This window comes from Arthrobacter sp. TJ-217 (assembly GCF_058269255.1).
This window is the reverse complement of the sequence record NZ_JBZCNJ010000001.1, coordinates 1-111,670: the sequence shown is the minus strand read 5'-3', so window position 1 is coordinate 111,670 and position 111,670 is coordinate 1. Positions and strand designations below refer to the sequence as shown.

112 protein-coding genes and 1 pseudogene (1 of these 113 cut by a window edge) are annotated in these 111,670 nt (G+C 68.2%); 54 read left to right on the top strand and 59 right to left on the bottom strand.

Features of this window, described 5'->3' with window-relative positions:
* A protein-coding gene (locus AC4D2R_RS00565) for a family 4 glycosyl hydrolase (RefSeq protein ID WP_490936523.1) crosses the window boundary here: on the bottom strand, positions 1-1,059 show its 5' portion. It extends 303 nt beyond the left edge of the window; the window shows 1,059 of its 1,362 coding nt (coding positions 1-1,059); the start codon lies at positions 1,057-1,059; its stop codon lies beyond the left edge, outside the window.
* A gap of 164 nt (positions 1,060-1,223) precedes the next feature.
* Between AC4D2R_RS00565 and AC4D2R_RS00560 the strand changes: the two genes are divergently transcribed.
* From AC4D2R_RS00560 to tsaD, 7 genes are all read left to right on the top strand, one after another.
* Entirely contained in the window at positions 1,224-1,667 is a 444-nt protein-coding gene (locus AC4D2R_RS00560) for an ester cyclase (protein WP_490936520.1), read from the top strand.
* Positions 1,668-1,859: 192 nt separating this feature from the next.
* Complete coding sequence (locus AC4D2R_RS00555; RefSeq protein ID WP_490936518.1) at positions 1,860-2,978, top strand: carbohydrate kinase family protein; 1,119 nt, start codon at positions 1,860-1,862, stop codon at positions 2,976-2,978.
* Positions 2,975-4,138: an alanine racemase gene (alr, locus tag AC4D2R_RS00550; protein ID WP_490936516.1), complete on the top strand. Its 1,164-nt coding sequence runs from the start codon at positions 2,975-2,977 to the stop codon at positions 4,136-4,138. Before AC4D2R_RS00555 ends, alr begins: the two co-directional genes overlap by 4 nt.
* Complete coding sequence (tsaE, locus tag AC4D2R_RS00545; RefSeq protein ID WP_490936514.1) at positions 4,131-4,742, top strand: tRNA (adenosine(37)-N6)-threonylcarbamoyltransferase complex ATPase subunit type 1 TsaE; 612 nt, start codon at positions 4,131-4,133, stop codon at positions 4,740-4,742. The genes alr and tsaE overlap by 8 nt, the downstream gene beginning before the upstream one ends.
* A 9-nt stretch (positions 4,743-4,751) precedes the next feature.
* The gene (gene tsaB / locus AC4D2R_RS00540; protein WP_490936512.1) at positions 4,752-5,441 is read left to right on the top strand and encodes a tRNA (adenosine(37)-N6)-threonylcarbamoyltransferase complex dimerization subunit type 1 TsaB; all 690 of its coding nucleotides are present in this window, start codon (positions 4,752-4,754) and stop codon (positions 5,439-5,441) included.
* Positions 5,438-5,911, top strand: coding sequence for a ribosomal protein S18-alanine N-acetyltransferase (gene rimI / locus AC4D2R_RS00535; protein WP_490936510.1), 474 nt, complete (start codon positions 5,438-5,440; stop codon positions 5,909-5,911). The genes tsaB and rimI overlap by 4 nt, the downstream gene beginning before the upstream one ends.
* A complete protein-coding gene (tsaD, locus tag AC4D2R_RS00530) occupies positions 5,908-6,984 on the top strand; it encodes a tRNA (adenosine(37)-N6)-threonylcarbamoyltransferase complex transferase subunit TsaD (protein ID WP_490936508.1) in 1,077 nt (358 codons plus the stop codon). The genes rimI and tsaD overlap by 4 nt, the downstream gene beginning before the upstream one ends.
* Before the next feature lie 100 nt (positions 6,985-7,084).
* On the opposite strand, the gene ptsP is transcribed toward tsaD, so the two are convergent.
* Complete coding sequence (gene ptsP, locus AC4D2R_RS00525) at positions 7,085-8,770, bottom strand: phosphoenolpyruvate--protein phosphotransferase (RefSeq protein WP_490936506.1); 1,686 nt, start codon at positions 8,768-8,770, stop codon at positions 7,085-7,087.
* Between the two features lie 118 nt (positions 8,771-8,888).
* On the opposite strand from ptsP, the gene AC4D2R_RS00520 reads away from it, so the two are divergent.
* From AC4D2R_RS00520 to AC4D2R_RS00510, 3 genes are all read left to right on the top strand, one after another.
* Positions 8,889-9,614 carry a TetR/AcrR family transcriptional regulator gene (locus AC4D2R_RS00520; protein ID WP_490936504.1) on the top strand — a complete coding sequence of 242 codons (726 nt, stop codon included), beginning with the start codon at positions 8,889-8,891 and terminating at the stop codon, positions 9,612-9,614.
* A gap of 61 nt (positions 9,615-9,675) precedes the next feature.
* A complete protein-coding gene (locus AC4D2R_RS00515) occupies positions 9,676-11,613 on the top strand; it encodes a PTS mannitol transporter subunit IICBA (RefSeq protein WP_490936502.1) in 1,938 nt (645 codons plus the stop codon).
* Positions 11,613-12,758, top strand: a complete 1,146-nt coding sequence (locus tag AC4D2R_RS00510) for a mannitol-1-phosphate 5-dehydrogenase (RefSeq protein WP_490936500.1) — start codon at positions 11,613-11,615, stop codon at positions 12,756-12,758. Before AC4D2R_RS00515 ends, AC4D2R_RS00510 begins: the two co-directional genes overlap by 1 nt.
* Positions 12,759-12,891: 133 nt before the next feature.
* Here AC4D2R_RS00510 and AC4D2R_RS00505 read toward each other — a convergent pair whose 3' ends face one another.
* From AC4D2R_RS00505 to AC4D2R_RS00495, 3 genes are all read right to left on the bottom strand, one after another.
* Positions 12,892-13,341 carry a hypothetical protein gene (locus AC4D2R_RS00505; protein WP_490936498.1) on the bottom strand — a complete coding sequence of 150 codons (450 nt, stop codon included), beginning with the start codon at positions 13,339-13,341 and terminating at the stop codon, positions 12,892-12,894.
* Between the two features lie 155 nt (positions 13,342-13,496).
* Positions 13,497-15,761, bottom strand: coding sequence for an ATP-binding protein (locus AC4D2R_RS00500; RefSeq protein ID WP_490936496.1), 2,265 nt, complete (start codon positions 15,759-15,761; stop codon positions 13,497-13,499).
* Between the two features lie 211 nt (positions 15,762-15,972).
* The gene (locus AC4D2R_RS00495) at positions 15,973-16,653 is read right to left on the bottom strand and encodes a TetR/AcrR family transcriptional regulator (protein WP_490936494.1); all 681 of its coding nucleotides are present in this window, start codon (positions 16,651-16,653) and stop codon (positions 15,973-15,975) included.
* A 159-nt stretch (positions 16,654-16,812) separates the two neighbouring features.
* Between AC4D2R_RS00495 and AC4D2R_RS00490 the strand changes: the two genes are divergently transcribed.
* Both AC4D2R_RS00490 and AC4D2R_RS00485 read left to right on the top strand, forming a co-directional pair.
* Entirely contained in the window at positions 16,813-17,517 is a 705-nt protein-coding gene (locus AC4D2R_RS00490; RefSeq protein ID WP_490936492.1) for a DUF4386 domain-containing protein, read from the top strand.
* A gap of 203 nt (positions 17,518-17,720) precedes the next feature.
* Positions 17,721-17,882, top strand: a complete 162-nt coding sequence (locus tag AC4D2R_RS00485) for a hypothetical protein (RefSeq protein WP_490901336.1) — start codon at positions 17,721-17,723, stop codon at positions 17,880-17,882.
* 52 nt (positions 17,883-17,934) lie between these two features.
* Here the strand turns inward: AC4D2R_RS00485 and AC4D2R_RS00480 are convergent, their stop codons facing one another.
* Both AC4D2R_RS00480 and AC4D2R_RS00475 read right to left on the bottom strand, forming a co-directional pair.
* The gene (locus tag AC4D2R_RS00480; RefSeq protein WP_490936490.1) at positions 17,935-18,714 is read right to left on the bottom strand and encodes an alpha/beta fold hydrolase; all 780 of its coding nucleotides are present in this window, start codon (positions 18,712-18,714) and stop codon (positions 17,935-17,937) included.
* A gap of 20 nt (positions 18,715-18,734) precedes the next feature.
* Positions 18,735-19,874 (bottom strand): glutamate--cysteine ligase, encoded by a 1,140-nt coding sequence (locus AC4D2R_RS00475; protein WP_490936488.1) that lies wholly within the window; start codon positions 19,872-19,874, stop codon positions 18,735-18,737.
* Between the two features lie 138 nt (positions 19,875-20,012).
* Between AC4D2R_RS00475 and AC4D2R_RS00470 the strand changes: the two genes are divergently transcribed.
* Positions 20,013-20,828, top strand: coding sequence for a shikimate 5-dehydrogenase (locus tag AC4D2R_RS00470; protein ID WP_490936486.1), 816 nt, complete (start codon positions 20,013-20,015; stop codon positions 20,826-20,828).
* Positions 20,829-20,887: 59 nt separating this feature from the next.
* Here AC4D2R_RS00470 and AC4D2R_RS00465 read toward each other — a convergent pair whose 3' ends face one another.
* The gene (locus tag AC4D2R_RS00465) at positions 20,888-21,586 is read right to left on the bottom strand and encodes an HAD family hydrolase (protein WP_490901344.1); all 699 of its coding nucleotides are present in this window, start codon (positions 21,584-21,586) and stop codon (positions 20,888-20,890) included.
* A gap of 155 nt (positions 21,587-21,741) precedes the next feature.
* Positions 21,742-22,332 (bottom strand): TetR/AcrR family transcriptional regulator, encoded by a 591-nt coding sequence (locus AC4D2R_RS00460; protein WP_490936484.1) that lies wholly within the window; start codon positions 22,330-22,332, stop codon positions 21,742-21,744.
* 100 nt (positions 22,333-22,432) lie between these two features.
* On the opposite strand from AC4D2R_RS00460, the gene AC4D2R_RS00455 reads away from it, so the two are divergent.
* A complete protein-coding gene (locus AC4D2R_RS00455; RefSeq protein ID WP_490936482.1) occupies positions 22,433-23,641 on the top strand; it encodes an MFS transporter in 1,209 nt (402 codons plus the stop codon).
* Here AC4D2R_RS00455 and AC4D2R_RS00450 read toward each other — a convergent pair.
* The gene (locus AC4D2R_RS00450; RefSeq protein WP_490936480.1) at positions 23,638-24,870 is read right to left on the bottom strand and encodes a THUMP-like domain-containing protein; all 1,233 of its coding nucleotides are present in this window, start codon (positions 24,868-24,870) and stop codon (positions 23,638-23,640) included. The two genes, AC4D2R_RS00455 and AC4D2R_RS00450, sit on opposite strands and share 4 nt — an antisense overlap.
* Positions 24,871-25,106: 236 nt before the next feature.
* On the opposite strand from AC4D2R_RS00450, the gene groES reads away from it, so the two are divergent.
* From groES to guaB, 3 genes are all read left to right on the top strand, one after another.
* Complete coding sequence (groES, locus tag AC4D2R_RS00445; RefSeq protein WP_459278926.1) at positions 25,107-25,403, top strand: co-chaperone GroES; 297 nt, start codon at positions 25,107-25,109, stop codon at positions 25,401-25,403.
* 72 nt (positions 25,404-25,475) lie between these two features.
* Entirely contained in the window at positions 25,476-27,089 is a 1,614-nt protein-coding gene (gene groL, locus AC4D2R_RS00440; protein ID WP_490901352.1) for a chaperonin GroEL, read from the top strand.
* Between the two features lie 196 nt (positions 27,090-27,285).
* On the top strand, positions 27,286-28,812 hold the full coding sequence (gene guaB / locus AC4D2R_RS00435) for an IMP dehydrogenase (protein ID WP_490936477.1): 1,527 nt from the start codon (positions 27,286-27,288) through the stop codon (positions 28,810-28,812).
* Between the two features lie 774 nt (positions 28,813-29,586).
* Here the strand turns inward: guaB and AC4D2R_RS00430 are convergent.
* The 3 genes from AC4D2R_RS00430 to AC4D2R_RS00420 form a co-directional block, all read right to left on the bottom strand.
* Positions 29,587-30,432, bottom strand: coding sequence for a phosphatidylinositol-specific phospholipase C/glycerophosphodiester phosphodiesterase family protein (locus tag AC4D2R_RS00430; protein ID WP_490936475.1), 846 nt, complete (start codon positions 30,430-30,432; stop codon positions 29,587-29,589).
* Between the two features lie 171 nt (positions 30,433-30,603).
* Positions 30,604-31,404 carry a cytochrome c oxidase assembly protein gene (locus tag AC4D2R_RS00425; RefSeq protein WP_490936473.1) on the bottom strand — a complete coding sequence of 267 codons (801 nt, stop codon included), beginning with the start codon at positions 31,402-31,404 and terminating at the stop codon, positions 30,604-30,606.
* Positions 31,405-31,412: 8 nt separating this feature from the next.
* Positions 31,413-31,892 carry a DUF2243 domain-containing protein gene (locus tag AC4D2R_RS00420; RefSeq protein ID WP_490936471.1) on the bottom strand — a complete coding sequence of 160 codons (480 nt, stop codon included), beginning with the start codon at positions 31,890-31,892 and terminating at the stop codon, positions 31,413-31,415.
* 479 nt (positions 31,893-32,371) lie between these two features.
* On the opposite strand from AC4D2R_RS00420, the gene AC4D2R_RS00415 reads away from it, so the two are divergent.
* Entirely contained in the window at positions 32,372-33,151 is a 780-nt protein-coding gene (locus AC4D2R_RS00415; protein WP_490936469.1) for an SDR family oxidoreductase, read from the top strand.
* 40 nt (positions 33,152-33,191) lie between these two features.
* Here the strand turns inward: AC4D2R_RS00415 and AC4D2R_RS00410 are convergent, their stop codons facing one another.
* Both AC4D2R_RS00410 and AC4D2R_RS00405 read right to left on the bottom strand, forming a co-directional pair.
* Positions 33,192-34,034 (bottom strand): PhzF family phenazine biosynthesis isomerase, encoded by an 843-nt coding sequence (locus tag AC4D2R_RS00410; RefSeq protein WP_490936467.1) that lies wholly within the window; start codon positions 34,032-34,034, stop codon positions 33,192-33,194.
* Positions 34,035-34,153: 119 nt separating this feature from the next.
* Positions 34,154-35,797, bottom strand: a complete 1,644-nt coding sequence (locus tag AC4D2R_RS00405; protein ID WP_490901528.1) for a ribonuclease J — start codon at positions 35,795-35,797, stop codon at positions 34,154-34,156.
* 394 nt (positions 35,798-36,191) lie between these two features.
* Here AC4D2R_RS00405 and AC4D2R_RS00400 point away from each other — a divergent pair, with 394 nt between their 5' ends.
* The 3 genes from AC4D2R_RS00400 to AC4D2R_RS00390 all read left to right on the top strand — a co-directional run bounded on the left by AC4D2R_RS00400 (position 36,192) and on the right by AC4D2R_RS00390 (position 39,667).
* A complete protein-coding gene (locus AC4D2R_RS00400) occupies positions 36,192-37,331 on the top strand; it encodes a GuaB3 family IMP dehydrogenase-related protein (RefSeq protein ID WP_490936465.1) in 1,140 nt (379 codons plus the stop codon).
* Between the two features lie 50 nt (positions 37,332-37,381).
* Positions 37,382-39,106 (top strand): glycerol-3-phosphate dehydrogenase/oxidase, encoded by a 1,725-nt coding sequence (locus tag AC4D2R_RS00395; protein ID WP_490936463.1) that lies wholly within the window; start codon positions 37,382-37,384, stop codon positions 39,104-39,106.
* Between the two features lie 69 nt (positions 39,107-39,175).
* Positions 39,176-39,667, top strand: a complete 492-nt coding sequence (locus tag AC4D2R_RS00390; protein ID WP_490901366.1) for a PTS sugar transporter subunit IIA — start codon at positions 39,176-39,178, stop codon at positions 39,665-39,667.
* A gap of 18 nt (positions 39,668-39,685) precedes the next feature.
* Here the strand turns inward: AC4D2R_RS00390 and AC4D2R_RS00385 are convergent, their stop codons facing one another.
* The gene (locus AC4D2R_RS00385; RefSeq protein WP_490937342.1) at positions 39,686-41,449 is read right to left on the bottom strand and encodes an ABC transporter ATP-binding protein; all 1,764 of its coding nucleotides are present in this window, start codon (positions 41,447-41,449) and stop codon (positions 39,686-39,688) included.
* A 34-nt stretch (positions 41,450-41,483) separates the two neighbouring features.
* Positions 41,484-43,235 carry an ABC transporter transmembrane domain-containing protein gene (locus tag AC4D2R_RS00380; protein ID WP_490936461.1) on the bottom strand — a complete coding sequence of 584 codons (1,752 nt, stop codon included), beginning with the start codon at positions 43,233-43,235 and terminating at the stop codon, positions 41,484-41,486.
* 460 nt (positions 43,236-43,695) lie between these two features.
* On the opposite strand from AC4D2R_RS00380, the gene AC4D2R_RS00375 reads away from it, so the two are divergent.
* Positions 43,696-44,175 carry a hypothetical protein gene (locus tag AC4D2R_RS00375; protein WP_490936459.1) on the top strand — a complete coding sequence of 160 codons (480 nt, stop codon included), beginning with the start codon at positions 43,696-43,698 and terminating at the stop codon, positions 44,173-44,175.
* A gap of 247 nt (positions 44,176-44,422) precedes the next feature.
* On the top strand, positions 44,423-45,238 hold the full coding sequence (locus AC4D2R_RS00370) for a sigma-70 family RNA polymerase sigma factor (RefSeq protein WP_490936457.1): 816 nt from the start codon (positions 44,423-44,425) through the stop codon (positions 45,236-45,238).
* A gap of 265 nt (positions 45,239-45,503) precedes the next feature.
* Here AC4D2R_RS00370 and csrA read toward each other — a convergent pair whose 3' ends face one another.
* The 25 genes from csrA to AC4D2R_RS00245 all read right to left on the bottom strand — a co-directional run bounded on the left by csrA (position 45,504) and on the right by AC4D2R_RS00245 (position 65,862).
* Positions 45,504-45,758 carry a carbon storage regulator CsrA gene (gene csrA / locus AC4D2R_RS00365; RefSeq protein ID WP_490901372.1) on the bottom strand — a complete coding sequence of 85 codons (255 nt, stop codon included), beginning with the start codon at positions 45,756-45,758 and terminating at the stop codon, positions 45,504-45,506.
* A 19-nt stretch (positions 45,759-45,777) separates the two neighbouring features.
* Positions 45,778-46,680 (bottom strand): hypothetical protein, encoded by a 903-nt coding sequence (locus tag AC4D2R_RS00360; RefSeq protein WP_490936455.1) that lies wholly within the window; start codon positions 46,678-46,680, stop codon positions 45,778-45,780.
* Positions 46,655-48,649 (bottom strand): flagellar biosynthesis protein FlhA, encoded by a 1,995-nt coding sequence (locus AC4D2R_RS00355; protein WP_490901532.1) that lies wholly within the window; start codon positions 48,647-48,649, stop codon positions 46,655-46,657. Before AC4D2R_RS00355 ends, AC4D2R_RS00360 begins: the two co-directional genes overlap by 26 nt.
* Before the next feature lie 150 nt (positions 48,650-48,799).
* Positions 48,800-49,900, bottom strand: coding sequence for an EscU/YscU/HrcU family type III secretion system export apparatus switch protein (locus AC4D2R_RS00350; protein ID WP_490936452.1), 1,101 nt, complete (start codon positions 49,898-49,900; stop codon positions 48,800-48,802).
* Positions 49,900-50,658, bottom strand: coding sequence for a flagellar biosynthetic protein FliR (locus tag AC4D2R_RS00345; RefSeq protein ID WP_490936450.1), 759 nt, complete (start codon positions 50,656-50,658; stop codon positions 49,900-49,902). Before AC4D2R_RS00345 ends, AC4D2R_RS00350 begins: the two co-directional genes overlap by 1 nt.
* Positions 50,658-50,933 carry a flagellar biosynthesis protein FliQ gene (gene fliQ, locus AC4D2R_RS00340; protein WP_490936448.1) on the bottom strand — a complete coding sequence of 92 codons (276 nt, stop codon included), beginning with the start codon at positions 50,931-50,933 and terminating at the stop codon, positions 50,658-50,660. Before fliQ ends, AC4D2R_RS00345 begins: the two co-directional genes overlap by 1 nt.
* A 3-nt stretch (positions 50,934-50,936) precedes the next feature.
* Positions 50,937-51,674, bottom strand: coding sequence for a flagellar type III secretion system pore protein FliP (gene fliP, locus AC4D2R_RS00335; protein ID WP_490937338.1), 738 nt, complete (start codon positions 51,672-51,674; stop codon positions 50,937-50,939).
* A 218-nt stretch (positions 51,675-51,892) separates the two neighbouring features.
* The gene (gene fliO / locus AC4D2R_RS00330) at positions 51,893-52,297 is read right to left on the bottom strand and encodes a flagellar biosynthetic protein FliO (protein ID WP_490936446.1); all 405 of its coding nucleotides are present in this window, start codon (positions 52,295-52,297) and stop codon (positions 51,893-51,895) included.
* Positions 52,298-52,299: 2 nt separating this feature from the next.
* Entirely contained in the window at positions 52,300-53,007 is a 708-nt protein-coding gene (fliN, locus tag AC4D2R_RS00325; RefSeq protein WP_490936444.1) for a flagellar motor switch protein FliN, read from the bottom strand.
* Positions 53,004-53,909, bottom strand: coding sequence for a flagellar motor switch protein FliM (locus AC4D2R_RS00320; RefSeq protein WP_490936442.1), 906 nt, complete (start codon positions 53,907-53,909; stop codon positions 53,004-53,006). Before AC4D2R_RS00320 ends, fliN begins: the two co-directional genes overlap by 4 nt.
* Before the next feature lie 85 nt (positions 53,910-53,994).
* On the bottom strand, positions 53,995-54,801 hold the full coding sequence (locus AC4D2R_RS00315) for an OmpA/MotB family protein (protein WP_490901389.1): 807 nt from the start codon (positions 54,799-54,801) through the stop codon (positions 53,995-53,997).
* Positions 54,798-55,598 (bottom strand): motility protein A, encoded by an 801-nt coding sequence (locus tag AC4D2R_RS00310; RefSeq protein WP_490901391.1) that lies wholly within the window; start codon positions 55,596-55,598, stop codon positions 54,798-54,800. Before AC4D2R_RS00310 ends, AC4D2R_RS00315 begins: the two co-directional genes overlap by 4 nt.
* 4 nt (positions 55,599-55,602) lie before the next feature.
* Positions 55,603-55,896: a flagellar FlbD family protein gene (locus AC4D2R_RS00305; protein ID WP_490901393.1), complete on the bottom strand. Its 294-nt coding sequence runs from the start codon at positions 55,894-55,896 to the stop codon at positions 55,603-55,605.
* Positions 55,897-56,000: 104 nt separating this feature from the next.
* A complete protein-coding gene (locus tag AC4D2R_RS00300) occupies positions 56,001-57,173 on the bottom strand; it encodes a flagellar hook protein FlgE (RefSeq protein WP_490936440.1) in 1,173 nt (390 codons plus the stop codon).
* A 42-nt stretch (positions 57,174-57,215) separates the two neighbouring features.
* Positions 57,216-57,632, bottom strand: coding sequence for a flagellar hook assembly protein FlgD (locus tag AC4D2R_RS00295; protein ID WP_490901396.1), 417 nt, complete (start codon positions 57,630-57,632; stop codon positions 57,216-57,218).
* 14 nt (positions 57,633-57,646) lie between these two features.
* On the bottom strand, positions 57,647-59,140 hold the full coding sequence (locus AC4D2R_RS00290; protein ID WP_490936438.1) for a flagellar hook-length control protein FliK: 1,494 nt from the start codon (positions 59,138-59,140) through the stop codon (positions 57,647-57,649).
* The gene (locus AC4D2R_RS00285; protein WP_490936435.1) at positions 59,137-59,823 is read right to left on the bottom strand and encodes a C40 family peptidase; all 687 of its coding nucleotides are present in this window, start codon (positions 59,821-59,823) and stop codon (positions 59,137-59,139) included. The genes AC4D2R_RS00290 and AC4D2R_RS00285 overlap by 4 nt, the downstream gene beginning before the upstream one ends.
* A 2-nt stretch (positions 59,824-59,825) precedes the next feature.
* Complete coding sequence (locus tag AC4D2R_RS00280) at positions 59,826-60,260, bottom strand: flagellar FliJ family protein (protein WP_490936433.1); 435 nt, start codon at positions 60,258-60,260, stop codon at positions 59,826-59,828.
* Positions 60,257-61,588 (bottom strand): FliI/YscN family ATPase, encoded by a 1,332-nt coding sequence (locus AC4D2R_RS00275; RefSeq protein WP_490936431.1) that lies wholly within the window; start codon positions 61,586-61,588, stop codon positions 60,257-60,259. Before AC4D2R_RS00275 ends, AC4D2R_RS00280 begins: the two co-directional genes overlap by 4 nt.
* Complete coding sequence (locus AC4D2R_RS00270) at positions 61,585-62,211, bottom strand: FliH/SctL family protein (protein ID WP_490936429.1); 627 nt, start codon at positions 62,209-62,211, stop codon at positions 61,585-61,587. The genes AC4D2R_RS00275 and AC4D2R_RS00270 overlap by 4 nt, the downstream gene beginning before the upstream one ends.
* The gene (gene fliG / locus AC4D2R_RS00265) at positions 62,201-63,220 is read right to left on the bottom strand and encodes a flagellar motor switch protein FliG (RefSeq protein ID WP_490901407.1); all 1,020 of its coding nucleotides are present in this window, start codon (positions 63,218-63,220) and stop codon (positions 62,201-62,203) included. Before fliG ends, AC4D2R_RS00270 begins: the two co-directional genes overlap by 11 nt.
* Entirely contained in the window at positions 63,217-64,824 is a 1,608-nt protein-coding gene (gene fliF / locus AC4D2R_RS00260) for a flagellar basal-body MS-ring/collar protein FliF (protein ID WP_490936426.1), read from the bottom strand. Before fliF ends, fliG begins: the two co-directional genes overlap by 4 nt.
* Positions 64,824-65,129, bottom strand: coding sequence for a flagellar hook-basal body complex protein FliE (fliE, locus tag AC4D2R_RS00255; RefSeq protein WP_490901410.1), 306 nt, complete (start codon positions 65,127-65,129; stop codon positions 64,824-64,826). The genes fliF and fliE overlap by 1 nt, the downstream gene beginning before the upstream one ends.
* Positions 65,129-65,521, bottom strand: coding sequence for a flagellar basal body rod protein FlgC (locus AC4D2R_RS00250; RefSeq protein WP_490936424.1), 393 nt, complete (start codon positions 65,519-65,521; stop codon positions 65,129-65,131). The genes fliE and AC4D2R_RS00250 overlap by 1 nt, the downstream gene beginning before the upstream one ends.
* Positions 65,521-65,862, bottom strand: a complete 342-nt coding sequence (locus AC4D2R_RS00245; protein ID WP_490936422.1) for a flagellar basal body rod protein FlgB — start codon at positions 65,860-65,862, stop codon at positions 65,521-65,523. Before AC4D2R_RS00245 ends, AC4D2R_RS00250 begins: the two co-directional genes overlap by 1 nt.
* 204 nt (positions 65,863-66,066) lie before the next feature.
* On the opposite strand from AC4D2R_RS00245, the gene AC4D2R_RS00240 reads away from it, so the two are divergent.
* A complete protein-coding gene (locus AC4D2R_RS00240; protein ID WP_490936420.1) occupies positions 66,067-66,375 on the top strand; it encodes an MmcQ/YjbR family DNA-binding protein in 309 nt (102 codons plus the stop codon).
* Positions 66,376-66,466: 91 nt separating this feature from the next.
* On the opposite strand, the gene AC4D2R_RS00235 is transcribed toward AC4D2R_RS00240, so the two are convergent.
* The 4 genes from AC4D2R_RS00235 to AC4D2R_RS00220 all read right to left on the bottom strand — a co-directional run bounded on the left by AC4D2R_RS00235 (position 66,467) and on the right by AC4D2R_RS00220 (position 69,518).
* Positions 66,467-66,787, bottom strand: coding sequence for a hypothetical protein (locus AC4D2R_RS00235; RefSeq protein ID WP_490936418.1), 321 nt, complete (start codon positions 66,785-66,787; stop codon positions 66,467-66,469).
* Complete coding sequence (gene fliS, locus AC4D2R_RS00230) at positions 66,777-67,199, bottom strand: flagellar export chaperone FliS (protein ID WP_490936416.1); 423 nt, start codon at positions 67,197-67,199, stop codon at positions 66,777-66,779. The genes AC4D2R_RS00235 and fliS overlap by 11 nt, the downstream gene beginning before the upstream one ends.
* A gap of 2 nt (positions 67,200-67,201) precedes the next feature.
* Entirely contained in the window at positions 67,202-68,530 is a 1,329-nt protein-coding gene (fliD, locus tag AC4D2R_RS00225; protein ID WP_490936414.1) for a flagellar filament capping protein FliD, read from the bottom strand.
* 124 nt (positions 68,531-68,654) lie between these two features.
* On the bottom strand, positions 68,655-69,518 hold the full coding sequence (locus AC4D2R_RS00220; RefSeq protein WP_201291322.1) for a flagellin N-terminal helical domain-containing protein: 864 nt from the start codon (positions 69,516-69,518) through the stop codon (positions 68,655-68,657).
* A gap of 240 nt (positions 69,519-69,758) precedes the next feature.
* On the opposite strand from AC4D2R_RS00220, the gene AC4D2R_RS00215 reads away from it, so the two are divergent.
* Genes AC4D2R_RS00215 through AC4D2R_RS00200 form a run of 4 tightly spaced genes read left to right on the top strand, consistent with a single transcriptional unit; the run spans position 69,759 to position 72,950 of the window.
* Positions 69,759-70,241 (top strand): flagellar protein FlgN, encoded by a 483-nt coding sequence (locus AC4D2R_RS00215; protein WP_490901421.1) that lies wholly within the window; start codon positions 69,759-69,761, stop codon positions 70,239-70,241.
* Positions 70,242-70,251: 10 nt separating this feature from the next.
* A complete protein-coding gene (gene flgK / locus AC4D2R_RS00210) occupies positions 70,252-71,673 on the top strand; it encodes a flagellar hook-associated protein FlgK (protein WP_490936412.1) in 1,422 nt (473 codons plus the stop codon).
* 6 nt (positions 71,674-71,679) lie between these two features.
* Entirely contained in the window at positions 71,680-72,564 is an 885-nt protein-coding gene (gene flgL / locus AC4D2R_RS00205) for a flagellar hook-associated protein FlgL (RefSeq protein WP_490936410.1), read from the top strand.
* The gene (locus AC4D2R_RS00200; RefSeq protein WP_490901424.1) at positions 72,561-72,950 is read left to right on the top strand and encodes a flagellar assembly protein FliW; all 390 of its coding nucleotides are present in this window, start codon (positions 72,561-72,563) and stop codon (positions 72,948-72,950) included. Before flgL ends, AC4D2R_RS00200 begins: the two co-directional genes overlap by 4 nt.
* A gap of 52 nt (positions 72,951-73,002) precedes the next feature.
* Here AC4D2R_RS00200 and AC4D2R_RS00195 read toward each other — a convergent pair whose 3' ends face one another.
* Entirely contained in the window at positions 73,003-73,500 is a 498-nt protein-coding gene (locus AC4D2R_RS00195) for a hypothetical protein (RefSeq protein WP_490936408.1), read from the bottom strand.
* A gap of 168 nt (positions 73,501-73,668) precedes the next feature.
* Here AC4D2R_RS00195 and AC4D2R_RS00190 point away from each other — a divergent pair, with 168 nt between their 5' ends.
* Together AC4D2R_RS00190 and crcB are read left to right on the top strand one after the other, a co-directional pair.
* On the top strand, positions 73,669-74,157 hold the full coding sequence (locus tag AC4D2R_RS00190) for a fluoride efflux transporter FluC (RefSeq protein ID WP_490936406.1): 489 nt from the start codon (positions 73,669-73,671) through the stop codon (positions 74,155-74,157).
* Complete coding sequence (gene crcB / locus AC4D2R_RS00185; protein WP_490936404.1) at positions 74,154-74,528, top strand: fluoride efflux transporter CrcB; 375 nt, start codon at positions 74,154-74,156, stop codon at positions 74,526-74,528. Before AC4D2R_RS00190 ends, crcB begins: the two co-directional genes overlap by 4 nt.
* A gap of 11 nt (positions 74,529-74,539) precedes the next feature.
* Here the strand turns inward: crcB and AC4D2R_RS00180 are convergent, their stop codons facing one another.
* Complete coding sequence (locus AC4D2R_RS00180) at positions 74,540-74,779, bottom strand: hypothetical protein (protein WP_490936402.1); 240 nt, start codon at positions 74,777-74,779, stop codon at positions 74,540-74,542.
* Between the two features lie 308 nt (positions 74,780-75,087).
* On the opposite strand from AC4D2R_RS00180, the gene AC4D2R_RS00175 reads away from it, so the two are divergent.
* The 4 genes from AC4D2R_RS00175 (at position 75,088) to AC4D2R_RS00160 (ending at position 82,139) form a co-directional block, all read left to right on the top strand.
* On the top strand, positions 75,088-75,996 hold the full coding sequence (locus AC4D2R_RS00175; RefSeq protein ID WP_490936400.1) for an SURF1 family protein: 909 nt from the start codon (positions 75,088-75,090) through the stop codon (positions 75,994-75,996).
* Complete coding sequence (locus AC4D2R_RS00170; RefSeq protein WP_490936398.1) at positions 75,989-76,450, top strand: DUF3817 domain-containing protein; 462 nt, start codon at positions 75,989-75,991, stop codon at positions 76,448-76,450. Before AC4D2R_RS00175 ends, AC4D2R_RS00170 begins: the two co-directional genes overlap by 8 nt.
* A gap of 64 nt (positions 76,451-76,514) precedes the next feature.
* Positions 76,515-78,101: a glutamine-hydrolyzing GMP synthase gene (gene guaA, locus AC4D2R_RS00165; RefSeq protein WP_490936396.1), complete on the top strand. Its 1,587-nt coding sequence runs from the start codon at positions 76,515-76,517 to the stop codon at positions 78,099-78,101.
* Positions 78,102-78,194: 93 nt separating this feature from the next.
* The gene (locus AC4D2R_RS00160) at positions 78,195-82,139 is read left to right on the top strand and encodes a DUF4011 domain-containing protein (protein WP_490936394.1); all 3,945 of its coding nucleotides are present in this window, start codon (positions 78,195-78,197) and stop codon (positions 82,137-82,139) included.
* A gap of 19 nt (positions 82,140-82,158) precedes the next feature.
* Here the strand turns inward: AC4D2R_RS00160 and cpaB are convergent, their stop codons facing one another.
* From cpaB to AC4D2R_RS00145, 3 genes are all read right to left on the bottom strand, one after another.
* Entirely contained in the window at positions 82,159-82,827 is a 669-nt protein-coding gene (gene cpaB, locus AC4D2R_RS00155) for a Flp pilus assembly protein CpaB (RefSeq protein WP_490936392.1), read from the bottom strand.
* Positions 82,828-83,017: 190 nt separating this feature from the next.
* Positions 83,018-83,404 carry an FmdB family zinc ribbon protein gene (locus AC4D2R_RS00150; RefSeq protein ID WP_490936390.1) on the bottom strand — a complete coding sequence of 129 codons (387 nt, stop codon included), beginning with the start codon at positions 83,402-83,404 and terminating at the stop codon, positions 83,018-83,020.
* Positions 83,405-83,487: 83 nt separating this feature from the next.
* Positions 83,488-84,156, bottom strand: a complete 669-nt coding sequence (locus AC4D2R_RS00145; protein ID WP_490936388.1) for a 5-formyltetrahydrofolate cyclo-ligase — start codon at positions 84,154-84,156, stop codon at positions 83,488-83,490.
* A gap of 56 nt (positions 84,157-84,212) precedes the next feature.
* On the opposite strand from AC4D2R_RS00145, the gene galU reads away from it, so the two are divergent.
* From galU to AC4D2R_RS00125, 4 genes are all read left to right on the top strand, one after another.
* A complete protein-coding gene (galU, locus tag AC4D2R_RS00140; RefSeq protein ID WP_490936386.1) occupies positions 84,213-85,115 on the top strand; it encodes a UTP--glucose-1-phosphate uridylyltransferase GalU in 903 nt (300 codons plus the stop codon).
* Between the two features lie 10 nt (positions 85,116-85,125).
* On the top strand, positions 85,126-85,749 hold the full coding sequence (locus AC4D2R_RS00135) for a GNAT family N-acetyltransferase (RefSeq protein ID WP_490936384.1): 624 nt from the start codon (positions 85,126-85,128) through the stop codon (positions 85,747-85,749).
* Between the two features lie 82 nt (positions 85,750-85,831).
* Positions 85,832-86,800 (top strand): hypothetical protein, encoded by a 969-nt coding sequence (locus AC4D2R_RS00130; RefSeq protein ID WP_490936382.1) that lies wholly within the window; start codon positions 85,832-85,834, stop codon positions 86,798-86,800.
* Positions 86,801-86,859: 59 nt separating this feature from the next.
* Positions 86,860-88,140 (top strand): phosphotransferase, encoded by a 1,281-nt coding sequence (locus AC4D2R_RS00125; protein ID WP_490936380.1) that lies wholly within the window; start codon positions 86,860-86,862, stop codon positions 88,138-88,140.
* A gap of 57 nt (positions 88,141-88,197) precedes the next feature.
* Here AC4D2R_RS00125 and AC4D2R_RS00120 read toward each other — a convergent pair whose 3' ends face one another.
* Both AC4D2R_RS00120 and AC4D2R_RS00115 read right to left on the bottom strand, forming a co-directional pair.
* A complete protein-coding gene (locus AC4D2R_RS00120; protein ID WP_490936378.1) occupies positions 88,198-89,070 on the bottom strand; it encodes an alanyl-tRNA editing protein in 873 nt (290 codons plus the stop codon).
* 68 nt (positions 89,071-89,138) lie between these two features.
* Positions 89,139-89,621, bottom strand: a complete 483-nt coding sequence (locus AC4D2R_RS00115; RefSeq protein WP_490901456.1) for an Lrp/AsnC family transcriptional regulator — start codon at positions 89,619-89,621, stop codon at positions 89,139-89,141.
* A gap of 187 nt (positions 89,622-89,808) precedes the next feature.
* Here AC4D2R_RS00115 and AC4D2R_RS00110 point away from each other — a divergent pair, with 187 nt between their 5' ends.
* The 11 genes from AC4D2R_RS00110 (at position 89,809) to AC4D2R_RS00060 (ending at position 100,740) form a co-directional block, all read left to right on the top strand.
* Positions 89,809-91,047: an MFS transporter gene (locus AC4D2R_RS00110; protein ID WP_490936376.1), complete on the top strand. Its 1,239-nt coding sequence runs from the start codon at positions 89,809-89,811 to the stop codon at positions 91,045-91,047.
* A 118-nt stretch (positions 91,048-91,165) separates the two neighbouring features.
* Positions 91,166-92,110: an N-acetylglucosamine kinase gene (locus AC4D2R_RS00105; RefSeq protein WP_490936374.1), complete on the top strand. Its 945-nt coding sequence runs from the start codon at positions 91,166-91,168 to the stop codon at positions 92,108-92,110.
* A 9-nt stretch (positions 92,111-92,119) separates the two neighbouring features.
* Positions 92,120-92,587: an NUDIX hydrolase gene (locus AC4D2R_RS00100; RefSeq protein WP_490936372.1), complete on the top strand. Its 468-nt coding sequence runs from the start codon at positions 92,120-92,122 to the stop codon at positions 92,585-92,587.
* 64 nt (positions 92,588-92,651) lie between these two features.
* Positions 92,652-93,791, top strand: a complete 1,140-nt coding sequence (gene rsgA, locus AC4D2R_RS00095; RefSeq protein ID WP_490936370.1) for a ribosome small subunit-dependent GTPase A — start codon at positions 92,652-92,654, stop codon at positions 93,789-93,791.
* A gap of 246 nt (positions 93,792-94,037) precedes the next feature.
* Positions 94,038-95,156, top strand: a complete 1,119-nt coding sequence (locus tag AC4D2R_RS00090) for an ABC transporter ATP-binding protein (protein WP_490937336.1) — start codon at positions 94,038-94,040, stop codon at positions 95,154-95,156.
* A gap of 2 nt (positions 95,157-95,158) precedes the next feature.
* Positions 95,159-95,851, top strand: a complete 693-nt coding sequence (locus tag AC4D2R_RS00085; RefSeq protein WP_490937333.1) for an ABC transporter permease — start codon at positions 95,159-95,161, stop codon at positions 95,849-95,851.
* Complete coding sequence (locus AC4D2R_RS00080; protein WP_490936368.1) at positions 95,851-96,600, top strand: ABC transporter permease; 750 nt, start codon at positions 95,851-95,853, stop codon at positions 96,598-96,600. Before AC4D2R_RS00085 ends, AC4D2R_RS00080 begins: the two co-directional genes overlap by 1 nt.
* Positions 96,597-97,562: an ABC transporter substrate-binding protein gene (locus tag AC4D2R_RS00075; protein ID WP_490901466.1), complete on the top strand. Its 966-nt coding sequence runs from the start codon at positions 96,597-96,599 to the stop codon at positions 97,560-97,562. The genes AC4D2R_RS00080 and AC4D2R_RS00075 overlap by 4 nt, the downstream gene beginning before the upstream one ends.
* A 36-nt stretch (positions 97,563-97,598) precedes the next feature.
* Positions 97,599-98,564, top strand: a complete 966-nt coding sequence (locus tag AC4D2R_RS00070; protein ID WP_490936366.1) for an ABC transporter substrate-binding protein — start codon at positions 97,599-97,601, stop codon at positions 98,562-98,564.
* A 71-nt stretch (positions 98,565-98,635) separates the two neighbouring features.
* Positions 98,636-99,853, top strand: coding sequence for a pyridoxal phosphate-dependent aminotransferase (locus AC4D2R_RS00065; RefSeq protein ID WP_490936364.1), 1,218 nt, complete (start codon positions 98,636-98,638; stop codon positions 99,851-99,853).
* Positions 99,854-99,885: 32 nt separating this feature from the next.
* A complete protein-coding gene (locus tag AC4D2R_RS00060; RefSeq protein WP_490936362.1) occupies positions 99,886-100,740 on the top strand; it encodes a PPK2 family polyphosphate kinase in 855 nt (284 codons plus the stop codon).
* Here the strand turns inward: AC4D2R_RS00060 and AC4D2R_RS00055 are convergent.
* Complete coding sequence (locus tag AC4D2R_RS00055; protein WP_490901474.1) at positions 100,737-100,988, bottom strand: exodeoxyribonuclease VII small subunit; 252 nt, start codon at positions 100,986-100,988, stop codon at positions 100,737-100,739. The genes AC4D2R_RS00060 and AC4D2R_RS00055 overlap by 4 nt on opposite strands.
* Positions 100,985-102,400 (bottom strand): exodeoxyribonuclease VII large subunit, encoded by a 1,416-nt coding sequence (gene xseA / locus AC4D2R_RS00050; RefSeq protein ID WP_490937331.1) that lies wholly within the window; start codon positions 102,398-102,400, stop codon positions 100,985-100,987. Before xseA ends, AC4D2R_RS00055 begins: the two co-directional genes overlap by 4 nt.
* A gap of 177 nt (positions 102,401-102,577) precedes the next feature.
* Between xseA and AC4D2R_RS00045 the strand changes: the two genes are divergently transcribed.
* Together AC4D2R_RS00045 and AC4D2R_RS00040 are read left to right on the top strand one after the other, a co-directional pair.
* Complete coding sequence (locus AC4D2R_RS00045; RefSeq protein WP_490936360.1) at positions 102,578-103,420, top strand: hypothetical protein; 843 nt, start codon at positions 102,578-102,580, stop codon at positions 103,418-103,420.
* A 62-nt stretch (positions 103,421-103,482) separates the two neighbouring features.
* Positions 103,483-104,580 carry a 4-hydroxy-3-methylbut-2-enyl diphosphate reductase gene (locus tag AC4D2R_RS00040; protein ID WP_490901478.1) on the top strand — a complete coding sequence of 366 codons (1,098 nt, stop codon included), beginning with the start codon at positions 103,483-103,485 and terminating at the stop codon, positions 104,578-104,580.
* A gap of 60 nt (positions 104,581-104,640) precedes the next feature.
* Here the strand turns inward: AC4D2R_RS00040 and AC4D2R_RS00035 are convergent, their stop codons facing one another.
* Together AC4D2R_RS00035 and AC4D2R_RS00030 are read right to left on the bottom strand one after the other, a co-directional pair.
* The gene (locus tag AC4D2R_RS00035; RefSeq protein WP_490936358.1) at positions 104,641-104,853 is read right to left on the bottom strand and encodes an MYXO-CTERM sorting domain-containing protein; all 213 of its coding nucleotides are present in this window, start codon (positions 104,851-104,853) and stop codon (positions 104,641-104,643) included.
* A 115-nt stretch (positions 104,854-104,968) separates the two neighbouring features.
* Positions 104,969-106,402, bottom strand: a complete 1,434-nt coding sequence (locus AC4D2R_RS00030) for a DNA recombination protein RmuC (RefSeq protein ID WP_490936356.1) — start codon at positions 106,400-106,402, stop codon at positions 104,969-104,971.
* Between the two features lie 84 nt (positions 106,403-106,486).
* On the opposite strand from AC4D2R_RS00030, the gene ychF reads away from it, so the two are divergent.
* Positions 106,487-107,572, top strand: coding sequence for a redox-regulated ATPase YchF (gene ychF, locus AC4D2R_RS00025; protein ID WP_490936354.1), 1,086 nt, complete (start codon positions 106,487-106,489; stop codon positions 107,570-107,572).
* A gap of 220 nt (positions 107,573-107,792) precedes the next feature.
* Here ychF and AC4D2R_RS00020 read toward each other — a convergent pair.
* A pseudogene (locus AC4D2R_RS00020) lies at positions 107,793-107,915 on the bottom strand (transposase); the annotation flags it as partial.
* Positions 107,916-108,252: 337 nt separating this feature from the next.
* On the opposite strand from AC4D2R_RS00020, the gene AC4D2R_RS00015 reads away from it, so the two are divergent.
* Positions 108,253-108,834 carry a TetR/AcrR family transcriptional regulator gene (locus tag AC4D2R_RS00015; protein ID WP_490936352.1) on the top strand — a complete coding sequence of 194 codons (582 nt, stop codon included), beginning with the start codon at positions 108,253-108,255 and terminating at the stop codon, positions 108,832-108,834.
* Positions 108,831-109,988: an SGNH/GDSL hydrolase family protein gene (locus tag AC4D2R_RS00010; RefSeq protein ID WP_490936350.1), complete on the top strand. Its 1,158-nt coding sequence runs from the start codon at positions 108,831-108,833 to the stop codon at positions 109,986-109,988. The genes AC4D2R_RS00015 and AC4D2R_RS00010 overlap by 4 nt, the downstream gene beginning before the upstream one ends.
* Positions 109,989-110,840: 852 nt before the next feature.
* On the opposite strand, the gene AC4D2R_RS00005 is transcribed toward AC4D2R_RS00010, so the two are convergent.
* The coding region (locus tag AC4D2R_RS00005; RefSeq protein WP_490936348.1) for a serine hydrolase domain-containing protein at positions 110,841-111,670 on the bottom strand (830 nt) is incomplete at its 5' end.

The following is a 111,670-nucleotide window of genomic DNA, read 5'->3' as shown; positions in this document are numbered from 1 at the left end:
GGTTCCGTTGCGGACATTGAGGATCAGCTCCGCCGGGGCGCCGGTGAGCAGGGCGTGCATGAGGTTCAGGGCGATGCGTTCGTAGCCGCCGCCGGCGAGGTCCGCCTCGTCCCGTTCGTCCCCGGATCTTCGGGCTTCGGCGAGGTACCCGGCCTCCCGCTCCCGCCGTGCCGCTTCCCACACCGCGTACGGCTCGTCGGTTCCGGCAAGCTCGGCATACAGTCCGGTCTGCTGGGCGGCGAGGATCTCGCCCCGGGTTGCGCCGGCGGAGGCAACCGACCGCAGCGCCTCACGGTGGAAGTAGTGATAGAAAAGGTATTCGTTGGGCAGGGCCCCGAGCAGCCGGGGGAGCTCCGGCCCGAAGATGCGCCCCTCCTCGAACAGCGCGAGGCGCGCCGGGTCGGCCAGCAGGCCCGGCAGGCGGTCGGCGCCGTCGACAGTGAGCCCACGCAGCCACCCGAGGTGGTTCAGCCCCACATAGTCAACCCCGCGCAGCGAGCCGGGCCCAAGGGCCACACCGGCCGCCGCTGCGGCCCGGGCCACGAGGCCGGAGGCGGAGTCGCAGATGCCGATCACGCGGCGCCCGAGCACGGGCGCCAGGGCCTCGGTCACCATTCCCGCCGGATTGGTGAAGTTCACCAGCCAGGCTCCGGGGGCATGGTCGAGGATGGCGCGGGCGATGCCCAGCATGTCCGGGATGGAGCGTAGGGCATAGGAGATGCCCCCGGCCCCCACCGTCTCCTGGCCCAGCAGACCGCAGGCGAGGGCGACTCGTTCATCGAGCACCCGTCCGGCCGGGCCGCCGCTGCGGATCGCGGCAAACACAATGTCCGCCCCCGGCAGCGCCTTCTCAAGTCCCTGCCCGACCACGACGGAGGGAGGCCGGGAGCCGTCCGGGAGCGGCATTGACGAGAGCACCCGGGCCATTGCCCGGGCGCGGGCCGGATCGGCGTCGACGAGGAAAAGGGAGTCGATGAGCCCGGCGAATCGTCCGGCGGCGAGCGCGCGGTAGACAAGGGGTACGCGGAAGCCGCCGCCTCCAACGATGACAAGCTTCATGCGCCTCCCGTCCAGGCCAGCCCCGGCATACCGAGTATTGTGCCCCATACGCGCTCCCGCCCCAGGAGCGCGGCTTGTCACTTATCCGTCACCTTGCCGTTTCTGCCGGTTGAGCGTCCCCCAGGGCGTACGCTCCTTCCATCGCCGTGACGAAGGGAGCACTGATGGAGGACGACAGCACATCGACGGCGCGCGAGGTCGTGCGGGACTGGATCGATGCCTGGAACTCCCACGACGGGCCGCGGCTCGGAGCGCTCTACGCCGAGGGAGCCACCTACGAGGATGTCCCGACGGGCCTGACAGCCCAAGGGCCCGAAGGGATCGCCGGCTTCGCCCAGGTCTTTTTCACCCGGCTTGTGGGCGGCCTTGTCTGGGAGCTCAGGGGCGCCACGTACAGCGGCGACCGGGCCTCGGCGGAGTGGTCCTTCTCCGGGACAAACGAGGGCCTGGTTCCCGGTGAGGCAACGGCGGGGAAGGCCTTCGCCGTCCGGGGGTCCACAGTCTTCGAACTCGAGGGCGGGACGATCCGGCGCTCCTCGGACTACTACGACCACGCCACGATCCTGCGCCAGGTCGGTGCCCTGCCCGAGGGCGGGCCCCCTTCCTAGGCGGCGACAGGGATCGCGGGTTCCGACGCCGGGGTGCGTGCGCTGATACACCGGCCGCCGATATACGGTGCGCCACCCCGGGCGGGTTCAGCACGCCCGACGGACCGAGGCGGGGACACGGGTGCCGGGATGGCCCAGACCGGGTAGCGTGGTTTCGCCTCCGCGCCCGGCACACCGAGTAAGGTGCGGTACATGGCGAACCAGCACCGCTTCGATCCCTTGGCGGGCCGGCGCTCGGAAGCCGATCCCCAGTTCGACATCCTCCTGGCCGGCCAGGTGTTTTTCGACATCACCTTCACCGGGCTGGATCAGATGCCGAGCCCGGGCACCGAGGTCTGGACCGACGGCATGGGGTCGAGCCCGGGCGGGATCGCCAACCAGGCAATCGCCGCGAGCCGGCTGGGGCTGAACACAGCCCTCGCCGCGGCGTTCTCCGACGACGGGTACGGCCAGTTCAGCTGGGACATCCTCACCGGCCAGGAGCACGTCGACCTTTCCCGTTCGCAGGTTTTCCCGAACTGGCATTCGCCGGTCACCGTCTCGCTCTCCGTCAAGCGCGACCGCTCCCTGGTCACCCACGGACACCCGCCGCCGCTCACCGCCTCGGAGCTCATCGGTGTGCCGCCCACCTGCAGGGCGGCTGTCGCCGGTGTCGAGGAGCGCCTCGAGCCCTGGGTGCTCGCCGCACACGGAAAGGGCACAAAACTGTACGGCGACGTCGGCTGGGACCCGGCCCGCACCTGGTCGCCGCTGGTGCTCCATTCCCTCGAACATTTCCATGCCTTCCTGCCCAACGACGTCGAAGCGATGGCCTACACGCGCACCGACGACCCCTGGGCGGCGCTCTACGCCCTCGCCGACCTGGTGCCCGTTGCGGTGGTGACCGTCGGCCAACAGGGGGCGATGGCCGTTGACGCACTCACGGGGGAGGAGGAATGGGTGCCGGCGCTGCCTGTCACGGCCCACGATCCGACGGGCGCCGGCGACTGCTTCAGCGCAGCGTTCGTCATGGGCGACCTCGCCGGCTTCTCCCTGGCCGACCGCCTGAGCTTCGCGAACCTCTGCGCCTCCCTATCGGTGCAGCAGGTTGGCGGCTCGCTGGCCGCCCCGGGCTGGGGAGACATCGCCGACTGGTGGCACCGGGTGAGTTCAGCCAACGACGGCGTGCGCCGGCAGTGGCTGCGCCGGTACGCGTTCCTCGAGGACCTCGTCTCCGACGTCCCCCTCGAAGCGGTGCGCAGGGCCTCCGCCACCATCGCCCGGCACTCCGATGCGGGAGCCGCGGGTGCCGGTGGCAGAATGGGTCAGTGAGTTTTTCTGCCCCGCAAGCCGCCGAGCGATCGGTGGAGATCGACCTGGCCGCCGTGCGCCACAACGTCCGGCACCTGATCAACGTCGCCAGCCCTGCGCGTGTCATGGCCGTCGTCAAGGCCGACGGGTACGGCCACGGGGCCGTCCCGGTGGCCCGCGCCGCCCTGCAGGCCGGCGCCACCTGGCTGGGCACGGCGCATATCGCCGAAGCCCTCCAGTTGCGCGCCGCCGGGATCGAGGCGCCCCTGCTGGCCTGGCTGCACACAGCGGACAGCGACTTCGCCGGCGCCGTCGAGCACGGCGTCGACCTGGGGATCTCCGGCTGGGAACTCGACCGGGTTGTCGCCGCCGCCCGCCTGCTGGAGCGGCCGGCCCGCGTGCACCTGAAAATCGACACCGGGCTGGGCCGCAACGGGTGCCCTCCCGAGCTGTGGGAGGAACTCCTTGGACGCGCGCTCGCCCACCAGGAGGCGGGGCTGCTGCGCGTGGTCGGCGTCTTTTCGCACCTCGCGGTCGCGGATGAACCGGACCGCCTCGAGACCGACGAGCAGCTGTGCCGGTTCCGGGAGGCCGTCGCCGTCGCCGAAGACGCGGGGGCGGACCTCGAAGTGCGCCACCTCGCCAACACCCCCGGCACCCTCTCCCGCCCTGACTGCCACTTCGACCTCGTCCGGGTTGGCCTCGGCGTGTATGGGCTTTCCCCGTTCGCAGGGCAGAAACCGGCCGAACTCGGCCTGCGCCCGGCGATGACCTTCGCCACGACGGTCGCCAACTGCAAGGAGGTGCCCGCCGGCCAGGGGGTCTCCTACGGGCTGGTCTACCGCACCGACCACCCCACCACGCTCGGGCTGATCCCGGCCGGCTACGGCGACGGAGTGCCCCGCATCGCCACCGGCGGCCCCGTCCTGGTTGACGGTCGCATCTACCGGGCCGTCGGCCGGATCGCCATGGACCAGTTCGTCGTCGACTTCGGCGCCACCGGGCTTGCCGATTCAGCGACAAGCCCCCTCGGGCACCGGGCCATCCTCTTCGGCGGGGACGGAGCGCCCGGCGCGGAGGAGTGGGCCGCGGCGTCGGGATCGATCAACTACGAGATCGTCACAAGGATCAGCAGCCGGGTCCCGCGCATCTACCTGAACGAGGAGCCCGACGGTGAGTGAATCCGAACCGCTTGACCGGCCCGCCGCTGAAGACCGCGCCCCCGACGGCTCCGGCCCGGCTCCGGCGCCGTTGTGGGTCCGGGACGTGCGGGTCGGCTCCGCGCAGGAACTCCAGGACGTCGCCGGTGCGCTCGCGGGCGCCCTGGGCGCCGGTGATCTCCTGATCCTCACCGGCGACCTCGGGGCCGGCAAGACGACCTTCACCCAGGGCCTGGGTGCGGCGCTCGGGGTCCGGCATCCGATCATCTCCCCAACCTTCGTCCTTGTGCGCAACCACCCCCCGGTCGCTGAGGGCCCCGGCCTGGTCCACGTCGACGCCTACAGGCTCGGTACGGCCGAGGACATCGACGACCTCGATCTCGAATCGACCTTCGATGCGAACGTGACCGTCGTCGAGTGGGGGGCGGGCCGGGCCGAGCACCTGGCCGCGAGCAGGCTCGAGATCACCATCCTTCGGCCCACCGGGGCAGACGCCGCGGAGGGCGCGGGCGCAGGGGACATCGTCACGGATTTCTCCGACGACGTCGACGAGCCGCGGCTGGTCCGCGTGGCCGGGCACGGTCCGCGCTGGGCCGGGGGACCGCCGGCGCAGCTGCTCGACTAGGCTGTTACGGTGCTGATTCTTGCCCTTGACACCTCCGCCGCGGCGTCCGCCGCCCTCCTGCGCGGCACCGCCGTCATCGGCGAATTCACCAGCGTCGACACCCGTTCCCACGCCGAAGTCCTCGCCCCTGCGGTGCAGGACCTGCTGCGCGGGGCCCAGGTTGAGGGCCCTGAGCTCGGGGCCATCGCCGTCGGTGTGGGGCCCGGGCCGTTCACCGGGCTCCGGGCGGGCCTGGCCACCGCCCGCACGCTGGCCTTCGTGTGGGGGCTGCCGCTGCACGGGGTCATGAGCCTTGACGCCATTGCGCTTTCCGCCGCTGCGGCCGGAGAGCCCGGGAGCGAGTTCCTCGTCGCGACCGACGCGCGTCGGCGCGAGGTGTACTGGGCGCGGTACCGGCGCGGGCCCGGAAGCGGAGCCGGATCCGCCGGCGACGGACTGCCCGTGCTCGTCGACGGACCCCATGTGGGTGCCGCCGGCACCCTGCCGCGGCTTCCGGTGTTCGGCGCCGGCGCCGGCCTCTACCGGGATGAACTCGACGCGGCGCCGGAGTTCACGCAGATGAATCCGGAAGCGGCGGCGCTCGGGCGCGTTGCCGAAGCGCGGCTGCGCGGGGGGATTCCGCTGCTTGATACGACTCCCTTGTACCTGCGCGAATCCGACGCGAAGGTGCCCGGTCCGCGGAAACGGGTAGGGCCGTGAGCTTCTCCATCCGCCCGCTCGAGTTCGAGGACATCGAGGCGGTGGGCCGGCTGGAGCACGAACTGTTCCCCATCGACGCCTGGCCCCTGCAGCTGTTCTACGACGAGTACTTCCAGCCGGACACGCGCCGGTACATCGTTGCCGAAGCGGACGATGCGCTGGTGGGCTACGCCGGCGTCATGGTCATCGATGTCACGGCCGACATCCAGACCATCGGGGTCCTCCCCGACTACGAGGGGCAGGGAATCGGTACCGCCCTGCTCACCGAACTCCTGGCGGAGGCGGAACGCCGCGGTGCGCGGAACGTGCTGCTCGAAGTGCGGGCCGACAATCCCCGTGCACAACAGCTTTACACCCGGTTCGGGTTCGAAAAGATCTCCACACGGCGCAGGTACTACCGCGACGGCGTCGATGCATTGGTGATGCGCCTGGCCCTGAAGCCCGGCGAAGCAGAAGGGAAGACCTCATGAAGTCCAGCGCGCCGCTGGTGCTCGGCATCGAATCATCCTGTGACGAGACCGGAGTGGGAGTGGTCTCAGGCACACGCCTGTTGGCCAACACGGTCTCGTCCTCGATGGATGAGCACGTCCGCTTCGGCGGTGTGATCCCCGAAATCGCCTCCCGGGCGCACCTCGACGCGTTCCTTCCAACCCTCCAGCAGGCCCTGGCCGAGGCGGGCGTCACCCTCGACGAGATCGACGCCATTGCTGTGACCACCGGGCCGGGTCTTTCCGGGGCGCTCATGGTCGGGGTTTCCGCGGCCAAGGCGCTCGCCGTCGCCACGGGCAAGCCCCTCTACGCCGTTAACCACCTCGTTGCCCACGTGGGCGTGGGGATGCTGGGTGGCACGTTCGCCCAGGGGATGCCCGGGAACCTTGGAGCCCTGCTCGTTTCCGGCGGCCACACCGAGATCCTGAAGGTCGGAGGCATTGCCTCGGAGGTGGAGCTGCTCGGCTCGACAATCGACGACGCCGCGGGGGAAGCCTACGACAAGACGGCGCGCATCCTCGGCCTGGGCTACCCGGGGGGCCCGGCCATCGACAAGCTCGCTGCCCAGGGAAACCCGCAGGCCATCCGCTACCCGCGGGGGCTCACCCAGCCCAAATACATGGGCACGGCCGAGAACCCGGGGCCCCACCGGTACGACTGGTCCTTCAGCGGACTGAAAACGGCCGTGGCACGCAGCGTTGAACAGTTCGAAGCGGCGGGCCGGCCCGTACCCGTCGCCGACATCGCTGCCTCCTTCCAGGAAGCCGTCGTCGACGTCATCACCTCGAAAGCCGTCTTGGCCTGCCGCGAACACGGCATGACGAGCCTGCTGCTGGGCGGGGGAGTGGCCGCGAACTCGCGGCTGCGCGAGCTGACCGCCCAACGCTGCGCCGCCGCCGGCATTGAGCTGACGGTCCCGTCGCCGGCCCTGTGCACCGACAACGGAGCCATGGTCGCCGCCCTGGGGGCGCAGATCGTTCTGGCCGGCGGGGCGCCCAGCGGCATCGGCTTCGCCACCGACTCGTCGATGCCGGTGACGAGCATCGTGCTCTGAGGGGCTTCAGTCCTCCGACCGGTACGGCACCGTCGGAGCAGCAGGTTCCGCGGAAGGCCGGAGCGGCGGGAGGGCGCCTACCCGCCTGCCGCTTCCGGGCCTAGAGGCCGAGCTTCTCGAGGGCGGGCAGCTCCGCACGGACCCTGGCACGGGCCTCGGCGGCACTCGGGGCGCGCACCGCGGTCTCGGCCAGTTTGCGGGCGTCATCGAGGCTGACGCTGGCCAGCACCGCTCCGACTCCGGCGAGCGCCCGCGGCGTCATCGACAGGGTTGAAACCCCGAGCCCCACGAGCACGACGGCGAGCGCGGGATCGGCCGCGGCCTCACCGCAGACGCCCACGGGCTTCGCATGCCCCTCTGCGTTCGAGCCTTCGACGGTCAGGCCGATCAGGCGGAGCACCGCCGGCTGCCAGGCATTGTTCAGCGCGGCGAGCGAACCAAGCTGGCGGTCGGCGGCCATGGCGTACTGGGTGAGGTCGTTGGTGCCGATGCTCGCGAATCCGACCTCGGCCAGGATGGATTCGGACATGAGCGCGGCCGAGGGAACCTCGACCATCACCCCCGGGGTCTTCAGCCCCGCCTCGGTCGCCATTGCCGCGAACTGGGCGGCCTCCTCGGCCGTGGCGATCATTGGGGCCATGACCCAGACTTCCGCCGAGGACTGCGCTTCGGCGTCGGCGATGGCCTTGAGCTGACGTTTGAGGACGCCGGGGCTGGTGATGTCGGTGCGGTAGCCGCGCACGCCGAGGGCGGGGTTCGGCTCGGTGGTGTCGGTCAGGAACGGCAGGGGCTTGTCCGCGCCGGCGTCAAGGGTGCGCACCACCACCTTTTTGCCCGGGAACGCATCAAAGACGCCCTTGTAGGCCTCGACCTGGTCCTCGGAGGAGGGTTCGGTGTCGCGGCCCAGGAAGCAGAACTCCGTGCGGAGCAGCCCGACGCCCTGGGCTCCGGCCTCCGCTGCGGCCCTTGCGTCCTTGGCGCCGCCCACGTTGGCGAGCAGCGGCACTTCGTGGCCGTCGGAGGTGACGCCCCTGCCGTTGAAGACCGCAAGGGCGGCCGCCGCCGCGGCGTAGGCCTCGGCCGCTGCGGCTTCTTCGGCGCCGGGATTGAGGCTGATGGTTCCGGCGGCGCCGTCGACGAAGACCTGCGTTCCGTCCTCAAGCGAGTCGACCCCTTCGGCGGCGACCACGGCCGGCAGCCCGAGGGAGCGGGCAATGATGGCCGTGTGCGACTGCGGACCTCCACCCGATGTGACGAGGGCCTTCACCACGGTGGGATCGAGCGTGGCGGTGTCCGCGGGGGCGAGGTCCTCGGCAATGAGGATGAAGGGTGTGTCGGAGACGGGAATCCCGGGAGCGGGAAGCCCACGCAGCTGGGCGACGATACGGGAGCGGACGTCGAGCACGTCGGCGGTGCGTTCGGCCATGTATCCGCCGAGGTTCAGGAGCATGTCCGCGACAGCCCCGCCGGCCTCCCAGGCGGCGCGTGCGGGCGAGGTTCCCCGGTTGATGAGCTTGACCGCGTTCTTGATCAGCATTGGGTCGGCGGCCATCATTGCCGTTGCTTCAAGGACGGCTTTGGCATCTCCGCTGGCAAGCGTCGAGCGGCCCTTCAGGTCCTCCTGCACCGCTTTCGAGGCACTGCGCAGCGCTTCCACGGCCTCCTCGGGCGTCGTTCCCTCCGGCAGGCCTTCACCGGCAGGGGGTTCGCCGACGGGCTTGGGCATGTTCCGGATCTCGCCGATTACCCGCCCCGGGCTGACACCTACTCCTGAGAAATTCTTCATTGAACGTCCTCGTTTCCTTGCCGTCGTCGTCGGCGCATCGACTCCCACCGTACCGCCCGAGGGGCGATTGGTGTGACCAACTTCATATATCGCTGCTATAGGTGTTACCGTAGCAGGCATGGATACCGCTGGCGAGCCTGCGCCGAAAATCAGGCTGCTCCGGGCAGCCGCTTCGCTGCTGGCCGAATCCAACGGCTCTCCGGTCTCGACACGCCAGGTCACGAAGTTGGCGCGGGTCACCGCGCCAACGCTGTACCACCACTTTGGAGACAAGGAGGGCCTGTTTGATGCCGTCGTGGCGGAGGGGTTCACCGAGTACCTCGAAGGTGAGCGCAACCTGCCCACCTCGGGTCAGCCGATCGAAGACCTGCGCCGCCACTGGGACAACCATGTGCAGTTCGGCCTTGACCATCCCCACCTCTATCTGGTCATGTTCGGCAATATCCGTCCCGAGCGCCGGCCGTCGATGGTCGCTGAGGCCGAGGCCTTCCTCGAGGAGGTTCTGGAGCGGGCCGCTGCGGCGGCCCGTCTCGTTGTGCCGCCGGGCGAAGCGGCCCGGAGCCTGCTCGCCGCGAACATCGGCGTCACGCTCATGCTGATCGCAGACCCGGCGCCGGAGCGCAACCTCGAACTTTCAGTGATGACCCGTGAGGCCGTCATCTCCGCGATAGCCATAGACTCCGAGGCGGACCCGGTCATCGACACCGAGGGCACACCCTCGGTGGTGGTGGCCGCCATCGCGCTTAATGCGGCACTGCAGGCCTCACACCCCGAACAACTGTCGAATTCCGAGCTGAAGCTGTTCCTTGAGTGGCTTCACCGGATCTCCGTCCGAACAGGCTGAAGCTCCACCCATTTATCCATCACTCCCCGCAGCGACGCAGGGACAACGGTTAGGAATGCACGTGGCAACACAAACAGAAGTGGCGCCCCGCCCCAGTGCGCGGGTACGCGTCCAGAAATTCGGGACCTTCCTGTCCGGGATGATCATGCCGAACATCGGGGCGTTCATTGCCTGGGGCCTCATCACGGCGCTGTTCATTCCGAAGGGTTTCTTCCCCAACCCGGCCCTCGAAGCGCTGGTGGGCCCCATGATCACCTTCCTGCTGCCACTGCTCATCGGCTACACCGGCGGGCGCATGGTCCACGGAGTCCGCGGCGGCGTGGTCGGAGCAGCGGCCACGATGGGCGTGATCGTTGGAACCGACATCCCGATGTTCATCGGCGCGATGATCATGGGCCCCCTGACCGCGTTGATCATGAAGAAGTTCGACGGGCTGTGGGCCACGAAGATCCGGCCCGGATTCGAGATGCTCGTCGACAACTTCTCGGCCGGCATCGTCGCTGCGGCGATGGCGGTCTTCGGTCTGTTCGCCGTCGGACCCTTGGTGACGGCCTTCAGCAACGCCGCCGGCGCCGTCGTCGACTTCCTCGTCACCAACGGCCTGCTGCCCTTCACGAGCATTCTGATCGAACCGGCCAAGGTCCTGTTCCTCAACAACGCCATCAACCACGGCATCCTCACCCCGCTTGCCACCCAGCAGGCCCTTGAGAACGGCAAGTCGGTCCTGTTCCTGCTCGAGGCCAACCCGGGGCCCGGCTTCGGCGTCCTGCTTGCCTACATGATCTTCGGACGCGGCATCGCCAAGGCTTCCGCTCCCGGCGCAGCGCTCATCCACTTCGTGGGCGGCATCCACGAGATCTACTTCCCCTACGTGCTGATGAAGCCCATCATGATCCTCGCCGCGATCGGCGGCGGCATGGTTGGCATCCTCACCCTCGTCATCACCGGTGCGGGCCTGCGCTCGCCGGCGGCCCCGGGCAGCATCATCGCCGTTTACGCGGCGACTGCCTCGGACAGCTATGTGGGTGTGACCCTCTCGGTCCTGCTCGCCACGGCGGTGTCGTTCCTGATCGGTTCGGTCATCCTCAAGACGACAAAGAACCCGGCCGACGACGACGACAGCCTGAGCAATGCCACAACCAGGATGGAAGGCCTGAAGGGCCGCAAGAGCTCGGTTTCGGGCCTTCTCGGCGCCAAGGGTGATGCATCCGCCGGCCCGATCAAGAACGTCGTCTTCGCCTGTGACGCGGGCATGGGCTCGAGCGCGATGGGCGCCTCGGTGCTCCGCAACAAGTTCAAGGCGGCCGGGCTGACCGATGTGAAGGTCACCAACTCGTCGATCGCGAACCTCACCGACTCCTACGACCTCGTCGTCACCCACCAGGACCTGACCGACCGGGCCCGGCCCCTGACCGCCGGGGCCACGCACGTCTCCGTGGACAACTTCATGAACAGTCCGCGGTACGACGAAATTGTCGATCTGGCCCGGAACCAGCGCGAGGGCAACGCCACATCGGCTCCCGACAGCGGCGCGCCCGACATCTCAGAGCAGGCCCAGCCTGCTGGGGCAGAGGTCCTGGCCGAGCAGAGCGTTGTTCTCACAGGAAGGGCAACGAACCAGGCCGATGCCATCGACGAAGCGGGGCAGCTCCTTGTGGACCGCGGAGCCGTCGACCCGAGCTACATTGCGGCAATGCACGAACGCGAGCGGTCCGTCGCAACGTACATGGGAAACTTCCTGGCAATCCCGCACGGCACCAACGCCGCCAAGGAGTACATCAAGCGCTCGGCCGTCTCGATCGTCCGCTACCCTGACGGCATCGACTGGAACGGCAAGCAGGTGAAGTTCGTGGTCGGTGTTGCCGGCGTCAACAACGAGCACCTTTCGATCCTGTCGGCCATCGCCCGGGTCTTCTCCGACAAGGAGCAGGTGGCCCGCCTCGACCGGGCGGAAACCGTTGATGAAGTCCTTGCCCTCTTTGGGAAGGTGAACGCCTAGTGAAGGCCGTCCATTTTGGGGCCGGAAACATCGGCCGCGGCTTCGTGGGGCTGCTGCTCCACGAAGCCGGGTACGAGGTGGTGTTCGCCGATGTTGCCGACGCGCTGATCGACCAGCTCGCCTCGACGCCCTCCTACACGGTCCATGAGGTTGGTGAGGAACCCACCGACAAGACGGTGGACAACTACCGGGCGCTTAACTCGCGGTCCCAGGAGGCTGCGGTGATCGGGGAGGTTGCCACGGCCGACATGGTCACCACGGCCGTCGGACCCAGCGTGCTGAAGTTCCTCGCACCGGTCATCGCCGCCGCCATTGCGCAGCGGTCACCCGAGGCTCCGCCGCTGCAGGTGATGGCATGTGAGAACGCAATCAACGCGACCGACCTGCTGCGCCAGGCCATTGTGGATGCCTATTCGGGGGACCGGAGCGGACTAGAGGCCCGGGCGGTCTTCGCCAACACGGCGGTGGACCGGATCGTGCCCAACCAGGCACCCGGGCAGGGCCTCGACGTCACTGTCGAAACCTTCTTCGAGTGGGTCATCGACCGTACGCCGTTCCAGGGCAAGGAGCCGCGGATCCCCGGGGCCACCTATGTGGACGATCTCGAGCCCTATATTGAGCGCAAACTGTTCACCGTGAACACCGGACACGCGGCCTGCGCCTATTTCGGCTACGCGGAGGGCGTCGAGAAAATCTCGGACGCCATGGCGGATGCCGGGGTGGCGCGCAGGGTACGGGCAGTGCTTGACGAAACGAAGCAGTTGCTTGTCACGAAGCACGGCTTCGGCGAGGACGAGCAGGAGGCCTACGTGCAGAAGATCCTCCGCCGGTTCTCCAACCCGCACCTGCCCGACACCGTGGTGCGGGTCGGACGGGCACCGCTGCGGAAGCTCGGACGCCACGAACGGTTCGTCGGACCCGCGGCCGAACTCGCCGAAGGCGGCGCCCATCCAGCCGCCCTGCTTGCGGCGGTCGAGGCAGCGCTCGCGTTCAGGGACGCGGCGGACCCCGAGGTGGAGGAGCTCGCGCGCATCATCGAGGAACACCCCGCCGAGGAGGCGACCACGAGGATCACGGGACTCGAGCCCGCCCACGCCTTGTTCCCCGCGGTCCTCGACCTGGTGAAGGCACGCGCCACCGTGTGAGCCCCGGCCCACTGCGCCGTGGCAGCACGGCGGTTCCAGTGCAGAAGGTGCTTCCCCTCCGGGCCGGAGGGGAAGCACCTTCCGTTTTGCGGGACAGCGTTTTCGAAGAACGGGGGCGTGGCGCGGGAGGGCCTCAGCGCCACCGGTCTCCGGGCGCCCGAACGTAACGCCTCAGGACGTGTCCCCAGGGGATGACCGCGATGATGATGGCGACGAGGGAACAGCTGAACAGCATCTCTCCGGTTGCGGTGTCCAGAGTCCCGGAGACCAGGGCCGGGACGGCAACCGATCCGATCCAGATCAGCTTCCAGGCCACCTCAAACAGCAGGATCGGCAGCATCCGGACCGGGTATCTGAGCCCGAGGAACGCCAGCAGTGACAGGGCGGTCATCAGGCAGACAACCACGCCGTTCATGATCGGAAGCGACCGGACCTCCTGGAGGAGAACGGGCCATTGAACGATGGCCAGACCCACCCCGATCAGTGCGTAACCGAAACGCAGGAAGTTCAGGCGGCGCTTGGACAGCTCCGTGTCGCCGGCGGTCACTCCCGCAGGGGGTCCAAGGGTGCGGGTTGTTCTCATGGGGGAATCTCCTCGGAGGATGACGGAAAAGCCTGGTTCGGCCGGGCAGCCTGCTGCACTGCAAATGTAGGTTCGATGAATCTACGTTCGACCGGCCCGGAAAGAATCAGTGGAATGACGGATTCCGGTACTGAAGGACGGGGTGTTCGACCGGGCTACGCGTCCGCGCCCGCGACCCAGGCTGCGATCTGTGCCCTCCTGCTGAACCCGAGCTTGGCAAGGGTGTTCCGTACATGGCTCTCGACGGTCCGTTCGGAGAGGAAGAGCCGTGAGCCGATTTCCTTGTTGGTGCAGCCCTCGGCCACCAGCCGGGCAACCTCCAGCTCCCGGCGTCCCACGCGCGCGGGGGAGGCTCCGGCGTCGGGACGGGGCTTTTCCTTCAACGCCAGCTGCACTGCCGCTGCCCGCCCGAGGGAGGCGCCGGCCTCGGTTTCCGCGGCGAACAGGGCGGGGCCCAGCATGGCCGACGCCGTCGTCCTCGCCGGTGCCAGCGCGCGGACGATGCCGGCGTTCAGGGACGCCCCGGCTTCATCCCGCAGTGACTCCATGGCCCCGAAGAGCCGGGCAGCAACGCGCGGTTCCCGGGCCTGCGCGGCGCAGCAGCCCAACCCGCCAAGGAGGTAGCACTGGGCAACCCGGTCATCCAGCACCCTGGCGATCCGCAGGGCCTCGCGGAACTGCTGCCCGGCCTCGGGCGCCTTGCCCAGCAGGAGGGCGGCGAATCCGAGGTTGAGAAGCATCATGACCAGGCTGTACTCGTCGCCGAGCGCCCGGCTGAGTGAGGCCCCCGGTGCCGCCGCGGCGATGACGGATGACGGGTCGCCGTCGAGGAAGCCGTTCAGGGCCGATGCCTGGTGGACCATGAGGGTGGCGCCGTCGTCCTCGGTGCCGGCGACGAGCTGCCGCGCCTCCTCGAGCTGGCGGCGGGCCGCACCCGTGTCCGCGGACATGGTCGCGGCGATTGAGGCCATGGCCAGCAGCTGGGCCAGCAGCGCACCCTCTCCATTTCGGCGGGCGGCTTCGATACCGCGGGCCAATGTGCGTGACGCCATGTCGGAGTCGTTCTGCAGGACTGCCAGGAAGCCGCGGACAAAATGCGCCCAGGCGGAGGCCTGGACACCGCGGCGCGCGAGCAGGGAGTCGAAGCGCCGTGCGCCCTCACTGGTCGCCCGCGTAATCCAGAAGTAGATCAGGGAGACGGACACGTCGACCGCAGCCGGGTCGCCGGAGCGGACCAGTTGGTCGAGGACGGCGCGGACGTTGTCGGCTTCAATGTCCATCCAGGCCAGCCAGGCGGCCAAACGGTACCGTCCTTCGGCGGCGAACTGGAAGCACCTGGAGGTGAAGTGTTCGGTGAGCCGCCGCTCGAGAAGCTCCGACTCGCCGGACTCCGCCAGACGGAGCCGGGCGAACTCGCGCATGGATTCGTGGAGGCGGTAGCAGGGCGTGGCCGCCGTGAGGTCCCGGACCACAAGCGACTTGTCCACCAGGGAGGACACCACGTCCGCCGCCGGAACGCGGCCGGCATCGAGGCAAACGGCCTCGACGTCTTCGAGCTGGAACCGGCTGGTAAACGCACCCAACCGCCGCAGCATGCGGGCTTCCGCCTCATCCAGGAGCTCATAGCTCCAGGCGACCGCGGCCTGAAGCGTCTGGTGCCTCGGCAGGGCAGCGGGGGAGCCTCCCGTCAGGAGGGAGAACCTTTGCCCGAGCCGGCCCAGAATCTGATCGGGGCTCAGGGCCCGGGTTCGCACCGCTGCGAGTTCGATGGCAAGGGGTATGCCGTCAAGGCGCCGGCAGAGTTCGGCGACCGGGGACCGGCAGTCGTCGGTGAGTTCGAACCGGCCCGAAGCAGCGGCGGCGCGGTCGACGAACAGCTGCACTGCCTCGTTGAGGCGGAGTCTGCCCAGGTCCTGCTCGTCAACGGCAGGAAGCTCAAGGGGCGGCACGGGAACGACATGCTCCTCCACGAGTCCCAGCGGCGCCCTGCTGGTGGCAAGGATCCGTACGTCGGGCCCCGCTTTGAGCAGCCGGTTCGCCAGCTGCGCCACCTCCCGGGCCAGGTGCTCGCAGTTGTCCAGAACGAGCAGCAGGCTGCGATCCTTCACCTGCCCGCACAGGGTTGCCGTGGGGTCCCCGGCCCCCAGCTCCCGCAGGTCAAGCGCGGCGAGCACCGTGCCGGCGAGGAGCTTCGGGTCCTGCACCTCGGCGAGCTCGACGAACCAGACACCGTCCGTAAAGCTGCGCTTCAGCTGCGCAGCAAGCCGGATGGACAGCCGGGTCTTTCCGACACCGCCCGGCCCCACGAGGGAGACCAACCGGGTGGTCAGGAACTTGTTCCTTGCCTCACCAAGCTCCCGCCGGCGACCGACGAAGCTCGAGGTCTCCGCCGGCAGGTTCCCTGACGCCCGAACGGCCATCAGTGCCAACTCCGCCGAGCGCGGCGGCGCACCACGACGCCCGGCGTCCGACCCGCCCGGTGCCGCCCCGGTCCGGATACCTGCCCGAGCTGTGCTTTTCCCCGCTTCATTCACTCATTACACCAGCAGTGCAGGACTTCGGGCGCGGCGTCCCGGCCGATGCCTCACCGCGTGCGCGGATCGACAGCGGCGCCCCCTGCATGCAGCGGCCTCAGCCGGCGGACTCGGCCTGCCGCGCGGCCTCAATTCCATCGAGGATGAGCCCGAGCCCGAAAACAAACTCATCCCCATAGGCGTATCCGGGCTGCAGGATGTGGGTGGAGGCCATTTCGGCGAGATGAGGGAAGGCGCCGGACATCATCTGCTGCTGGGCAAGAATGCTCTCGGTCGCTGTGTCAAGGTCCCCTGACTCGCTCAGCGGCAGGGCGGCCTCCTGGAGGGCGAACCCGTCAACATAGCTGTCAAGGAGCGACATCGCGTGGGCAACCAGCGGCATCGAGAAGCCGGCCCCGCGCAGGGAGGCGATCACCGCGTCAAGGTGGCGCAGCGTTGCCGCGCCCGGCGTCGAGCGCATCAGGCTGATTGCCCACGGGTGGCGCGCCCAGACTGCCCGCGCGGACCGGGCGCGGTCTTCCATGGCGGCCCTCCAGGGGGCAGCCGCGGAGGGCAGGGCGATTTCGTCGAACACAAAATCGACCATGCCGTCGATGAGGTCGTCCTTGTTTTTCACGTGGTAGTAGAGCGACATGGCTTCAACGCCCAGCTTCTGGGCGAGCTTGCGCATGCTCAGCGACTCAAGGCCGCCCGCATCGGCAAGGGCCACCGCCACTTGAACCGCCCGGTCCCGGGACACTGGCTCGCGGGAGGCCGACCGTGTTTTTGACGATGCCACCCTGTCCGCCTTCCGTGAAGCTCCCCAACCCGTCAATGCCTGCTCTTCCCAAGAGCCTACCTTACGGTGTACGGTTGGATCAACTCCGCACCTTACACTGTCAGGTTGACGGTTCATCGGGCGGAGACCGCACATGCCAGCCCAATGAAGGGAACCATAATGAACGAGTTTCAAACGCCATTCCGGAGTACGGCCCGCTCGGTCGGGGTGCTGTTCCTGGCGGCCTTTTTGACCTACGGGGTGGGCAGCCTCCTGGTGACCACAATCACCGGAGTGCCGGACTTCCTCACGGAAGCGTCATCGAATCCGCTGTTCACCGCCGGCGCGGTGCTCATGCTGCTCAATTCCGCCGTCGTCGTGCTCATCGGGGTGCTGATGTTCCCGGTCCTGGCACGGCACAGCAGCACCGTCGCAGCGGGTTACCTCGGCACGCGGGTGTTTGAGGCGGTCCTTCTTGCGGTCGGCGTCGTGAGTGTGCTGTCGCTGGCGGCCATCGGCAGGGCGTCCTCCGCGGGCCGGCCCGATGCCGGCTTGCTCCAGACCCTTGCGGAACTCGCGATCAACGGCAACTTCCTCTCCTACCAGGTGGCCATGGCGGGGCTGGGGATCGGCAGCGTTTTCTTCTGCTCCCTGCTGCTTCGGGCCGGGCTCGTGCCGCGGTTCCTCGCCGTGTGGGGTGTGATCGGTTATGCGGTCGTCGCCACCGGCGCCGTGTTGGAGCTGCTTGGCTTTGCCGGACTTGGGATGATCTTCACGGTTCCTGGCGGCCTGTTTGAGCTGTTCTTCGGGATCTGGCTCATCGCTAAAGGTTTCACGACGGTCCCCGCAGTTGCGGCGCCGGAGGATCGGATGGCCGTGGGCTGACCGCCAGGTGGTCACCCTGGTTCGGTGACCCCGAATGATGACCCCCGTATGGTCCGTTCCTACCACGGCAAGCGGACTCCGGCCATCGAAAGCAGGCTGGAGGCGCACTGCCTGAAGACCCGGGGCACGGGGAGTGCGCAGCGGTACGATCGGCGGAGACAGCCCGGCGTGGCCAGGGCTGCAAATCCAGCAGGGAGGATGCCATGACCAGCGAAACACCCGATCCGGCCCAGGAGATCGACAGCAGCGACATCGAAGCCATCCAGAACGACGAAGGCCTGATCCAGGCCGACCGGGTGGACCTGATCACCAGCCAGCTTGAGGAAGAGGACGCGGATCCGGACCGGGATCCTCCCGGCGCCTGACCGCCTGCCAGACGCCCAGGATGGTTCCTGCCGCCGCCTGACCGCGGCTGGGTCAACGATGAAGAAATGCGCTGACCCGATTGGCGAGGAGGGCAGGGTTGGCGTCATGCCCCTGACCGTCGAGGAGGCCGAGCTCTGCCCCGGGGACCACCTGTGCGATGCCCTGTGCGCCCCACTGCATGAACTCCGGGGAGGCGCCGCCGGCCAGGGAGAGTGTGCGGGCGGTGATGGAGGCCAGCTCGGCCGGAATGCTGCTGTCGCCCATCACGGCGTCGTCGTAGCCGAGGGTGGGGGCCATGGCAGTCATCCCCTCCCAGGCAGGTGAGGATTTCATCTGCTCGACCGCGGCCCCGGGCATCCCGACCCGGGTCAGGAATGCCGTCACCGCACCATCCCGGTCTCCTGCACCCAGCGCCGAGCCGAGTTCCGCCGTATAGGCGCTGGCCGCCGGGCGGGCGGGCTCGGGCATGAAGGGCACCTCGTACACGATGAGGTCGGTGACCTCCCCGCCGAGGCGGGCGGCGGCGAGAGCGGCCAGTGCCCCTCCGGACGACAGGCCCAACAGGGCGGCCGGAGCGCCGACCGCGGTGATCAGGGCCGCGATGTCCTCGATCTCCCGGTCCACGGCATAGGGGCCGGTGTCGCCGCTGGCACCGCGGCCCCTGCGGTCGTACAGCACGACGGTGCGGGTTGGCGCGAGCCCGGCGGCGATGGCGCGCATCGGCCCCGAGTCCCTGTGGCACATGGCGCCGTCGATGAGGATGATTGCTGGGCCCGCTCCCTGGATTTCGTAGGCAATGCGGGTTCCGTCGTGCGAGTACACATCACTCATCGGTTTGTTCCTCCCGTAGGCTACTGTCTCAGCTGCTTGACCATATCCATGACGACGGCGCGCAGGTCGCCGCCGGTCTCCTCGGCAACCCGGCGCTGGCGCTGGTAGCCGGCGCCCCGGCGGATGATCGTCTCAACATCGGCGAGCTCGTCGCTGCAGCCAAGCCTGGCGGCGACGGGTTCGAGCCGGTTCAGCACCTCCGTGAGGTGTTCGGTGACGAGCTGTTCCTTGCCTGCCGCGTCGAGGATGACGATCGCGTCAAGGCCGTACCGCGCGGCGCGCCACTTGTTCTCCTGGACATGCCAGGGGGGCATCGTGGGAATCGTTCCCCCCGCCTCGAGCTGCGTGGAGAACTCGTCGACGAGGCACTGGGTGAGGGCGGCGACAGCACCGACGTCCTGGAGGGTGGACAGCCCGTCGCAGACGCGCATCTCCACTGTGCCGAGGTTGCCCACGGGGCGCACGTCCCAGCGGATCTCGCTCACCGAGTCGATGACTCCCGTGGTGAACATGTCCGACACATAGGACTCGTAGGCCTGCCAGTCGGGGAACTGGAACGGCAGTCCCGCCGTGGGCAGCTGCTGGAACATGAGGGCGCGGTGCGAGGCGTAGCCCGTGTCCTCGCCGCACCAGAACGGAGAGGAGGCCGACAGTGCCTGGAAGTGCGGGAAGTAATTGACGAGCCCGTCCAGCACGGGCAGGACCTTATCGCGCGAGTCGAGGCCAACATGGACGTGGACCCCGTAGATCACCATCTGGCGGCCCCACCACTGCGTACGGTCGATCAGCTTGAAGTAGCGTTCCTTGTCGGTGACCGCCTGGGAACGGGGGGCGCTGAAGGGGTGGGACCCTGCGGAGAACAACTCGACGCCCATCGGGTCAGTGACCTCGCGCACCGCGGCGAGTGACCTGCTGAGGTCCTCTTTCGCCTCGGCGACGGTCGTGCAGACGCCCGTGACCAGCTCGACGGTATTGAGCAGGAGTTCCTGCTTGATGTGGGGGTGTTCCTCGTCGTCCTGCAGTTCGGGGTGGTTGGCGCTGACTCCCCGGAGGACTTCCTCGGCGGCTGAGACCAGTTCGCCGCTCTCGCGGTCCACCAGGGCCAGTTCCCACTCGACGCCCAGCGTTGACTGTGCAGACTGGGCAAAATCGATCTTCATGGGGCTGGCTCCTGACCGGTACCGGACTGTGTGCTGGTGTATCGCCTCGGCAGCGCGTCATCGCGAATGAGAACTGAGCCCAATATTAGTGCAGGGCCCGCACCGCCGCGTCCGGTCTCCGGATGGAACAATGGGCGGGTGCCAATCCTCAACAAAGACATGACCCTGTGTATCTCGCTCGCGGCCCGGCCCAGCAACTTCGGGACCCGGTTCCACAACTACCTTTATGACGAGCTGGGACTGAACTACATCTACAAGGCCTTCACCACCACGGACCTGCCCGCGGCGATCGGGGGAGTGCGTGCGCTCGGCATTCGGGGCTGCGCTATTTCGATGCCCTTCAAGGAGGAGGTGATCGCCCTCGTTGACCGCATGGACCCCTCGGCCAAGGCGATCGACTCGGTGAACACCATCGTCAACGATGACGGAACCCTCACCGCCTACAACACCGATTACCTTGCCGTGGCGCGCCTGCTTGCCGAGCACGAAGTTGACCCGAGGCACGACGTGCTCGTGCGCGGTTCCGGTGGAATGGCCAAAGCGGTCGTGGCGGCGCTGCGGGACTCCGGGTTCGGCAACGTGACGGTCGTGGCCCGCAATGAAAAAGCGGGCCGGGCGCTGGCCGGCCAGTACGGGTTCGGCTGGCAGGGCGAGCTGGGTTCCTCAACCGCGGGGCTGCTCATCAATGTGACGCCGATCGGCATGGCCGGCGCCGACGCCGACGGGTTCGCCTTCCCGCCTTCGGCCGTCGAGGCCGCGGAGGTGGTGTTCGACGTCGTGGCGCTGCCGTCCGAAACGCCGCTGATCCGGGCCGCCCGGGCGGCAGGCAGGCCGGTGATCACCGGCGCCGAGGTTGTCGCGCTCCAGGCCGAGGAGCAGTTCGTGCTGTACACGGGCGTTCGGCCCACCCCGGAGCAGGTCAAGGCGGCCGGAGAGTTCTCCCGGCAGGCCTGAAGCCAGAAGCGTGAGGCTTGAGGACGCCGGCTGGACCTCCCGGCTGCTCGGCCTGGCACTTACGCGCCTGGACCGAGCAGCTTCTGGAGGGGTCCGTCGTCGAAGGCCTCGAGGAGGGCCTTGACGTCCTTGTAGACCTCGACGGCGCCGGCGTCGCGCAGCTCGGATTCACTCGTACCGCCGGTCGTCACGCCGATGGTCGGGATGTCCAGGTCCGTCGCGGCAAAGACATCCCACACCGCGTCGCCGACAAACACAACGTTCGCCGGTTCAAGCCCTCCGGACTCGAGGGCGGCCTGCAGGATGTCGGGGGAGGGCTTGCTATTCTCGGCGTCCGAGGAGCTTGTTGCCCCGGTGATGGCGGCGTCGGCGTCAATGACGCTGCGGAGCACCCCGAGCTCCTGCCCGGAGGCGGAGGACGCGAGGACCACAACGAGTTCCGCCTCGAAACACTTGCGCAGCAGGTCTCCGGCACCTTCGAAGGCGCGCAGGGACGGCCAGAACGTCGAGAACACGGCGCCGTGGGTCGCATCGAGCTCCCCATCCACGGAGGTGTCCCGGTCACCGCCCAGGAGATGGGCGATCAGCTTGTCACCGCCCATGCCGATGGCCCTGTGGATTTCGGCCATGGGAACGTCGTGCCCGAACCGGCGGAACGCCTGCCACCACGCCAGGGTGTGTTGGTAGTTCGAGTCGACAAGGGTGCCGTCGACGTCGAAGAGGACGCCGCGGCGGGGGGAGGATGGGTTGGGATTCATGACGGCCACCTTGATGATCGGGTTTTCACCCGAGTGTAGCGATCGCATCCCGCCGGTCTGCGGCGAATTCGCGGCTGGTCCTCACGGCAGACTTCCTGTACGGACCGGGAGGTTGCCGGCCGGCAGGACCGGAGCGCCGGCGCCGGCCGGTGCCTCTATCTCAGCCCGCGGATCACAAGATCGACGGCGGCGTCGCGCGCCTTTTCGTATTCGTCCTCGCCGATGCCGCACTTGCGCAGGTATTCGATGCCCTGCTGCACCGTTACGAGCGCAAGCGCCGTCTCGTTGGGGTCGAGGCCGGGGTCGATTTCCCCGGCGTCCTGGGCGCGGCGGATCTGCCGGCTGAACATCTCGCGTGTCGCCGCATGCGAGGTGACGGCGCAGCGCTTCACATCCTCGTCGCGGCCGCTCAGGGCTGTGGCGCTGTTGGAGAGCAGACAGCCTTTGGCCGGCGGCCGGGCGGTGGCGTCCCCCTCGAAGACCACGGCGGAGAGCAGGGACTCCAGGGGTGCGTCAAGGGACGAGAGGGTGGTTTCGAGCCTGGCGGCCTGGGAGGTTCCGTAATCCTCGAGGATGCGCACGAACAGGTCGTGCTTGCTGCCGAACGCTCCGTAGAGGCTCTGCGCGCCCACGCCCGTGGCCTCGGTCAGGTCGGAGATCGAGGTTCCTTCATAGCCGGTGCTCCAGAAACGGTCCCGCGCGGCGGCGAGGACATTGCCTTCATCGAATGTGCGTGGTCGGGCCATGCGGGAATTCTAGACGTTCTTGAACGGTTGTTCAATATTTGACAAGCGGCAGCGCGGCCGACATATTTGAACGGACGTTCAAAAACTGAGGAGAGCTTTTATGAAGGCCAGCACAGCCACAGCGCCGGATCCAGTCGCACCGGCGCCCCGCCCTGCCCGCACCCGATCGCCATGGTGGGGAGTCACATCCCTGTCGGTGGTGCTCTTCGCGATCGTCACGAGCGAATTCCTGCCGGCGAGCCTGCTCTCACGCATGTCGGCGGACCTCCAGATCTCCGAAGGCCTGGCCGGCCAGGCCGTCACCGCCACCGCCGTCGCCGCAGCAATCACCGGTCCGACCGTTGCACTGGTGCTCCCGCGCCTCGACCGCAGGCTGGCCCTGATCGGGCTTGTCGCCCTGGCCACGCTCTCCAACCTCCTTGTTGCACTCGCTCCGTCCTTCGCGGTCCTGCTGACCGCACGGCTCCTCCTCGGCGTATCAGTCGGCGGATTCTGGGCCCTCGCCATCGCCGTCGTCGCAGCCCTGGTGAGCCGCGAGAAGATCGGCCGCGGCATGATGGTCGTGAATGTCGGCGTCTCCCTGGCAACGATCCTCGCCGTTCCCCTAGGCCTGGTCCTTGGCGAGCTGTGGGGCTGGCGCACCCTGTTCCTCCTCGCGGCCGCGGCAAGCATCGCAGGCATGGTCCTGGCCGCCCTCTGGCTCCCGCCGGTGGCCCCGGAACCCTCCCCGGGCCGGGCCTTCCTGGCGACCCTGCGTTCACCGCTGGTGATCGTCGGGATGGCCGGCATGTTCCTCATCGCGGGCGGGCACTTCGCCGGGTTTACCTATATCCGGCTGGCCGGTGACCTCGTCGCCGGGCTCAATGCCGAGGGTTTCGCCCTGGCGCTGGCCGCGTTCGGCATTGCCTCGTTCATCGGCAACCTCGCCAGCGGTCCTGCCGCCGATGGCGCCCTTCACCGTTCAGTGATCGTGATGGGGGTGGCGATCGGCGTGGCAACGATTCTGTGGGCCACCCTGGGCACCAGGACCCCGGTCGCCGTGGCGGCCATCGTGCTCTGGGGCCTTGGATTCGGCGCCATTCCCACCCTCATCCAGTCGTGGATGGCGCGGGCACATCCGGAGAGCCTCGAATCGGTCTCAGGCGTGACGGTGGCGGCCTTCCAGCTGGCCATCGGCATCGGCGCGGCGGTGGGCGGAGTGCTCGTCAACACCTTCGACGTGCGTGCGGCGCTGATCGCGGGCGGGGCGGCGGCTTTGACCGGTGGCATCCTGCTCGGGGTGGTGCGCACCCGCAGGCTCCCGGCCTAGCCGGTTCCCTGGGCCGGTAAACCCGGAACCGGCTCAACAACGATGGCCACCCGGTCCTCGCCGATCCGGGTGAGGACGAGGGTCGCCTTCCGGCGGGCCTTCCCGGAGCCGGCCAGCAGCTGGCGGCGGACCTCCTCCGGAGTGACCGAGGTGCCGCGCTTCTTGATGTCAAGGACGCCGATACCCTCGCTGCGCACCCACTGCTTGAGGGCCTTCACGTTGTAGGGCCGGATCTCGAGCACCCGATAGGCGCGCGCGAACGGGGTTTCGACAAGCCCGGGGGCGCAGACGTAGGCGATGTGCGGATCCAGGAGGTGCCCGCCCAGCTGCCCGGCGACGTCGGCCACGAGGCCGGCGCGGATGACCGCGCCGTCGGGCTCGTACAGGTAGCCCTCCGCCGCGCCGACCGGGGCGGCGGGGCCGGCGTCGAAATCGGCGTCGCTGGTCAGCTCGGCGGCGCCGTGGGGGCCGAGGACCAGGGCCGCGCGCCGTACGTTGGGCCGCCGCAGCGCGTTGAACCACAGGGCCACCTCGGTGACGTCTCCGTCAACGGACACCCACTGCGCCTCGCAGTTCGCGGGAACCGCCTCGTGGGGAATCCCGGGCCCCAGCTTCACGCCGACCGCTGTGCCGCGGTCGGCAAGCTCCTCGACGAAGGACAGCGGCGGGGAGAAGGCCTCGGGGTCGAAGATCCGGGTGGTTCCCGACGTCGAGGTGCTGCGGCGGGCGGGATCGAGCCACACGCCGTCATATTCGGTGATGTCGAATGCCGCCGCGTCGGCGTTGACCACCCTTGCGTTCGGAAACGGCAGCAGGTTCAGGGTCGCGGCGGCCGCCGTCGTCTCATCGAGCTCGACGGCGGTCACCTGGCGCTCGAGGGTCGCTAGGGCCATTGAGTCGGCCCCCAGGCCGCAGCCCAGGTCGGCAACCCGCTCAAGCCCGGCGTCAACGAAACGGGCGGCATGGTGCGCCGCAACCTGGAGGCGCGTCGCCTGCTCAAGGCCGGCGGCGGTGAACACCATCCGGTCGGCGAAGGGGCCGAACTTCGCCTGGGCCTTGGCGCGAAGCCGCGACTGGGTCAGGGCGGCGGAGATCAGGTCGGGGGAGTGGCCGGCCTTGCGCAGCTGTTCGCTGAGCTGCAGCGCGCCGGCCTCGGAGTACGGGCCAAGCGAGTTGAGCAGCTCCCACCCCTCGGGTGTCAGGAGGGGCAGGATGTTGTCGGAAGCCATGAACCAACCCTAGGCGAAGGATCGCCGGCTCCGGCGCCGTCCGCCCGCAACCGTAGATGACGACGCATCTGGCACTCGCCTTGACCGAGTGCTAACTGTTTGCATAAAGTCGGGGTTGGCACTCTCACTAGGAGGGTGCTAATTCCTGAGGGAAGCGCCAGCCGGCACCGCGACGACGGTCAGCGCCCCACCGAGGGCCCACATTCCATTAGTAACGAACGCAAAGGAGAGCCCGAGTGTCGGTCTCTATTAAGCCTCTTGAGGATCGTATTGTTGTCCGCCCACTGGAAGCCGAGCAGACAACTGCCTCCGGCCTGGTCATCCCGGATACCGCTAAGGAAAAGCCCCAGGAGGGCGAAGTTGTAGCAGTTGGACCGGGCCGTGTCGACGACAACGGCAACCGCGTTCCCGTCGATGTCGCTGAGGGCGACGTCGTCATCTACTCGAAGTACGGCGGAACCGAAGTGAAGCACGGAGGCCAGGAATACCTGGTGCTCTCTGCCCGCGACGTCCTGGCGATCGTCGTTAAGTAGTTTTTCTCAAGGGAACCCCGGCCAGCACTGGCCGGGGTTTTCTCACTGCACAAGCCTGAAAGGAACAAAACCATGGCAAAGCAGTTGGAGTTCAACGATGCAGCCCGCCGCGCCCTCGAGGCCGGCGTCGACAAGCTTGCAAACACCGTCAAGGTGACCCTTGGCCCGCGCGGACGCAACGTCGTGCTGGACAAGAAGTGGGGCGCACCCACGATCACGAACGACGGCGTCACAATCGCCCGTGAGGTCGAACTCGACGATCCCTACGAGAACCTCGGCGCGCAGCTGGCCAAGGAAGTAGCGACAAAGACCAACGACGTCGCCGGCGACGGCACCACCACGGCCACCGTGCTCGCACAGGCCCTGGTCAAGGAAGGCCTGCGCAACGTTGCCGCCGGCGCCGCACCGGGCCAGCTCAAGCACGGCATCGAGGTGGCGGTCGAGGCCGTCGCCGCACGCCTGCTCGAGAACGCCCAGGAAGTTGTCGGCCACCAGACCGCCAACGTCGCCGCGATCTCCGCCCAGAGCACCGAGGTGGGCGACCTGCTCGCCGAGGCGTTCGACAAGGTCGGCAAGGACGGCGTCATCACCATCGAGGAGTCCTCCTCGACGGTCACCGAGCTCGTCCTCACCGAGGGCATGCAGTTCGACAAGGGCTACCTTTCGCCGTACTTCGTGACCGACGCCGAGCGCCAGGAAGCCGTCCTCGAAGACGCGCTGATCCTGATCAACTCGGGCAAGATCTCCTCGCTCGCGGAATTCCTTCCCCTCCTGGAGAAGGCCCTGCAGGCCGGCAAGCCGCTGTTCATCATTGCCGAAGACATCGAAGGCGAAGCGCTGTCCACCCTCGTGGTGAACAAGATCCGCGGAACCCTCAATGCCGTCGCAGTGAAGGCCCCCGGCTTCGGCGACCGCCGCAAGGCAATGATGCAGGACATCGCCACCCTCACCGGTGCGCAGGTCGTTTCCCCCGACCTAGGCCTGAAGCTTGACCAGGTCGGCCTTGAGGTGCTGGGTTCGGCCCGCCGCATCACGGTCACCAAGGACGCGACAACCATCGTCGACGGCGCAGGCAGCGCCGCCGACGTCGCCGACCGCGTGGCGCAGATCCGCGCCGAGGTTGAGCGCACCGATTCCGACTGGGACCGCGAGAAGCTGCAGGAGCGGCTGGCGAAGCTTGCCGGCGGCGTTGGCGTCATCAAGGTCGGTGCCGCAACCGAGGTTGAGCTCAAGGAAAAGAAGCACCGCATCGAAGACGCCGTCTCAGCGACGCGTGCCGCACTCGATGAGGGAATCGTCGCAGGCGGCGGTTCGGCACTGGTCCACGCAGGCAAGGCCCTCGACACCGACAGCAGCGTCCTCGCCCTCGAGGGCGACGCCGCGACCGCCGTCGGCCTCGTGCGCCGCGCCCTGGCGCAGCCGCTGCGCTGGATCGCCGAGAACGCCGGACACGAAGGCTATGTCGTCGTCGCCAAGGTTTCGGAGCTCGATGACGGACACGGCTTCAACGCCGTCACCGGCGAGTACGAAAACCTTATCGACGCGGGCATCATCGATCCGGTCAAGGTCACGCGCTCGGCGCTGCGCAATGCAGCATCGATCGCCGCCCTGGTCCTGACGACGGAGACACTCGTCGTCGAGAAGCCTGCGGAGGACGACGAGGACGGCCACGGCCACAGCCACTAGTTCCCCGCTTTCGCACGATCACCGGCACCCCGGCCCCTTGTGGGCCGGGGTGCCGTTTCGTTACGGCGCTTCTGCAGGCGTTTCGTTGATGACGACCCGGAATAGGGCGCGGCCGTGAATGGTTTTAGAATTTAAGAGCCTGGCGGCGACGGAGCCCACGGCACCAGCCCCGGTGACCCCTGAAAGAGGACCTGTAGTGACCCATCTGTCTGAGCACAATGAGCCAAACGATCCCTTCGGATTCATCGGCCTCACCTACGACGACGTCCTGCTGCTGCCCGGCCACACCGACGTCATCCCCTCCGAGGCCGACACCTCCTCGCGCGTCTCGAAGCGGATCACCGTGAAGACGCCGCTGCTTTCGGCTGCCATGGACACCGTGACCGAATCGCGCATGGCCGTGGCCATGGCCCGTCAGGGCGGACTCGGCGTGATCCACCGCAACCTCTCCATCGCCGACCAGGCCGAGCAGGTCGACCGCGTGAAGCGCAGCGAGTCGGGAATGATCACCAACCCGCTGACCATCGGCCCCGAGGCAACGCTCCAGCAGCTCGACGAGCTGTGCGGCCAGTACCGCGTCTCAGGGCTCCCCGTCGTCGACGAGTTCGGGCACCTCCTCGGCATCGTCACGAACCGCGACACCCGTTTCGTGCCCGAGAGCGAGTTCCCGCACCGCCTCGTGCGCGAGGTCATGACCAAGATGCCGCTGATCACCGGGCATGTGGGCATCAGCGGTGATGAGGCAATCGCGCTGCTTGGAACGAACAAGATTGAAAAGCTTCCCCTTGTCGACGACGAAGGGATCCTCCGCGGCCTGATCACGGTGAAGGACTTCACCAAGGCCGAGCAGTACCCCCTGTCCACCAAGGACGACGACGGCCGCCTGCGCGTCGGCGCCGCGATCGGCTTCTTCGGTGACGGGTGGGAGCGCGCTATGGCACTCGTCGACGCCGGTGTTGACGCCCTCTTCGTCGACACCGCCAACGGCCACAGTGCCGGCGTGCTCGAAATGGTTGCCCGGCTCAAGGCCGACAAGGCCGTGTCGCACGTCGACATCATCGCCGGACAGGCAGCGACCCGGGCCGGTGCCCAGGCGCTGATCGACGCCGGTGCCGACGGCATCAAGGTCGGCGTTGGCCCCGGCTCGATCTGCACCACCCGCGTCGTCGCCGGTGTGGGTGTTCCCCAGGTCACCGCGATCTACGAATCCGCCAAGGCAGCCATTCCCGCAGGTGTTCCCCTCATCGCCGACGGCGGCCTCCAGTACTCCGGCGACATCGGCAAGGCGCTCGTGGCCGGTGCCGACACGGTTATGCTCGGCTCGCTCCTTGCAGGGTCGGCCGAGGCACCCGGTGAGCTGATCTTCGTCAACGGCAAGCAGTATAAGACCTACCGCGGCATGGGCTCACTCGGCGCCATGCAGACCCGCGGGAAGAACACCTCCTATTCCAAGGACCGCTACTTCCAGGCCGACGTCTCCGGTGACGACAAGCTCATCCCCGAAGGCGTCGAGGGCCGGGTCGCCTACCGCGGGCCGCTGGCCTCGGTGGCGTACCAGCTCGTGGGCGGTCTGCGCCAGACGATGTTCTACACCGGGGCGCGCTCCATCCCCGACCTCAAGGCGAAGGGCAAGTTCGTCCGCATCACCCCGGCCGGGCTGAAGGAATCCCACCCGCACGACATCCAGATGACCGTCGAGGCCCCCAACTACGGCTCCAAGTAGGGCAAGGGTTTGGCCGGCCGGTCCCGGCCGGTGTCTCCGTTGAGTTTGCACATCACCACCCTTTGACGCGCTCAAAGCGTGGTGACGTGCGGATTCGGCGGGGGTAGCGACGGCGGGTACGCGGCGTCCGGCGCGCGGGATGGCCGACGTCGTCCGCGTCTGAGGTGGCCGACGTCGTCCGCGTCTGAGGTGGCCGACGTCGTGCGCTGCGCACCGCAGTCGCCGCCCGCCGGTAGGGTCCTGGCCGGTGTCCCCGTTGAGTTTGCAGTTCACCACCGTTTGACGCGCTCGAAGCGTGGTGATGTGCGGTTTCGGCGGGGGGCGAGCGCGGGTACGCGAGGTCCCGCGCTCGAGGTGGTCGGCGTCGTCCGCGTCTGAGGTGGTCGGCGTCGTCCGCGTCCGAGGTGGTCGGCGTCGTCCGGCGCTCACCGCAGTCCCTGCCCGCCGGTAGGGTCCTGGCCGGTGTCCCCGTTGAGTTTGCAGGTCACCACCCTTTGGCGCGCTCGAAGCGTGGTGGTGTGCGGTTTCGGCGGGGGTAGCGACGGTGGGTACACGGCGCCCGGCGCTCGCGATTGCCGACGTCGTCCGCGTCCGAGGTGGTCGGCGTCGTCCGCTGCTCACCGCATTCCCGCCGATGTCCCCCTTGAATCGGCAGCTCACCACCCTTCGGCGCGCTCGAAGCGTGGTGGTGTGCGGTTTCGGCGGGGGTAGCGACGGTGGGTACACGGCGCCAAGTGCGGCAGCTCCCTGTCCGGGGAGCCGCCGCGGCATCGACTAGTCCCGCTCAGCGAGGAACCGCTCAAGGGCGGCGAGGTCGTCGGTATTGATGTGGTCGACGCCTGCCGCGAGCAGCTCAGCCCAGACGGCGTCCCGTTCGGGACCCGGGGCGTCCGGGGTGGCCCAGAAGCGCACCCGGGCTCCCTGTTCGTGGGCGGCAGCCACATATGCGGCAAGCTTTTCGCGTTCGGCAGCCGGCATATCGCCGACGCCCCGCCAGGAGAAGAGCTGCTGCCAGTTGTTGCTGATCAGGGGCATCAGTTCGGGAGGCAGGGCCGAGCCAAGGTCGGTGGCGCGGCCGTCGTAGAAGCCGAAGCGCTGGTCCGCGGCGGTCATGGCGGCGAGCGGACGGTTGCCGCTGACAACTGCAGTGACGGCCCCGGGTTTGGTCTTCCCATGGGTATAGCGGGTGAGCATCGTGCGGTGGTCGGCAAGCTCCTCCTCAAGGGCGGCGTAGGTTGCGGCACCATCACTCTTGATATCGATCAGCAGCTGGAACTGGCCGTCCCACCCCGGATAGACACTTCCTCGACGGCCGTCAACGAGCTCATCGAGCGGATCGAGGTAAAGGCTTTCGAGGGTTGCCCCGGCCCGAACGTCCTCGCGGTCGTGAGCGACGAGAAGCTCGCCGTCCACGAGCCAGATGTCGGCTTCGACACTGGTGAACCCGTGTTTCAGTGCGTCGTAGAGCGGGCGGTCGTGTTCGTAGTCATTATGGGCGTGAGCGGCCGCTCTGGGCTCGCCCAGTTCGACGCCGTCCTGTGTGGCAGTGGCCGGAGCGGAGCCCAGGGCGCCGAGCGCGGCGAGCGAGGCCGCAACAGCGGCTGTCCTTCGGAAGAGCATTGTGTTCCTTTCGTGGACGCCCCGGATGCGGGGCCCCTTCACGCTAGGGACAGGGGGTAATCACGAGGCTGCCCCGAGTTGACGTTCCGGTGAACTCGGAGGAGACAGTGCGGTCATGACCGGGTGCTGGGGCCATCTATCCGGCCGGACAAGGCGGCGGAGCAGGCGGCCTCACCGCCGGCGCCCGTGTTGAGCCGCCGCAGCCCGGGGCGCCGCACGGAAATAGCAAAGGGCGCAGAATGCCGTGATCAGGGCGGCATCGGCAACCGTGCCGCCGTAGTACATGAGCACCGCCCCCGCTGCGGCGTCGCCGCCGGTGACCCCCACGGGTGGATGGGCGTACAGGTACTTGGACAGCACGCTGTGGCTTGCCAGTGACAGGACAAGGACGGCGGCGCGCAGCGGCACCGGGGCCCGGTGCGGTGAAGGATCCACGGCGAGGACCGCGGCAGCGAAGAGGCAGCCGGCCGCCAGGAAGTGAAGGTGGACGGCCAGGTGCCCGACGGGGTGGGTGGTGAGGCGGAACACCGGAGTCGTGTAGAGGATCCACAGGGAACCCGCGTTGAGCACAACAGCGGTTACGGGGTGGGACAGGAACCGCACCGGGCCCGACCCGAGCAGCCGGGAGAGGCGCCGGGCGCGCTCGACCGTGAGGGCGCGCAGGGAGAGGGTGACGGGCGCTGCAAGCACCAGGAGCACCGGGGCAACCATTCCCGCCGCAAGGTGTGTGGCCATGTGGGCTGTGAAGTCCGAGCCGGCACCCGCTGCTGCCGGCCCCACAAGCCCGGCACCGGCGGCAAGAATCCCGGACGCCCACAGGATGGTTCGTTGCGCTGGCCATGGCCTGCCCCGGGCGCGTGCCCGCCGGGCGGCATCGAGGTAGGCCGCCAGCGCCGCTGCAAGGCCGATGAGAATGAGCCAGTCGAGGGGGAGGGCGAGAGCCCCGGCGGGGGAATCGGGATGGGTGTGCACGGCCGGCCTCAGTGTCCCGGAACGGCCCGCCGCCGGGCGCGGGACTCCCTGCGGGCAAGCACCACCCCGATGAGCAGCAGGACGAGCGCTCCAGCGTTCCAGGCCAGGTCGTAGGGCAGCAGTTCGACCCCGTAGCGGATTTGGTGGACGCGCAGCACCTTGTGGTCAATGAGCCCGTCGAACAGCTGGAAACCGCCAAGGCCGAGGAACGCACCGGCCAGGGCCGCGCCCCTAGAAAAGGTGCGCCTGCGCACGGTGTCGGCGATCAGGAAGAAGCCGGCAATCAGCAGGAACAGCTCCACCGCGTGCAGCAGGCCGTCCGAAAGCAGGCCGACGGTGTCGGTGGAGCGGTCATAGAAATGATGCCAGGCGAGGATCTGATGGAACACGATCTCGTCAACCGCCGCCATGGTCCCGACACCGATCATGACGGCGGCCCACAGGGAACGGTCCTTCCCCAGGCGGGTGGAGGCCGGCTCTGCATTCATTGGGGTCCTCCATCGTGGGCCGAACCGTGGGGGCGCCTGCCCAGCGCCCGACCGCGGCACCGGGCGGCGGTCCCTTCCCACACTAGGGTCCCGTGCCGCCGGCCGCGAGGCCGGGTACGGAGCAGGAAGGGGTGGTCACGGCGTGATAATCTCCATTCCGGTTCACCGGCCGGGCGGCAAGTGGATTGAAGTTCCGGTGCCGAGGAGGGATACAAGCGATGGCAGAAAGCCCGGTAGTCCCGACTCCGTCCGAGGCAATCCTTTCCTTCGGGCCGCTTTTGCTCCTTTTCCTGGCGGCACTCGCGATTCTCGTCTATGTCGTTTGCGGCATATATCGGAGGGTGAAAGCCACGAGGGTATCTTCCCCTCTCCCAGGAGGCAGGGACGAAACCTCCGGATAGCGTCCCGGCCCTCAGAGTTCGCCCCGACGGGCACCTATAGTTGACTCGTCCCGGTGCTGTGACAGGAAGGAAACCCCCATGGGTGTGGTGGCGGTGATCGGAGGAACGGGCGCCATCGGCTCCCTCGTGACCGAGGAGTTGCTGCGCCGCGGAGTAGACGTCACGGTCGTGTCCCGCAGCGGGCCGCGGAACGGTTCGGCGTCCGGGCAGGGGCCAACGCACCGGGTGGCCGACGTTTCAACCGGAGAGGGCCTCCGCAGCGCACTGCGGGGTGCGGAGGCGCTGATCGACGTGACGAATGCGAAGTCGCGCAGGGCCCAGCAGCAGACGCTGGTGCAGGGGCCGGTGCGCCTGCTGGTTGCCGCGGCCGCCGAAGGGGTCGGCAGGGCGGTCCTGCTTTCCATCACCGGGGTGGACAGGTCGCCCCTTGGCTACTACCAGGCAAAGGTCGCCCAGGAGCAGGCCTACCTCGGCTCGGGGCTCGACGCCTGCGTCCAGCGCGCAACCCAGTTCCACACCTTCCTCGACTCCCTCCACTCGTCCCTCGCGCCCGTAAGGCTCTGCCCCTACTTCGGTGGTGCCTGGTTCCAGCCGATCGAGCCGTCCGCCGTCGCAGGCCGCCTGTGCGACCTCCTGGCCTCCGGAACCCCGGGAATGGCCCAGGACATTGCGGGGCCGGAACTGAAGCCGGCCGGCGAGTTCGCCCAGGACTACCTGCGCGCGCGCGGGCGGAAGGCAGTTCGGCTGCGGCTGCCCCTGCCCGGGCGGGCGGGTGAGGCCCTCCGGTGCAGGAGCAACATCCCCGAAGATCCACTGGTTCTCGGTTCGAGCTACGCGCAGTGGGCCAGCAACCGCTAAGCCGGCAAAAGGTGCCGCCGCCCGGCTGGACCGGCTCCGCTTAGGGTGCCGCCAGGGGCACGGCGGTTCCCGCCACGGTGACCCGGTCGTCGCCGGGCGTAACGGTGACGGCCAGCTTGCTGGGCCGGCCCATGTCCTCGCCCTGGAGGATGGTGAAGGTGGCCGGCCCACTCACCTGCCCCAGTGCGCGCAGGTACCCGCCGAGCGCCGCGGCGGCCGCGCCGGTGGCAGGATCCTCAACCACTCCGCCCACCGGAAACGGGTTGCGGGAATGGAAGACGCCGGCGCTCTCGCGCCAGAACAGCTGGACGGTTGTCCACCCGCGGTGGGTCATCAGGTTCTTCAGAGCCGGAAAGTCATAGTCGAGGGAGGCAAGCCGCTCCCGTGTCCCCGCGGCGAGCACCAGATGGTCGTTGCCCCCGAATGCAACGTGCGGCGGAAAGGCCGGGTCCAGGTCCTGCCTTGCCCACCCCAGCGCGGCGAGCGCCTGCGCGGTTTCCGTGTCGGACGCCGGGCGGCTTCGAGTGGGGGCGCTGCGCAGCGCAGCACTGTGGCCTCCATTGTGCGCGGTGGTTGAGACGGCAATCTCCCCGGCCGCAGTGGCGAACCGCAGCTCGCCCGGGCCGTTCCGCCGCGCCAGGGCGACGCCGGCGGCGATTGTCGCATGGCCGCAGAAGGCCACCTCAGCGAGCGGGCTGAAGTAGCGCAGGCGGAAATCGCGCGGCCCGTCCTGCGTGGCAAAGGCCGTCTCCGAATAACCGACGTCGGCGGCGATCTGCTGCATCTGGGCCCCGGAGAGCCCGCTCGCGTCAAGGACGACCCCAGCCGGGTTTCCGCCGGAAGGGCTGTCCGTGAAGGCGGCGAAACGAAGGATTTCAGTCATTGACCAACCGTCGCATGTCCGGCAGGCAGCTGCCAGCCCTCCGCCGGGCGAAACCCGCCCGGCGGAGGAAGGAACGGTAAACAAAGAACCGGTGAGGAGGATACCGGCCGAGCAACTGCCTATGCGTCGACGACGATCGCGGTGATCACCGGCGTGCGGTTGTAGAAACGCCGCATCCAGTTGGCCGTGGCCCGCTCGATGACGGCTTCGGGGTCCAGCGTGCGGGCCCCGCGTCCGCCCTGGCGGCCGGAGGGTCCGTCGGCGAGGGCCTTCTCGACGGCGGTGCCGGCCTTGTCGAGGTCGGCCGGATCGCACGAGAAGCCCTGGATGAAGAACTCCGGGGGTTCGGTCATCGTGCCGGTTTCGGCGTCGATGATGGCGAGAACGGTCACCGAGCCTTCCTCGGCCAGGCGGCGCCGCTCGCGGAGGGTCTCCTCGGTGATGCCGCCGACGCTCGCCCCGTCGACGAAGACGAGCCCGGCGGGCACCTTGCCCGAGACGGTGACCCGTCCGCGGTGGAGGTCGACGGTGACTCCGTCTTCGGCGATGACGACGTTCCGCGGGTCGACGCCCGTCGCGACGGCGATCTCCGAGTTGGCCCGCAGGTGGCGCCATTCGCCGTGCACCGGCATGACGTTGCGGGGCTTGACGATGTTGTAGCAGTAGGCGAGCTCGCCGGAGCTGGCGTGACCCGAGACATGGACCTTCGCGTTGCCCTTGTGCACCACGTTCGCGCCGATTTCGGTCAGCGCGTTGATGATGCCGTAGATGGCGCTCTCGTTGCCGGGGATCAGCGAGCTCGCAAGCAGCACGGTGTCGCCCTCGGCAATGCGGATGGCGTGGTCCTTGTTGGCCATGCGGGACAGGGCGGCCATGGGCTCGCCCTGGGACCCGGTGCAGATGAGGACCACCTTGTGGTCGTCGGTGCGTTCGAGCTTCTTGAAGTCAACGAGCAGGCCCTGCGGAATGTTGAGGTACCCGAGGTCCGCAGCGATGGTCATGTTGCGCACCATCGAGCGGCCGACGAAGGCGACCTTGCGGCGGTGCCGGTGGGCGGTGTCGATGATCTGCTGGATGCGGTGGATGTGGCTCGCGAAGCTCGAGACGATGATGCGGCGCGGTGCGGTGCGGAAGACGGCGTCGATCGCAGGCCCGAGGTCCTTTTCCGAGGTGGTGAAGCCGGGAACGTCGGCATTCGTGGAGTCGGTGAGGAACAGGTCCACCCCTTCCGCGCCGAGGCGGGCGAAGCCGGCCAGGTCGGTGATGCGGCGGTCAAGCGGGAACTGGTCCATCTTGAAATCGCCGGTGTGGAGCACCATGCCGGCCGGAGTGCGGATCGCGACGGCGAGGCTGTCCGGGATGGAGTGGTTCACGGCGACGAATTCGAGGTCGAAACCGCCCATCGTCCGCCGGTCGCCTTCCTTGACCTGGACGGTCTTCGGAGTGATCCGGTGTTCCTTCAGCTTGGCCTCAACGAAGGCGAGGGTGAGCTGGGAGCCGACCAGGGGAATGTCCGCGCGCTCCCGGAGCAGGTAGGGGATGCCGCCGATGTGGTCCTCATGGCCGTGCGTGAGCACGACGGCGACGACGTCGTCGAGGCGGTCACGGATGGAGGAGAAGTCGGGGAGGATCAGGTTGACGCCGGGGTGGTGGTCTTCGGGGAAGAGCACCCCGCAGTCGACGATCAGCAGTTTGCCGGCGAATTCGAAAACGGTCATGTTTCTGCCGATTTCCCCGATTCCGCCAAGGGCGACAATCCGCATTGCGCCCTTCGCCAGTGCGGGAGGCGCTTTGAGGACGGCAGGTGATTTATTCACAGATTAATGTTCTCTCGTTAAGGTCGGAGCGGGGCAGATGCCCGCGCCGTGAAATAGGTCTGGCTCAGCGCTGCGCCACCTGGAGCGGACGTGTACCGGCCGCCCGGGCTCAAAGCGCGGGCGGAGTCGGTCAGCTGCGCCAATGCGTAAATGCCCCCTTCGTAGGAGGGTGCACGGGTTACCACGCCATCGGCCATGCTGCTCATTCGCTTCGCTGCAGGGTTGTTCCTTAGTGCAACTCTATTCCGCGCGAAGGGTAACGGCTAATCAGGGCGCCCGGGACCCGGCCCCGGTGGAGCCGTCCGGCGCCGGGGTTACGCCGCTGGGATAACCTAGAGCAGTGACTTATGAGATTGAGATCGGCCGTGCCAAGCGTGGACGCAGAGCGTACTCCCTCGACGATGTCGCGGTTGTGCCCTCGAGGCGCACCCGCGACCCGCTCGATGTGTCGGTGAGCTGGCAGATCGACGCGTACCAGTTCGAGATGCCCGTCATCGCGGCGCCGATGGACTCGGTCATGTCCCCGGCAACGGTCATTGCGATGGGTCAGCTCGGCGGGCTCGGCGTGCTCAACCTTGAAGGGCTTTGGACCCGCTACGAGGACCCGCAGCCGGTCCTCGACGAGATCGCCGGGCTCAGCGAGGAGAACTTCAGCCCCGCCGCGACCCGCCGCATGCAGGAACTGTATGCGGCGCCCATCCAGGCCGACCTGATCACCAGCCGCCTCGCCGAGATCCGCGAGGCCGGGGTGACGGTCGCCGGCTCGCTGACGCCCCAGCGCACCCAGCAGTTCTACAAGACGGTCCTCGCCGCCGGCGTCGACATCTTCGTGATCCGGGGAACAACGGTTTCCGCCGAGCACGTTTCGAAGAACGAAGAACCGCTGAACCTCAAGCAGTTCATCTACGAACTCGACGTTCCCGTGATCGTCGGCGGCGCCGCCGGCTACACGCCCGCGCTTCACCTCATGCGCACCGGCGCGGCCGGCGTCCTTGTCGGCTTCGGGGGAGGGGCGACGACGACGACGCGCCGGGCGCTCGGCATCCACTCCCCGCTCGCCTCGGCCATCTCCGATGTGGCGGCGGCCCGCCGTGACTACATGGACGAATCCGGCGGACGCTACGTCCACGTCATCGCGGACGGCGGCATGGGTGCCAGCGGCGACATCGTCAAGGCGATCGCTATGGGCGCCGACGCCGTGATGCTCGGCTCGGCCCTTGCGCGTGCGGAGGAGGCCCCTGGCAAGGGCTGGCACTGGGGCCAGGAGGCGCACCATTCCGAGCTTCCCCGCGGCGACCGCGTCAACATCGGCACCGTCGGACCGCTCAAGGAGGTGCTGTGGGGACCCTCCCACCACACCAACGGAACCTCGAACGTCATCGGTGCCCTGCGCCGCGCCATGGCCACCACCGGCTACTCCGACCTCAAGGAATTCCAGCGGGTGGAGGTTGTTCTCTCTCCCTATGTTTCAAACGATTGATTGCCTAGAGTTGGCTTACGCAGAACTCAACGTTCCGGAGGGTTACGGCCATGGCAGCAGGAGCACTAAGTCCCGAGTACCGCAGTGAGGCAATCGAGGCCCTGAAAGCCACGAGCGGGCCGGGCAAGGAACTTGACATCCTGATTGTCGGTGGCGGCGTTGTCGGCGTCGGCTCCGCGCTCGACGCCGTGACCCGGGGGCTGAGCACCGGCATCGTCGAGGCCCGCGACTGGGCCTCTGGGACATCGTCCCGGTCCTCGAAGCTGATCCACGGCGGGCTGCGCTACCTCGAGATGCTCGACTTCGCCCTCGTCCAGGAGGCCCTCAAGGAACGCGGTCTGCTCATCCAGCGCATCGCCCCGCACCTGGTGAAGCCAGTGCCGTTCCTCTACCCGCTCTCGAAGCGCTTCCTTGAACGCCCCTACGTCGGGGCCGGCATCGCGCTCTACGACGCCCTGAGCATCGGCGGCGGACATTCGCGAGGTGTGCCCTTCCACAAGCACCTCACCCGGCGCGGCACGCTGCGCGCGGCGCCCAGCCTGAAGAAGGACGCCATGGTGGGTTCCATCCGCTACTACGACGCCCAGGTCGACGACGCCCGATACGTGGTGAACATGATCCGCACGGCCGTGCACTACGGGGCGCAGGCAGCCAACCGGGTCACCGTCGTGAATTTCCTGCGCGAGGGGGAGCGGGTTGTCGGTGCCCAGGTCAAGGACCAGGAGACCGGCGAGGAGTTCAGCATCCGCGCCAAGCAGGTCGTCAACGCCACCGGAGTCTGGACGGACGAGACACAGGCAATGGTGACTGACCGCGGCCAGATGAAGGTGCGCGCGTCAAAAGGCATCCACCTCGTTGTCCCCCGGGATCGGTTCCAGTCGACAGTCGGGCTGATCCTGCGCACCGAGAAGTCGGTCCTTTTCGTCATCCCCTGGGGCAGGCACTGGATCATCGGTACCACCGACACAAAGTGGGACCTCGACAAGGCCCACCCAGCAGCCTCCTCGCAGGACATCGACTACATCCTCGAGCACGTCAACCGGGTGCTCAAGCGGCCCCTGACCCGGGAGGACGTCGAGGGCGTCTACGCGGGGCTCCGCCCGCTGCTGGCCGGGGAAAGCGACTCGACGGCGAAGCTCTCCCGCGAGCACGTCGTCGCCCACCCGGTGCCCGGGCTCGTGGTTGTCGCCGGCGGCAAGTGGACCACCTACCGGGTCATGGCCAAGGACGCCGTCGACGAGGCTTCCCGCGCCCTTGACGAGCGGGTCCCCGAGAGCTGCACCGATTCGGTGCCGCTGCTTGGAGCCGAAGGCTACAAGGCCGCATGGAACAAGCGAGCCCGGATGGCCGAGGACTCCGGAATCCACGTCGCACGCGTGGAGCACCTGCTCCAGCGGTACGGCACGCAGGCGGACTCGATCCTTGAACTCATCAAGTCCGACCCGGCGCTCGGCGAGCCGCTGCCAGGTGCCGACGACTATCTCGCCGCCGAGGCGGTCTTTGCCGTCACCCACGAGGGGGCGCGCCACATCGAAGACATCCTCACTCGCCGCACCCGGATCTCCATCGAGTCCTGGGACCGCGGCGTCTCGGCCGCCCCGGTGGTCGCCGACCTGATGGGCCCGCTGCTTGGCTGGAGCGAGCAGCAGGTCGCCCGCGAGGTCAAGCACTACCTCGCCCGTGTCCAGGCGGAGCGGCTCAGCCAGGAACAGCCCGACGACGTCTCGGCCGACAGCGCCCGCATGGGTGCGGAGGACATCGTCCCGGTAAGCTAGGCAACGGCCGCACCCCCGGCGTGGACACTGTGGTGTGGTGACGGCTGCGGGCACGATGAGAGGCACAATGTGAGTGAACGGTCCCTGGAGCTGCACGACGCCGAGCTGACGACACCGGACCTGGTGATCCTCGAGATGGAGGCGTCCTCCAAGGAAGATGCGAGCGCTCAGCTGGCGGCCCGGCTGCATGCCGCAGGGCGAATCTCCGATCTCGGTGCGTTCCTCGACCAGGTGAATTCCCGCGAGCACCAGATGGCCACCGGCCTGCCCGGGGGAGTGGGCCTGCCGCACGCGCGCAGCGAGTACGTGACCCAGACCTCGATCGCCGTCGGTGTGGCCCGGTACGGGTACAGCCTCGATTTCGGCGCCGTCGACGGTCCCGCGACCCTGGTGCTGCTCATCGCAACCCCCGCCTCATCCTTCTCCGAGCACCTCGAGGTGCTCGCCACGATCGCCCGCAGCCTGTTCAAGGAGAACTTCCGCGAATCCCTGCGCCGCGCCCACGACGCCGAGGTGGTCGCTGAACTGATCAACTCGTCGTTGATCTTCTTCGACCACTGACCCCGCCTGGCGCGGCGGTTATTCGCTGCGCCAGGAGTGCCACAGGGAGGCGTAGGAGCCCTCGAGCGCCAGCAGCTCATCGTGGGAGCCGAGCTCGGTGATCCTGCCGTCCTCAACGACCGCCACGCGGTCGGCGTCGTGGGCGGTGTGGAGCCGGTGCGCTATTGCGACGACCGTGCGCCCCTCAAGGACCACGTTGAGCGAGCGTTCGAGGTCGCGTGCGGCCTGCGGGTCGATCAGCGAGGTCGCTTCGTCGAGGACGAGGGTGTGCGGGTCGGCCAGGATCAGGCGCGCCAGGGCGAGCTCCTGGGCCTGGGCCGGCGTCAGCTCCCAGGCACCGGACCCCACTTCCGTTTCGAGGCCCTCCGGGAGGGCCTCGGCCCAGGAGAGCGCGCCGACGGCGCCGAGGGCTCCGGCGATCTCCGCAGTCGAGGCGTCGGCCCGGCCCAGCCTAACGTTGTCGGCGACGGAGCCCACGAACACGTGGTGCTCCTGGGTGACGAGGGCGACTTCCCGCCGGAGCTGATCCAGCGGGCGGTCAACCAGCGGAACCCCGCCCACGGTGGCCGATCCGGCGGTGGGCGGGTGGATTCCCGCGATCAGGCGCCCCAGCGTCGATTTTCCGGCACCCGAGGGGCCGACGACCGCCAGCCGTTCGCCGCGCCGCAGGGACAGGTTGATGCCGTGAAGCACCTTGTGCCCGGGCCGGTAGGCGTAGGTCGCCTCGGTGAGCACGATGTCCTCGGTGGCGGGCTCGGCCGTTGTTGCCCACCGGTCCGGAGGCACGTCCTTGACGCCGATGATCCGCGCGAGGGAGGCGGCACCGACCTGGATCTCATCGGTCCACATAATGAGCAGGTCAACCGGGTCGATCAGCCGGACGGCGAGCAGGGCGACCGCCGCGACCGCTCCGGGCGTGACAATCTCCAGGGAGGCCAGCCAGCCGCCCCACAGCAGAACCGCGGCGACGGGCAGCCAGAAGGCAATGTCGGCGGCGGGGAAGAGCACGGTGCGCAGCCACAGCGTGTAGCGCTCCGCCGAGTAGCTTGACTTCAGGGCATCATCGAGGCGCCCTCGGCGGACGCCGCCGAGGTCGAGCGCGTCAACGGTGCGTGCCCCTTCGATGGTTTCGGTGACCACGCCGTTGACGACGGCGTAGGTCTCCCGTTCCTTTTGGTAGCCGACGGAACTGCGCCGCAGGTACCACCGGGTCACCGGGTACAGCAGGGGAAGCCCCACCAGGAGGGCGATTGACAGCACCGGAGAGGCGACAACGGCAGCGGCAAGGGTGAGCACGATGGTGATCACGGAGACAACGACCTGGGGAACCCCAAAGCGTACGGTATGGGACACGGCGTCGATGTCGTTGGTGGTCCGTGCCACGAGGTCGCCCGTTCCGGCCTTCTCCACGGTGGACAGCGGCAGGGCGGTGACCTGCTCAAGGAAGTCCTCGCGCAGTTGGGCGAAAACGTTCTCCCCGAACACCATCCCGGCACGCACGGCGAACCGCCGGAGCAGGGACTGCACGAGCAGGAACCCGAGCATGAGCAGCGACATCCCGGAGACGTAGGCGGTTGTGGTTCCGCCGATCACCGCGTCAACAACCTGCCCCAGCAGCAGCGGGCCGGCCAGGCCGGCGACGGCTGAACCGGCATACAGGGCGATGACGGCACCCAGCCCGCGCTTGTGCCGGCGGACCAGCCGTGCCGCCTCGGCGCGCACGGCCGGCCCGCCCGCAACGGGAAGCTTGTCCGGGGTCGGGGCTGGGGCCGGTGCCTGCACCGTTGCCTGTGGTTCTTCGGTCTGCGGCCGGGTTTCACTCACTGCGGATCACAACATTCCTGTACGTTGGGTTGCTTGCCATCAGGTCACGGTGCCGGCCCGCGTCGCTGACCGTTCCGTCCTCGAGGAACACCACGTCGTCCATGACGCCGAGCAGCATGGGGCTGGTGGTCACGATCAGCGTTGTCAGCTCCGGCCGGCCGCGGGCGCCGCGGAGGCGGGCGGCGATCCGCGACTCGGTGTGGGCGTCGACGGCGCTTGTGGGTTCGATCAGGACGAGGTTCTCCGCCTCGGTGAGCAGCGCGCGGGCCAGGACGATGCGCTGGCGCTGACCGCCGGAAAACCCGCGGCCGCGTTCGGTCACCTCATGGTCGAGCCCGTCCTCCACTCCGTTGAGGATGTCGAGGGCGCTTGCTGCTTCAAGTGCTTCAAGGATCGCGGCGTCGCCGTGGCGCTGTTGCGGATCGAGCCCGGAGCGCAGCGATCCGGTGAAGAGCTGGGGGCTTGCCTCGCTGACGACGATGCGGCGGCGGATATGGCCGCGCGCGACCCTGCGCAGGACCGCCGGCCCCCAGCGCACCTCGGCGGCTTCGAGCACCTTGTCGTCGAAGCGCCCCAGCCGCGTGGCAAGGGCGGCGGCGCCTGCGGCATCGGCCGAAACGAGCGCGGTGAGCCGGCCCGGGCGCAGCGCCAGGCCGCTCACCGCGTCAACCAGGGGCGCGCCTGCCGCCGGCGGCGGCTCGCTGCCCGCAGGGTCACTGCCGGCGGCACCGCTGCCGGAAGCGTCGCGGATTCCCGGCTCCACCCGGAGTACGGCGATGATCTTCCGTGCGGCGACGTGGGCCCGGATGAAACGGGAAACGGCGTCGGCGGCGGTGCGGATCGGCGTCATCAGGAACACCGAGAACCCGTACAGCGCAACGAGCTCTCCCGGCGTGATGTCTCCGCCGAGCACGAGCACCGCCCCCACCCACGTGAACACAACACTGAACGCCCCGGCGATGAACACCTGGGATGCCTCGAGGTCCGCCAGCGAGTGGGCAACGCGGATTCCCGAGTCGCGGGTCACGGCCGACTTGGCGCGGTAGCGGTCCACGAAGATGTGCTCGCCGCCGATCCCGCGCAGCACGCGCAGGCCGGCAACGGTGTCGGCTCCGACGGCGGTCATCTTGCCGGCGGCGGCGCGCTGTTCGCGCTGACGTTCCTGCATCGGGCGCACCACGAACAGCAGCAGCGCGCAGCAGGACGGAACGCCCACCAGCACCAGCAGTCCCAGCAGCCCGGAGGTCCGGCTGATCAGTGCGCTGACGGCCAGCCACGCCGCGACTGCTCCTGCAAGACGCGCCGCCACGTCGAAAGCCTCGCCCAGACGGAACACATCCGATGCCGCCGTCGAAACGACTTCGCCGGTGGAGAGTGAATTCGGCAGGGCCTCACCGGTGGAGGTGATCTTGTGGCCAACCAGCCGCACCGACTTGAAGGAGGCTTGGAGCCAGCTGCTCACGGCAACCCGGTGCCCGAGCGTGTCGGCCGCTGCCTGGACGACCATCAGCCCGAGCAGGATCAGCACCTCCACCGCCAGTGCCGAGGGGTTCCCTCCGAGTATCCCGTTGTCAAGGGCTCGGCCGAGGATGAACGGCATGAGGGCCTGCGCCACCATCCATACGGCGCCGAGGAAGGCTCCGGCGGCAAGCGTCGCCTTCTGCTTTGAGGCAAGCCACAGGAGGTATCGGGCAGGGGAGCGGAGCTCCGGAGCACCGGGGTCGGGATAGGGATAGGAGCGCACGAGAACTCATCCTAGACCGTCAAGCGGAGAAGTGATAGAGGTTACCCAATCACTTCTAGCCGGGAACTTCGGCCAGGACACTTCGGACCGCCGCCCGCGCGGTGCGCCTGCCGGCGGCGCGGGAGGCCCGGCGGCCAGCCGCGTTTTCCGCGGGCCCGAACAATGGCGCCGGGACAAATTCATCCTGCCGAATCGGCCTTATGCGATAAAGCAGCGCCGCCGCTGGCCCGGCCATTTTTGAATTGCGCCGAAAATGAAAGCATGCTTGCTATATCGGGTGTCCGCCAATTCCCGCGCGGCGCACCGCCCCACAATAGCGGCGGCGGCGGACACCGCCGGGTGTCCGATATAGTCTCATCCGGTGCAATTTATCGGCGCAGCCGGGCCCCGGCACATTTACCGCAGCCCGAAGCCCCCGCCAAGCCCCAAAATCGAGAATCAGCAAGGAAGGAACAATCCGGTGCCGGACGAAGCATGGCGCACTGATCCGCTGAGCCTGCGGGACGTTGTCCTTGACCGCACGGAGATGCAGTCAAGGCTCGACGAGGCCCCTCCCGTGGAGCGGGTATGGATCCTTGCGCTGCTCGACCGCTTCGATGAGGCCGAGCGCGAAGTCCAGGCGATCCTGCGCGAGCGCGGAGAACGGTACGCGACGCTGCTGCTGCTCGCCTACGTTCGCCTGCGCCAGTTTCGCTGGTGGGAAGCCGCGGAGCTGCAGGAGGCGGCGCTGCGCAGGGCCCGGACCCCGGCGCGTGAGGCGCAGATGCGCTACGAGATCGGCAGGCGGTTCTTTGAAGAGGGCCGGTACCAGGCCGCCGCCGACGAGTTCCAGTGGGCCTACGACCTGCGCCGCACCAGCGGTTCCGGATACGAACTGCTCGCTTCGTCCCGCGAGGCGATGGCGCGCGCCCGCACTCTCGCCGCCCGCGGCTGGGCCTGAGCCGCACCCCCGGCGGCGCTCCCGCCGGCGTTAGCCGGCAATCCACGGTTAAGCGCAGGATCAGCGCAGGATTTCTAGAGGAATTACCTGCTGTTTTTGCACTTGGTGATTTCCGCAGGATTCCCCGTCCTAGTGTTAGAAAACGGGTGGTTTTCCGTTCCCTTAGGGCGGCAAACCGAATGGCACATTCACGAACGCCGCACCGCCCGTGCATATATCGGATTTCGCTTGAAGGGGGCAGCCTACGTTGAACAGTGAAGAGCGCAACGAACTCGTTCTGAAGAATCTTCCCCTGGTGGGCTATCTGGTTTCCGAAGTCTGTGCAAAGTCCCCCCACCTTTCGCGCGACGACCTTGCCGGAGCCGGCGCGCTCGCCCTCGTCTCCTCGGCGCGGTCGTTCGACCCCGAGATCGGGGTGCGGTTCGGAACCTTCGCGCGGCGCCGGATTCTCGGCGCATTCGCCGACGACATGCGCTCCTCCGACTGGGCAAGCCGCGACACCCGGCGCAAGATCAAGGCCACCCTCGCCGTCACCGAGGTGCTCACCGGGGCCCTGCAGCGCAACCCCTCGACCGCGGAGATCGCCGACGTCCTCGGCGTAAGCCCCGAAGCGGTTGGCGCAACGCTCGCCGACGCTGCGCGGACCGTCTCCGCCCTTGACGAGACGATGCCCGAGGCGCTTGCGGCAACCATCGCCACACCGGAGGAATCCCTCCTGGTTTCCGAACAGACCCGCTACCTGCGGGCGGCCGTCCAGGCTCTGCCCGAGAAGATGCGGTACATCATCGAGCAGACCTACTTCGAGGACCGCCCGGTGAAGGACCTGGCCGAGGAGTTCGGATCGACGCACTCGGCCGTATCCCAGCAGCGCTCCGAAGCCATTCGGCTGCTGCGCGACGGCATGGCCACGGTGTACCCGGACCACGAGGGCGGAAAGCACGAGCCGGAGTCAAGGATCAAGTCCGCCCGCCGCAACGCCTACCTTGGCTCCCTCGCAGCGGCAACCGCATCGGGCGCCGCTGCGCCGCGCCACCGGCCTGCAATGGTGCCCGCCTCGGCCTGACGGCGCTCCGTCCCCGACAGGACCAACCCCGGACGACGCGGTCCCCACACCGGCCTGCAATGGTGCCCGCCTCGGCCTGACGGCGCTCCGTCCCCGACAGGACCAACCCCGGACAACGCGGCCCTGACGACGCGGCCCTGACAACGCGGCCCTGACAACATGGCCCTGACGGCCCCTGCCGGGCAACACCAAGGGTCGACACGCGAGGGCCGGCACACAAGGGCCGGCACACAGGGGCGGAGGCAGCGCCGCACACCCCAACCGGTCAGGAACCGCTCTCCGCTTCCTTGTCCGTTGCCTTGAGCAGCTCCCGGAGCTGGTCCTCGGCCCCGTCGCTCGAGCCGCTGGCCGAGAGATTGGCTTCGATGACGGCCTGGAGGATTTCACCGCGCTGGATCTTGATTCCGCGGGGGGCCTCGATGCCGATCTTGATGCCATCACCGCGCGATTCAAGAATGGTGATGACGATGTTGTCGCCAATATGAATCTTCTCGTTGAATTTCCGCGTCAGTACCAGCACAGTAAAAGCCTATCTTTCTTCAGGGACCGGCGGTGAAACCGCGGGCCGTTCCCGACGGAAGTGACGGCGCTCCGGCCGGAGCGCCGTCGATCCACACGACCGGAAGGCCGAGCGCCGAGACGCTCTCCGGAGTCTGCGTGTCGGCGAAGGAAAAGGCTGCGACGCCGCTCACCTCCGTGGCCGCCTCCACCGCCTCAACCCAGGAGACCGTTACTTCGTGCTTGCGGGTCGCGTCGACGGCCACCCACAGCTGGTCGGCATTGAGCGCCTGGAGTGCCGGCATGTGCGCGAACGTTTCGGCGGGCCGGCCCAGCCCGAACGCAATAACGAGGGGCGAGCGGGCCAGTACGGCCTCCGCCCGCGCTTCGAGGCCCTGCCGCCGGTTGGAAAGGAAAGGGATGCCCTCCACCCGGAGCGCCCCTGCCGTGTAGAGGGCTGTCGTGCCGGCCGCGGACCGCACGGCCCGCGCCGCGTCGAGGGCGTCCTGCCCGGGTCCGGCCACAACGATGCACGCCCCGGGCGAGGTCAGCGGCTCGGGGGCCGCAGCGAAGCGGGCCGGCGGCCTGACCGTCGTCGTCAGTTCCTCAAGGAAGGAATTGAAGGTCCGCGTCTCGGTCGACACGGAGACCGCGCTTGCCGTTCCCGCTGCGTTGATCTCCGCCTCTGCGCGGTCCGCATCGGCGAGCAGGGCCGCGATCCCGCCCCGTGACGGGAGGATGGGCAGGGGATCGGTCGACGGAGCCGAAGCGTCGGGCACCTCCACCGTCACCTCGTAGTGGTGCTTGGCGAAGAACCCTGCAAGGCCGCCGACGGTCACGGCCTCGGCGCGGACAATGACCGCGTCGGGGCCGTATTCGATGCGCGCCCTGCGCAGCACGGCGTCGATCGTTGGCCCGCTAAGGTGATACCGGTTCGGCGCCACGGACCACTCCTATCGTGTCGATGGGGACGTTGGCTGACTGCGCTTCCTGGTAGGACAGTACCGGCAGCCCGCCGACCCGTGCGGAAACCAGGCGCCGCACCGCGGGGCGGATCAGCGGGGCGCAGACGAGCACCGGTTCGTGCCCCTCGGCCGTCGCCGCGGCGACGGCGGAGGTGAGCGATGCGAGCAGCGCCTCGATGCGGTTGGCGTCGATGAGGATCTGGCTGCCGCCCTCCGCCGGACGCAGTCCCTCAAGCAGTGACTGCTCAAGGCCCGGTTCGATCATGATGACGTTGAGCCGGCCCTCATTGAGGTGCCGGACCGCCAGGGCCGGGCCGAGCGCCCGCCGGGCGGCCTCCACGAGCCCTTCGGGGTCGGAGGAGACCTTCGCGCGCAGGGTGAGGGATTCGAAGATCCGTGGAAGGTCATTGATCGGCACGTGCTCCTCGAGGAGGCCCTGGAGCACCCGCTGCACCTCGGCGAGCGAGAGCAGCGCCGGCACGAGCTCCTCCACGGCCGAAGGGCTCGCCTCCTTCACGCTTTCGGTCAGCAGGCGCACGTCCTCACGGGTGAGCAGCCGGGCGGCGTTGGCGGTCACAATCGAGGAGAGGTGGGTGACGAGCACCGAAACCCGGTCGATGACGGTGGCGCCGGTCATCTGGGCACTGTGCGCCATCGCGGCCGGCACCCACTTGCCGGGCAACCCGAACACGGGCTCCATCGTCGCGGTTCCGGGCAGGGCGTCAAGGAAGTCTCCGAGGGCCAGCACCTTTCCCGCCGGAGCCTCGCCCCGCCCCGCTTCGACGCCGCCGATGCGGATCGCGTAGGTGCCCGGGGGGAGGTCGAGGCTGTCGCGGGCATTGACCGGGGGAATGACAAAGCCAAGGTCCATCCCGATCTTCTGGCGCAGGCTCCGTACCCGCGCGAGGAGATCATCCGAGGCACCGGTGACCGTGTCGACGAGGTCGGCGGCGAGCAGGATTTCAAGCGGCTGGACACGCAGGCGCCGGATGAGTTCCTCAGGCGTCTCGGGCTGCACCTCTGCCGGCGCCGAAGCCTCCCGCAGCGCTGCGCTCGCGGCTGCGGCCTCACCGGCCTTGATCCGCTGCGAGGTGAAGACCAACGCCGCTCCGACCAGCAGGAACGGGAGCTTGGGCATCCCCGGAATGAGCGCAAGGGCGACAGCGGCGGTCCCCGCAATCAGCAGCGCGTTTCGCGACTGGGCCAGCTGCTTGGAGGCGGTGGTCCCCATGTCCGATTCGGCGTTGGAACGGGTCACGATCATGCCGGTCGCCACCGCCATGAGCAGCGCCGGAATCTGCGTGACGAGGCCGTCGCCGATGGTCAGGATGGCGTAGGTGCGCAGCGCCTCGGGGGCGGGCATGCCGTGCATGGCCATGCCGATGCAGACCCCGCCGATGAGGTTGATGAGCAGGATGATGATTCCCGCGATCGCATCGCCCTTGACGAATTTCGAGGCCCCGTCCATGGCGCCGTAGAAGTCGGCCTCCGCCGATACCTCTGCACGGCGTTCCTTAGCCTGCTCGTCGGTGACCAGGCCAGCGTTGAGGTCGGCGTCGATGGCCATCTGCTTGCCCGGCATGGCGTCGAGGGTGAACCGGGCACCGACCTCGGCCACTCGCTCGGCGCCCTTTGTGACAACGAGGAACTGGATCACCACGAGGATCAGGAAGATCACCGCCCCGATGATGATGTTCCCGCCGACAGTGACCTGCCCGAACGCCTCGATAATCTTCCCCGCGTGGGCCTCCCCGAGGATGAGCCGTGTTGAAGCGACGTTGAGGCCGAGCCGGAACAGGGTGGCAACGAGCAGCAGTGAGGGGAACACCGAGAAGTCGAGCGGCTTCTGCACGAACATTGAGGTGAGGAGGACTACAAGGGCAAGCAGGATATTCGCGGCGATGAGGAAATCGAGCAGCCCGGCAGGCACGGGCACGATGAGGAGCATGATGATGCCGACGACGCCGATCGGCACGGCCAGTCTTGAGAACAGCAGGTTCACGGAGTTGTCCTTCGCTCACGGGCCCCGCACCACGGCGGGAAGATTGGTTCTGGAAGCGGCGCCGCAGGCCCGGAACGGGCCGGGGCGGCGCTGGTGTCAGTCAAGGAAGGATCCCGACGGCGAGGCGGCCGTGTGGACGCCCGAGGGCTTGCCGCGCTGCTGGAGCCGCAGCACGAACGCGAGAACCCCGGCCACCGCGGCATAGAATTCCGGCGGGATTTCCGAACCCAGGTCGCAGGCCGCATGAAGGGCACGGGCCAGCGGAACGTCCCTGACCATCGGCACCCCCTCGGCCTCCGCCTTCTCGCGGATCTTCGCGGCGACGGGTCCGGCGCCCTTGGCGACGACCCGCGGTGCCGAGACGCCCGGCTCGTAGCTGAGCGCGACGGCCACGTGGGTGGGGTTCACAAGGAGCACGTCCGCGCTGGCGACGGCGGAGATCATGCGGTTGCGGCTCATGGCCATCTGTCGCGCACGCCGCTGGGAGCGGATGAGCGGGTCGCCGTCGGTGCTCTTGTTCTCGTCCTTGACCTCTTTGCGGGTCATCCGGGTTTTCTTGCGGTTCCGCCTGCTTACAACGAAGACGTCGGCCACGGCCAGGGCGATGCCTGCGGCCACCGCGAACTGGATGAGCGAACCGACACCGCCGCCCGCCGCCTCAAGCAGCGCACTGATGCTCATCCCACCGGCGCTCATCAGCAGCGGAAGCAGGCCCTGGATCACGGAATAGAGGACAGCGCCAAGGACGGCGGTCTTCAGTACGGCCTTCACACCGTTCCACAGCGCCTGCATCCCGAAGGTGTTGCGGATGCCTGTGACAACGTTGAACTGCTCGAACTTGCCCTTGAACTTCTTGAACTGGATCCCGCCCTGCCCGGCGGCGCCGAGCAGGACCGCGGCGACCACCGTCAGGAGCAGGGGCAGCAGCGTCGCGCCGATCGAGCCCAGCCCCTGTCCGAGCGCATCGAGGGCGACACCGGGGTCGGGCACGGCGGCGATGCTTCGGACAAGGAACAGCTGGTCGGCGGCCGCGTCGGTCGCTGCATCGAGCGTGGAGGGCAGCATCAGGGCCGCTGCCCCGATGCCGAGCCAGGCGGTCATGTCCGAGGACTTCGAAAGCTGTCCCTTGGCCCGGACTTCCTTCATGCGCTTCTCGGTGGCCTGCTCTGTGCGCTCCTGGGACTGGTCGTCGGCCATTATCCGAGTCCCATCAGGGCGGTGAGGGCTTCCTGGGCCAGCGATGAGACAACCCGCGGCAGGACCAGCAGGACCACCGATCCGAGGGAAAGGGTGAGCAGGATCTTCAGGGGGAACCCAAGGGCGAAGACGTTAAGCGCCGGCGCCACCCGGTTCAGCAGCCCGAGGCCAACGTCGGCGAGGAAGAGGACAACCGCGAGGGGCCCGGCGATCTGCACGGCCGAAACGAACATTCCCGTCAGGGCTGCAACGAGCGTCGAGGTCGGGTCGGGAAGGAAAATGCCGCCGCCGAGGGGGATCGCGGTGAAGCTGCCCACGAGTCCGCCGAGGATCAGCTGGTAGGCGTCGGAGGAGAACATGAGCGCCACGGCGATCATCTGGAAAAGGCGCGTGAACTGGGCGCCGTTGATCAGCGACTGCGGGTCGAAGGCCTGGGCCATCTGGAAACCGCTCATCAGGTCGATGAGGCTGCCCGCCGACTGGATCGCGGCGAAGACAAGGTAGACGAGGAACCCCATCAGGGCGCCGGCGCCCACCTCGATCACCAGGGCCCCGAAGAACGCCGGGGTGGCGAGCGGAACGTAGTCCGCGGTGACGGCGGGGGAGACGGCCACGGCCAGCCCCAGCGCGAGCATCGCCTTGATGCGCGCGGGGAACGCCTTGTAGGAGAACGGCGGGGCGATGACCAGGAAAGACACAATCCGCACGCCGGCGAGCATCACCGGTTCAAGCCAGCCCAGGTTCAGGTTCAGGTCCATCACCCGCCCCCGATCAGGGAGGGGATTTTCTCGAACAGGGCATGGGTGAAAGCGACCATTTCCTGGATCATCCAGTGACCGGAGATCAGCAGCACGACCGCGACCGCCGCGGCCTTGGGCACGAAGGAAAGCGTGACTTCCTGAATCTGGGTGATCGACTGCAGCAGGGAGATGCCGAAGCCGACGGCCAGCGCGGTGATCAGCATCGGGGCCGCGAGCTTCGCCGCGATCCACAGGCTCTGCAGGCCGATGTCAAGGAGTGCGTTCGTATCCACCGGCTACCCGTAACTTCGAACGAGCGCAGTGATGATCAGGCCCCAGCCGTCCACCAGGATGAACAGCAGGATCTTGAAGGGCAGGGAGATGATCACCGGCGGCAGCATCATCATGCCCATCGACATCAGCGCTGACGAGACGACGAGGTCGATGACGAGGAACGGAATGAAGATGACGAAGCCGATGATGAACGCCGCCCGCAGTTCCGAAATCATGAAGGCCGGGATGAGAGTGGTCAGGGGCACGTTGGCCGGCGTTTCGGGGTTCTCCATGCCGGCGGCCCGGGTCATCAGCGCGATGTCCTCCTCGCGCGTGAACTGCAGCATCCACTGCTGGATGGGGCCGGCCGCCGCCGTGTACGCCTCCTCGAAGGACGAGCCGCCGTCGAGGTAGGGCTGGACGGCGTCGTTGTTTATCTCGCCCAGGACGGGCGCCATGATGAAGAAGGACAGGAAGAGGGACAGCCCGGCGATGACCTGGTTCGGGGGGATCGAGGGGAGGGAGAGCGCGTTCCGGGTCATGACGAGGACAACGAAGATCTTCGTGAAGGAGCTCATCATCAGCAGCAGCGAGGGTGCCACGGTCAGGAGCGTTATGCCGATCAGGGTCACAACGGCGGAGGACGGGCTGCCGTTGGGGCCGTTGATCTCGACCAGCGGTTCGTCGGCACCCGGAACCTCGGGCTCCTCGGGAGCCACGGGCGGCGCGGGTTCGACCGGCTGGACCGGTGCCGGTTGCACGGGTGCGGGCTGGACGGGCGCCGGCTGCACGGGCGCCGGCTGCACGGGTGCGGGCTGGACCGGTGCCGGTTGCACGGGTGCGGGCGGGGGCAGCTGGACCGCATGTCCTGCCGCCGGTGCAACGAGCGCGAGTGCGGCGGCCGTGAAAACCGCCGCAGCGATGACCCTCAGCAGGACCGCCGTCCGGCGGAGCGCCCCGGCGTACGCCTTGGGCCTCCTCACGTCCTGCGCCCGCCCGTCCCGGGGTTGAGCGCCTGCTTCAGCGCGGCCGGGGAGAGGGGAAAACCGGCCACCGGGGCGGGGGCGGAACGGTGCTTGCCTGCCGACGACAGGGCCCGTGAAAAGGCCTCGGCGCTCTGCGACGGCGCGGGTGCCGGTGCCTCGGTGGCGTGGAGCATGGTCACCGAATGGTCCGTGACACCGAGCAGGAAACGCTTCCCGTCGGAATCGACGATGACGACTGAGGCCTTCTGCCCCACGCCCTGACGCGCAACGACGGTCAGGAGCTTGTCCTGGCTTCCCGCCCCGCGTGAACGGCGAGCGTACCTGTGCGCCAGCCACAGCACCGCAAGAACGGCACCGAGGGAGAGCGACACCCTCAGAACGAGGATGAAGGAGTCCATGGTTAGTTGAGGCCCTCTGCCACGTCGAGGATTTTCGTGATGCGCACGGCGAAGTCCTGGTCAACGACCACGACCTCCCCGTGGGCGATGAGGCGGCCGTTGAGCAGCACGTCCGCCGGGGCCCCGGCGGACCGGTCGAGTTCGATGACGCCGCCCGGTTCGAGGTTCAGCACGTCGCGCACCGACATCCGGGTGCGTCCGATCTCCACGGTGAGCGCCATCTCCACGTTGTTGATGCGCCCGAGCTTCCCGGCAACGGACTCGCCGGCAACCGGCGTCGTGTTCACCGTGCCGTACTCCCGCACCCGCACGGCGAACCAGCCGGCCGGGGCGTCGTCGGAAATCAGCTCGAAGACCGTCGTGTCGGGGTCCTCAAAGAGCGCTGACGCCTCTTCGACCCTCGCCTCGCCAAGCACGCCCTCACCGAGGACGGCGGCGGCGCCCTCAAGCGCCGGGCGCAGGACATCCTTGAAGGAGATCAGCGGCGAGTCGGTGCCGGCGGCTTCCGCCAGCGAGCCGGTGCCCTGGAGCACGACGGCCAGGTCGGCGGCCCTGCTGCCCACATAGGTGGCGGTCACCGCATTGGCCGTCCTGCCGATGAGCGCGGTCCGGTCCGAGAGGATTCGGGGGGTGATCAGCGACGCCGAGGGGAGCCGCCCGACCAGTGCATCGGCGGCGCGTTCCTTGAGCGGGAGGATGGAAGTGGTCATGCGGAGTTCTCCTCGGTTTCGATGATCTGGGCGGCAAGGCGCGGGCCGTTGCGGCCGAGGCCGGCCCGTGCGATGCGCTGGCCGGCCACGCGTACTTCAAGCGGCCGCTGTTCGGGATGGTTCAGGGGCAGGAGGTCTCCCACCGCAAGCTTCAGGATCTCCTCGGGCCGCACCCGGACCGGCATGAGCCCCACCGACACATCAACGGGAACCCGTGAGACCTGCCTGCGCAGCAGTTCGGGCGCGCTCTCCGGTGAGGTTGTCGGGTTGGTTGCGCCGAGCTGCGGCAGGATCAGCTCGGCAGGCAGGGCCAGCGTCCCTTCGGCCGAGTTGTCTCCCACCCGGATGGTGAACGAAACAACAACCATGAGGTCCGAGGGTGCCGCAGCCTGCGCGAACTGTGCGTTGTACTGGATGGAGTTGAAGCTGATCGGGGTGGGCAGCAGCGGCCCGAGGGAGTAGCGGAGGTCCTCGAGGGCGTCTTCGAGGATGCGCTTGACCAGTGCCTGCTCGATCTGCGTGAATTTCCGGTCGGGAACGGGCTGGTTCCCGTTGCCGCCGAGCATCCGCGAGATCCAGGCAAGGGCCGACGACGTCGGGAACTGGATGACGGCCTGGGAGTCGTTTTCCTCGAGCCGGCACAGCGCCATCGCCGTCGTTGAAGGCAGGGACGCCGCGTACTCGTCATAGGTCTGCATCTGCACCTGGTGGGTGGCGACCTGCGCCTTGACGCGCACTTTGGCCGTGAGCTGGGTTCCCCACTGCCGGGCGAAGGTTTCAAAGGCGACTTCAAGCGCGCGGCTGTGCTCGCGGGCCAGCGTGGTGGGGCGGCGGAAGTCGTAGATCTCAACGGTCCGCCCGGGCTCGGGCAGGGGAGAATCTCCTGGGGTGCGGGGGGTCACGTATTCCACTATCGGCCGGAGCGGGCGCTAGGTTAGCTCAACGCCCAAACAATTCGCTCCGCCCGGCGCCCGGGTCCGGCGCGGGTCAGGGAGCGCGCGTCTTGGCGACTTCGGGAATGAGTTCCCTCACGCTTTCGGGCTGGTCGGAGAGGATGATGATGTCGACCCTGCGATTGAGTTTCAGTTCGGCTTCGCTCGTGCCCGTGTTGAGCGGGCGCGACTCCCCGTACCCGCTCGCCTGCATCCGCTTCTTGTCGACGCCTCCGGTGTCGATCAGGTGGCGCACCACGTTGACGGCGCGCGCCGTCGAAAGCTCCCAGTCCAGCACATAGCGGTCATCGGGGAGTTTGGCGGTGTGGCCCTCCACGGTGACCTCGCGGGTTGTGGCACGGAGCTCCGGCGCCGTGGTGTCGAGGACCAGCTGCGCCGCGGAGGTGAGCTCCGCGCGGTCGGGGTTGAAGAAGGTTTCCGAGCTGACCATGCGCATCGTCAGGCCGCGCTCGTCGAGGCTGAACCGGACGGTGTTTTCGAGCCCCTGTTGACGCAGGGAGGTGCGGATTCGCTCCTGGATTGCCCGGAGGTCGTCGACCTCCTTCACGGCGAGCTCCAGGTCGGTGGTGTTCTCGCCTTTCTCATCGACCAGCTCCGGGGGAACGACAACGCCCTCGGCCGTGTCGATGCTGCCGACGTTCTCGACGCCGAAGCCTGTGGCGAGGGAGTTTTTGAGCTTCTCGAACTTCTGTACGTCAACCGAGGACATCGCGAACAGGACGATGAACAGGCACATCAGGACGGTGACCATGTCGGCGTACGAAACGGCCCAGCGTTCGTCGGCGTGGAACTCTTCGAGCTGCGAGGCGCGGTAGCCCCGGCGCGGGCCCCTGCGGCTCACGCCGCCGCCTCGAGGTCGCTTACCGGGTCCTTCGGCTTCCCTCCGCCGCGCTTGTGGGGCGGGATCATTGCCGTCAACCGCTCGCCGAGGAGGATGGGCTGTGCGCCCTCCTGGACGGCGAGCAGTCCCTCCATCTGGAGGTTCATCTGCTCGAGTTCGAGCTCGGAGAGCCGGGCGAGGCGCGCACCGATCGGCAGCCAGATGAAGTTCGCCGAGAGCAGCCCCCACAGGGTGGCGACGAAGGCGGCAGCGATCATGTGCCCGAGCTCGTCGGGGTTGGAAAGGTTCTCGAGGACGTGGGTGAGTGAGACGACGGTGCCCACAATCCCGACGGTCGGGGCGTATCCGCCGAGGCTGTTGAAGAACTTCGAGACGGCGTGGTTGGCCTTCCTGCGGGTGCCGATCTCGTCTTCGAGGAGGATCCGCAGGTCCTCCCCGTCGGTGCCGTCGGCGATGTTCTGCAGCCCGTTCTTCATGAACGGATCATCGGTCTCGGCGGCTTCGGCTTCGAGGGCGAGCAGCCCGTCGGCGCGGGCCTTTTCCGCGAAGCGGATGATCTGGTCCACGCTGTCCTGCGGCGAGCCGGTTTTCCCCCGGAACGCCTTGGGCAGGGACTTCACCGCCTGGATGACGTCCTTGACCGTCGAACTGGCGATGCCGATCGCGATTGTCGCCCCAAGGACGAGGATCATCGGGGCCGGCAGCAGCAGGGAGCTGACGTGGGCCCCTTCCATGGCGATCATGGCGTAGAGCGAGCCGAACGCGAGCAGGAGGCCGATCAGTGTTGCAGGATCCATGGGGTTACTTTCTGGAGCGGTGACCGGGGTCGGCCGGCACTACATCGTTCGGGGGGACAACGCTGAGGTGGGAGAGCGGGGCGGCAACTTCGGCGGCGGGAAGGTCGCGGGCGGTGCGCAGCACCCTCGCGCGGAACTCAATGATCGTCTCGATGACCTCATCAAGGGTTTCGGCAACGATGTGCCGTGTCCCGCACACCAGGACAAGGGTGGTGTCGGGGCTGGCATGGATCCGTTCGATGAGGTCGGGATTGATGCCGAACTGGTCCTTGCCGTTCAGCCGCGTCAAGACAATCATTTGTTCTCTTCCACTGGCGGGGCTGCCGACTGTTGTTGACGGGCAACTCGTCTATAACAGTCGGCAGCCCCGCGGGTTCCGTTAGGCACTTGGGCTGCTGTCCGCTAGCGCTTGAGGTTCGTGAGTTCCTGGAGCACTTCGTCGGAGGTGGTGATGACGCGGGCGTTTGACTGGAAGCCGCGCTGGGCGACGATGAGGTTCGTGAATTCCTGGGAAAGGTCGACGTTCGACATTTCCAGGTAGCCGCTGGCGATGGCGCCGTAACCGGCCGAGCCTGCGGTGCCCAGTGCGGCGACGCCGGAGTTCGCCGTCGCCCTGTAGGTGGACCCGCCGGCCTTCTCCAGCCCTCCGGGGTTGATGAATGTCGCAAGGGCGATCTGGCCGATCGCAACCTTGGTGCCGTTGCTGAAGGAGCCCGTGATCGTTCCGTCCTTGCCGAGCGCGAAGGATTCGAGCGTCCCCGCAGCACGGCCGTCCTGCGAGGCGACCTTGACCGTGTTCAGGCCGGCGTACCCGGTGACCGCCGAGAGGTCGACGCCGATGCCGCCGACGTTCATTGCCCCGCCGCCGGTGAGCACGCCGTTCGCGAAGGTCAGGCTCGTTGAGCCGGTCCCGGCCCCGTCGGTGCCGGTCACGTCCCAGCCCCCGGCGGTGCGGGTGAAGGTCATTGAGAGGGTCCGGGCGTTTCCGGCGCCGTCGAAGACCTTGATGTCGCGCACCAGCGCCGCACCCACGGCCGTCTCGGCGGGCAGGTTGCCGTTCACGGTTGCGCTGTTGGTGGCGGCGGCGGGGGAGGCCGCCTGGTCGAGGGTGAGGTTCCCGATGGCCCCGCCCTTCTGGATCTGCCCGTTTACGGCCGGCCACCCCTGGAGGAAGGAGCCGTCGGGGGAGACCAGGCGGCGCTGGGCGTCGAAGTCGAAGTCGAACCCACCGGCCCGGCTGTACACCTGCTGTCCGCCGGAGTTGAGGACGAAGAATCCGTCACCGGAGATCATCAGGTCCGTTGCCTTGCCTGTGGCCTGGGAGGACCCTTGGGCGAAGTTCGTTGAGATGCCCGCAACCTGGGTGCCGAGGCCGACCTGGGCGGGGTTCGTTCCTCCGCGGCCGCCCTGGCCGCCGCCCGCGGCCTGCTGGAGCTGCGAGAGGGTGTCCTGGAACTGGACGGAGGAGGACTTGAAGCCGTTGGTGTTCACGTTCGCAATGTTGTTGCCTGTGACATCGAGCATCGTCTGGTGCGAGCGCATGCCGGAAATGCCGGAAAAGAGGGAGCGGAGCATGATGCGTCCTTTCGAACGGGGAGTGGTTGGAGAGGCGGGAAACTAGGAGCCGATGCCCGAAAGCTTGTCGAGGGAGATAAGGGTGTCTCCGACCTTCACCTGGGGCACGGCGTCCTGGAAGGAGACGCTCGATGCGGTCCCGGTGACGACGGTGCCGTCGGCCTTGGTGTAGCTGACCTGCTTGCCGAGGAGGGCCGCCGCGGCGGCGCGCATCTGCAGTCCGAACGATTCCTCCCCCTGCACGGAGAGCTGGGTGAGTTTTTCCATCATGGCCAGCTGGGTGGTCTGGCCGATCATGGCGTTCGTGTCCATCGGGGACCCGGGGTCCTGGTGCTGCAGCTGGGCCACAAGCAGCGACATGAAGACTTCGCTGTCCATCTCCTGCTTCGGGGCGCGGGCCGGCTGGCCCGCATAGACACTGCTGGTACCCGAGGGCGGGGCAATTCCTGACACTGGCACGGGTCTTCCTTCCGTCAGGCCATCACGTCGAGTGAGGGCAGGTGATTGGACAGGCTGTCGGGCCGGAGGCGGCCGCGGTCGTCGGGTTCATCCGGCGGGGCCGGATCGGCGCCCTGGCGCCGGTCAGGGGCGGGGCCGCCCGGGTTGCGCCGGAAGCCCTCCGAGGCCGGGTCGCCGGGGGCGTCCCGGGAGCCGAGTTCAAGGCTCGCGTTGAGCCCGGAACCGGCGAGATCGCGTTTAAGCTCGCCCATGACGGTCCGCAGCGCCTCCTTGCCGGCGTCGCTGGCGGCGAACAGTTCAACGCGCACGCTGCTGTCGGCGCCGATCCAGGCCCGCACGGTCACCGGTCCCAGTTCCTCCGGAGTGACCTTCAGGACCATCACGTGCTCTCCGGCACCGGCCTGCGCCAGGGTGAAGACGGGCTTGGCGAGCTGCGCGGGCAGGGGGACCTCGGCCGGGGCCGCCGCTGCCGCTGACGTACCTGCGGCAGGGCTCACCGGGGTGCCGGGCTGGTGAATGGCCGGTGGGAACGGGGACGCGGCGGGCAGGACGGGCCCGCCGGGCGACGCGGTGCCCGCCGATTCAAGGGGTGCCGGCCCGGGCTGGCCCTGGGGCGCAGCGTTTCCGCCGTCCGGAAGCGGCGGTGCCGAAGCGCCCGGGTGGGCCAACGGGTGGGTGCCGGGCTGGAACGCCTGCTGGGCACCGGTCGCCGCCGTCACCGGACCGGGGAGGACGGGCTGCACTTCCGAACCCGCGCTGCCGGGCACCGCCGGGCCGGGCACCGCCGGGCCGGGGGCGTGGAGTCCGGACGCGTTGATTCCGGTCGAGTGGGCTCCGGGTGCCGTCCCGGCTGCCGGGTGGGCTCCCGTGGCGGGCGTCCCAGCGGCACGCGGTCCAGCGGCCGGAACGCCTGCTGCCTGCGATTCGGCGCCCCGGACGCCCGGTGCTCCCGATTCCTGTATTCCTGTGGTTGAAGATTCGGGGTTCGCTGTTTCCGGGCCCTGTGCACCCGGTGTCCCGCTTCCTCGTGTCCCATGTCCCGATGCCGCACCGGCGGGCATCCCCGTGGCGGGGAAGGTGCCGGTTGCCGTGCGCGGTGCTTCACCGGCCGCGGCTGCGGGCACATCGGAGGCCGGGACTTCGGCGGCGGGCGGAAGCGCGGACTGCGGCCCGCGGGGTTGGGAATCGTCCTCCGGCGCGGCCGACGCACCGGAGGACGGCGGTTCGGTGGGCGGGACGGGCGCCGCGGGCTGCCCGCCGAAAGGCCCCGGAACCCCCGGGGGGACGGCCGCAGCCGTCACGGGAAATGCCGCTTCCGCCCCTGCCGCAGGTTCGGCGTCGGCGGCCCGGGCGCCTGCTTCGGCTTTCTCAGTGTGCCGGGGCGCGGAGCGGGCCGACACTGCCTCGTGGAGGGCCGCACCAAACGAGCCGGGCGCCGTTGACGGACCGGATCCGCCGCGGGCGGCCTGCACCGGGGGGCGGCCGGCGGAAGTCAGCGCAATGCTCATCTTCCCGCTCCGATCAGGGCAGTCCCCGGCCCGGCGGCGGCGGATCCGGCGGGAAGGATCCGCCGGATGGCATCAATGTTCGAGTCGTTCTCCCATGCGTCGCGGATCTGGATCGTCGATCCGGGCTGCGGTGCGTCGACTACCTTGCCGTTGCCGAGGTAGATGGACACGTGGCCGGTGTTGAACGTGAACAGCAGGTCGCCGGGCCGAGCCTCGGCGAGGGAGCCCACAGGGGTGCCGGAGTTCACCTGGTCCCAGGTGGTGCGCGGCAACTCGTAGCCGAGGTCGCGGTAGACGTGCTGGACGAAGCTTGAGCAGTCGAGCCCGGCGGAGGGGTCGTTGCCTCCCCAGATGTACGGGAGCCCAACGTATTTCCGGGCCGCCGCCTCAACCCCCGAGCCCCCCGGGTCCGGGGACGCGGCCGGAACGCCCTGCACCCCGCTCGGCGCGGGCACCGAGCCAAGCGCAGCCGCCGCACTTTGCGCCGCGTCCGCAGGAACGCCGGCCGCGGTGAGGGCCTGGGCGAAAGCCGAAGCGTTCTGGGCCGACTGGACGGTGGCAGGAGCTCCCGCCCCCGGTGCGGGTGCGGCACCCCGCGACGGTGCGGCCGAAAGCGGCGCGACCGGGCTCAGCGCCGAGAGGGTTCCCTGGATCTGCTGGATCCGGTCAAGAGTGGCGGCCATGCTCATCGGGACGCCCCGTCCACGGCGCGGCGGAGGGTGCCCGAGGTGAGCTCATCGAGCACCAGCTGTTCGCTGCGGCTCTCCTCCAGCGACTGGCGCACCGCGTGCTTGTCTTCGAGCTTCTCCAGGCCGATCGAGGCCGCGCGCGCCGCGGAGAAGACCTCCTGCGCCAGGGCCGCCTCCTCGCGGCGGTTGGCGTCGAGCCGCGCCAGGTCGGCGAGCATGCTGTGCGAAGCGGCGCGCGAGGCCGCGATCGCCGCAAGGGTTGCCGGATCGACGGCTTCGCACGCTGCCTCGTCGAGGGCCGAGCGCAGCCCGCGCTGGCGGTCCGCGACGTCGGCCACGCGGTTGTTCGCCGCGGCAAGGTCGCCGGCGGCCCGGTCCTGTTCAAGGCGGCGCAGGCGCAGCAGCCCGGCGAGCCGGAAGTGGGCGGTCATGATGTCCTTCCGAGGGATTGGGCAAGGGAGGCAAGGCGGTTCCATGAATCGGCGGCCGTCGTCTGGTCCTGCATGCTCTGGCGGAGGAAGCCGTTGATCGCACCCTCGTTGGCGAGCGCCGCATCGACGAGGGGATTTCCACCGCTCTTGTACGCGCCGACGTCGATGAGGTCCTGGGCCTGCCGGCGGGCCGCGAGCACGCTGCGCAGGCTCTGTGCGAGCGCGGTGTACTCGGGCGGATTCACCTTTGAGGCGACGCGGGAGATCGACCCCAGCACATCGATCGAGGGGAAGTGCCCGGCCACGGCGAGCCGGCGGTCGAGCACGATGTGCCCGTCGAGGATGGAGCGGGCGGCGTCGGCGATCGGCTCGTTGTGGTCGTCGCCGTCAACCAGGACCGTGTACAGGCCGGTCACCGAACCGGCGGCGTCGGTTCCTGCGCGTTCGAGCAGGCGGGACAGGAGCGAGAATGTCGAGGGCGGGTACCCGCGGGTGGCGGGAGGCTCCCCGACGGAAAGCCCGATCTCGCGCTGGGCCATTGCCACGCGGGTCAGTGAGTCCATCATGAGCACGACGTCGGCCCCCCGGTCGCGGAAGGATTCCGCGATGCGGGTCGCGGTGAAGGCGGCGCGCAGGCGCATCAGGGCCGGTTCGTCGGAGGTGGCGATCACGACGACGGAACGCGCCAGCCCCTCCGGGCCGAGGTCGTCCTCGAGGAATTCGCGTACTTCGCGTCCGCGCTCGCCGACGAGGGCGATCACCGAGACTTCGGCGTCCGTGCCGCGGGCGATCATTGAGAGCAAGGAGGACTTGCCCACGCCGGATCCCGCGAAGAGTCCCATGCGCTGGCCCCGTCCGACTGTGGCAAGCGTGTCGACGGCACGCACTCCGGTGGTGAGGGTTTCGCTGATGCGCGCCCGGTCCATCGCGTTCGGAGATTCCCTGTCGAGGGTGACGTATCCGTCGGCGTCGAGGGGGCCCTTGCCGTCGAGGGGGCGTCCCAGCCCGTCGAGCACCCTGCCAAAGAGCCCGAAACCGGTGGGGACGAGCATCGAACTCTCAAACGCCCGCGCGGGCAGGCCGACGGCGAGGCCGCTCGAGGGGCCCAGCGGCATGCAGCGCAGGCGCGGTCCTTCGGCCGCGACGACCTCAGCGAGCACCTTCCCCGATTTCTCCCCGACCGTCACGAGGTCGCCGACCGCGCAGGAAAGGCCCGACACCTCAAGGCCCAGGCCGACGACGGCGGAGACGGTTCCGACCTGCTGGGGGGCTCCGGCCCGGCAGGCGGCCGTAAACCGGTCGCTGCGGGGACGCCAGGTGGTGCTCATGATGCTGATCCGAGGAGCGCGGAACGGACCCGTGCGAGGGCTGTGGAGATGCGGGCGTCGAGGAAGCCGTGGGCGTATTCGGCAACCGCGTCGCCCGGCGCGAGGGCTGGGTCGGAGACGAAGCGCACGTCGGCGCGGGCCGCGTCGGAGCCGCTGAGCACGGCAAGGTCCTCGGGGTTGAGGCGCACAGTGTGCACGGCGTGCGGCAGTGCGCCGTCAAGGGCGCGGGCCACAACCGAGCGCGCCGAATTCGCGGTGTCGGCCAGCTCGTATCCGAGCACCGCCTCGGCCAGTTCGAGTGAGGCGGCGGCGAGGGCATCCTCGACCGACTCGAGAACGGGCACGGCGCAGCGGGTGAGGGCGACGGCCGCCGTGTTGAGGATCTTCGCGGCGTGGTCGGTCCGGGCGGCTGCCGCACGGGCTTCGGCGGAATGTTGCTCGGCCCGCGCCGCCTGCTCGGCGGCTGCCTGCCGGGCGGCGTCCCGCAGCCCCGCGGCGTAGCCGGCGGCGTGCCCGCGAACGCGGCTTTCCTCCTCAAGCCGTTCGCGTTCCGGATCAGGGAACGACGGGTAGAGAAACGGCGCGAACGCCTCATTGGGGGACAGCGCCCGGTCAGTAGACAAGGTCGTCATCCTCTCCGCGGCGCACGGTGATCGAACCTTCCGCCTCGAGGGCGCGGATGGCGCGCACGATGTCGGCGCGGGCCTCCTCGACCTGGGAACTGCGTACCGGGCCGGTGCCGCTCATCTCCGCCTGCAGCATTTCCTTGTTGCGCTCGGAGACGTTCTTCTGGATGGTGTCGATCACCGCGGCGGGCGCGCCGCGCATGGCCAAGGCCAGGAGGGCCGGGTCGACCCCGCGCAGGATGGCCTGGATGTCGCGCCGCTCCAGCTTCACGATGTCAGCGAACGTGAGCATCCTCGAACGCACCTCTTCGGCCAGTTCGGGGTCGCGTTCCTCGAGCTCCTGGAGCAGGGACTTCTCGATTGCGATGTCGGAGCGGTTGATGATGTCAACGAGGGGCTGGATGCCACCGACCGCCTCGAAGGTCCGCCGCGGGGCGATGATCGCGCCGGCGCGGAGCTTGAGGACGTCGGCCACGATGGTGAGGGCCTCCGGCGAGGCCGCGCCCATGGTGGCCAGGCACTGGGCGACGTCGGCGCGCTGGGTCTCGTTCAGCCCCGCCATGACCGCCGATGCGATCTCCGGGCGCAGGTGGGCGAGGACGAGGGCGATGGTCTGGGGCAGTTCGCCGTCGAGGATTCCCAGCAGCTGCCCGGCCTCGGCGTTGGCGAGGAACTCGAAGGACTTCCCGGCCATCGTCGAAGCCATGCGCGTCATGAGGCCCGCGGCCTTCTCGTGCCCGAACGAGGCCTGGAGCAGCCCTGCGGCAAGATCGCGTCCGCCGCGCGCCGGGCGTTTGCCCTGCACCGTGGCTTCGTGGAAGTCCAGCAGGATCCGCTCGGCGGTGTCGGGGTGCACCGAGCGCAGCTTCACGATCTCCGAGGCGACGTCCTCGGCCTCGGATTCGGTGAAGTGCTGCATCACCTGCACGGCGCGCTCCTGCGACATCTGCATCAGGATCACCGCCGCCTTCTGCACCCCCGTCAGCGCGGTCTCGGTGTCGCTCACACCGGCACCTTTTCATCCATGAGGTCACGCAGGTGGTCGGCGGTCTTCTTGGGATCCCGGCCCGCGAGGGACTCGATCTCGGTGCGGGCGAGTTCGGCCGCCAGCGCCGCCGGCGCCGGGGCCGGGGCGGAGGGAAGCTCAAGGTTGATCGCCGACGTCGACGGCGAGGGGTCGATCGGGGTGACCGGCGGGAGGTCGAGCTCGTACGGTGCCGGCAGTTCGGTCTCGCCGAGGTCGATCAGTTCGCGGCTCTGGCGGCGGTTGCGCACGGCGAAGATCACGGCCAGGGCGAGGACCACCAGCACGGCGCCGGTGACGATCGCACCGGTGCGCAGCAGTTCGGCCCTGCGTTCCTCCGCCGCTGCCTCCTGCGCCGCGGCGATCGCCGCAGCGGCTTCCTCCGCACCGGCGTTGTTGAAGGGAAGGACCTCAACCGCCACCGCATCCCCGCGGTCGGCGTTGATGCCTGCAGCCGTGTTCACGAGCCCCGTGAGGGCGGGCAGGTCGAGGCCGCGGGCCGCTTCGGCGTCAAGGGCAACCGACACCGTCTGGCGGGTAAGGGCGCCGGCCGGAATCGCCGTCGTCTCGGTGACCTTGTTGAGCGCGTTGTTGCGGGTTGTCGACTCGGAGTCGAAGGTTCCGTCACCGTTGCCGCCGTCGGGCACTGCGATATTGTCCGGGCCCAGCACTCCGGCCGCGCCTCCGCCCGAACCGGTGTAGGTCTCGGTGGTTGTCGCCTCGTTCAGGGCAGGGGCGTCCTCGGGGCTGGTGAAGGTCTCCTCGAGGCGTTCGCCGGATTCGTAGTTCATGTCCGCGGCGACGGCGACCGTGGCGTTGCCCGGCCCCACAACGCGGTCGAGCATTTTCTGCACGGCGCCGGCGACGCGCTGTTCGTATTTCGAGGCCTGCTTGTCGGCGGATCCGGTGGCGCCGACTCCCACGGCCGAAAGGACGGTGCCCTTCGAGTCGATGACCGCGACGTTCTCGGCCTTCATTCCCTCAAGGGAGGCCGAGGTGAGGTGGACGATTGCCTGCACCTGGTCGTCGCCGAGTTCGGCGGTGTTCTTGGTCTCAACGAAGACCGACGCGGTGGGGTCGGCCTTCTCCTTGCTGAACACCGTCGCTTCGGGGATCGCCAGCTGCACCGAGGCCGTCTTGACCCCGTCCATCGACTGGATGGTCTTGGCCAGCTCCCCCTCGAGGGCGCGCTTGTAGGTCACCGACTGCTGGAATTCCGAGGAGGTCACACCCATCTCGTCAAGGAGCGTGTAGCCGCCGGAGGACTCGGAGGGAAGCCCGGCGGAGGCCGCCTTGAGCCGCTGGTCGTAGACGTTCGCTTCGGGGACGAGGATCGTCGACCCTCCGCCGGTCAGTTCGTAGGGAACGCCGTCGGTGCGCAGCTGCTCGACGATGGTGCTCGCATCTTCGGGCTGGAGGCCGGAGAACAGGGGAGTGTAGGCGGGCTTGGACAGCCAGGAGGTGAGCAGCACCGAACCGAGCACGAGGACGGCGACCCCGATGAGCGCGAGGGTCTTCTGCGCGGGGCTGAAGGCGCCGACGGCGCCGGTGAGCCGCGAGAGCTTGACCGGGATCCGTGTGGCCATCAGGCCTGCATCCTCATGATCTCGTTGAACGCGTCAATGCCCTTGTTGCGCACCGTGGCAACCACCTCGAGGGAGACAGCGGCCCGCGTCGAGGCGATCGTCGCGTCGTGGATGTCGTCGAGGTTGCCGGTGGCCGCCTTGAGGGAAAGCGCGTCGGAGGCGCCGGAGAGGGCCTGGACGTTGTCGACGGCGGCGGTGAGGACCGTCGCGAACGAGGAACCGTCGGTCTCCCGGACCCCGGCCGATGCTGGGAGGTAGGAGGTGGCGAGGGTGCCCTGGACGGGGCTAAGGGGAGCGACGGGCATTAGGACTTTCCAATCTGCAATGCGGCTTCGTAGGTTGTCTTGGCCCGGTCGACGACGGCGGCGTTCGCCTCGTAGCCGCGCTGCGCCATGATCAGCATCGACATCTGCTCGGACATGTCGATGTCGGGGTACCTGACATACCCTTCTTCGTCGGCCAGGGGGTGGTTCGGTTCGTGGACCATGCGCCCTTCGGCGTCGCCCCATTCGGCGCCCCGAACGAAGACACCGCCGACGCCGGAACCCTCCTGGGCAACGACGTACCGCGCCTGGAAGGCGGCGCCGTCGGTGCTGGTTGCCGTGTTGATGTTGGCGAGGTTGTCGGAGACGGCGTCAAGCCACTTCCGGTGAACGGTCAGCGAGCTGCCGGCAATACCGATCGCGTCGAATGTCATCAGTGGGTCCTCAGTGCTGTCCGGACACCGTTGAAGGTGCCTTCGACGGCGCGGGCCGCGAACTGGTAGCGCAGCACGGTGTCGATGTTGGAGAGGGTTTCGGTGTCGAGGTTCACGTTGTTGCCGTTGAGCTTCGTCGGCTCCAGGGACCGCTCCACAACGGGCGCGGCAACCCCGTCGCCTGCCTGCACGGAGCGCGCCAGCGCATCCTCGAAGAGCACGCGCTTGGAGGTGTAGCCGGGCGTGTTCACGTTGGCGATGTTGCTCGCGATCGCCTTCTGGCGCAGGGCGAGGGAATCAAGGGCACTGGCAAGCCCTAGGGAGGTAACGGATTCGAACACGGCAGCCTGCCTTGATGCGTTGGGTGCTGGCCTCATCACGGCCCGGATGGGGGAGCGAAGACCGCTCACCAATACCTATCGGCGTCTGCTGCGGATTGGTAAGGAAACTACACGAAAAAATCCGGTTTCCGACCGGGCACCACGCACCGGCGCCCGGAACCCTGACGCTGGACGGCGCCGCCGGTCCCTGACACCCTTGGAAATGTGGCAAACGAGGACGACGTGCGGCGCAAGTGCCTTTCCCTGCCGGGAGTCACCGAACGGTCGAGCTGGAACCAGCCGGCCTGGTTCGCGCGCACCCTGATCGCCCGGAAGTGGACCGACGGCGTGCTGACGGTGAAGACGCAGGAACGCGATGCGCTGCTCGCGGCCGATCCGGACACGTACTACATCACGCCGCATCACCGGCGTTCACCCGAACTGGTCCTGGTCCGCCTCGACCGCGTTGACGTCGTGGAACTGGAGGAGCTCCTCGAGGAGTCCTACCGGATCGGGGGAGGCAGGCCCTCCTGATCCGGTGCCCGGCGCCATCGTGCGGGCCTGCCTCCGCCGTTTCCGAGCCGGACCGCTCCCCGCGGGTGGCGGACGCGGACTGTGGAGGGCGCTAGAGCGTGACGTCGAGGAGGCCCGGCCGGGGTTCACCCGGCGGGACGGCATCGAGTGCTTCGAGGTGGCGGGCGGTCTCGGCCCGGGCCGTGACCAGCCGTGCGGCGGCCCGGAGCTGGGCCCGGTGGAGCTCGGCGGCGTGCCCGGCCAGGTCCGCCGGCACCGGACCGAGGCCGGCGGGTGGATGCCAGTGCCGCAGCTCCGGTTCCGGGGCGCCTGGGTCGTCGAGCGCACGCTCGACTTCGATCACTGCGTCCTCAAGGGCGGCCAGCGCCATCATCCACGCTGCACGCCCCGAAACGGCCGGCTCAGGCGACACCGAGGCTCCCGGCCGCGCGGCCGGCGGCGCCCTGGGCTGGAAGGGATGCAAGGGCCTCGTGCCAGGCCTCGCGCAGCGGCTCGAGCAGGGAAATGCATTCACGGGTGGCGTTGATGTCGCGGTAGATGTTCGCTGACATGAGCGCGTTCGAGACGTACGTGTAGAGCCCGAACAGGTTCTCGGCGCCGTCCCATGCGTCCTTCTTCAGCGACGAGGCAAGCTCGGCGATGATTTCCTGCGCGTGGATCAGCTGCGCCGAGGCACCCTGCCAGTTTTCCGCCGCCTGCGCCTGTTCGGCCCGGGCGAGGTCGAGCAGGAGCCGGTCATAGAGCATGGTGAGCAGCCGCGCGGGTGTCGCGGAGAGGACCGACTCCCGCAGGTACTTCCGGCGCTGGTCGGTCGAGGTGTTCATCATCATTTCTTTCCGTCACTTCCCTGGGTCGGCAGTGAGGCGAGCTGGGCGTTGAGCCAGCTGGACTGGGCGTCCATCGCCTGCATCGCCACTTCGAGTGCCGCGTACGTGCTCTTCAGCCGCGCCTCGCGCGAGGCGAGCCGGATGTCCCAGTTCGCCACCTGGTCGTTGAGATCCCGGACCTGCCCTTCACCGCTGCTGATCTTCGAAGCGATAAGCCCGCCGTACTTGTCCGACGCCGGTTTCCCCGCCGCTTCGAGACGCGCACCGATGGTCTTCACCGCAGCGTCAACGGCTGCGGGGTCCTTCGCCAGGGCCGCCTTGAACTTGGCCGCGTCGAACTCCATGGTGCCGTTCTTGGTGATGCTGATTCCGTACTCCGACGGAGAGATGCCGGCGATGGGGGCCGAGGCCGCGGTGAGCAGGCTCTGTCCGATGCTCCGGACCGCGCTGTCGGTGGTGAAGACCCCGAGGGTGGTGATGGGTTTGCCGTTCGCGTCGGGCGTGGTCGATGTCTTCTGCTTGCTGGTGATGTAGGCGAGCACATCGTTGAGGCCCTTGACCAGGGCCTCCGCCTTGGCCGCTATCCCGTCGGCGTCCTGGGCCACGCTGATCGTGACGGGGGTGGCCGAGACCGCCGCAACGGTCACCGAGAGCCCGGTCTGGAGGTCCGCGAACGTGTTGGTGCCCGAGGTGATCGACTGTTCCGCGGCGGTTCCTTTCCACAGGGTGATCTGCGCATCCTGGGCGGACTGGATCTGGGTGAAGGTCCCGGCGGTTCCCGAGAGCGTGAAGGCTCCGGCCGTGCCCGTGGTCTTCGACGTGAGCTGGAGCCGGTAGTTGCCGTCGCCGGTGGAGACCTTGACGGCGCTGACGTTGGCCGTTGAGGCGTTGACCGCCTTGACGACGTCGTCGAGGCTCGTTGACGCGGCGGTGACGGTGACTGCTGTGCCGTTGGCGCCGGTGATGGTCAGGGAGGTGTCGGGCCACTGGGTGACCGGCGCCGAGACCGAGCTCTGTTTCTGGGCGAGCCGATCGATCGTGAAGTCCACGGAGCCGGCGGCGGCGCCGGTTCCGGCGGTGGCCGTTGCCGCGGTCGAGGACGAGGTGGCGGCGAACAGGGCAAGGGCGCCCGGTTTCGCGGCGGCCCCGGATAGTGCGGAGAGGTCCGCGACCCTGGTGTTCAAGGCCTTCAGTGCGTCGACGGTGGCCTGGGTGCGCACCGACTTGTTGTAGAGGATGTTCTGCGGAATGCGTTCGATGTCCATCATGGCCTTGATGAGGGCCGTCGTATCCAGGCCGCTGGCCAGTCCGTCCAGTGAAAGTCCCACGAGTGTTTTCCTCCGAAGCGTCGATCTTAGGGATTGGGTGAAACGGGAACCGCCGGCGGCGGCACAGGCGGGCTGGGATGCCCCGCCCGGCTGCCACCGGCGGTTCCTTCACGAAGCAGTCGGTTTAGCCGAGGAGCTTCAGGACGCTCTGGGTTGACTGGTTCGCCTGGGCGAGCATCGAAACGCCGGCCTGGGAGAGGATGTTGGCCTTGGTGAACTTGACCATTTCCTCAGCCATGTCGGTGTCGCGGATGCGGGATTCGGCAGCGGCCAGGTTCTCCTTGGAGACCGCGAGGGACTTGCCCGCGGACTCGAGGCGGTTCTGGGAAGCACCCAGTTCCGAGCGCTGTGCCGAAACGGCGGCGATCGCCACGTCCAGTGCGGCGACGGTGGTCGTCGCGCCGGCCGAGGTGGCGACGTCGAACCCGGTTGCTCCGGCGACGCTGGAGAAGACCGGGCCGGCGCCGTTGATGCTGGCGTTCGCGTCGCCGAGGTTCACCGAGATGGTGTTGTCGGCAGCGCCGTCGGCACCGACCTGCAGGCTGATGACACCGGCAGTTCCAGCGGTACCGTCGAGGAGCTTGATGCCGTTGAAGTTGGTGGACGAGGTGATGCGGGCAAGTTCCTCGCCGAGGGCGTCGGCTTCGGTCTTGATCGCGGTGCGCGACGACGCGTTGTTCGAGTCGTTGCCGCCCTGGACAGCCAGGTCGCGCATACGGTGCAGGATCGAGTGGACCTCGGTCAGTGCGCCTTCAGCGGTCTGGATGACGGAGATGCCGTCCTGGGCGTTGCGCTGGGCAACCCCGAGGCCCGAGACCTGCGAGCGCAGGCCTTCGGAGATGGACAGGCCGGCAGCGTCGTCGGCAGCACGGTTGATGCGAAGGCCGCTGGAAAGCTTCTCCAGGGACTTGCTCAGGTCGTTCTGCGTGTTGGACAGGGCGCGGAACGCGTTGTTCGCGGCCGTATTGGTATTGATCTGCATACCCATGATGTTTTCCTCCGTGAAATGTGATCTTGCCGGGGGCCCATCCTTGGGCCCTCTGCACTTCACAGTCGGCACCTGCCCGGGGTTCGTTAGCTGATTGGAGAACTTTCTTAAAAAGTTTTGCCGGCGCCCACGCGTGCGGTCCGGACTGCTTACATCCTTTCCGGATCAACCGATAGTTCCTACGTAAGGTGCGGCAGCAGGAAGCGACCGCTTAGCCGATCTAGGAGAGTCTTAGGCACTATGGGTATCCAGGAGCTATCAGCCCAGCTCTGGCACGAACGCGAACTGCTTGAGCTTTTGACGTTCAAGCTGGAGGAGGAACAGCTTCTCCTCACCGCTGGGAAGTCGCGGTGGATTCAGCACGCCACCCGGGAAGTCGAGGGGGCCGTGGCCCTGCTGCGGGCCAGCGGGCTCGCACGTGACCTTCAGGTGGTGGCCGTGGCCGAAGAGTGGGGCGCCGGAGAAGGGGCAACCCTGCGCGACCTTGCCCTTGCCGCTCCCGAGGGACCCTGGGGGGACATCCTCATGAGGCACCTGATGGTCATGACGGAACAGGCCGAACGCATCAAGGAGCTCCGGGACGCAAACGGGCAGTTCCTCCGGGCCGCCGCCAGGTCAACCCAGGAAGCGCTCGCCGGGCACCGCGCCGAGGCGGGAACCTACGACGCCCGGGGCATGACCGCCCCTGCGGACGCTTCACGACTCTTCGACGCGAAATTGTGAGGACGGCACCGTGAGCAGCACTTTTGGAACGTTGAACACAGCACTGACCGGGCTGAATGCCGCGCGCCAGGGCACCGCCGTGACCGGCCAGAACATCGCGAACGCCGCCACCGCCGGATACACCAGGCAGCGGGTCACGACGTCGGCGGTGGGACCGCTGGCGCAGACGGGCATGTTCTCCTCGGGGGCAGGGCCCGGACAGGGAGTGAACGTCGATGGAATCCGCAGGCTCGGAGACGTCTTCCTCGACGCCAAGGTCCGGGCAACCTCCGCCGAGGCCGGCTTCACCGGCGCCCGCGTGGCCGCGCTGGACGGGCTCGAAAAGATCCTCCAGGAGCCCGGGAAGAACGGCACAGCGGCGGCGCTTTCGAAATTCTGGACGGCGTGGCAGGACGTGGCGAACAATCCCGGAGCTCCGGCCCCGTCGGGTGTCCTCCTCGAACAGGCCGCGGGTCTCGCCGCCAAGCTCGCCCACAGCTACGGCCAGGTCGAATCGCAGTGGGCGGCCGAGCGCGGGCAGCTCGATCTGCTCAGCAACGAAGTCAACACGGCGGCCGCGCAGGTGGCCGAACTCAACGCGCAGATCCGCTCCACGCTCAATGCCGGCGGCTCGGCGAACGAGCTGATCGACCAGCGGGACCAGCTGATCACCGTCATTGCCTCCCTTGTCGGAGGCACGGCCCGCGCCACGGGCGACGGCACCGTTGACGTCCTGATCGATGGAAGCGCCCTCGTCTCGGGGGACTCCTTCCGGCCTGTGAAGGTCACCGGCGCCTACCGGATGGGTGACGCCGCGGCCAGCCCTGTCCAGCTCGAATGGGCACACCGGCCCGGCGCCGCCATTGCCGGCGGCAAAATCGGCGGAATGCTCTCGGCCCTTGAATCCCCGAACGGGAAGGGCGCGGGCGGGGAAATCGCCGAGACAGCGGCCGCGTACAGCGCCCTGGCGGTGAAACTCGCCGACTCCGTCAACGCCGTCCATCGCGCCGGATCAACACCGGGCGGTGCCACCGGGACCGACTTCTTCAGCTTCGATCCGGCACTGCCTCCTGCGAAGGGTCTCAAGGTCATTCCCACCGATGCCGGCGGGATAGCCACGGGCCGTCCCGGTGCGGGCGGCCGCGACGGAAGCAACGCCGATGCGATCTCGCAGATCGGCGCTTCCGCGGACTCCCCAGACAAGCTGTGGGTCGGCTTCGTCACCGCTTTCGCGGTCACGGCCCGCACCGACACCCAGCGCGACAACCTTGCGGAGATCGCCGCGGCCTCCGCCTCGAGCCTCCAGCTGTCCCAGACCTCGGTCGATATCGATGAGGAAAGCGTCAGCCTGCTCACCTACCAGCACGCGTACCAGGCATCCTCACGGGTGATGACCGCGATCGACGAAATGCTCGACGTCCTCATCAACCGGACCGGACTCGTAGGAAGATAACCAGAAATGATCAGCCGCGTCACCAACCAGACAATGGCCACCACGGCCCAGCGCAACCTGCAGGCCAGCATGGCCCGCCGTGCGGAGGCACAGGAGCAGTCAATGACCCTCAAGAAGATCCGCCGTGCGTCCGACGACCCAATGGCCGCCGCGGACTCCATCCGCGTCGGCGCGGATCAGCAGGCGGCCAGCCAGTACACCCGCAACATCGACAACGGCAAGGGGTGGCTCACCGCACTGAACTCGGCACTGTCGAATACGACGAACATCCTCACCCGGGTGCGGCAGCTCACCATCCAGGGCGGCAACGACACCCTCTCGCCGGCGGCACGGAACTCGATCGCCCTCGAGATCGAGGGGCTCAAGGAGGACCTCCTGGGCCAGGCCAACTCCCGGTTCCTTGGACGCAGCATCTTCGCCGGCAACTCAGACGCCGACGGAGCGTTCACCGGCAGCCCGCCCACCTACACCGGCGCCCCGGGCAGTTCGGTGGAGCGGCGGGTGGCTGACGGGCAGACGATCCGCGTAGATTCGGACGGCTCGGCCGTCTTCGGCAGCGGGGCCGCCTCGGTGTTCACGCTGCTCGACGGCATCGCGGCGGACCTGAGGGCGGGGTCCAACACCTCCGCGCGGCTTGCGGCGGTCGAAGCACAGTTCAACAAGGTTGCCGCCGGCCACGCCGAGATCGGCGCCCGCCATGCGCGCCTGCTCAAGGCCGAGGACATGAACAAGGACCAGGTCGCCGCCCTCGAGGAACAGCGGACCGGGATCGAGGACCTTGATCTTGCGGAGATGATCATGAACCTCAAGGTCCAGGACATGAACTACCAGGGCGCCCTGAATGTCACGGCGAAGGTGCTTTCCCCCACGCTGATGGACTTCCTGCGGTGACCGCCGCCCTTACCTTCACCGCACCTCCACCGGGCTTCGAACCGCACGTCGACTTCGAACTCCGCACGATCGAGGGCGCCGACGGGCTCTACTCGCTCACCGCGGCACGTGACGCGGGGCTGCGGGTGTTCGTTGTCGACTCCTCCGTCTACCTGCCCGAGTACCTTCCGCGCCTGTCGGGGGAGATGCTTGAGGAGATCGGCGTGCTCTCCGAAGAGGAGGCGCAGGTGCTGGTGGTTGCCCGTCCCCGTCCGGACGCCGGGAACGGCCCCGGCACGACGGTCAACCTGCTCGCGCCCGTTGTGCTCAACAACGCCACGGGCCAGTGCTCCCAGGTCATCCTGAGCGACCAGAACTGGCCGCTGCAGGAAGAGCTTCGGCTCTAGGGAAGCTGCCCCCGCCCGGCCCCATCCGGGCCGGGGGCAGTACTCCCGCCGCTCAGGGGCGGAAAACGATACGGACCCGGGAACCGGCCGCCGCGCCGCTGACGAACACGTCAACATCGATGGGCTCAAGGAGTGCGTGGAAGCCCTCGCTGTCCGCCTCGTGGGCGAGCTGGGCGTCAACAACGCCGGTGCCGCCCGGCCGCTGGCCCTCGTGCCGGGAGCCGCGGCTTCCATAACCGGTGACCCCGACCGGCCGGGCGATCACAGCGGGGATATTGGCGGTGTACCGGTCAAGGGTGTACACCGCGGAACTCTGCTGTCCGGTTCGGGGGTCGCCATACTCAACGCGGACAGGGACGCGGATATTGTTCCGGTCGCGGTCGAAGTGGGTCTGCGGCCGGACTTCGACCACGCGCCCTGCGGTGCGCGTCCCCTGCGGCGCGGGTGGTGCAGGCCGACGGCGCCGCGTGCGCACGCGGGGAAGCACCAGGGCGAGGACGATGACTCCGGCTGCCGCGCCGGCACAGACGACAACTGCTTCAATGTTCACCCGGTTATCCTAGACGGCGGCAGGCAACCGCCGCCGCAGGCTTCGCTCGCGGGCAACCGGCCAGGACGGTATTCTGTGGGCGGTGATGCTGGAGCCCGCCGGAGCCGCAGCAGGTCCGACCTGCCGCCCGCCGGAGAATTCATCGATCCAGCGGAAGGCGGACCACCCATGACAGGCCCCGCAATCCCTCAGCGAAGCCGCCCCATCCCCGCCCTGCTGCTCGTCATTGCCGGTGGCGCCCTTGGCACCCTCGCGCGGTACGGGCTCGGAATGATAGTTCCGTCGCCCGGGGGGCTCCCGGTCCCCACCTTCCTGATCAACCTGAGCGGGGCGTTCCTGCTGGGCTGGCTGCTCGAAGCCCTCAGCCGCACGGGGCCCGACGACCGCGGGCCGCGGGCGCTCCGGCTCCTCGCCGGTACCGGGTTCCTCGGCGCATTCACCACCTACAGCGGGCTCGCGGGGGAGTCTCTCGCCCTGCTCGAGGCGGGACGGACGGGTGAAGCCGGCGCCTACCTCGCGGCAACGCTCTGCCTCGGACTACTCGCCAGCGCCGCTGGAATCCTTGCAGCGACACGCTTCAGCGGGCCGAAAGCCGAACCGCACGCCCAATCCGGGGCCCGGAACGCAGAGCCGACGGACCGGGAGGAGCGCCAATGATCGGCACCCTCGCGGCGCTCTCCGTCGCCGGCGGCCTCGGGGCCGCCGCCCGGTACGGCCTCAGCCTGCTGATCAGCAGCAGGTTTCCGCTGCAGGTCCCGCTGGCCACCATCGTGGTGAACCTCAGCGGCTGCCTGCTGCTGGGGTTCCTGACGGGTCTCGCGGCCGCTTCCGCCATCGCTCCGGCCGCGGTGCTCGTTGCCGGCACCGGCTTCCTTGGCGGCTATACCACCTTCAGCACGGCAAGCCTTGAAACTGTCGCGCTCCTCCGCGCGGGAAGGCATGCCACCGCGCTGCTCACCGGGGTGGGGACGATCCTCGGCGGCGTCGGAGCCGCCGCGGCGGGGCTGGGCCTGGCGTCGCTGATGTGAGCCGTGGCGGATCAGCCGCTCCGGGAGGCGGTGCCCGCCGAGCGGCTCTTGAGGACGTCCGCCCGGATATCCGCGGCGGTCGAGAGCAGTTCCCCGTGCGTCACCCCGTGGTCCGGCCCCCAGTACAGGCGCATGAGGTCGTCAAGGCGCCGGGCCAGCTCGTCGGGACTCGAGGTTGCCGCCGCAGGGCGGACCTCCCGCACGGCACGGGCAAGAGCGTCGCAGAGACTGAAGGACGAAACAGTTGTCATCAAATGCCTCCCGGCCGGCGGGGCCGCCGTAGCGAGTATTTACACCTGTCGAATGCCATAACTACTGCCTTCGAAACCGGCAGCAGCCCCGGACCGGTCGAACCACTACGCTAGGCAGCGCCGGCGCCCGAAACAACCGCTGTTCCCAATCTGTGACACGCCGCCCGGCAGCGTGACCTCAAAGTGATCGACTGATGCGCGCTCCCGACGGGTCCGCAGGGACCCCGCCGGCGGGACGGATTGCCTGCCCGGCCGCGCGGATGTGCTGCCATTAGTTGTTCTACAAGAGTGCGAAGTACCTTTAAGGGGTGCTGAAGACTGCGCTCAAGCCCCGCTGGATCGTGACGTTGATCCTCGCGATGGCGCTTGCCGCCGTCTTCGTGCTGCTCAGCCAATGGCAGTTTTCCTCCTCCCAGCAGCCGGCGCCCGCCGCGCCGAATTCGGCCGAGCCCGTGAGGGCGCTCACCGCCGTGCTGGAACCGGGCATGCAGCTCACTGCCGCCCAGGCCGACGCGCTTGTATCCGCGGAGGGGACCTTCGTTCCCGGAACCCGGGTCCTCGTGCAGGAGCGGATCCAGGACGGACGGACCGGCCTGTGGGTGGTTTCTGCTTTTGCCGTGGGGGAGCCGGCGGACGCCGAGCCCAGCCAGCCCAAGGGCAAGGACGCTGCGGTGATCCCGGTCGTCCTGGGATGGGTTCCAGACGCCGCCGCGGCGCAGGAGGTGCCCGAGTACACCGGCGCGGCGGTGATCACTGGCCGGCTGCTGCCGCCGGAGGCGCCGATGGCCGAGCGCGCACCCGCCGGCCAGGTGCCCACGCTCTCCACAGCCGAGTTGACGAACCTTTGGGACCGTGCGTCGTACGCGGCGTTCGTCGTACCCACAGCCACCGTGATCGACGGAGCCCCTGCGGCTGTCGAGCCCCCGCTTGAACGCGTGGTGGTGAAGCCGCAGCCGGCCCAGGCGCCGGTGAACTGGCTGAACATCTTCTACGCCATCGAATGGGCGGTCTTCGCAGGCTTCGCCTTCTTCCTGTGGTGGCGCCTCGTGGCCGATGACCACAGGCGGGCCCTTGAAGCAGCCGAAGACGCCCGGCTCGGCTCCGGCGAGGGAGACCCCGCTGCGGGCCCGGCCGCCGGCACCGGGGCAAGCGCCGAGACCACTACCGAGACCACTACCGAGACCAGTTCAACGACGGAAGCGACGACACGTGAGTGACGCACAGACGCCCCAGAAGACAACCCCCCGCCGCCGGTTCGGCGGGACCCACGCCCAGATCCGCTCCGCCTTGAACTTCTACAAGGCGATGGCCTACGCGACCGGTGTGATGCTGCTGCTTGTGGTGGTGGAGATGGTCGCCAAATACGGCATGGGCGCGGAAATCGTGGCCGGGGCGGGCTCCGGAATCCAGTTCCTCCCTGAAGCCGAAGCTGATGCCTCCGGCGGGGTCAACCTGTCGAAGGCAGTGCTGATCGTTCACGGCTGGCTCTATGTCGTCTACCTGATCGCCGACTTCAGGCTTTGGCAGTTCCTGCGGTGGCCCTTCAGCCGGTTCCTGCTCATCGCGCTTGGAGGCGTTGTGCCGCTGCTCTCCTTCGTGGTTGAGCGCCGTGTCCACCGCGAGGCCGAGGCGGACCTCGCGGAGCACCCCGAAGCGGCGCCGCAGCGCTGATCACGCCGCGGAGAGGGTGCCTGCGGATGTGCGGCGGGGGGCCCACCACGACTATTGTTGATTCGTGACTACCCCCACCCCCAGCACCGACCACCGCCCGGTTCTCGTCGTTGACTACGGTGCGCAGTACGCACAGTTGATCGCCCGCCGCGTGCGTGAAGCTGACGTCTACTCCGAAATCGTCCCCCACACGCTCAGCACCGAGCAGATCCTCGCCAAGAACCCGGTGGCGATCATCCTCTCCGGAGGCCCCTCAAGCGTCTACGCCGACGACGCCCCGCAGGTGCAGGCCGACCTGTTCGAAGCGGGCGTTCCCGTGCTGGGCATCTGCTATGGATTTCAGGCCATGGCCGCCGCCCTCGGCGGAACCGTCGCGAAGACGGGCCTGCGCGAATACGGGTCCACCGATGTCGCAGCCGAAGGGGAGGCGCGTTCAATCCTCACCGGCACGCCCCAGCACCAGAACGCCTGGATGAGCCACGGCGACAGCGTGCAGGAAGCCCCCGACGGCTTCGAAGTGCTTGCCCGGACCGCCGGCGCCCCCGTCGCCGCCTTCGCCCACGAGAAAAAGGGCCTCTACGGAGTGCAGTGGCACCCCGAGGTGAAGCACTCCCAGCACGGCCAGCAGGTGCTCGAAAACTTCCTGTTCCAGGGTGCGCGCCTGCGCCGCAACTGGTCCACCGGTGACATCGTCGAGGAGCAGATCGAGCGCATCCGCGCACAGGTCGGCGACGCCCGCGTCATCTGCGGGCTCTCCGGCGGCGTCGACTCCGCCGTCGCCGCAGCCCTCGTCCAGCGGGCCGTCGGCGACCAGCTCACCTGCGTCTTCGTCGACCACGGCCTGCTGCGCGAGGGCGAGGCCGAACAGGTCGAACGCGACTTCGTTGCGGCGACGGGCGTCCGGCTCTACGTCGCCAACGAGCAGGAACGCTTCCTGAGCGCCCTGGCCGGGGTCTCCGATCCGGAAACCAAGCGCAAGATCATCGGCAGGGAATTCATCCGCGCCTTCGAGGAGGCCGAACGGGCAATCATCGCCGAAGCCGAGGCACACGGGGAGAAGATCCGGTTCCTGGTCCAGGGCACCCTCTACCCCGACGTCGTCGAGTCCGGCGGCGGCGAGGGAGCGGCGAACATCAAGAGCCACCACAACGTCGGCGGGCTCCCCGAGGACCTGCAGTTCGAACTCGTCGAGCCCCTGCGGGAACTCTTCAAGGACGAGGTGCGCGCCGTTGGCGCGCAGCTTGGACTCCCGGCGGAAATCGTCGGGCGCCAGCCCTTCCCGGGCCCCGGACTGGGGATCCGGATCGTCGGTGACATCACCGCCGAGCGCCTCGAGCTGCTGCGCCGGGCCGACGCCATCGCCCGCGCCGAGCTCACCGCCGCAGGCCTCGACAACGAGGTGTGGCAGATGCCGGTCGTTCTGCTCGCTGACGTCCGCAGTGTCGGCGTCCAGGGCGACGGGCGCACCTACGGCCACCCGATCGTCCTGCGCCCGGTCTCCAGCGAAGACGCGATGACCGCCGACTGGTCCCGGCTGCCTTACGACCTGCTGGCCCGGATCTCCAACCGGATCACCAACGAAGTGGACGGGGTGAACCGGGTGGTGCTCGACGTCACGAGCAAGCCGCCGGGAACCATCGAGTGGGAATAGGCGCGTCCCGCGGGGGCGCGCCGATGGGGCGAGTTCGCGGTTGCCGCGTTGCTATGCGGCAGGCTGCGCTCTCCGTCGGATAGCTTGGAAGACATGCCAATCTGGTCAAGATCAGTTCGTGATGATGCAGGGAAGAGGACAGTCGTGCCAGAGCAGGACCCCGGGGACTCGGCTGAGGATTTCCTTCTGCCCTGGCTGAGCTCGCTTGGTCCCCAGGCCACCGGCGATACGCTGCTGCATTTCCGCCCGTCGGCCGGGACGAGCATCGATCTGACCCACGCCCACCCCTCGGGGCTGGCGCAGCTGCTCGCCGGACGCCGCACCCGGCTCTCCACCCTGCTGCGCGACCCCGTGCAGTACAACGCCGCGAAGGCGGCGGCCCGGGCGCTGCGCGCGAAGATTTTCGAACTGGGAACCGAGCGCGGCATCGACGTCGGACACCTCGCGGCCGGAACGGCGTCCTGGCGCACCGTCGACGATTCCGGGCGGTCCGAAACCCTCAACGCTCCGGTGCTGCTGACGGGGATGTCCCTCACCGTCCACGCCTCGCAGGATGACTACGACCTCCAGCTGACCGAGCAGGCCCGGATCAACCCCGCCCTCGTGCGCCACTTCCGCCAGATCCAGGGCATCACCATCGACCCGGCCGGCCTCGCCCGGCTCGCCTACGGCACCGCGCGGTTCGACCCGCACCCCGTGCTTGACCGCCTGCGGCACCTCAGCGAGGGCGTTCGCGGCATCTCCGTGGAACACCGCATTCTCGTGTCGACGTTCGCGGACCTCGCGGACATCGCCGAGGACGAGGCGGTCCGCCCTGACCACCCCGTGCTGTCGGCCCTGATGTCGGCTGCCCGCAGCGGCAGCTACCAGGTCCAGGAACCGGAAACCGACTTTCCGGCCATCGACGAGCGCAACCCGCAGGACGAACTGCTGGTGCTCGACGCCGACTCCGCCCAGCAGGAGGTCCTCGACCTCCTCGGCGGCGGGCACTCCCTCGCCGTGGCGACACCGCCGGGCACCGGCCAGACCCAGACCGCCCTCAACGCCACTGCGCTGCTCGCCCACAAGGGCAAGAGCGTGCTCATTGCCGCGGAGCGGCGGGGAACCCTCAACGAGTTCGTACAGGACCTCGAGGCCCTCGACCTGGGCTCGCTCGTACTTCAGCTGAACGGCCAGGTGAGCGCGGAGCAGCTCAAGGACAGCGTGATCCGTGCCATCGTCCGCAACGAGAAGGCCTCGCGGCCGGTACTTGAAAGCGTTCACCGCACCCTGGCCGGGCACCGGCACACGCTGCTTGAGCACGTGCGCTCCCTTCACAATGTCCGCAGCCGGTGGGGGTGCTCGCCCTACCAGGCGATGCAGTCGCTGGCCGGGCTCACCGCCCTCGAACCGGCGCCCTCGACCACGGTGCGCCTGAAGCGCAGCGTGCTCGACAGCATCCCCGACCGCACCGAGCTCACCGGCAGGCTGCGGCGGGCCGCCGCCCTGGGCAGCTTCAGCCAGGCGGCGACGCAGAGCCCCTGGTACGGGGCGCAGCTCCTGAACCGCAAGGAAACCGAACACGCCCACGCCCTGGCCGTTGACCTCGCGCGCGACATCCCGGTGCTGCGCGGAAAGGTGCTGCGGGTCGCCGAGCACTCGCACATCACCCTCGGCAGGACGTTCCGCGAGTGGGGCGAGCAGCTCGAACTGCTCGTGGCCGTGCGGGCCAGCCTCGACAAGTTCACGCCCGACATCTTCGACCGTCCGGTCACCGACCTCATCTCCGCGACCGCGCCGTCGGCCTGGCGCAAGGAGCGGGCCATCGAGATGAGCTCGATGACCCGCTCTCGGCTGCGCCGCGTCGCCAAGGAATACGTGCGTCCCGGGGTCCACATCTCGGATCTCCACACCTCGCTGGTCGAGGTCCAGGAACAGCGGACCCTCTGGACGCGGTACGCGACCACCGAGCGCCACCCCTCCGTTCCCACCGGTCTCGCCGAAATCGACAGCTTCTACAGGGGCGTCGAGGCGCGCCTTGAAGAACTGACGGCGATTCTCCGGACGACGCAGGGCAGCCCCGACCTTCCCGGGTGCGAGCTTGACGACCTGGAACAGCGCCTTGCCGCCCTTGCCGCGGACCGGGAGACGCTCGAGACGCTTCCGGAGCGGACACTGCTTCTCGATGAGATGCGCGAGCACGGGCTCGGGGAACTGCTCGACGACCTCGCGCGCCGCGAAGTCGAAGCCGACCATGTCGGTGCCGAACTCGAACTTGCGTGGTGGCAGTCGGCGCTTGAGGCAATGATCAGCGGCGACGATTACCTGGCCATGTCCGACGGCAACAGCCTGCGCCGCCTCGAAGCCGAGTACCGGCTTGCCGACACCGCGCACGTCTCCTCCGGCGCCGCCCGGCTCCGCTGGGCCCTCGCCGAGCGGTGGCGCACCGCGATCGCCGAGCATCCCGCCGATTCGGAGCAGCTGCGCTCCCACCTTCGCGAAAACACGCTGACGCTTGCCAATTTCAGCGCGCTGCACCCCGACCTGGTCACGGCGCTGCTCCCGGTATGGGCAGTGAGCCCGCTGATGGCGCCGATGATTCTTCCCCGCGGCACCGAGTTCGATGCCGTACTGCTCCTTGACGGCGAATCCGTTTCCCTCCAGAGCGCGGTCCCGGCCCTGGCCAGGGCCCGCCAGACCGCGGTGTTTGGCGACGAGCGGGTTGCCGCGCCCACCGGATTCAGCATCGAAATCGAGGGCCCGGACCGGGCCCGCGCCGAGGCGGAGCCGCTGCTCAGCGCCTACTCGGCGCTGCGGGACGTGCTTCCGGAGCGCACCCTCACCGAGGTGTACCGGGGTGTTGACCGGTCGCTTGGCGAGTACCTGAGCACCTCCTTCTACGGGGGACGCCTCTCGCGGCTGCCCGAGGCTTCGGAAGTCTCCGGCGCGGAGCGCGGGCTGATCGTTGAATACCTGCCCGACGGCACCGGCATGCCCACCTCCGACTCCGAGGGCGTGGAGAGCGTCTCGGCGGAGGTCAACCGGGTCGTGGACCTCGTCTTCGAGCACATCCGACGCCGCCCGAGCTACTCCCTCGCTGTCGTCACGACCACCGCGAGGCACGCGGCGCGTGTAGGGGAGGCAATCCGGCTCCAGATGGCGAACTTCCCGTGGGCCAACGACTTCTTCACCCCGGGACGCGAATCCTTTAGGGTGGTTCCGGTCGAACGAGCCGCCGGACTCGTCCGTGACGACGTCATCTTCTCCCTCGGGTTCGGGCGCACACCGCACGGGCGTGCACTCCATAACTTCGGGCCGCTCTCCGGGCCGGACGGCCGCAGGAAGTTCGTCCTGGCGATGACGCGGGCGCGGCGCCGAATTCACGTGCTGTCCTGCTTCAACCCTGCCGACCTCGACGCCGAGCGCCTCACCGCCGGAGCGGCGGACTTCTACGAACTGCTCACCCGCGAACTGGGCGGCGCGGTTCCGGTGCGGGCCGGGGAACGCCCGGCCGCGAACGCCGACCCGCTGGTGGCCGACCTCGTGGACCGGCTCCGCTCCCGGGGGGCAGAGGTCTGGGACCACTACGACGGCGTGCTCGACATCGCAGCCGCCCGGCCTTTCGCGGGAGCCGACGAGGCGGTCGCACCGCTGGCTATCGAGTCCGACGGCACCGCCCGGTATGGCGCGCGGACGGTCAGGGAGCGCAGCAGGCTCCGCCCCCAGCAGCTTGAGCGCCTGGGCTGGCGGTACATGCCGCTGTGGACGATCGAGGTTTTCACCGACCCTGAAGGCTGCGCGGACCGGGCGGCAAGCCACCTTGGACTGGTTGAGCCCGAGCCGCGGGATCAACCCCGGACGCGAAAGGATGCCGTACGGATGCGGAAGAACGAGTCCGTCCCCGCCAGGGACGCACAACCCGACAAGGACGCGGCCGCTGCGGGCCGGGGCGCCGCCCTGCCGAAGACCGCCGCCGAGGACGATCCCCGCTCGTGGGGGGATGCCGAGGAGAACAGCGACGCGTGGCTGAAGGAACAGCGTCCTCCGCACTGGGGGTAGCCCGTTGACGGGCCGCCGGTCAGCGTCCCGTCAGGATCAGATGCACCCGGCCGCCGCCCGAGGACCCGGCGAGTGCGGCGGCCTCGCCGGGCCGCGCCGCGAGAACCACAAGGCCCGTCTCCGCCGGTGCGCCCGGCCACCCGCGGCCTGACTCGCCCGCCGAGGTCCAGAGCACCGGAAGCCCCGACGCGAGAACGCTGGTTTCGGTGCTGCCTTCGTAGCCGGGGTCGCTGCTCACCACCACGTCAACCCGCATGCCTGGCGCCAGCAACTGCACCGTCGCCGGATCGGCCGGACGGACCGGCACCGCAACGCTTCCGGGCGGAGCGCCGGCCAAAAGGCCCGGTCCCACAAGGAACGTCTCGGCGAGCACATCGCCGGCGCGCAGGGGAGTGGCAAGCTGCTTGCCCTCCGCTGCGGCGGTGTCGATGAGCGCCGTTTGCGGCAACGCATCCCTGGGCAGGCGGCGCACCGTCAGGTGGGATTTTGTGAGCACTGTGCCAACCGGCAGGTCCTCGGCCGCCGCAACGACCGGTGCGGCCGCAACGGTCCGCGGCGCGAGCGATTCAATGCCCACTCCAACAGCGGCGCACACAAGCAGTGCCGCGAGCATCCTCCGATGGCGCAGCACCATCCGGCGCAGGCCCAGGGGACGCGCAGGGCCGTGCGGGCGGGAGGCTGGGACCATGGACCGAGGCTAGCCCGGGGGTAGCACGGCAGGAGGCCGAACGGCGCTATGTGGATAACAGCGCTGTGAACAAAGGCGCTGCATGAGCGGCAGTGCCGTGCGATCCGCCGCCCTGCGTGAGCAACGGCCCCGGGATGGGACGGGTTGTGCGGACAGCGAGCTGTGGGGAGAGCCGCTGGCTGTCCCGGTGCTAGGAGGCGGCGCGGCCCGTGCTGGCCGGTGATGAGGAGCTCGAACCCGACCCGGCGGCCGCGCGGGTGGCGGGTGACTTGGCTGGCTTGGCCTGACCTGCCGCAGGGGCGGAGGCAGCCCCCTGCTTGTCCTTCGCGCCATCGGTCTTGCCTGCTCCGGCGTCGGCCGCTGCAGCAGGCTTTCCAACGGGCTCAACCGAGCTCTTGGCGTCCCGTGAATCGTTACGGTAGAAACCGGAGCCCTTGAACACAACGCCTACACTGCTGAACTTCTTGCGGAGCACTCCGGAACATGCAGGACACACGGTGAGCGAGTCATCGGAAAAGGACTGCTGGATATCGAAGGCGTGGCCGCAATCTTTGCAGGCGTATGCGTATGTAGGCATAAGGAATTCTCCTGGACAAACCGTCGGTGGTGCGCCGGCCCAGTGGGCGGCAGATTAGCACTCTAAGGCGCTGAGTGCTAAGTCTACACCGGATCCGGAGGCGTCCCGAGCTCGTGGTACCCGGCCGGGGTGAATGCCGCGGGCAGCGCCACGTCCAGTTCGCCAACGGCAAAACTCCCCGGCGGTACGAGCTCCTGGGAATACACAATGCCCGCCACCGGCACGTCCGGGCGGAGGGAGGCGAGGTCGGCGAGGAAGCGGTCGTAGTAGCCGCCGCCCTGGCCGAGCCGGTTGCCCGCCGTATCAAGGGCCTGGGCCGGGGCGAGCACGAACCGCAGGCCGGGTAGTTCCGGCAGGCGCCGGCGGGGGCCCACCGGCTCGAGCACGGGAGCCCTGGGTGAGCGCGCCAGTTCGACGCCGGGGGTCCACTCCGCCCAGCTCAGCTGGTATTCGGGCTCGCACACCGGCACGACCACGGTGTAGCCGCGGGCGGACAATGCGCCGAGCAGTTCCCGTGTCGACGGTTCGGGCGGAACGCTCAGGTAGGCGGCGATCATCGGGGATTCCCGCTGCGCGGCGGCGCCTTCCGGAGCCATCCGGTCCTCCGGAAGTACTTCGGCGAGGCGCCCGAGTACTGATTCCGTGATGCGCGATGCTGCCTGTTCGCGTTCCGCGGCGCCGAGGCTGCCGCGCTGAGCCCTGAAGTAGGACCGCGCAGCCTGCTTTGAGGGCACCGGCCCTTGGGGTTCCATTTCTCCATTGTGCACGGAGCTAATGACTTAACTTGCCTCTTCTGTAGTGTGGATGCATGACTTCGCGACCCAAAGTGAACAAGGCCGTTATTCCAGCCGCCGGTCTCGGCACCCGGTTCCTGCCGGCAACCAAGGCCATGCCCAAGGAAATGCTGCCGGTGGTCGACAAGCCCGCCATCCAGTACGTCGTCCAGGAGGCGGTTGATGCAGGCCTCACCGACGTCCTGATGATCACCGGGCGCAACAAGCGGGCCCTCGAAGACCATTTCGACCGGGTCCCGTTCATTGAGCAGACCCTTGAGGACAAGGGCGAGTTCGAAAAGCTTGCGGCAGTGCGCCTGCCCTCGGAGCTGTGCGACATCCACTACCTGCGCCAGGGCGACCCCAAGGGCCTGGGGCATGCGGTGCTGCGGGCGAAGCAACACGTCGGCAACGAACCCTTCGCGGTCCTGCTCGGCGACGACCTCATCGACGAACGCGACCCGCTGCTCGAAACCATGATCGAAACCCAGGCGAAGACCGGTGGATCGGTCATCGCCCTGATCGAAGTCGAGCGCGAACAGATCAGCTCCTACGGTTCGGCGGACATCACCGAAATCGAGGGTGAAGGCTATGTGCGGGTCAACCATCTCGTGGAGAAGCCCTCGCCGGACGAGGCGCCGTCCAACCTCGCGGTCATCGGCCGGTATGTGCTGCACCCGCGTGTTTTCGAGGTGCTCGAATCGACTGGGCCGGGCCGGGGCGGGGAAATCCAGCTCACCGACGCCCTCCAGACCCTTGCGGCCGCCGACGGTGAAGGATCGGGCGTGTACGGGGTTGTGTTCCGCGGGCGCCGGTACGACACCGGCGACAAGCTCAGCTACCTCAAGGCCGTCATGACCCTCGCCTCGGAGCGCGACGACCTCGGCCCCGACCTGCGGGCGTGGATGAAGGAATTCAGCGACGGAATGACGGACTAGCGCGTCAGTGATGGCAGGACGCGGGTGGCCGGTAACCCTGAGCAGCGGCAGCCTCACGCTGCGCCCCATCCGGCACCGGGACAAGAGCGAGTGGACGGCGGTCCGGCGGCGCAACAGCGAATGGCTGGCACCGTGGGAGGCCTCGAATCCCGAACCCGGGGGTTACCTGCCGTCGTTCCATGAGATGGTGCGCCTGCTCAACCGGCAGGCCCGCGCGGGCACGGCGCTGCCGTTCGTGCTGACCGAGCCGCCGGCGCCCGGGGCGCGGCCGGCGCTGGTGGGGCAGCTGACCGTCTCGAGCATCATCTGGGGATCCGCGATGAGTGCCACGCTCGGGTACTGGGTCGACTCCCGGCGCGCCGGTCACGGGCTGGCGCCGACCGCCGTGGCCCTGGCCACCGATTTCTGCTTCTGGGACCTCGGGCTGCACCGCATGGAGATCAATGTCCGGCCGGAAAACGCGCCAAGCCTGCGCGTCGTGGAAAAGCTCGGGTTCCGCGACGAAGGGCTCCGCCGGAGCTACCTTCACATCAACGGACACTGGGCCGACCACCGTAGTTTTGCCCTCACCGCGGACGAGGTTCCGGACGGGCTGCTCGAACCGTGGCTCGCCCGCCGCGGTGCTTCAGGCTGAGCCCGGGAAATTGGTGAGCCCGGCGCCGACACACCGCCGGGAATGCGGGGCAGGAACCCGCCCTTCTCCTACCGTTTGATGAGTGGACTTCTCTCTGAACAGCTCGGTGGTACTGGCGGTAATTGTCGGTCTCTGGCTGCTCTGGGTTGCTCCGTATTTCCTGAAAAAGGGAGCCCGGACCTCCGCGCCCTCCACCACACCCGTACCCTCGACAACCGGGGACCCTCAGCCCCAGGGGAGCACAATGGACAACACGGCCAGCGGCCACCACGGAAGCAAGCCAGCCAGCCGGACCGCTTCGACGCCGCGCGGCGCTGCTGCACCGCTGAAGGTGCGCTACGGCCGGCTCGCTGTCGCCCTGGTCGGCGCCGCCGCGCTCCTTGGCGCGCTTGTGGCCTTTGTGCTCTCGGCCTTCTCCCTCGTGCCCGGATGGTGGCCGGTTGCCGGGGTGCTTATAGCCGTCGCGTCGGTCGCGGTGCTGCGTTACCTTGCCGTGCGCGACCGCAGAACGCGGGTCAACCGGGCCTTCGCCGCAGCGATGTCCTCGCCTGCCGCGGAGTCAGCCTCCGCCTTCACGGTGAACGGCTCGACGGCCGTGGCCGCGGCCCGGGCGGCCGCTTCTTTGCCCGGCCGGTCGGCGCCGGTATTCGACGCCGAGCAGGCCGGCCCCGCCGGCGCTCCGGCAGGGGAGGCCGCGGCGCCTGAAACGGTGCTCACGGCAGCGGACCTGAAAGCGGCGGCCCTGGCCGTCGCCGCAGCGTCCGCCCCCGCGGCAAGCGGCAGCGACGCCGGAGGGACCGGTTCGTTCACCCATGGACCGCAGAGGGAGTGGGAACCCGTCAAGGTTCCCTTGCCCACCTACGTCGAGGCACCGAAGGCCGAGCGGACGGCGCCTGCGCCCCTTGAGCTTCCCGCCGAACCGAAGCCCACCGACAGGACCCCCATCAAGAACGCCGTCACGGTGAAGGCAACGGTCCGCGAGACCGCGCCGGAGGCCCCTGCCGCGGCGAAGATCAACCTCGATGCCGTCCTGCAGAGGCGCCGTGCCTGAACCTGCGGTGCCGCCCGGACCGCCCCGCCCCGACCTGCCGTACCGCTGAAGGACCGGCCGTGCCAACAGGCCGGAATCAGCGTCCGCCCGGTTCCCCGGCACAGCGCGAGCAGTTCCAGCTCCTCCGGCTCGAATCCCCACAGGTTGAAGAAACCCTCCGGCCGGCGTTGAAGGCCCTGGGCGGCGGCAGCCTCACCACCTGGACGCTAGCCGCAATCCACCACCGGCCCGGAGCCGGCGTCACCGGCATCTACTCCGTGAAAGGTGACCGGGTGCTCTCCGGAACCGGGTCACCGCCGCGCTACCTCTGCGTGACGACCGCACGGCTGCCCCCTGATGCCCGCGGGGTGCTGACCTTCCGCGACAGGCACCTGGGCGTGCTGTCGGTGTGGGCGCACCCGCACGATCCCCTGCTGCCGGGACTGGCCTGGGCATGCGACCCCGAGGCTGCAACGCGGGCCCTGTTTCCCGCGGCCCTGGGCGCCGGCACGGCACGCCTGAGGACCGCCGGTTACCGGCCGCTGCGGCGCGCGGTGCTTATTGCCGAGCTGGCCGGGGAGCGCCGCTACCTGAAGGTGTTCCGGCGCGGGCACGGGGAAGCGGCCCGCGTACGGCACCACCTGCTCCGCGGGGAAGGAGTCCCGGTGCCACGCGTCATCGAGGTGCCCGCACCGGACGTCCTTGCGATGTATCCCGCCGAGGGGCGCCCCCTGGCGGAGCTCCTGATGTCCGATGGTGCCCAGGAGCTCGACCCGCACTCGCTGGTGCGGCTGCTCGCGTCCTTCCCCCGCGCCGCGCTCAAGCTGCCCGAGCGGCGGCCGTGGTCGGCGCGTATCCGCGCGTACGGCGACGGCGCCGCCGCGGTGCTGCCCGATCACGCCGAGAGGATCCGGTCCCTCGCGGCCTCGATCGACTCCCTCGTCAAGGCAACGCCGGCGGGGCCCCTCGTGCCGTCCCATGGTGACTTCTACGAGGCCAACCTCCTGGTATCCGGCGGCGGAGTCTCGGGTCTGCTGGATGTTGACGCCGCGGGGCCGGGGCACCTCGTTGACGACCTGGGGTGCTTCCTGGGACACCTGCTCGTGCTTCCCTCGCTGGACCCCGGATACATCCATGTCCCCACGGCGGCGGAGCGGTTCACCGCCGCGTTCGAGGAGCACGTCGATCCCGCGGCGCTGCGGGCGCGGGCAGCGGGGGTCGCGCTGACCCTCGTGGCCGGGGCGAAACGCCGCGCGGCGGGCGCGGCCTCCGCTGTCCCATGGAGGGCGGACGCCCTGCAGCGGCTGGCAGCCGCCGAGACGCTTGCCGGTTCGGCGCAGCGGCTCCTGCGCAGCGTCTGAGGCTACCGGGCGGGTGCCCGGCGCTGGCGCGGCAGGCTCCGCAGGCGCCGGGGCCCGCTAGCGGGCAGGCACCGCCTTGGTTTCCATCCGCAGCACCGGCGTTCCGGCGTCGTCGCTGAGCGTCAGTTCAACGTGCACCGACTCGAAGGCCCCGAGGGAATCGGCGTGCGTGCCACCGCAGGGGATGCTGACCGCGCCCTGGGGGAGCGCGCACTGCCAGTACCGCCGGTCCGTCAGCGCCTCCCCCTCCCGCTCGATGCGGATCGCGGCGCCGGAGGCCACCCACCCGGACAGGGTGAGGTTGACCCCCTGCTGGAGCACCGCGGGATCGAAATCCTCGGTGATGAAGCCTTTGCGCCGCAGCGAGCGGCCCAGGCGGTAGGTGTCAACGGATCCGTATTCGCCGATCAATGACCGGTCGATGGCCATCGCGTCGAAGTTCGGGGACCCGAGGGCGTCGGCGGGCGTCTCCTTCTTCCAGCGGCCTGCGAGGGCGCCGTTGAGGGCCAGGGATGCAAGGTGGCAGGCCGTGTGGCCGGCCGAGACGGCCGTGCGGTGTCCGCCGTCAACGCGCACCACCACGCTTTCGCCCTCGCGCGGGGCCCGCGCGCCGTCAACGATGTGGGCGGCGATGAAGGCCCACCCCTGGGCGCCCTTGCGTACGGGGAGTTCGGAGCCGAGGTAGAGCCGCTCACCGTCGGTGCCGCCGACCACGCAGTCGAGGATCGGTTCTTCCCCGCCGCCGTGCTCAAGGACCGCGCGGTCGGGACCCTGGTCCGGCCATGCCGCATCGACGGGGTGGCATGCTGTGGAATCGAGCAGCACAGCCGCGGTTCCATCGGGCAGCTGTTCAACGTGCAGGACGGTGGAGGAGGAGACCAGGGCCCCGGAGGGATAGCTCACGATGGTGTCAACGGCAGGCAGTGTCATTGCTTCATTATTCGTTGGAACGCTCCGGCTTGTCATGGCGGCGCCGGCCGACGCCGCACGGCGGTGCCCTACCTGTCCTGCGTTGACTCCGACAACTTCGAGAGCAGCGGCTCGGTGCGGTAGGGAATGTGCTCGTGGAGGGCGAGCACCGTCTCGGTGCGGATCACCCCTTTGATGCGCAGGATCGAACGCAGCCCCGACTGCAGGTGGTGCGTGTCCGAGGCGGCGATCCTGCACCAGATGTCCCCGCGGCCCGAAATTTCGTGGACCTCAAGCACCTGGCTGAGTTTGCGCAGGGCCGCGATCACGCCGTCGAGCTCCCTGTGGGAAACCTCGATCGTCACGAATGCCACCACGTCGTAGCCCAGCGCCTCGAGGTCGATTTCCCGGCCGTTGTCCCGGAGGACCCCGGCCCGCATCAGGCGCCGGATGCGGCTCTGCGCGGTGTTGCGGGCAATCCCTAGCTGCTCGCTGAGATCGCTGATGTGTGCGCGCGGATCGCGGACAAGTTCAAGGAGGAGCCGGACGTCCAGGTCATCAAGTTTGCTCAAAAAGCTCACTCCCTGTCAGCTGTCGAGCGGCGTCTTGACGGATTCGCTCAAGTTGGGCCGCAGCAATGTTTCGAAAAACTCAATCTGATTCATTCTAGAGGTGATCCTGCTTCCCTGCGCCGTCCGCCCGGGCCGCCCGGGCGCCGCCCGAATGGAACAAGCTGGTATTGAACAAGGAAGGTATGCGTTGAGTGTTCTGAGTGAGCTGCGCATGCGCCCGGCCACGGCCGGGCGGTGGAGCTGGGACGCGTCCCTGAGCATGCGGCTCGTGCTGGCCGTTGTCACGATCTCCACCCTCCTGGTCGGCGCCAACCTCGCCACTCCGCTGTACCCGCTGATCTCGGCGAATCTTGGGCTTTCCGCCTTCGACATCACCGTGGCCTTCTCCGCCTACGTGCTCACCCTGGTGGCGGGGCTGCTGCTGGTGGGCCACTGGTCGGACCACATCGGGCGGAGGGCGGCCCTGGTGCTCGCGGTCCTGGTCGGGCTGCTCGGAACCGCTGTCTTCGCCGGTGCATCGTCCCTGACGGAGCTGATCGTAGGCCGTTCCCTGCAGGGAGCGGCGGTGGCCCTTGCCACGGGCGCCAGTTCGGCGGCGCTGCGGGACCTGCTGCCGCACCGCCCCGACTGGGCTTCCCGGTTCACGCTGCTCGCTTCGGCCGGCGGCGTGGCGGCCGGTCCGGTGATCGGCGGTGTGCTCTCCCTCCTGCCGAACCCGACCCGGACCCCGTTCCTCGTCTTCACCGCGGTGTTGGCCGTGCTCCTGGTGCCGCTCCTGGTCCTGCGCGCGCGTCCCGCCATCCAGCCGGCCGCCGCCGCACGTCCGCTGAAGGCCCTTCGGCCCCGGCGGCCCACCGTCTCGCGTGCGGCCCGCAGGTCCTTCTGGCTGGCTTCCGCCGTGGGTTTCCTCAGTTTCAGCGTTTTCGGATTCACCCTGAGCCTGGCTCCCACGTGGATCGCGTCCCTCGCGGGAACCGATGCCCGTCCCGTAATCGGCGCCCTTGCCGCCCTGGTGCTCGGCTCGTCGGCGGTCAGCCAGCTGCTCTTCCTCCGCGGCCGGTTCGTCGTACCCGCCGGCCTTGCCGCAATGGCTGCAGGAGTGGGCCTGCTGCCCGTCGCCGGCGCCCACGGAAGCCTCCCGCTGCTCATCGGGTGCTGCGTTGCGGCGGGCCTCGGCCAGGGCATGGCGTTCCGCGTCGTCTTCAACCGGGTCTCCCTTCAGGTCGAAGCGGCACGCCACGCCCAGATCATCAGCACCCTGTACGTGATCACGTACCTCGGCAGTGCAGTGCCCGTGCTCGGACTCGGCGCCGCAGCCGCGCTCTGGGACCTCGACGCCGCCGTGACAGGATTCGCCGTCGTCGTCGGCGGCGCATGCGCCATCCTCGCCGGCCTGTCGCTGGTGGGCCTGCGGGCGAGGCGCTGATTCCGGGCACCACTTTCGGGGCACGTCTTCCAGGACCGGCACCCTGACACCGGCACCCACGCACTCCTCCGGCAGCGGCGAAGCCCGCCGCTGCCGGAATGTTTGTACGCTGGAGCGTATGCACCCCGAAGAGCAGCACTCCGCCGCCCCCGAGACTGTTGGACTCGACATTGGAGGATCCAAGACCCACGGGGTCCTCTGGCGCGGAGGCTCCATAGCGGCCGAGGCGAAGGCCGGCAGCGCGAACGTCCAAAACGTCAGCGCCGCCGAGGCCGCGGAAAACCTCCGGCAGCTCTTCGCCGACCTGGGCGGGAGCCGGATCGCCGCGGTCATCGCCGGGTCCGGGGGCATCGACACCGAGGATGACGCGGCACGGCTGCGCGGGCTCATTGCGCCGTTCGCGCCCGGGGCGGACATCGACGTCGTCCACGACACCCGGCTCATCCTTGCCGCAGGAGGGGCCGCCGCGGGCATCGCGGTGATCGCCGGTACCGGATCGGCCGCCTGGGGGGTCACCGCCGAGGGACGCGAAGCAAGATCCGGGGGCTGGGGCTACCTCCTCGGGGACGAGGGCAGCGGCTACTGGCTGGCCCGCGAGGCTATCCGGCACACCCTCCACCGCTTCAACCTGGCCCTGGAGCAGGGCGAGCTTGGACGCCGCGTCATTGCTGCCAACTCCGTGGCCTCGCCGACCGAACTCATTGGGCTGTTCCACTCCGAACTGGGGCGGCGGCACTGGGCCTCCCAGTCGCCGCTGGTGTTCGCCGCGGCCGAGGCCGGCGACGACGACGCGCGCCGCCTGATCGACGAGGCGGCCGCAGCGATTGCCGGCCTGGTCGGTGACATCGTCTCCGTGATCGGGATACCGGGTCCGGTGGTCATCGGAGGCGGGCTCGCCGTCCATCAGCCGCCGCTGCAGCAGGGCATCCGGGCGGCCCTTGCGGCCCGCGGCATCTCCGAGGTTGTATTCCTGACCCAGGACCCGGTGATGGGCGTCGATTTCCTCCGCCGGTCCCGCCCACGCTCCGCAGGACTCCCCGCCGGCGGAGGAGCGCCGCTTTAGACTCTTCGCATGAGCGAACCCAACCTGCAGGTGCACCCGCCGGCCTGGGACGTGCGCGTGGGTGCCTACGGAGTCATCGTTGAGGGAAGCCGGATCCTGCTTGCGCACTGGAACGAAAACGGAGCATCGGGGTGGACCCTGCCGGGGGGAGGGCTCGAATTCGGCGAAGACGCTCCGGCCGCCGCGGTGCGCGAAATCCGCGAGGAGACCGGGTACGACGCCCAGCTCGGGGACCTCCTGGGGGTTGACAGCTTCTTCGTTCCGCCCGAGCGCCGGCTCAGCGGGAGCCCCCTTCCGCTGCACGCCCTGCGCATCATCTACTCCGCACGCGTCGTCTCCGGGAACCTCGCGCATGAAATCCTCGGGTCCACCGACGAGGCAGCGTGGTTCGAGCGGGACAAGATCCCGGGCCTGCACCGGGTCGAACTCGTCGATGTCGGGCTCCGGCTCTATTCCCGGCGGTTCGACGGGGGCTAGCATGGGCACCGGCGGCGCCGGTGCCCCAGGAGCCCGGCCCGCCGCTGACGGGAGGCGGGCATCCTTGGCCATCTTGGAGGACTACGGCTACACGAGCAGAATCCGCAGCCGGTTCGAGGCCCATTTCAGCACCCCGTTCCCCGAGCCGGCGGGGGCGGCAGGCCACGACGACGGCGCCCCCGCACCCGCGCTGGCCTCGAGCGCCGACGGGGACGCACCGCCCCCGGAGCCGGAGCTGCGCCCGGCCCGGGTGGTGCGCGTGGACCGCAGCCAGCTCGTTGCCGCCGCGGCGGGCGGAGTGCTCCACGTGCCCTCCGCCGTCGATGCAACGGTGGGGGACTGGCTGGCCCTCGCAGGGGAACCCGGAAGCCCCGGCGTGGCCGGCATCCTTCCCCGCCGCGGGCTGCTCCAGCGGAAGAAGTCCCACGACCCGCTCTCGCAGGCCCAGCCCCTTGCGGCGAACGTCGACGTCGTAGCTGTCGTGGTCCCGATCGACCGCGCACTGTCGGAGAACCGTCTTGAGCGCATGCTCGTCGCCGCACGTGACTGCGGCGCCCGGCCGGTGATCGTCCTCAGCAAAGCCGACCTTTCCGGGCGCCACGACGGGGTTGTCGCCTCAACCGTTTCACGGGCCGGCGGCGCCGAGGTGGTCACCACCTCGGCCCTGACCGGCGACGGGTGCCCCGGACTCGCTGAAACCATCCGCCCGGGAGAAACCTGCGCCTTCGTCGGACCCTCCGGGGCCGGCAAGTCATCGCTCGTCAACGCCCTCCTCGGCGAGGCCGTGCAGAGCACGGGAACCGTGAGGGCCGGGGACGGCAAGGGACGGCACACCACCACCTCCCGGAGCCTGATTCCTCTGGGCGGCGGTGCCGTGCTTGTCGACATGCCCGGGCTGCGCGGGTTCGCCCTGTGGGACGCTGAGAAGGGCCTTGGCAGCGAGTTCGAGGACATCGAAGCGCTCGCCGCAGGCTGCCGGTACCGGGACTGCCGGCACGCCGCCGAACCCGGGTGCGCCGTCCTGGCCGCGCTCGCCGCCGGATCCCTTGACCTGCGCCGGCTCGAGAGCTACAGGCGCATGCGCAGCGAACTGCAGGTGCTCGCCCGCAGGCAGGCCGAAGCGGCCCGGACGGCCGGGAAGGGGCGTCCGAAGGCGGCCCAACCCCGGCGCGTGCCCCGCAGCAGCATCGCGCCCGATGCGTAACGATTAGTGCGAACTGAAACTTTTAGCCTCTTTGACCAGTACGCCGCCTTGATTGCCGCGAAGGCCTCGTTAGACTCATAATTCGAACCGGATTGACGGGCCAGGCGCCAGCATCGACCCGCTTTCACCCGGTGGCCCACTGACACCCGGCGGGTGCTGGCAGCAAGTGCGGCTGCCCGTCGGGCCATGAAAGGCAAGGGCTTCATGACACCTGTAAACCCACCGCGCACGCCAGCACCGACCCCAATGATCCAGTTCCAAGGGGTCACCAAGACCTATTCGAGCGGCCGCCCCGCCGTGAACAACCTCAGCATGGACATCGACCGCGGTGCCATCACCGTCCTGGTGGGTCCCTCAGGCTGCGGCAAAACCACAACCCTGCGCATGATCAACCGGATGGTCGAACCGACCTCGGGCACCATCCTCATCGATGGAAAAGACGCCTCCGAGCAGAAGGCCTCCGAGCTGCGCCGCTCAATGGGGTACGTCATGCAGTCCTCGGGCCTGCTGCCGCACCGCACCGTGCTCGACAACATCTCCACCGTCCCACGGCTCAACGGGGTGGCCCGCGGGACGGCACGGAAACGGGCGGAGGAACTGCTCGACGTCGTGGGGCTCGCAACCGAGCTTGGCCAGCGCTACCCGGCGCAGCTTTCCGGCGGGCAGCAGCAGCGTGTCGGCGTCGCCCGCGCCCTGGCCGCGGACCCGCCGATCCTGCTCATGGACGAGCCCTTCAGCGCTGTCGATCCGGTGGTCCGGGCCGAACTCCAGGAGGAGCTGCTGCGCCTGCAGCGCGACCTCGCCAAGACGATCGTCTTCGTCACCCACGACATCGATGAGGCGACGATCCTCGGTGACAAGGTTGCCGTCCTTGCCGTTGGCGGGATCCTCGCCCAGTACGCCACGCCTGAGGAGATCCTGAGGGCGCCGGTCAGCGATTTTGTTGCCGGCTTCGTCGGGCGCGACCGCGGGTTCCGGCACCTTTCCTTCCAGGAGGGCGACGATGTGCGCATCCACCCCGTCGAAACGGTGGAAGTCGACCTGCTCGCCGATCCGGCGGTCGACGTCTCCTCTCCCTGGACACTCGCCGTCGACAACGACGGACGCCCGCAGGGCTGGGTTCCGCAGAACCAGCGCTCCGCCATCCGCAGCACCGCCGACCTCGTGCCGGGCGGCTCGCTGTACCGCCGCGGCGACTCCCTGCGGCGGGCCCTGGATGCGGCGCTGTCGGCGCCCTCCGGGCTGGGCGTGACGGTCGACGACGACGGGCGCACCGTCGGAGTGGTGCGGGCCGGTGAAATCCTCGAACTTATCGAGGATGCACGGGTGAACCGGGGCCGCGCCAACCACAATACGGCGGTGTGAGCATGGACTGGTTCTTCGCGAACATCGACTCGATCCTCGGGCTCACCGGACAGCACCTGGTGCAGTCGGTGCTGCCCCTGATCTTCGCGGTGATTGTCGCCGTGCCGCTGGCGCAGCTGGCGCGGCTGAACCGGGGAATCGCCGGGGTGATCCTTACCGTTTCCTCGATCCTCTACACGATCCCCTCCCTGGCGATGTTCGTGTTCCTTCCCCTCATCCTCGGCACCAGCATCATCAGCCCGGTCAACGTGGTCGTGGCGCTGACCATCTACGCCGTCGCACTGCTGGTTCGCTCCACCCTCGACGCGCTTGAGTCGATCGACGACGACGTGCGTCAGGCGGCCGTCGCCATGGGCTTCACCCCGGTGCGCCGCTTCCTCACCGTCGACTTTCCGCTGTCCATCCCGGTGCTGTTCGCCGGCCTCCGGGTGATCTCCGTGACGAACATTTCCCTCGTCAGCGTCGGGGCGCTCATCGGTGTTTCAAGCCTCGGGACGCTGTTCACCGACGGACTCTTCCGCTCCTTCCCGACCGAAATCGCCGTCGGGATCATCATCACGCTGATCCTGGCCCTCGTGATGGACCTGATCCTCGTTGGCCTTGAGCGGCTGTGCACCCCCTGGACCCGGAAGGCAGCACGGAAGGAGCCCGCTCCCAAGACCGTCGCGGTCGAAGCGTACCGGGTGGGCGCCTGATGGATTACTCAAGCGACAACCTCTTCGTCCAGATGGGCCAGTGGCTCAGCGCCCCCGAGAACTGGTCGGGAGCCCGCGGGATTCCCGTGCGGATCCTCGAGCACCTCGGGTACACGGGTCTGACCATGCTCATCGCGCTCCTGATCGCCGTGCCCATCGGCCTGTACGTAGGCCACACGGGGAAGGGCAGGATCATCATTGTCTCGGGCATCGGGATCCTGCGGGCACTGCCAACCCTGGGCATGGTTTTCCTCTTCGTGCTCCTGGCCGGTCTGGGACTGCTGCCGCCCATCTGGGCGCTCGTGCTCCTCGCGGTTCCCCCGGTGCTCAGCGGCGTTTACGCAGGCATCTCCTCCGTGAACCGCGACACCGTCGACGCGGCCAGGGCCCTGGGCATGTCCGAGCTGCAGATCCTGTTCCGGGTGGAGGTTCCCAACGGGCTTCCCGTCATCCTGGGCGGAGTGCGCGCGGCAGTGCTGCAGGTGGTGGCGACCGCCGCCGTCGTCGCCTATATCAACCTCGGCGGCCTGGGCGTGTTCCTCGTCGAGGGCACCCAGCTGCGCGACTATGGGCGCCTCTTCGGGGGCGCGGTGGTCATCGGCGTTGTCGCGATTGCCGTGGACCTCCTCATGGCGCTGGTTCAACGATTTGCCATCTCGCCGGGGCTGCGGGCACGCCGCACACCGGCGACACCACAAGGATCTGGCCGGCAGAAGGCCGTCGCCAGTGCACAAGGAGGAACAACATGACAAACCTGTCAGTACACCGCGCCGGACGGCGCGCTTTGATGGGAGTGGCCGGCGGCCTGACGGGCCTGCTGGCGTTGACTGCCTGCGGTGCGAACAGCGACCCCGCTGCCGAGCCCGAAGAAACCGGAGCCGGCGGGTCCGTCGTCGTAGGATCGGCGGACTTCCCCGAAAGCCAGATCATCGCCGAAATCTACGCAGGCGCCCTGAAGGCCGAGGGCATCGACGCGAGCACCAAACTCAACATCGGGTCGCGGGAGATCTACTACGCGGCCGTTGAGGAGGGCTCGGTCGACATCATGCCCGAGTACAGCGGAAACCTCCTGCTGTTCGTCGACCCCGAGGCCACCGCGACGTCCCCTGAGGACATCGCCGCGGCGCTGCCCGATGCGCTGTCCGCGAAGTCGTCCGCCACGAAGCTGGGCGTCCTCGAGGCCTCGGAGGCGGAGAACAAGGACGCGATGGTGGTGACGGCGGCAACGGCGGAGAAGTTCGGGCTGAAGTCGCTCGTGGACCTGGGCGAGGTATGCGACCAGATCACGATCGGTGCCCCGAGCACGTTCCAGGAGCGGTCCTACGGACTTCCCGGGCTCAAGGAGAAGTACAACTGCGTGCCGAAGAGCTTCGAGTCCCTCAACGACGGCGGCGGTGCCATCACCCTCGAAGCGCTGCTGAACGACGACGTCCAGGTCGCGGACATCTACACGACGACGCCCTCGATCGAGGACAACGACCTCGTGGTGCTCGAGGATCCCGAGAACAACTTCATCGCCCAGCAGGTGATCCCGCTGGTAAACCTTGACACGGTGGGAGAGGACGCCCAGGCGGTCCTCAACGAGGTGTCGTCCCAGCTGACCACCAAGGACCTGCTTGACCTCAACCGCCAGGTCAGCGGCGATGAGAAGCGCAACCCCGCCGACGCGGCGGCTGACTGGCTCACGGAAAAGGGCCTCGGCGGCAAGTAGCGCCGCGGCCGTCACTCGCGCACAAGGAGGAACACCATGAAAAACCATTCAGCACACCGCGCCGGTCGGCGCGGTGTGCTGGGACTGGCCGGCGGCCTTGCGGGCCTGCTGGCGTTGACTGCCTGCGGAGCGAACAGCGACCCCGCGGCAGGTCCGGAGGAGACCGGAGCCGGCGGGTCCGTCGTCGTTGGATCGGCGGACTTCCCCGAAAGCCAGATCATCGCCGAAATCTACGCCGGCGCTTTGAAGGCCGAGGGCATCGATGCGGGCACCAAACTCAGCATCGGGTCGCGCGAGATCTATTTCGCGGCCGTTGAGGAGGGTTCGATCGACATCGTTCCCGACTACAGCGGCAACCTCCTGCTTTTCGCCGACCCCCAGTCGACAGCCCAGTCGGCCGAGGAGATCGTTGCAGCACTGCCCGATGCCTTGAAGGCGAAGTACCCGGACGTCAACCTTGGCATCCTGAACCCCGCCGAGGCCGAGAACAAGGACGCGATGGTCGTCACCAGGGAAACGGCCGAGAAATACGGCCTGAAGTCGCTGGCCGACATGGGCGAGGTGTGCGGGGAGCTGATCATCGGCGCGCCGGGCACCTTCCAGGACCGCTCGTACGGCCTTGCCGGGCTCAAGGAAAAGTACGGCTGCGAGCCCAAGGAGTTCGAAGCCATCAATGACGGCGGCGGCGCGATAACGCTCAAGGCGCTGCTGAACAACGACATCCAGGTCGCCGACATCTTCACGACGACGCCGTCCATCGAGGACAACGACCTCGTGGTGCTCGAGGACCCTAAGAACAACTGGCTCGCCCAGCAGGTTCTGCCCGTGGTCAACCTCGACGCCGTAGGTGAGGACGCCCAGGCGGTCCTCAACGAGGTGTCGTCGCAGCTGACCACCGAGGACCTGCTCAACCTCAACCGGGAAGTCAGCGGCGACCAGAAGCTCAACCCGGCCGACGCCGCAGCGAACTGGCTTGAGGAAAAGGGGTTCGCCGCCAACTAGCACCCTCGGCATTGACCCGGCACGGACACACAATTCGGCGTGCCGGGCCCTTGCTGTGGCATATTGAACCAATGGCGAAGTACAGGCAGTCCGACAAACTCCACAATGTCCTCTACGACATCCGGGGGCCGCTGCTTGAGCATGCGAAGATCATGGAGGCCCAGGGCCACCGCATCCTGAAGCTGAACATCGGCAACCCCGCGCCGTTCGGCTTCGAAGCCCCCGACGCGATCCTCGTGGACATGATCCGCAACCTTCCCGAATCCCAGGGCTACAGCGATTCCCGCGGGATCTTCTCGGCGCGCACCGCCGTCGTCCAGTACTACCAGAGCCGCGGCATCAAGCACATCGACATCGATGACGTGTACCTGGGCAACGGGGTGAGCGAACTGATCACCCTGTCGCTGCAGGCGCTGCTCAACAACGGTGACGAGATCCTCGTGCCGACCCCCGACTACCCGCTTTGGACGGCGTCGGCGAGCCTGGCCGGCGGAACCCCGGTCCACTACCTGTGCGACGAAGACAACCACTGGTGGCCCGACCTTGAGGACATGGCCTCCAAGATCAGTCCCGCCACCAGGGGAATCGTCCTGATCAACCCGAACAACCCCACCGGTGCCGTCTACCCGAAGGCTGTCATCGAGGGAGTGGTCAAGCTCGCCCGGGAGCACGGGCTCATCATCTTCGCCGACGAGATCTACGAAAAGATCCTCTACGACGACGCCGTCCACATCAACGCCGCCTCCGTCACCGGCGAGGACGTGCTGTGCCTGACCTTCAGCGGGCTCTCCAAGGCGTACCGGATCGCCGGTTTCCGCAGCGGCTGGATGGCCATCTCCGGGCCCAAGGAGGACGCTGCGGACTACATTGAGGGCATCAACCTGCTGGCCAACATGCGCCTCTGCGCCAACGTCCCCGCCCAGCACGCCATCCAGACGGCCCTCGGCGGGTACCAGAGCATCAACGACCTCATCCTTCCAGGCGGCCGCCTCCGGCAGCAGCGGGACAAGGCGGCGGAACTGCTCAACGCGATCCCCGGGGTCAGCTGCGAACCGGCCAAGGGCGCCCTCTACCTCTTTCCGCGCCTCGACCCCGAGTTGTACCCGATCCGGGACGACGAGAAGTTTGCCCTCGACCTGCTCAAACAGCAGAAGATCCTGATCTCCCACGGCCGCGCGTTCAACTGGATCAACCCCGACCATTTCCGCATGGTGACACTGCCCAGTGTCGAAGTCATCGAAGACGCTATCGGCCGCCTGGCCGAGTTCCTGGGGGCCTACAAGCCGTAGGCCCCTGCACGCCGCAGCAGTTCCAGGGAGTGATGATGGCACGTATCCGATTCGAGACAGACCCCCGAGAGTTGCTGCAGGCCGGGCCCGATTTCCGGCTCGCCGACGTGGACCCGGGCTCCGCTCCCGGGTTCGCCGGCGACAAGACCGCGGGCAAGGCCGCCTTGGCGAAGGGAGCGTCGGCGCTCTCCCACTCCCAGGAACAGCTCTTCGCGCAGAGCCGCCAAGGGGAAACGGACTCCGTCCTGCTCATTCTCCAGGCGATGGACACCGCGGGGAAGGGCGGAATCGTCCGCCATGTCATGGGCGCCGTCGATCCGCAGGGCGTGCACCACCACGCGTTCAAGGCTCCCACCGAGGCGGAGCTCAAGCACAGCTTCCTGTGGCGGATCGTCAAGCAGCTGCCCGGCCCCGGAATGATCGGCGTCTTCGACCGGTCCCACTATGAGGACGTGCTGATCCATAAGGTGCGGGGGTTGTCCCCGGCCGCCGACGTCGAACGCCGCTATGCGGCCATCCGGAAGTTCGAGGCCGGGCTGGCGGGTGGGGGCACGCGAATCATCAAGGTGATGCTCCACATCAGCAAGGAGGAACAGAAGCGGCGGCTCGCCGCGCGGCTGGACCGGGAAGACAAATACTGGAAGTACAACCCCGGCGACGTCGACGAACGGGGGTACTGGGAGGAGTACCAGCAGGCCTATGAAACCGCGATCACCCGGACCGCCGCGCCGGATGCTCCCTGGTATGTGGTTCCGGCGGACCGCAAATGGTACGCCCGGCTTGCCGTGCAGCAGATCCTCGCCCTGACCCTCGCCGACCTGAACCTGCGGTGGCCGGCGGCCCACTTCGATGTCGAGACCGAGAAGCAGCGCCTGGCCCAGTCCTAGCCCGGCGTGGGGTCGCCTCCGGCCTCGGCCCTGCTGCGGGCGGCCGCGAGGCGCTTCTTCGCTCCCTCAAGCCACGACTCGCAGTGGTCGGCAAGGGCCTCACCGCGCTCCCACAGAGCCAGCGACTGCTCAAGGCTGACACCGCCGGCTTCGAGCTGGGAGACCACTGCCACGAGCTCTTCCCGCGCCTGCTCGTAGGACAGGGCTGAAATGTCGGAGTTCGCTGCCGGTGCTGCGTCCTGGGTCATGAAACCGTCTCTTCCGTTGTGACTGGGGCGTCCCCGGAGCCGGGGGCGTTGGAACTGGGGGTGTCGGGATCGGAGCCGGAGGTGTCCGAACTGGAGGTGCCGGCGGCACCGTCTCCGTTCAGTCCCGGGCCGGTGACCCGCGCCGGGAACCGTCCCCTGGCAACCTTGACCGAAAGGTCGGTGCCGGGGGAGACAGCGTCTGCGTCGCGCACCACTTCACCGCCGGCCAGCTGGACGACCGCGTAACCGCGGTCAAGGGTCTTCTGCGGCGAAAGGGCCCGCACCTGCGCCCGAAGGTGGCGCACGCTGTCGCTCTGGCGGTGCACCGCGGACTCCGCTGCACGGTGGGCGCGGCTTCTCAGCCGTTCGATGTCGGCTTCGCGGACGTCGATCATGCCCTCCGGGCGGGCCAGGGACGGACGGGAACGCAGCTGCGTCAGCCGGTCCGTCTCCCGCCCGACAAGGAGGCCGACGGAGCGCAGGAGCGCACCGCGGGCCTGCCGGATCCGCGTAAGCTCCTCTGCGACGTCGGGCACCACGCGTTTGGCCGCGTCGGTCGGTGTGGAGGCCCTCAGGTCGGCCACCTCGTCAAGGAGCGGGCGGTCGGCTTCGTGGCCGATGGCGCTGACCACCGGGGTCTTCGCGGCCGCTACGGCGCGGATCAGGTCTTCGCTGCTGAAGGGCAGCAGGTCCTCGAGCGCCCCGCCGCCGCGGGCGATGATGATGACATCCACCTCGGGCATCGCGTCGAGCTCCGCGAGGGCGGCGGTGATCTGGGCGACGCTGTTCGTGCCCTGCACGGCGACCTCACGGACCGCGAAGTCAACGGCCGGCCAGCGGAGGGCCGCGTTGCGCATCACGTCCTTCATTGCGTCCGAGTCGCGGCCGGTGATCAGGCCGATGCGGTGGGGAAGCAGCGGCAGGCGTTTCTTCCGTTGAGCGGCGAAGAGCCCCTCGGCGGTCAGCAGGCGGCGCAGGCGCTCGATGCGGGCAAGCAGGTCGCCGAGCCCGACCGGACGGATGTCGCGTGTCTGCATCGAAAGCCTGCCCGTCTTCACCCAGAAGTCGGCCTTCAACTGAGCCACCACCCTCGAGCCCTGCTCGAGGGGAAGGGAGAGCCGGTCAAGGACGCTGCTGAACACGGTCAGCGAGAGCGAGACCTCCGTGTCGACGTCGCGCAGCGTGATGAAGCAGATGTTCGATCGGCGGTTGAGCTCAATGATCTGGCCCTCCACCCATGCGGCGGGGGCCCGGTCGATGTGCGCCTTGAGCTTCTCCGAGAGGACGTGGAGCGGCCACGGGGTCTCGGCGCTCGTTTCGGCGGCCGTGCCGGGAAGAGTCGACCTGCGGTCCGGAGGACCGCTCCGGAGCACCGCGGTCCGGTCACCGTACGGCGTTGTGCCCTCGGGCATCATCGGTGTTCCTTCCACTACTCGGGGTCCTCTATGTCTACCAGCTTTGCACGCGGACCCGGCCCCTCCCGGTGATATGTGCAGAGCCGGCTGCGGGCACGGCAGTGCGGCCGATGCCGAACGGGGAGGGAAAGGGCATAATCGTAGGTCCGAGCAGTTCCCGACCGCAAGGACCGCATGCGAACCCTGCTATCCGCTTTTTGTGCCCTTCTCTCGCTTGGCCTGACCGCGGGGGCACTGGCTGCGGCGTGGACGGAGAGCAGGCTCGTTGACGCGCGGGGCTTCGTGGAACTCGCCGGTCCCCTCGGTCATGACGCCAAGTTCCAGAAGGCACTCACCTCAACCCTGGCCCGGGAGGTCACCGACGGAACCGGACTGCCGGACCAGCTGAAGTCCTTCATTCGGCCGGCCATAGCCGACGCCGCGACCTCAGTCACCGGTAACTCCGGATACCCGCGGGCCTGGGAGGAAACGCTGCGGATCTCGCACAGGCTCACCTTCGCCGCTGCTCCGGCCGCCGGCGAGCCCGCCCCGACCGTCCTCACCCTCGACGTCGGACCTTTGGCCCGCCTGCTGGCCGACCAGCTCGGCTCGAGGGTTGGCCTCAAGATCCCGGTTCCGGGCAACACCACTGTGGAGGTCGGCACCCTCGAAAACGGCGGCATGTTCAGCTTCGTGGGCCGCGTCGCGGGGCTCTGGCCGGTCCTTGCCGGCGGCGCAGGGCTCAGCGGGGCGCTCGCGCTGCTCTTCGCCCGCAGGCGGTCAACGACCCTCGCGCTGCTCGGGCTCGGCGGTGCCGGAATCGGCGCTGCCGGATTGCTCGGGGCAGGGATGATTCCCGACGTCGCGGTTGCGGCCGCCGGCCCAAGCCCCATCGCCCAGGTCTTCGTCCGGGGCTTGGCCGGCCGCGTTGCCAGCGACCTCGCCGAATCGACCGCCCCGGTGATCGCCGGCGGGCTCGTCGTCCTGCTCGTCGGGGTGGCCCTGCGCCTGACCTTCGGCCGGCGCGGTATGCCTTAGCCCACAGCTGAGAAAGCGGCCCGCGACGGGGTGGCCCGTCCGGGAACCGCTAGCATTGAACCATGACCAGCACAGCAGTCCAGGTCCCCATGCCCATGGTGCCCCGCAGGCGCCGCTCACCCGAGGACGTGCACGCCGCATCCCCGGTCGAGGGTTCGCGCCAGGTGCTGCTCGCGGCGCCCCGCGGGTACTGCGCCGGGGTGGACCGTGCGGTCATCGCCGTCGAAAAGGCGCTTGAGCACTACGGCCCGCCGGTCTATGTGCGCAAGCAGATCGTCCACAACCTGCATGTGGTCTCCACGCTCGAGGCCAAGGGTGCGATTTTTGTCGAGGAAACCGACGAGGTGCCCGAGGGCGCCCTGCTTGTCTTCTCCGCGCACGGGGTTTCCCCCGCAGTGGTTCAGTCGGCCGCGGACCGGGGCCTGCGCACGATCGACGCGACCTGCCCGCTGGTCACCAAGGTCCACCGCGAGGCCCAGCGTTTCGCCCGCGACGACTTCGACATCCTGCTGATCGGCCACGAGGGCCACGAGGAGGTCGAGGGGACCGCCGGCGAGGCGCCCGAGCACATCCAGATCGTCAACGGCCCCGAGGATGTCGATAAGGTCCAGGTCCGCGACCCGGAGCGGCTGATCTGGCTTTCCCAGACCACCCTGAGCGTTGACGAGACGATGCACACGGTGAACCTGCTCAAGGAGCGGTTCCCGACGTTGCAGGATCCGCCGAGCGATGACATCTGCTACGCCACCTCCAATCGGCAGGCGGCGATCAAGAAGATCGCCCCGTCGTCAGACCTGGTGATCGTTGTCGGCTCGGCCAACTCTTCAAACTCGGTTCGCTTGGTCGAGGTGGCCCTTGAGTACGGTGCGAAGGCCGCCCACCGCGTCGACTTCGCCAACCAGGTCGATGAATCCTGGTTCGAAGGGGTTCGGACGGTCGGGGTTTCCTCCGGCGCATCGGTTCCCGAGAACCTGGTCCAGGACGTGCTCCGGCTGCTTGCCGAATACGGCTTCGGCGAGGTCGAGGAAGTCGTCACGGCCCAGGAGGACATCATCTTCTCCCTGCCCAAGGAAATCCGCTCCGCGCTCAAGGCGATGGGTGATTCCTCCCAGGGACGCGGCGGGCGCGGTGGCCGACGCGAACCGGGAACGCTGAACTAGCCGCTTCGTCGGGCCGGTCGCTTCGTAAGGCCGGTCACTGGGCGTGCAGCCTCAACGGTCTCACCGTCCCGGGCGCAGGCCCTGAAGCGACGTGCGCTGCCACGGCAGCGGCGTCGTGCGTACGCCGGCCGGGACGGCCCTGTCCCGACGCCGGCGGGAGAGCTGGGCGCCGACCGCAACGCCGACCAGTGCCCAGAAGGCGCCGGCGCCGACTCCGGCAAGCACGATCCAGAAGGGGACCCGGGTGCTGTCATCAGCCTTGTCTTCGGTCATGGCCGGAATTCTCCCACACCCTCGATGGCACGGAAAGGCTCCGGCGGACGCACCCGTTCCCCGGTCCGGGCGCAACTGACCCCGCTCACGGTGCAGCAAGTGCACCGGTGCGGAGCTAGGCGCTGCGTTCCACAGGGGTCTCGGGAGTCTCGGGGGCGGCGCGGTCGAGGTGGTCCTGGCCGTCACCGCTGATGCCCACCCTGCTGATTCCCGTACCGCCCTGGGCCCAGCCGTTTCCGCCCAGGGCTCCGGCCCCGTCTCCGCGATCTTCGGGGCCGTCGAGCAATTCGGGTGCGCCAAGCAGCCGCGGCGTTGCCTCGACGGCCTGCACCCCCTGGAAGGCGCTTTTGCCGGGGCCTGCTTCGGCTCCGGCAGGGACGGCGTCAAGTGACGCCGAATCGAACGCTCCGATCCGACGTGCGGTGGGAAGGACCCGGGTTTCAAGGGTTCCGACGAACGAGTTGTACTTCTCCACCGAAGCTTTCAGCGACGAACCAAGCTTGGCGACATGCCCGCCCATTGTGCCGAGGCGCTCATACAGCTGGCGGGAGAGCTCGAAGAGCTCCCGCGCGTTGTCGGTGAGCACCTCCTGGCGCCAGCTGAACGCCGCGCTCTTGAGGATGGCGAGGAGGGAGACGGGGGAGGCCAGGGCAACATTGCGGCTGAAGGCGTAGTCGAGCAGGGAAGGGTCCGCCCGCAGGGCGGAAGCGAGGATCGATTCGACCGGGATGAAGCAGATCACCAGTTCGGGGGAGTTGTTCGTCCCTTCCCAGTACTTCTTCTTCGCGAGGGTGTCGATGTGCGCCCGCAGCGCCCTGGCGTGCTGCTGAAGCAGCGCCGCTCGCTCCGCGGCACTGCCCGCGGAGCCGGAGGCGTCGTCCTCGTCAAGCTCCTGGGCCTGCAGGAAGGCGCTCAGCGGCACCTTCGCGTCGATGACCAGCTGCTTGTTGCCCGGCAGCTGGACCACCATGTCGGGACGGGAAGTGGTGCCGGCACCGCCGGCCCCGGCCCCTTCGGTGTCCCCAGCCCGGGCGTACGTGGCTTGCTCCACGAAGTCGACCCGGGAAATCATTCCGGCCGCCTCAACCACCCGGCGCAGCTGCACCTCGCCCCACTGGCCGCGGGCACTGTTGCTGCGCAGGGCCGCCGCGAGGGAGTGGGTCGTTGAAAGGAGCCGGGCATCGGCATCGCGTGCCTCCTGCAACTGCTGGGCCAGCTGCCCGTACTGTTCAACGCGGTCCCGCTCCAGCAGGCCCACCTGGCGCTGGACCTGGGTAAGCTTCTCCGCCACCGGCGCCAGTGCCCTCAAGACGTTCGTCTCTTCGGCGGACCTCGCCGACAGGGCACGGTTCTGGGAGGCGAGCAGCTCCTTTTCGGCCGCCGCTGCGGCAAGGGACGCCGTCGCGCTCCCCAGCCGGTTCACGGCGTCGTCAAGTTCCTCCCGAAGCCGGTCCGCCTGCCCCCGCCCCTGCGCGGAGATGAAGAAAGCGCCCGCGATGCAGCCGACGACGAAAGCGAGGATTACGAGCACAAGTGTGAAACCGTCCATGAAATCACTGTCGCAGGATGCGCCGACAATTTCGGGAAGGCTCCCCGGCAGGGCGGCGCGCCCGGGCCGGTAGACTTTACTCCCGTGGCTCTTACTATTGGCATCGTCGGACTGCCCAACGTCGGCAAATCAACCCTTTTCAACGCGCTGACCCGCAACAACGTTCTGGCGGCGAACTACCCGTTCGCGACGATCGAACCGAATGTCGGAGTGGTCAATCTTCCCGACCCGCGTCTGGCCCAGCTGGCCGAGGTCTTCGGATCGAAGCAGATCCTCCCGGCGACGGTGTCGTTCGTTGACATCGCCGGCATCGTCAAGGGCGCCTCCGAAGGGGAGGGGCTGGGCAACCAGTTCCTTGCGAACATCCGCGAAGCCGAGGCCATCGCCCAGGTCATCCGGGTCTTCGACGATCCCGACGTCGTCCACGTCGACGGCAAGGTCGATCCCCGCTCCGACATGGAAACGATCAACACCGAGCTGATCCTCGCCGACCTGCAGACCCTCGAAAAGGCCATCCCGCGCGTCGAGAAGGAAGTCAAGATCAAGAAGCGCGAGGCAGCGCAGCTCGCCGCGATGCAGGCGGCCCAGGCCGTCCTGGAGCGCGGGGACACGATTTTCTCCTCCGTGAAGAGCGACAAGCTCGAGATGGAACACCTGCGCGAACTGAGCCTGCTCACCGCCAAGCCGTTCATCTACGTCTTCAACGTCGACGACGCAGTGCTCGGCAGCCCTGAGCGCCAGGAGGAGCTGCGGGCCCTCGTCGCACCGGCGGACTCGATCTTCCTCGACGCCAAGCTCGAGGCGGACCTCGTTGAACTCGACGAGGCAGAGGCCCGCGAGATGCTCGAGATGAACGGCCAGGAGGAGTCGGGGCTGGATCAGCTGGCGCGCGTCGGCTTCCACACCCTCGGCTTGCAGACCTACCTCACCGCCGGCCCGAAGGAGACCCGCGCCTGGACCATCAAGAAGGGCGCCACGGCGCCCGAGGCGGCAGGCGTGATCCACTCCGACTTCCAGCGCGGATTCATCAAGGCTGAGGTCGTCCACTTCGAGGACCTCATGGCTGCCCGGTCGATGGCCGAGGCCAAGGCCAAGGGCAAGGTGCGCATCGAAGGCAAGGAATACGTTATGGCCGATGGCGACGTGGTGGAATTTAGATTTAATGTATAGATTTTTCGCCTGAATCAATAGAAATGCCGCTCTGCTTGAAAACGAATTAGGGCGGCTTTTCTTGTGACAGACTCGATAGCCGTATCGTCACCAGCCCTCGTGGATCCTGTGCGCTACCGCCCTCGGGTCTTCGAAGAGAAATGGCCGACACAAGCCACGACTAGTTCGTGTGACTGGACGATCTGGACAACGGGATCATGCGAACCATCCCGTGCTCCCACGACTCGGCCCGTTTACGGCGCTCGAGCAGCCAGTCGGAAAAGTATGTGCCGGAGCGTAGTTTTGGTATCGCGGCGTCGACCGTTCCGATCCTAGTGTCCAGGTCGTGGTGCCGATAGCCATTGCAGTATGGCTGCGGCGGCCGAACACGGACGGAAGGCTGGGAGGAGGGAGATAACTGTCGATCACGCGAAGGTTAAAAGGGCTCGGGATCTAAAAACTCAAGGGCTTGCACCAGCCGATATCGGAAAGATCATCGGCGCAAGCCGGGCAACGGTCTACCGCTATTTCAGCATGCCCATCGTGCCCGACGCATCCTAAAGGGGATACCAGCCCGGCGGGGGTGTCGTAATCACAAGAATCTGAACACGCACGTTCAGAAAGTTGCCGGAGGGGAAGTGTCATAAACTCACACAACCTATGGAGTGTAGGTTCTGACCTACTTGCCGTAGGATGTGTCTGTGCCTAGATCGAATCTCTCCCCCGATGTCGTTATCTCTGCTGCTGCAACGCTCGCTGACCGCGATGGTTTTGACGCTGTTACCGTCGCCGCGGTCGCGCGACACCTTGGTGTGCAGCCGGCAAGCCTTTACGAGCATGTCAAAAGCCGTGATGCGCTACTCGATGCAGTTCACCGGCTCGCGCTGGGCGATTTGGGTTCGCGAGTCAGTGAGGAACTGGCTGGCCGCTCGGGGAAAGCCGCGCTTCAAGGCCTCGTCGATGCGTACCGTGAGTTTGCAACCCAGCGACCTGGAGCGTGGGCGGCACTTCAACGGGTTGCTTCATCTGACACCGCGCACTCCCCAGAAGCGGCGCGGGTGGCATCGCTGATGCTTGCTGTGATCCGCGGCTATCCGGTTCCGGAGTCGGCCCTCGTACACGCTGCGCGTCTTGTTGCAGCGACGGTGAGCGGATTCCTTGTTCTGACGGAGTCTGATGCGTTCAACCATCGCCCGGACGGGCAAGACGAATCCTGGCTTGCCGCCGTCGACGCCCTCGATCGTGCTCTCAGTACGTGGCCTTCCGAAGGAACTCCATCATGATGCTGTCGACTGCTCTTACTGCTGATCTCATTCACGGCATCGCCGAGCTGGAACAAACCGACCGCGGCGTCCTCCCGCATCGACTGCCTTCCTGGGTGCGACACCAGTTCCCCGACCCGCAGTTGCTGGCCATGGAGCGCCAGCCCTCCGGCGTGCACCTCGCGTTCACGACCACGGCTTCTCGCGTTGAGCTCATCACGCACCCGAGTCGCGTAGCTTATCGTGGCGCGGACCGTCCGCGCGGTCGCGTCGATGTCGTTATCGACGGAATGCTTCACGTTCGTGATGAGCTCAGCGGAGGTGATTGCCTGGAGGTCGACCTTCGAACCGGTTCATCTAGCGCTCACTCTGGCCCCGATCACGCCACCGTCATATCTGCACTCTCCACTGACCTAAAGCGGGTGGAGATGTGGCTTCCGCACAACGAGTCACTCGAGATCATTGCGCTGCGCACTGACGCGCCGGTCCATACCGAGGATCGGGCCGGCAAGATATGGCTGCATCATGGCAGCTCAATCAGCCACGGCTCCAACGCGCTCGCTCCGACCGAAATTTGGCCTGTTGTCGCTGCACGCACGGCGGGAAGCGTGGAGCTGCGTAACCTGGGGTTCGGCGGCAGCGCCCTGGTGGACCCGTTCCTGGCCCGCGTCATTCGCGATGCACCTGCCGACTTCATCAGCGTGAAGCTCGGCATCAACGTCGTAAACCTCGATTCCATGAGACTGCGTTCCTTCGTGCCTGCCGTTCACGGTTTCCTCGACACGATCCGAGATGGTCACCCCGTGACGCCGTTGTTGCTGGTGTCGCCGCTTTTCGCAGGCATCCATGAGAGCACTCCCGGGCCGCTGGCGGTGGACCCGGCGTCCCTTCGTGCCGACCAGGTGCAATTCATCGCCACCGGTGTACCAGGCGATACTGCGCAGGGGCGCTTAACTCTCGAAATCATCCGCGATGCGCTCCTTGCCATCTCCAGGGACCGAGAGGAGGACGTGAACCTGTACTACCTCGACGGGCTTGACCTGTATGGGCCCGAGGACGGGGTTGCTTTGCCGCTTCCTGATGGCCTGCACCCGAATGTAGAGGCTCATGACCTGATCGGCCGCCGGTTTGCTGATCGCGTCTTTGGATCAGGAAGGCCTTTCCCGACACCATGACCAAAGGACGCTGACACAGCAATTCGACTGCAATCAAAGCGTCGAGCTGCAACTGGACCTCCCGACGAGGTGCACTAAGTGAGTCGGGTTTCCTTCTGGGGCTGTCGTCACAAAACTGAACGGTACATAAGGCAGCGAAAACAGGGGCCGGCCGACGCTGAGCCGGTGCGGAAGCCATACGTTGACGCCTTGGGAACACCTGTCGCCGGGGTCGGGGCTGAGGCGTGGTGGGACTCCGCCGAACCAATCTCTTTCCTGCGGGCGGAAGGCGCCGTCCAGGCAATCATGAGCTTCTGGCTACGAATCACCAGCTGGATGGTAGGTCCTTCCTCAAGATTATTTTGCTACGGATCGTGGTGGAATTTAGGTTCAAGGTATCGACCTCTCGTCTGAATTAGTAGAAATGCCGCCCTCCGTAAAGACGTGTGAGGGCGGCATTTCTTGTAACAGAATCGATGGGCGTATCATCACAAGCCCTCATGGGTCTCGTGAATTTTGGCTCGTGAGGTTCAGAAGATGGATTGATTATCAAATGACCCCGGGAAGCTGCCGCGTTCAGGAGACAGCACTAAGTTCAGCGTCGCCATAAGCAGGAGCCACGCACCCACACCGCCTCACAACCACCACCCTGACCCTTGGGGAAGACGGAACTGTTCATGACGAAAGTGCAGCGACGCTCGACCATCAACTGATTCCGAGAAGCCAACGGCTTTAGCGACTCCTGCCTCACCTTGTGCCATCACTGCGAGACACCCCGCCGGGCGGGTTGAAATATCCGTCGATAGTCGAAGAATAAGCCTGTATCTGCCTGCTGGTGGGAGACGGGCTGCGGGTGCTGTGGTTGGTGTCGGATTATGGTGTGCTGAGGGCTTCGTCGAGGGCGTCGGTGGTTAAGCTGTAGAGAGCGATGAGTTCCTCCTGGGGGCCTTCGAAGATTTCTTCCTGGGGGCCTTCGAAGATGGCGTATGGCAGTGCTGTGACGGTGATGGTGACGGCGGTGCCGTCCTCTGCGACTGCGTTGATCGTCTGGTAGCCGGGGATGGAGCCGTTGTGGCCCCAGGTTGTGCCGCCGCCCAGTTCGCCGCTTTCGATGCCCAGCCCGTACGTGGATCCGGGAATGATTTTGTCGCCGGTGGGGATGCCGGTGAGCATCTGGTCGAGTTCGGCCGGTTCCAGGAGCTCGCCGTCGAGGACGGCTTTCATGAACGTGTTGAGCTCAGCCGGTGTGGATACCATGGCTCCTGCTGCCCAGGCCGTGGAAGGATCGTACTCGGTGACGTCGCGTAGTTCCCCCTTGGCGTCCTTGTGGTAGCCCAGGGGATGCTCACCGCGCAGCCCGGTCTCGCCGAGGTCTGGGAGGTAGGTGTGTTTCAGGTCCAGGGGTGTGACGATCCGATCGTGGATCTGTTCGCCCAGGGGCCGTTGGGTGATGCGTTCGATGATCAGGCCCAGGACGATGTAGTTGGTGTTGGTGTATTGAAACCGTTCCCCTGCGGGGAAGATCGCGGGCTGTCCGAGCGCCAGGTCGAGCACGTCCCGGGGTGAGCGGTAGATGTCGCGTTCGGCGGACGCTTCATTGATGATGAGTTCGGTGGTGTACTCGGGCAGGCCGCTGGTGTGTTGGAGCAGCTGCCGGACGGTGATGGCCTTCGGGTCGATTCCCTCTCCCTTGATGATGCCGG

Excerpts from the sequence above, each read along its gene's own strand:
- AC4D2R_RS00280 (WP_490936433.1), bottom strand. The coding sequence starts at position 60,260 with ATGACCGCCCACTTCCGGCTCGCCGGGCTGCTGCGCCTGCGCCGCCTT.
- AC4D2R_RS00345 (WP_490936450.1), bottom strand. The coding sequence starts at position 50,658 with ATGGACCTGAACCTGAACCTGGGCTGGCTTGAACCGGTGATGCTCGCC.
- AC4D2R_RS00505 (WP_490936498.1), bottom strand. The coding sequence starts at position 13,341 with ATGAGAACAACCCGCACCCTTGGACCCCCTGCGGGAGTGACCGCCGGC.
- AC4D2R_RS00250 (WP_490936424.1), bottom strand. The coding sequence starts at position 65,521 with ATGACATTCGACGCGATCGGTATTGCCGGCAGCTCGCTGACCGTTCAC.
- AC4D2R_RS00065 (WP_490936364.1), top strand. The coding sequence starts at position 98,636 with ATGGCGAAGTACAGGCAGTCCGACAAACTCCACAATGTCCTCTACGAC.
- AC4D2R_RS00285 (WP_490936435.1), bottom strand. The coding sequence starts at position 59,823 with ATGGCCGCCACTCTTGACCGGATCCAGCAGATCCAGGGAACCCTCTCG.
- AC4D2R_RS00480 (WP_490936490.1), bottom strand. The coding sequence starts at position 18,714 with ATGAGTGATGTGTACTCGCACGACGGAACCCGCATTGCCTACGAAATC.
- AC4D2R_RS00555 (WP_490936518.1), top strand. The coding sequence starts at position 1,860 with ATGGCGAACCAGCACCGCTTCGATCCCTTGGCGGGCCGGCGCTCGGAA.
- ptsP (WP_490936506.1), bottom strand. The coding sequence starts at position 8,770 with ATGAAGAATTTCTCAGGAGTAGGTGTCAGCCCGGGGCGGGTAATCGGC.
- AC4D2R_RS00060 (WP_490936362.1), top strand. The coding sequence starts at position 99,886 with ATGATGGCACGTATCCGATTCGAGACAGACCCCCGAGAGTTGCTGCAG.
- AC4D2R_RS00560 (WP_490936520.1), top strand. The coding sequence starts at position 1,224 with ATGGAGGACGACAGCACATCGACGGCGCGCGAGGTCGTGCGGGACTGG.
- AC4D2R_RS00405 (WP_490901528.1), bottom strand. The coding sequence starts at position 35,797 with ATGCGGATTGTCGCCCTTGGCGGAATCGGGGAAATCGGCAGAAACATG.
- AC4D2R_RS00120 (WP_490936378.1), bottom strand. The coding sequence starts at position 89,070 with ATGACACTGCCTGCCGTTGACACCATCGTGAGCTATCCCTCCGGGGCC.
- AC4D2R_RS00055 (WP_490901474.1), bottom strand. The coding sequence starts at position 100,988 with ATGACCCAGGACGCAGCACCGGCAGCGAACTCCGACATTTCAGCCCTG.
- AC4D2R_RS00220 (WP_201291322.1), bottom strand. The coding sequence starts at position 69,518 with ATGGGTATGCAGATCAATACCAATACGGCCGCGAACAACGCGTTCCGC.
- AC4D2R_RS00160 (WP_490936394.1), top strand. The coding sequence starts at position 78,195 with ATGCCAATCTGGTCAAGATCAGTTCGTGATGATGCAGGGAAGAGGACA.
- AC4D2R_RS00030 (WP_490936356.1), bottom strand. The coding sequence starts at position 106,402 with ATGGACGGTTTCACACTTGTGCTCGTAATCCTCGCTTTCGTCGTCGGC.
- AC4D2R_RS00035 (WP_490936358.1), bottom strand. The coding sequence starts at position 104,853 with ATGACCGAAGACAAGGCTGATGACAGCACCCGGGTCCCCTTCTGGATC.
- AC4D2R_RS00080 (WP_490936368.1), top strand. The coding sequence starts at position 95,851 with ATGGATTACTCAAGCGACAACCTCTTCGTCCAGATGGGCCAGTGGCTC.
- galU (WP_490936386.1), top strand. The coding sequence starts at position 84,213 with ATGACTTCGCGACCCAAAGTGAACAAGGCCGTTATTCCAGCCGCCGGT.
- AC4D2R_RS00090 (WP_490937336.1), top strand. The coding sequence starts at position 94,038 with ATGATCCAGTTCCAAGGGGTCACCAAGACCTATTCGAGCGGCCGCCCC.
- AC4D2R_RS00070 (WP_490936366.1), top strand. The coding sequence starts at position 97,599 with ATGAAAAACCATTCAGCACACCGCGCCGGTCGGCGCGGTGTGCTGGGA.
- AC4D2R_RS00045 (WP_490936360.1), top strand. The coding sequence starts at position 102,578 with ATGCGAACCCTGCTATCCGCTTTTTGTGCCCTTCTCTCGCTTGGCCTG.
- AC4D2R_RS00450 (WP_490936480.1), bottom strand. The coding sequence starts at position 24,870 with ATGGCTTCCGACAACATCCTGCCCCTCCTGACACCCGAGGGGTGGGAG.
- AC4D2R_RS00275 (WP_490936431.1), bottom strand. The coding sequence starts at position 61,588 with ATGAGCACCACCTGGCGTCCCCGCAGCGACCGGTTTACGGCCGCCTGC.
- AC4D2R_RS00075 (WP_490901466.1), top strand. The coding sequence starts at position 96,597 with ATGACAAACCTGTCAGTACACCGCGCCGGACGGCGCGCTTTGATGGGA.
- AC4D2R_RS00150 (WP_490936390.1), bottom strand. The coding sequence starts at position 83,404 with ATGCCTACATACGCATACGCCTGCAAAGATTGCGGCCACGCCTTCGAT.
- AC4D2R_RS00100 (WP_490936372.1), top strand. The coding sequence starts at position 92,120 with ATGAGCGAACCCAACCTGCAGGTGCACCCGCCGGCCTGGGACGTGCGC.
- AC4D2R_RS00520 (WP_490936504.1), top strand. The coding sequence starts at position 8,889 with ATGGATACCGCTGGCGAGCCTGCGCCGAAAATCAGGCTGCTCCGGGCA.
- fliN (WP_490936444.1), bottom strand. The coding sequence starts at position 53,007 with ATGACCACTTCCATCCTCCCGCTCAAGGAACGCGCCGCCGATGCACTG.
- AC4D2R_RS00455 (WP_490936482.1), top strand. The coding sequence starts at position 22,433 with ATGAAGGCCAGCACAGCCACAGCGCCGGATCCAGTCGCACCGGCGCCC.
- fliO (WP_490936446.1), bottom strand. The coding sequence starts at position 52,297 with ATGGACTCCTTCATCCTCGTTCTGAGGGTGTCGCTCTCCCTCGGTGCC.
- AC4D2R_RS00085 (WP_490937333.1), top strand. The coding sequence starts at position 95,159 with ATGGACTGGTTCTTCGCGAACATCGACTCGATCCTCGGGCTCACCGGA.
- AC4D2R_RS00300 (WP_490936440.1), bottom strand. The coding sequence starts at position 57,173 with ATGCTCCGCTCCCTCTTTTCCGGCATTTCCGGCATGCGCTCGCACCAG.
- fliS (WP_490936416.1), bottom strand. The coding sequence starts at position 67,199 with ATGAACACCTCGACCGACCAGCGCCGGAAGTACCTGCGGGAGTCGGTC.
- groL (WP_490901352.1), top strand. The coding sequence starts at position 25,476 with ATGGCAAAGCAGTTGGAGTTCAACGATGCAGCCCGCCGCGCCCTCGAG.
- AC4D2R_RS00485 (WP_490901336.1), top strand. The coding sequence starts at position 17,721 with ATGACCAGCGAAACACCCGATCCGGCCCAGGAGATCGACAGCAGCGAC.
- AC4D2R_RS00355 (WP_490901532.1), bottom strand. The coding sequence starts at position 48,649 with ATGCTCCTCATCGTGCCCGTGCCTGCCGGGCTGCTCGATTTCCTCATC.
- AC4D2R_RS00395 (WP_490936463.1), top strand. The coding sequence starts at position 37,382 with ATGGCAGCAGGAGCACTAAGTCCCGAGTACCGCAGTGAGGCAATCGAG.
- AC4D2R_RS00145 (WP_490936388.1), bottom strand. The coding sequence starts at position 84,156 with ATGGAACCCCAAGGGCCGGTGCCCTCAAAGCAGGCTGCGCGGTCCTAC.
- AC4D2R_RS00180 (WP_490936402.1), bottom strand. The coding sequence starts at position 74,779 with ATGACAACTGTTTCGTCCTTCAGTCTCTGCGACGCTCTTGCCCGTGCC.
- cpaB (WP_490936392.1), bottom strand. The coding sequence starts at position 82,827 with ATGGTCCCAGCCTCCCGCCCGCACGGCCCTGCGCGTCCCCTGGGCCTG.
- AC4D2R_RS00465 (WP_490901344.1), bottom strand. The coding sequence starts at position 21,586 with ATGAATCCCAACCCATCCTCCCCCCGCCGCGGCGTCCTCTTCGACGTC.
- AC4D2R_RS00290 (WP_490936438.1), bottom strand. The coding sequence starts at position 59,140 with ATGAGCATTGCGCTGACTTCCGCCGGCCGCCCCCCGGTGCAGGCCGCC.
- AC4D2R_RS00410 (WP_490936467.1), bottom strand. The coding sequence starts at position 34,034 with ATGACTGAAATCCTTCGTTTCGCCGCCTTCACGGACAGCCCTTCCGGC.
- AC4D2R_RS00040 (WP_490901478.1), top strand. The coding sequence starts at position 103,483 with ATGACCAGCACAGCAGTCCAGGTCCCCATGCCCATGGTGCCCCGCAGG.
- AC4D2R_RS00430 (WP_490936475.1), bottom strand. The coding sequence starts at position 30,432 with ATGCTCTTCCGAAGGACAGCCGCTGTTGCGGCCTCGCTCGCCGCGCTC.
- AC4D2R_RS00310 (WP_490901391.1), bottom strand. The coding sequence starts at position 55,598 with ATGGATCCTGCAACACTGATCGGCCTCCTGCTCGCGTTCGGCTCGCTC.
- crcB (WP_490936404.1), top strand. The coding sequence starts at position 74,154 with ATGATCGGCACCCTCGCGGCGCTCTCCGTCGCCGGCGGCCTCGGGGCC.
- AC4D2R_RS00415 (WP_490936469.1), top strand. The coding sequence starts at position 32,372 with ATGGGTGTGGTGGCGGTGATCGGAGGAACGGGCGCCATCGGCTCCCTC.
- AC4D2R_RS00190 (WP_490936406.1), top strand. The coding sequence starts at position 73,669 with ATGACAGGCCCCGCAATCCCTCAGCGAAGCCGCCCCATCCCCGCCCTG.
- tsaD (WP_490936508.1), top strand. The coding sequence starts at position 5,908 with ATGAAGTCCAGCGCGCCGCTGGTGCTCGGCATCGAATCATCCTGTGAC.
- AC4D2R_RS00350 (WP_490936452.1), bottom strand. The coding sequence starts at position 49,900 with ATGGCCGACGACCAGTCCCAGGAGCGCACAGAGCAGGCCACCGAGAAG.
- AC4D2R_RS00010 (WP_490936350.1), top strand. The coding sequence starts at position 108,831 with ATGATGCTGTCGACTGCTCTTACTGCTGATCTCATTCACGGCATCGCC.
- AC4D2R_RS00135 (WP_490936384.1), top strand. The coding sequence starts at position 85,126 with ATGGCAGGACGCGGGTGGCCGGTAACCCTGAGCAGCGGCAGCCTCACG.
- AC4D2R_RS00460 (WP_490936484.1), bottom strand. The coding sequence starts at position 22,332 with ATGGCCCGACCACGCACATTCGATGAAGGCAATGTCCTCGCCGCCGCG.
- AC4D2R_RS00500 (WP_490936496.1), bottom strand. The coding sequence starts at position 15,761 with ATGGCCGTTCGGGCGTCAGGGAACCTGCCGGCGGAGACCTCGAGCTTC.
- AC4D2R_RS00215 (WP_490901421.1), top strand. The coding sequence starts at position 69,759 with ATGGGTATCCAGGAGCTATCAGCCCAGCTCTGGCACGAACGCGAACTG.
- flgL (WP_490936410.1), top strand. The coding sequence starts at position 71,680 with ATGATCAGCCGCGTCACCAACCAGACAATGGCCACCACGGCCCAGCGC.
- AC4D2R_RS00475 (WP_490936488.1), bottom strand. The coding sequence starts at position 19,874 with ATGAAGATCGATTTTGCCCAGTCTGCACAGTCAACGCTGGGCGTCGAG.
- AC4D2R_RS00105 (WP_490936374.1), top strand. The coding sequence starts at position 91,166 with ATGCACCCCGAAGAGCAGCACTCCGCCGCCCCCGAGACTGTTGGACTC.
- fliE (WP_490901410.1), bottom strand. The coding sequence starts at position 65,129 with ATGCCCGTCGCTCCCCTTAGCCCCGTCCAGGGCACCCTCGCCACCTCC.
- fliF (WP_490936426.1), bottom strand. The coding sequence starts at position 64,824 with ATGGCCACACGGATCCCGGTCAAGCTCTCGCGGCTCACCGGCGCCGTC.
- AC4D2R_RS00490 (WP_490936492.1), top strand. The coding sequence starts at position 16,813 with ATGAACGAGTTTCAAACGCCATTCCGGAGTACGGCCCGCTCGGTCGGG.
- AC4D2R_RS00305 (WP_490901393.1), bottom strand. The coding sequence starts at position 55,896 with ATGATTGTCTTGACGCGGCTGAACGGCAAGGACCAGTTCGGCATCAAT.
- xseA (WP_490937331.1), bottom strand. The coding sequence starts at position 102,400 with ATGCCCGAGGGCACAACGCCGTACGGTGACCGGACCGCGGTGCTCCGG.
- AC4D2R_RS00420 (WP_490936471.1), bottom strand. The coding sequence starts at position 31,892 with ATGAATGCAGAGCCGGCCTCCACCCGCCTGGGGAAGGACCGTTCCCTG.